88 protein-coding genes are annotated in these 92,831 nt (G+C 69.9%); 44 read left to right on the top strand and 44 right to left on the bottom strand.

The features are described from left to right. Positions 1-570: 570 nt before the first annotated feature. Together QZ772_RS09400 and QZ772_RS09405 are read right to left on the bottom strand one after the other, a co-directional pair. Positions 571-2,088, bottom strand: coding sequence for a tripartite tricarboxylate transporter permease (locus QZ772_RS09400; protein WP_234193288.1), 1,518 nt, complete (start codon positions 2,086-2,088; stop codon positions 571-573). A gap of 18 nt (positions 2,089-2,106) precedes the next feature. Further along, entirely contained in the window at positions 2,107-2,595 is a 489-nt protein-coding gene (locus tag QZ772_RS09405; RefSeq protein ID WP_295525133.1) for a tripartite tricarboxylate transporter TctB family protein, read from the bottom strand. Positions 2,596-2,830: 235 nt separating this feature from the next. Between QZ772_RS09405 and QZ772_RS09410 the strand changes: the two genes are divergently transcribed. Continuing rightward, positions 2,831-3,817: a tripartite tricarboxylate transporter substrate binding protein gene (locus QZ772_RS09410; protein WP_295525136.1), complete on the top strand. Its 987-nt coding sequence runs from the start codon at positions 2,831-2,833 to the stop codon at positions 3,815-3,817. A 121-nt stretch (positions 3,818-3,938) separates the two neighbouring features. Here QZ772_RS09410 and QZ772_RS09415 read toward each other — a convergent pair whose 3' ends face one another. Both QZ772_RS09415 and bamA read right to left on the bottom strand, forming a co-directional pair. Further along, entirely contained in the window at positions 3,939-4,409 is a 471-nt protein-coding gene (locus tag QZ772_RS09415; RefSeq protein ID WP_295525138.1) for a hypothetical protein, read from the bottom strand. A 13-nt stretch (positions 4,410-4,422) separates the two neighbouring features. Further along, positions 4,423-6,837, bottom strand: coding sequence for an outer membrane protein assembly factor BamA (gene bamA, locus QZ772_RS09420; RefSeq protein ID WP_295525141.1), 2,415 nt, complete (start codon positions 6,835-6,837; stop codon positions 4,423-4,425). A gap of 275 nt (positions 6,838-7,112) precedes the next feature. Here bamA and QZ772_RS09425 point away from each other — a divergent pair, with 275 nt between their 5' ends. Genes QZ772_RS09425 through QZ772_RS09435 form a run of 3 tightly spaced genes read left to right on the top strand, consistent with a single transcriptional unit; the run spans position 7,113 to position 9,814 of the window. Further along, positions 7,113-9,182 (top strand): NAD(+) synthase, encoded by a 2,070-nt coding sequence (locus tag QZ772_RS09425; RefSeq protein ID WP_295525143.1) that lies wholly within the window; start codon positions 7,113-7,115, stop codon positions 9,180-9,182. A 52-nt stretch (positions 9,183-9,234) separates the two neighbouring features. After that, a complete protein-coding gene (locus QZ772_RS09430) occupies positions 9,235-9,525 on the top strand; it encodes a type II toxin-antitoxin system RelE/ParE family toxin (RefSeq protein WP_295525146.1) in 291 nt (96 codons plus the stop codon). A 1-nt stretch (position 9,526) separates the two neighbouring features. Further along, on the top strand, positions 9,527-9,814 hold the full coding sequence (locus tag QZ772_RS09435) for an addiction module antidote protein (RefSeq protein ID WP_017759720.1): 288 nt from the start codon (positions 9,527-9,529) through the stop codon (positions 9,812-9,814). Between the two features lie 11 nt (positions 9,815-9,825). Here QZ772_RS09435 and QZ772_RS09440 read toward each other — a convergent pair whose 3' ends face one another. From QZ772_RS09440 to QZ772_RS09450, 3 genes are all read right to left on the bottom strand, one after another. Further along, complete coding sequence (locus QZ772_RS09440; protein WP_295525148.1) at positions 9,826-10,062, bottom strand: DUF3820 family protein; 237 nt, start codon at positions 10,060-10,062, stop codon at positions 9,826-9,828. Beyond that, a complete protein-coding gene (locus tag QZ772_RS09445) occupies positions 10,059-10,475 on the bottom strand; it encodes a hypothetical protein (protein ID WP_295525150.1) in 417 nt (138 codons plus the stop codon). Before QZ772_RS09445 ends, QZ772_RS09440 begins: the two co-directional genes overlap by 4 nt. Before the next feature lie 200 nt (positions 10,476-10,675). Beyond that, complete coding sequence (locus tag QZ772_RS09450; RefSeq protein ID WP_295525153.1) at positions 10,676-11,833, bottom strand: acyl-CoA dehydrogenase family protein; 1,158 nt, start codon at positions 11,831-11,833, stop codon at positions 10,676-10,678. A 176-nt stretch (positions 11,834-12,009) separates the two neighbouring features. Here QZ772_RS09450 and purT point away from each other — a divergent pair, with 176 nt between their 5' ends. After that, positions 12,010-13,230 carry a formate-dependent phosphoribosylglycinamide formyltransferase gene (gene purT / locus QZ772_RS09455; protein ID WP_295525155.1) on the top strand — a complete coding sequence of 407 codons (1,221 nt, stop codon included), beginning with the start codon at positions 12,010-12,012 and terminating at the stop codon, positions 13,228-13,230. A gap of 43 nt (positions 13,231-13,273) precedes the next feature. Here purT and QZ772_RS09460 read toward each other — a convergent pair whose 3' ends face one another. Together QZ772_RS09460 and QZ772_RS09465 are read right to left on the bottom strand one after the other, a co-directional pair. Next, entirely contained in the window at positions 13,274-14,029 is a 756-nt protein-coding gene (locus QZ772_RS09460) for a fumarylacetoacetate hydrolase family protein (RefSeq protein WP_295525157.1), read from the bottom strand. A gap of 112 nt (positions 14,030-14,141) precedes the next feature. Beyond that, complete coding sequence (locus QZ772_RS09465) at positions 14,142-15,041, bottom strand: helix-turn-helix domain-containing protein (protein WP_295525159.1); 900 nt, start codon at positions 15,039-15,041, stop codon at positions 14,142-14,144. Between the two features lie 98 nt (positions 15,042-15,139). On the opposite strand from QZ772_RS09465, the gene QZ772_RS09470 reads away from it, so the two are divergent. From QZ772_RS09470 to QZ772_RS09480, 3 genes are all read left to right on the top strand, one after another. Further along, the gene (locus QZ772_RS09470) at positions 15,140-15,997 is read left to right on the top strand and encodes an SDR family oxidoreductase (RefSeq protein WP_295525161.1); all 858 of its coding nucleotides are present in this window, start codon (positions 15,140-15,142) and stop codon (positions 15,995-15,997) included. A gap of 184 nt (positions 15,998-16,181) precedes the next feature. Further along, on the top strand, positions 16,182-17,927 hold the full coding sequence (locus QZ772_RS09475; protein WP_295525164.1) for an FAD-dependent oxidoreductase: 1,746 nt from the start codon (positions 16,182-16,184) through the stop codon (positions 17,925-17,927). After that, complete coding sequence (locus QZ772_RS09480; RefSeq protein ID WP_366510568.1) at positions 17,924-18,367, top strand: NIPSNAP family protein; 444 nt, start codon at positions 17,924-17,926, stop codon at positions 18,365-18,367. The genes QZ772_RS09475 and QZ772_RS09480 overlap by 4 nt, the downstream gene beginning before the upstream one ends. 10 nt (positions 18,368-18,377) lie before the next feature. Here QZ772_RS09480 and QZ772_RS09485 read toward each other — a convergent pair whose 3' ends face one another. The 9 genes from QZ772_RS09485 to QZ772_RS09525 all read right to left on the bottom strand — a co-directional run bounded on the left by QZ772_RS09485 (position 18,378) and on the right by QZ772_RS09525 (position 27,392). Then, a complete protein-coding gene (locus tag QZ772_RS09485; RefSeq protein WP_234193274.1) occupies positions 18,378-18,689 on the bottom strand; it encodes a helix-turn-helix transcriptional regulator in 312 nt (103 codons plus the stop codon). Further along, positions 18,682-19,053, bottom strand: coding sequence for a type II toxin-antitoxin system RelE/ParE family toxin (locus tag QZ772_RS09490; protein WP_295525167.1), 372 nt, complete (start codon positions 19,051-19,053; stop codon positions 18,682-18,684). Before QZ772_RS09490 ends, QZ772_RS09485 begins: the two co-directional genes overlap by 8 nt. A gap of 80 nt (positions 19,054-19,133) precedes the next feature. Further along, on the bottom strand, positions 19,134-20,726 hold the full coding sequence (locus QZ772_RS09495; protein ID WP_295525171.1) for an acyl CoA:acetate/3-ketoacid CoA transferase: 1,593 nt from the start codon (positions 20,724-20,726) through the stop codon (positions 19,134-19,136). An 8-nt stretch (positions 20,727-20,734) separates the two neighbouring features. After that, entirely contained in the window at positions 20,735-21,895 is a 1,161-nt protein-coding gene (locus tag QZ772_RS09500) for an acyl-CoA dehydrogenase family protein (protein ID WP_295525174.1), read from the bottom strand. A 299-nt stretch (positions 21,896-22,194) separates the two neighbouring features. Beyond that, on the bottom strand, positions 22,195-23,001 hold the full coding sequence (locus QZ772_RS09505) for a TIM barrel protein (RefSeq protein ID WP_295525176.1): 807 nt from the start codon (positions 22,999-23,001) through the stop codon (positions 22,195-22,197). A gap of 10 nt (positions 23,002-23,011) precedes the next feature. After that, a complete protein-coding gene (locus QZ772_RS09510) occupies positions 23,012-23,641 on the bottom strand; it encodes an NIPSNAP family protein (RefSeq protein WP_295525179.1) in 630 nt (209 codons plus the stop codon). Then, positions 23,614-25,449 (bottom strand): FAD-dependent oxidoreductase, encoded by a 1,836-nt coding sequence (locus tag QZ772_RS09515; RefSeq protein WP_295525182.1) that lies wholly within the window; start codon positions 25,447-25,449, stop codon positions 23,614-23,616. Before QZ772_RS09515 ends, QZ772_RS09510 begins: the two co-directional genes overlap by 28 nt. Before the next feature lie 11 nt (positions 25,450-25,460). Further along, positions 25,461-26,282: an IclR family transcriptional regulator gene (locus tag QZ772_RS09520; protein WP_017760782.1), complete on the bottom strand. Its 822-nt coding sequence runs from the start codon at positions 26,280-26,282 to the stop codon at positions 25,461-25,463. A 69-nt stretch (positions 26,283-26,351) separates the two neighbouring features. Next, a complete protein-coding gene (locus QZ772_RS09525; protein WP_295525186.1) occupies positions 26,352-27,392 on the bottom strand; it encodes a Gfo/Idh/MocA family oxidoreductase in 1,041 nt (346 codons plus the stop codon). Positions 27,393-27,534: 142 nt separating this feature from the next. On the opposite strand from QZ772_RS09525, the gene QZ772_RS09530 reads away from it, so the two are divergent. From QZ772_RS09530 to QZ772_RS09550, 5 genes are all read left to right on the top strand, one after another. Next, positions 27,535-28,338 (top strand): shikimate dehydrogenase, encoded by an 804-nt coding sequence (locus QZ772_RS09530; protein ID WP_295525187.1) that lies wholly within the window; start codon positions 27,535-27,537, stop codon positions 28,336-28,338. Next, the gene (locus QZ772_RS09535) at positions 28,335-30,077 is read left to right on the top strand and encodes an FAD-dependent oxidoreductase (RefSeq protein WP_295525189.1); all 1,743 of its coding nucleotides are present in this window, start codon (positions 28,335-28,337) and stop codon (positions 30,075-30,077) included. Before QZ772_RS09530 ends, QZ772_RS09535 begins: the two co-directional genes overlap by 4 nt. A 216-nt stretch (positions 30,078-30,293) precedes the next feature. After that, positions 30,294-31,106, top strand: a complete 813-nt coding sequence (locus tag QZ772_RS09540) for an SDR family oxidoreductase (RefSeq protein WP_295525191.1) — start codon at positions 30,294-30,296, stop codon at positions 31,104-31,106. 46 nt (positions 31,107-31,152) lie between these two features. After that, positions 31,153-32,004, top strand: coding sequence for a branched-chain amino acid ABC transporter permease (locus tag QZ772_RS09545; protein WP_017759334.1), 852 nt, complete (start codon positions 31,153-31,155; stop codon positions 32,002-32,004). Between the two features lie 41 nt (positions 32,005-32,045). Continuing rightward, entirely contained in the window at positions 32,046-33,083 is a 1,038-nt protein-coding gene (locus tag QZ772_RS09550; protein ID WP_295525193.1) for a branched-chain amino acid ABC transporter permease, read from the top strand. A gap of 43 nt (positions 33,084-33,126) precedes the next feature. On the opposite strand, the gene QZ772_RS09555 is transcribed toward QZ772_RS09550, so the two are convergent. Then, positions 33,127-34,335, bottom strand: a complete 1,209-nt coding sequence (locus QZ772_RS09555; protein ID WP_295525195.1) for an IS110 family transposase — start codon at positions 34,333-34,335, stop codon at positions 33,127-33,129. Positions 34,336-34,589: 254 nt separating this feature from the next. Here QZ772_RS09555 and QZ772_RS09560 point away from each other — a divergent pair, with 254 nt between their 5' ends. The 7 genes from QZ772_RS09560 (at position 34,590) to QZ772_RS09590 (ending at position 41,840) form a co-directional block, all read left to right on the top strand. Then, positions 34,590-35,309, top strand: a complete 720-nt coding sequence (locus tag QZ772_RS09560) for an ABC transporter ATP-binding protein (RefSeq protein ID WP_295525197.1) — start codon at positions 34,590-34,592, stop codon at positions 35,307-35,309. Beyond that, positions 35,306-36,043 (top strand): ABC transporter ATP-binding protein, encoded by a 738-nt coding sequence (locus QZ772_RS09565; RefSeq protein WP_295525199.1) that lies wholly within the window; start codon positions 35,306-35,308, stop codon positions 36,041-36,043. The genes QZ772_RS09560 and QZ772_RS09565 overlap by 4 nt, the downstream gene beginning before the upstream one ends. 157 nt (positions 36,044-36,200) lie before the next feature. Beyond that, complete coding sequence (locus QZ772_RS09570; protein ID WP_295525201.1) at positions 36,201-37,412, top strand: ABC transporter substrate-binding protein; 1,212 nt, start codon at positions 36,201-36,203, stop codon at positions 37,410-37,412. A gap of 11 nt (positions 37,413-37,423) precedes the next feature. Next, on the top strand, positions 37,424-38,380 hold the full coding sequence (locus QZ772_RS09575; RefSeq protein ID WP_295525203.1) for an NAD(P)-dependent oxidoreductase: 957 nt from the start codon (positions 37,424-37,426) through the stop codon (positions 38,378-38,380). A gap of 199 nt (positions 38,381-38,579) precedes the next feature. Beyond that, on the top strand, positions 38,580-39,386 hold the full coding sequence (locus QZ772_RS09580) for an SDR family NAD(P)-dependent oxidoreductase (protein WP_295525206.1): 807 nt from the start codon (positions 38,580-38,582) through the stop codon (positions 39,384-39,386). 503 nt (positions 39,387-39,889) lie between these two features. Then, positions 39,890-40,633, top strand: coding sequence for a hypothetical protein (locus tag QZ772_RS09585; RefSeq protein ID WP_295525208.1), 744 nt, complete (start codon positions 39,890-39,892; stop codon positions 40,631-40,633). Then, on the top strand, positions 40,614-41,840 hold the full coding sequence (locus QZ772_RS09590; protein ID WP_295525211.1) for an XRE family transcriptional regulator: 1,227 nt from the start codon (positions 40,614-40,616) through the stop codon (positions 41,838-41,840). The genes QZ772_RS09585 and QZ772_RS09590 overlap by 20 nt, the downstream gene beginning before the upstream one ends. Before the next feature lie 88 nt (positions 41,841-41,928). On the opposite strand, the gene htpG is transcribed toward QZ772_RS09590, so the two are convergent. Continuing rightward, a complete protein-coding gene (gene htpG / locus QZ772_RS09595) occupies positions 41,929-43,923 on the bottom strand; it encodes a molecular chaperone HtpG (RefSeq protein WP_295525213.1) in 1,995 nt (664 codons plus the stop codon). Between the two features lie 308 nt (positions 43,924-44,231). On the opposite strand from htpG, the gene aqpZ reads away from it, so the two are divergent. Further along, positions 44,232-44,939, top strand: coding sequence for an aquaporin Z (aqpZ, locus tag QZ772_RS09600; RefSeq protein WP_295525215.1), 708 nt, complete (start codon positions 44,232-44,234; stop codon positions 44,937-44,939). Between the two features lie 78 nt (positions 44,940-45,017). Here aqpZ and QZ772_RS09605 read toward each other — a convergent pair whose 3' ends face one another. From QZ772_RS09605 to QZ772_RS09615, 3 genes are all read right to left on the bottom strand, one after another. Then, positions 45,018-45,380 carry a hypothetical protein gene (locus QZ772_RS09605; RefSeq protein ID WP_295525218.1) on the bottom strand — a complete coding sequence of 121 codons (363 nt, stop codon included), beginning with the start codon at positions 45,378-45,380 and terminating at the stop codon, positions 45,018-45,020. Between the two features lie 82 nt (positions 45,381-45,462). Next, positions 45,463-46,878: an ATP-binding protein gene (locus QZ772_RS09610; RefSeq protein WP_295525221.1), complete on the bottom strand. Its 1,416-nt coding sequence runs from the start codon at positions 46,876-46,878 to the stop codon at positions 45,463-45,465. Next, positions 46,865-47,602, bottom strand: coding sequence for a response regulator (locus tag QZ772_RS09615; RefSeq protein WP_295525224.1), 738 nt, complete (start codon positions 47,600-47,602; stop codon positions 46,865-46,867). The genes QZ772_RS09610 and QZ772_RS09615 overlap by 14 nt, the downstream gene beginning before the upstream one ends. 162 nt (positions 47,603-47,764) lie before the next feature. Here QZ772_RS09615 and QZ772_RS09620 point away from each other — a divergent pair, with 162 nt between their 5' ends. Next, complete coding sequence (locus tag QZ772_RS09620) at positions 47,765-48,079, top strand: helix-turn-helix transcriptional regulator (RefSeq protein ID WP_295525226.1); 315 nt, start codon at positions 47,765-47,767, stop codon at positions 48,077-48,079. Next, positions 48,072-49,334 carry a type II toxin-antitoxin system HipA family toxin gene (locus tag QZ772_RS09625; protein ID WP_295525229.1) on the top strand — a complete coding sequence of 421 codons (1,263 nt, stop codon included), beginning with the start codon at positions 48,072-48,074 and terminating at the stop codon, positions 49,332-49,334. The genes QZ772_RS09620 and QZ772_RS09625 overlap by 8 nt, the downstream gene beginning before the upstream one ends. Positions 49,335-49,407: 73 nt before the next feature. Here QZ772_RS09625 and QZ772_RS09630 read toward each other — a convergent pair whose 3' ends face one another. From QZ772_RS09630 to QZ772_RS09655, 6 genes are all read right to left on the bottom strand, one after another. After that, positions 49,408-50,187, bottom strand: coding sequence for a pseudouridine synthase (locus QZ772_RS09630; RefSeq protein ID WP_295525232.1), 780 nt, complete (start codon positions 50,185-50,187; stop codon positions 49,408-49,410). 46 nt (positions 50,188-50,233) lie between these two features. Beyond that, complete coding sequence (locus tag QZ772_RS09635) at positions 50,234-50,833, bottom strand: chromate transporter (RefSeq protein ID WP_295525234.1); 600 nt, start codon at positions 50,831-50,833, stop codon at positions 50,234-50,236. A gap of 12 nt (positions 50,834-50,845) precedes the next feature. Continuing rightward, the gene (locus QZ772_RS09640; protein ID WP_295525236.1) at positions 50,846-51,448 is read right to left on the bottom strand and encodes a chromate transporter; all 603 of its coding nucleotides are present in this window, start codon (positions 51,446-51,448) and stop codon (positions 50,846-50,848) included. A gap of 104 nt (positions 51,449-51,552) precedes the next feature. Continuing rightward, positions 51,553-52,035 (bottom strand): hypothetical protein, encoded by a 483-nt coding sequence (locus tag QZ772_RS09645; protein WP_295525238.1) that lies wholly within the window; start codon positions 52,033-52,035, stop codon positions 51,553-51,555. After that, positions 52,032-53,180, bottom strand: coding sequence for a glycosyltransferase (locus QZ772_RS09650; protein ID WP_295525239.1), 1,149 nt, complete (start codon positions 53,178-53,180; stop codon positions 52,032-52,034). The genes QZ772_RS09645 and QZ772_RS09650 overlap by 4 nt, the downstream gene beginning before the upstream one ends. Then, positions 53,177-53,956, bottom strand: coding sequence for a Crp/Fnr family transcriptional regulator (locus QZ772_RS09655; RefSeq protein ID WP_295525241.1), 780 nt, complete (start codon positions 53,954-53,956; stop codon positions 53,177-53,179). The genes QZ772_RS09650 and QZ772_RS09655 overlap by 4 nt, the downstream gene beginning before the upstream one ends. 82 nt (positions 53,957-54,038) lie before the next feature. On the opposite strand from QZ772_RS09655, the gene QZ772_RS09660 reads away from it, so the two are divergent. The 7 genes from QZ772_RS09660 to QZ772_RS09690 all read left to right on the top strand — a co-directional run bounded on the left by QZ772_RS09660 (position 54,039) and on the right by QZ772_RS09690 (position 62,494). Then, positions 54,039-56,003, top strand: a complete 1,965-nt coding sequence (locus QZ772_RS09660; protein ID WP_295525243.1) for an AMP-binding protein — start codon at positions 54,039-54,041, stop codon at positions 56,001-56,003. 46 nt (positions 56,004-56,049) lie between these two features. After that, on the top strand, positions 56,050-56,883 hold the full coding sequence (locus tag QZ772_RS09665; protein ID WP_234193236.1) for an ABC transporter ATP-binding protein: 834 nt from the start codon (positions 56,050-56,052) through the stop codon (positions 56,881-56,883). A gap of 1 nt (position 56,884) precedes the next feature. Beyond that, a complete protein-coding gene (locus tag QZ772_RS09670) occupies positions 56,885-57,814 on the top strand; it encodes a branched-chain amino acid ABC transporter permease (protein ID WP_295525248.1) in 930 nt (309 codons plus the stop codon). 9 nt (positions 57,815-57,823) lie between these two features. Further along, entirely contained in the window at positions 57,824-58,888 is a 1,065-nt protein-coding gene (locus QZ772_RS09675; protein ID WP_294367736.1) for a branched-chain amino acid ABC transporter permease, read from the top strand. A 37-nt stretch (positions 58,889-58,925) separates the two neighbouring features. Then, positions 58,926-60,248 carry an ABC transporter substrate-binding protein gene (locus QZ772_RS09680; protein WP_295525252.1) on the top strand — a complete coding sequence of 441 codons (1,323 nt, stop codon included), beginning with the start codon at positions 58,926-58,928 and terminating at the stop codon, positions 60,246-60,248. Between the two features lie 150 nt (positions 60,249-60,398). After that, entirely contained in the window at positions 60,399-61,211 is an 813-nt protein-coding gene (locus tag QZ772_RS09685; protein WP_295525255.1) for an ABC transporter ATP-binding protein, read from the top strand. 35 nt (positions 61,212-61,246) lie between these two features. Beyond that, positions 61,247-62,494, top strand: a complete 1,248-nt coding sequence (locus QZ772_RS09690) for an AMP-binding protein (RefSeq protein WP_295525257.1) — start codon at positions 61,247-61,249, stop codon at positions 62,492-62,494. A 231-nt stretch (positions 62,495-62,725) separates the two neighbouring features. Here QZ772_RS09690 and QZ772_RS09695 read toward each other — a convergent pair whose 3' ends face one another. Both QZ772_RS09695 and QZ772_RS09700 read right to left on the bottom strand, forming a co-directional pair. After that, entirely contained in the window at positions 62,726-63,280 is a 555-nt protein-coding gene (locus tag QZ772_RS09695; RefSeq protein ID WP_295525260.1) for a type 1 glutamine amidotransferase domain-containing protein, read from the bottom strand. A gap of 124 nt (positions 63,281-63,404) precedes the next feature. Further along, on the bottom strand, positions 63,405-63,836 hold the full coding sequence (locus QZ772_RS09700) for a MarR family transcriptional regulator (protein WP_295525262.1): 432 nt from the start codon (positions 63,834-63,836) through the stop codon (positions 63,405-63,407). Positions 63,837-64,074: 238 nt separating this feature from the next. Between QZ772_RS09700 and QZ772_RS09705 the strand changes: the two genes are divergently transcribed. The 3 genes from QZ772_RS09705 to QZ772_RS09715 all read left to right on the top strand — a co-directional run bounded on the left by QZ772_RS09705 (position 64,075) and on the right by QZ772_RS09715 (position 68,077). After that, positions 64,075-65,496 (top strand): FAD-binding oxidoreductase, encoded by a 1,422-nt coding sequence (locus QZ772_RS09705; protein ID WP_295525265.1) that lies wholly within the window; start codon positions 64,075-64,077, stop codon positions 65,494-65,496. 188 nt (positions 65,497-65,684) lie between these two features. Beyond that, positions 65,685-66,707 carry an ABC transporter substrate-binding protein gene (locus QZ772_RS09710; protein WP_295525267.1) on the top strand — a complete coding sequence of 341 codons (1,023 nt, stop codon included), beginning with the start codon at positions 65,685-65,687 and terminating at the stop codon, positions 66,705-66,707. 14 nt (positions 66,708-66,721) lie between these two features. Further along, positions 66,722-68,077, top strand: coding sequence for a cytosine deaminase (locus tag QZ772_RS09715; protein WP_295525270.1), 1,356 nt, complete (start codon positions 66,722-66,724; stop codon positions 68,075-68,077). On the opposite strand, the gene QZ772_RS09720 is transcribed toward QZ772_RS09715, so the two are convergent. Further along, positions 68,064-69,002: a LysR family transcriptional regulator gene (locus QZ772_RS09720; protein WP_295525273.1), complete on the bottom strand. Its 939-nt coding sequence runs from the start codon at positions 69,000-69,002 to the stop codon at positions 68,064-68,066. The genes QZ772_RS09715 and QZ772_RS09720 overlap by 14 nt on opposite strands. A gap of 123 nt (positions 69,003-69,125) precedes the next feature. On the opposite strand from QZ772_RS09720, the gene QZ772_RS09725 reads away from it, so the two are divergent. Beyond that, positions 69,126-69,782 (top strand): NAD(P)-dependent oxidoreductase, encoded by a 657-nt coding sequence (locus tag QZ772_RS09725; protein ID WP_295525276.1) that lies wholly within the window; start codon positions 69,126-69,128, stop codon positions 69,780-69,782. A 15-nt stretch (positions 69,783-69,797) separates the two neighbouring features. On the opposite strand, the gene QZ772_RS09730 is transcribed toward QZ772_RS09725, so the two are convergent. Further along, positions 69,798-70,427, bottom strand: a complete 630-nt coding sequence (locus QZ772_RS09730) for a heme-binding beta-barrel domain-containing protein (protein ID WP_295525278.1) — start codon at positions 70,425-70,427, stop codon at positions 69,798-69,800. Positions 70,428-70,506: 79 nt separating this feature from the next. After that, positions 70,507-70,944, bottom strand: a complete 438-nt coding sequence (locus tag QZ772_RS09735) for a rhodanese-like domain-containing protein (RefSeq protein WP_295525280.1) — start codon at positions 70,942-70,944, stop codon at positions 70,507-70,509. 140 nt (positions 70,945-71,084) lie between these two features. Between QZ772_RS09735 and QZ772_RS09740 the strand changes: the two genes are divergently transcribed. From QZ772_RS09740 to QZ772_RS09750, 3 genes are all read left to right on the top strand, one after another. Further along, positions 71,085-71,432, top strand: coding sequence for a hypothetical protein (locus QZ772_RS09740; protein ID WP_295525283.1), 348 nt, complete (start codon positions 71,085-71,087; stop codon positions 71,430-71,432). Positions 71,433-71,486: 54 nt separating this feature from the next. Next, a complete protein-coding gene (gene gorA / locus QZ772_RS09745) occupies positions 71,487-72,860 on the top strand; it encodes a glutathione-disulfide reductase (RefSeq protein ID WP_295525286.1) in 1,374 nt (457 codons plus the stop codon). A gap of 88 nt (positions 72,861-72,948) precedes the next feature. Beyond that, a complete protein-coding gene (locus QZ772_RS09750; protein ID WP_295525289.1) occupies positions 72,949-74,466 on the top strand; it encodes an AMP nucleosidase in 1,518 nt (505 codons plus the stop codon). A 12-nt stretch (positions 74,467-74,478) separates the two neighbouring features. Here QZ772_RS09750 and QZ772_RS09755 read toward each other — a convergent pair whose 3' ends face one another. Together QZ772_RS09755 and QZ772_RS09760 are read right to left on the bottom strand one after the other, a co-directional pair. Continuing rightward, positions 74,479-75,429 carry a pyridoxamine 5'-phosphate oxidase family protein gene (locus QZ772_RS09755; protein WP_295525292.1) on the bottom strand — a complete coding sequence of 317 codons (951 nt, stop codon included), beginning with the start codon at positions 75,427-75,429 and terminating at the stop codon, positions 74,479-74,481. Positions 75,430-75,448: 19 nt separating this feature from the next. Further along, the gene (locus QZ772_RS09760; RefSeq protein WP_295525295.1) at positions 75,449-76,111 is read right to left on the bottom strand and encodes a glutathione S-transferase family protein; all 663 of its coding nucleotides are present in this window, start codon (positions 76,109-76,111) and stop codon (positions 75,449-75,451) included. Positions 76,112-76,193: 82 nt separating this feature from the next. Here QZ772_RS09760 and QZ772_RS09765 point away from each other — a divergent pair, with 82 nt between their 5' ends. Beyond that, on the top strand, positions 76,194-77,090 hold the full coding sequence (locus QZ772_RS09765; protein WP_295525298.1) for a LysR family transcriptional regulator: 897 nt from the start codon (positions 76,194-76,196) through the stop codon (positions 77,088-77,090). A 94-nt stretch (positions 77,091-77,184) separates the two neighbouring features. Here the strand turns inward: QZ772_RS09765 and QZ772_RS09770 are convergent, their stop codons facing one another. After that, entirely contained in the window at positions 77,185-77,490 is a 306-nt protein-coding gene (locus tag QZ772_RS09770; protein ID WP_295525300.1) for a hypothetical protein, read from the bottom strand. Next, complete coding sequence (locus QZ772_RS09775) at positions 77,487-78,782, bottom strand: DEAD/DEAH box helicase (protein WP_295525303.1); 1,296 nt, start codon at positions 78,780-78,782, stop codon at positions 77,487-77,489. Before QZ772_RS09775 ends, QZ772_RS09770 begins: the two co-directional genes overlap by 4 nt. Positions 78,783-78,911: 129 nt before the next feature. Here QZ772_RS09775 and QZ772_RS09780 point away from each other — a divergent pair, with 129 nt between their 5' ends. Then, on the top strand, positions 78,912-79,886 hold the full coding sequence (locus tag QZ772_RS09780; protein WP_295525306.1) for an ATP-binding cassette domain-containing protein: 975 nt from the start codon (positions 78,912-78,914) through the stop codon (positions 79,884-79,886). Positions 79,887-79,890: 4 nt separating this feature from the next. Then, positions 79,891-80,703, top strand: a complete 813-nt coding sequence (locus QZ772_RS09785; protein ID WP_295525309.1) for an ABC transporter permease — start codon at positions 79,891-79,893, stop codon at positions 80,701-80,703. Between the two features lie 33 nt (positions 80,704-80,736). Here QZ772_RS09785 and QZ772_RS09790 read toward each other — a convergent pair whose 3' ends face one another. The 3 genes from QZ772_RS09790 to QZ772_RS09800 form a co-directional block, all read right to left on the bottom strand. Next, on the bottom strand, positions 80,737-81,342 hold the full coding sequence (locus tag QZ772_RS09790) for a hypothetical protein (RefSeq protein ID WP_295525312.1): 606 nt from the start codon (positions 81,340-81,342) through the stop codon (positions 80,737-80,739). Positions 81,343-81,567: 225 nt separating this feature from the next. Beyond that, positions 81,568-83,760, bottom strand: coding sequence for a malate synthase G (locus QZ772_RS09795; RefSeq protein ID WP_295525315.1), 2,193 nt, complete (start codon positions 83,758-83,760; stop codon positions 81,568-81,570). Between the two features lie 223 nt (positions 83,761-83,983). Continuing rightward, positions 83,984-84,568: a TetR/AcrR family transcriptional regulator gene (locus QZ772_RS09800; protein ID WP_295525318.1), complete on the bottom strand. Its 585-nt coding sequence runs from the start codon at positions 84,566-84,568 to the stop codon at positions 83,984-83,986. Positions 84,569-84,657: 89 nt separating this feature from the next. On the opposite strand from QZ772_RS09800, the gene QZ772_RS09805 reads away from it, so the two are divergent. The 3 genes from QZ772_RS09805 to QZ772_RS09815 all read left to right on the top strand — a co-directional run bounded on the left by QZ772_RS09805 (position 84,658) and on the right by QZ772_RS09815 (position 88,110). Then, positions 84,658-85,851 (top strand): MFS transporter, encoded by a 1,194-nt coding sequence (locus tag QZ772_RS09805; RefSeq protein WP_295525320.1) that lies wholly within the window; start codon positions 84,658-84,660, stop codon positions 85,849-85,851. Positions 85,852-85,952: 101 nt separating this feature from the next. Continuing rightward, positions 85,953-87,155 (top strand): CaiB/BaiF CoA-transferase family protein, encoded by a 1,203-nt coding sequence (locus QZ772_RS09810; RefSeq protein ID WP_295525322.1) that lies wholly within the window; start codon positions 85,953-85,955, stop codon positions 87,153-87,155. Positions 87,156-87,180: 25 nt separating this feature from the next. Further along, complete coding sequence (locus QZ772_RS09815) at positions 87,181-88,110, top strand: substrate binding domain-containing protein (RefSeq protein ID WP_295525324.1); 930 nt, start codon at positions 87,181-87,183, stop codon at positions 88,108-88,110. Positions 88,111-88,178: 68 nt separating this feature from the next. Here QZ772_RS09815 and QZ772_RS09820 read toward each other — a convergent pair whose 3' ends face one another. The 3 genes from QZ772_RS09820 to phnD form a co-directional block, all read right to left on the bottom strand. Beyond that, complete coding sequence (locus QZ772_RS09820) at positions 88,179-88,418, bottom strand: hypothetical protein (RefSeq protein ID WP_017758169.1); 240 nt, start codon at positions 88,416-88,418, stop codon at positions 88,179-88,181. Positions 88,419-88,604: 186 nt separating this feature from the next. Next, entirely contained in the window at positions 88,605-89,675 is a 1,071-nt protein-coding gene (locus QZ772_RS09825) for a phosphate/phosphite/phosphonate ABC transporter substrate-binding protein (protein ID WP_295525327.1), read from the bottom strand. Further along, on the bottom strand, positions 89,662-90,765 hold the full coding sequence (gene phnD / locus QZ772_RS09830; RefSeq protein ID WP_295525329.1) for a phosphate/phosphite/phosphonate ABC transporter substrate-binding protein: 1,104 nt from the start codon (positions 90,763-90,765) through the stop codon (positions 89,662-89,664). The genes QZ772_RS09825 and phnD overlap by 14 nt, the downstream gene beginning before the upstream one ends. A 99-nt stretch (positions 90,766-90,864) precedes the next feature. Here phnD and QZ772_RS09835 point away from each other — a divergent pair. Further along, positions 90,865-92,831: hybrid sensor histidine kinase/response regulator (locus QZ772_RS09835; protein WP_295525331.1), on the top strand; the 1,967-nt coding region annotated here is incomplete at its 3' end.

Consider the following 92,831-nt stretch of genomic DNA (forward strand, 5'->3'; position numbering starts at 1 on the left):
CTGCGGCTCTGGTGGTGCTGGCCCGCAAGCTCATGCGCGTGGCCTTCTCGCTGTTCAAGCAACAAGCGATGTTCGATGCCCGCCTGGCGGCCACTGTCGCTTGACGAGAACCATAGAACCTCAGGGCAGGCCAAGCTCAGTGCGAACGGTTCCACTGGCATTGCGCGAAGGGAGGACCCGCGCACAGCACGCATGCCGGCCGATCAACCGCAACGCAGGCCCTGGTGCCGGTGAGGGCGTGGCGGCGCGCCTGTGGGGTGCCGAGGAGCGCAGGGCGGACGGGCTGCGGGCCTGCCGAAGGACAGGCCCGCTTCGTGGACTGACTCGCGGCAGTTGTTTGAGCGCAGCGCGAAGCGCGTAGCGAGTTCTGCCGCGGCCCGTCTGTCCGAGCACCGGAGGGAAGTCGGCGCGCAGCGCCGACCGCCCCACTTGAAGCGCCGCCACGCCCTTACCGGCACCAGGGCCGGACCATCGCCCAACCAGCCCAAGGGCCGAAAACGAAAAGGGGCCCATCAAGGCCCCCGGAGGACAGCAGGCATGGCAAGCACGCCCGCTCGAACCAACAGCGCGTCACTCCTCCACGAAGGCCTCTTCGCGCTTGGACTTCACCGCCGGCAGCAGCACGATGGTCAGCAGCGCCAGGGCGGCGACCAGCAGGCCGGCCGAGATCGGACGCGTCACCAGCACGCTCCAGCTGCCGCGCGACAGCAGCAGCGCGCGGCGCAGGTTCTCTTCCATCATCGGCCCCAGGATGAAGCCCAGCAGCAACGGCGCCGGCTCCACCCGCAGCTTGATGAACACATAGCCCACGAAGCCGAAGATCGCCACCATCCACACGTCGAAGGTGTTGTTGTTGGTCGAGTACACGCCGATGGCGCAGAACAGCACGATGGCCGGGAACAGCAGGCGGTACGGCACCTTCAGCAGCTTGATCCACATGCCGATCAGCGGCAGGTTCAGGATGATCAGCATCAGGTTGCCCAGCCACATGGATGCGATCAGGCCCCAGAACAGCTCGGGGTTGCTGGTCATCACCTGCGGGCCGGGCTGGATGTTGTGGATGGTCATGGCACCCACCATCAGCGCCATCACCGGGTTGGGCGGAATGCCCAGCGTCAGCAGCGGGATGAAGGAAGTCTGCGCGCCGGCGTTGTTGGCCGACTCGGGACCGGCCACACCGCGGATGTTGCCGCGGCCAAAGGCCACTTCGCCGGGCGACATCTTCAGCTTCTTCTCCAGCGCATAGGAGGCGAACGAAGCCAGCAGCGCACCGCCGCCCGGCAGGATGCCCAGCGCGGAGCCCAGCGTCGTGCCGCGCAGCACGGCCGGGGCCATGCGCTTGAAGTCGTCGCCGGTGGGCCACAGGCCGGTCACCTTGCTGGTGAAGACCTCGCGCTCCTCTTCGCCCTGCGACAGGTTGCCGATGATTTCGCCGTAGCCGAACACGCCCATCGACACCACGATGAAGCCGATGCCGTCGGTCAGTTCCGGGATGTCGAAGCTGAAGCGCGCCACGCCCGAGTTCACGTCCGTGCCGACCAGGCCCAGCAGCAGACCCAGCACCACCATGGCGATCGCCTTGAGCAGCGAGCCGGAAGCCAGCACCACGGCGCCGATCAGGCCCAGCACCATCAGGCTGAAGTACTCGGCCGGGCCGAACTTGAAGGCCAGCTCGGTCAGCGGCGGCGCGAAGGCGGCCAGGATGACCGTGCCCACGCAGCCGGCGAAGAAGGAGCCCAGGCCGGCCGCGGCGAGTGCCGGACCCGCCCGCCCCTGCCGCGCCATCTGGTAGCCGTCGATACAGGTCACCACCGAGGACGATTCGCCCGGCAGGTTCACCAGAATGGCCGTCGTCGAGCCGCCATACTGGGCGCCGTAGTAGATGCCCGCCAGCATGATCAGCGCCGACACCGGCGGCAGCGCATAAGTGGCCGGCAGCAGCATGGCGATGGTCGCGACCGGGCCGATGCCCGGCAGCACGCCAATCAGCGTGCCCAGAATGCAGCCGATCAGGCAATAGAGCAGGTTGGTCCAGGTGACGGCGACGCCGAAGCCCGTGGCCAGGTTGGAGATCAGGTTGAAGTCCATGGTTGTCGTCTTTCCCGATCAGCCCGAAATGAAGGTGGGCCACACCTGGATCTGCAGCTTGAGGGCCACGATGAAGGCCAGGTAGCTGCCCACGGCCAGCACCACCGCCAGGATCAGCGAGTCGCGCAGATTGAACTGGTTGCCCGCCATGCTGGCGATGATGGTGAGCGCGAAGATGGCGATGATCAGCCCCATGGCCGGCAGCCCGATGCTGGGCAGGCCGCCCAGCAGCACGCCGAAGGCCAGGTTGGCGCCGAGCACGAAGGCCAGCGGCTTCCAGGCCCAGCGGCCGATCTTGCCGCCGTCGGCGGTTTCGACCACCATGGCCTGCAGCGAGATCACCGCACCGATGAGCGCGAGCAGCACCCCCAGCATGAGCGGAAAATAGCCCGGGCCCATGCGGGCCCCGTCTCCGACGGTGTAGTTGGTGGAGCCGACCGCGAACGTTGCGCCCACGGCCATGAACATCACACCGGAAAAAAAGTCAGCCTGGCTTTTGATGGCCATTTCGTTGCTTCTCCACGAGTCCTTGTTGAAACGGGGGCGAGGGTCGTCGCCAGAGGCTGACCATTGGCTGACTTGATATGTAGGGATAAGCGCGTAAGCAGTCTCCACATCGAGTGGAGTCGAATGAGAGATAAGGCGTTGTTGAGATTGATCTTTTCGCTATGAAAGTCGTAGCGTTTTTTCTTGCGCCGAGCCGTCAGGTCGGCGTTTTTTTCCTGACTGGAGACAGACTGAGATGACTGCCACCCGCCGCGACTTCGTCGCTTCCACCCTCGCCGCCGGCCTTGCGCTGGCCGGGCCGAGCGCCTTTGCACAGTCCGATTGGCCGGCCAAGCCAATCCGGCTGATCGTGCCCTTTCCGCCCGGCGGCGGCACCGACATCCTGTCGCGCCTCGTCGCCAACAAGCTCACCGAAGTCAGCAAGTGGACCGTGGTGCCCGACAACCGCGGTGGTGCCGGCGGCACCATCGGCATCGCCGAGGCGGCGCGGGCCCAGCCCACGGGCTATGACCTGGTGATGGGCCAGAAGGACAACATGGTCGTCGCGCCCTGGCTCTACAAGAACCTGAGCTACGACCCGGTGAAGGACCTGACCGCCGTGGCCCATGTGGCCTACACGCCCGTGGTGATCGTGGTGCGCACCGAATCGCGCTTCAAGACGCTCAAGGATGTGGTCGAGGCCGCGCGCGCCCAGCCGGATGCCGTGACCTTCGGCTCGCCGGGCAACGGCACCACCATCCACCTGGCCGGCGAGATCTTCAAGACCGCCGCCAAGATCCAGATCCGCCACGTGCCCTACAAGGGCAGCAACGCCGCCATGATGGACGTGCTGGCCGGCAACGTGGACCTGCTGGTCTCGTCGCTGCCCTCGGCCATCGCGCAGATCAAGGCCGGCAAGCTGCGTCCGCTGGCCGTGACCTCGGCCAAGCGCAGCACCTCGCTGCCCGACATCCCGACCGTGGCCGAACTGGGCTATGGCAAGGACTTCGACGTCAGCACCTGGTATGGCATCTTCGCGCCGGCCGGCACGCCCAAGCCGGTGGTCGACAAGGTCAATGCCGAGGTCAACAAGCTGCTGGCCCGACCCGACGTGCAGGCCGCGATCCACGAGCAGGGCGCCGAGTACCAGGCCATGTCCACCACGGAATTCGCCACCCTGGTCAAGGACGATGTGGCCAAGTGGAAGGGCATCGTCCAGGCCTCCGGCGCGCGCATCGAGTAAGCCCGGCGGGCCAGGCCGGACGACCGCGCTGCGGCCGCCAGTCGGTCAGGCGGAAGCAGAGGGGGTCGCACCCGTGCGGCCCCTTTTCTTTCGTCGGCGGGGTCGGCGAAGGGTTCGGTCCTCAGCGGCCAGGGCCATGCATGAAGAAGGGGTCGCGCGGGCCCGGGTGGGGGCCGTGCCAGCTGCCGCCGAGCACCAGCCCGACGCTCAGGGCGGTCAGGCCCACCCACCAGGGGTCCACCGCGTAGCCGCTGGCCACCACGACCGGTGCCGGCGCGGCGACCAGGACCGGGGCTCCGCTCACCACCACGCCCGGCTCCACCGGGACCGTGGCTGGTACAGCGCCCGCCGTGGCGGCAGGCCCTGCCATCATCGGCACGCCGGTCGGCGGTTGGGCCATCCAGGTGCTGTAGTCGCGGCCGGCCAGGCGGTAGCTCACGCTGTAGCCGCCTTCGGCCAGGGCCACGCAGGCGGTCACCTGCGCCTGCGGCGGCAGGGCCTGCGCTTGTGCCTGGGCGCTTGCCGCCACGAGTGCGGCCAGGGTGGCGCCTGCGCCCAGGCGCCGCAAAGCAAGAAGTCTTGAACGGGTCATCGGATTGCTCCTTTCAGAACGAGGTGCCGATCTGGAACTGGAAGCGCTGCGTGCGGTCGGCTGTGATGCCGAGCGCGGTGTCTTCCTTCTGGTAGAGCACGGGCACCGCATAGGCCAGGCTCAGCGGCCCCAGCGGCGAGAGCCAGCTCACCCCCAGGCCCACCGAGGCGCGCAGCTTCTGCTGCGCCTTCCATTGCGCGTCGGTCAGCGAAGAGGTGCGGTCGGCGAACACGTTGCCCGCATCGAAGAAGCCGAAGAGCCGCAGCGTGCGGTCGTTGCCGGCGCCGGGGAAGGGCGTGCTCAGCTCGGCATTGAAGACGGCCTTGCGCAGGCCGCCCAGCGCGCCCGCCGTCACGCTGTCGCGCGGGCCGAGCGAGTTGCTCTCGAAGCCCCGCACCGAGCCCAGGCCGCCGGCATAGAAATTCTTGAACACCGGATAGGTGTCGCCGCCCAGGGCGCGCGCCCAGCCCAGCTCGCCGTTGAGCGCGAAGGTGTACTGCTTGCTGATCGGGAAGTAGCGCTGGTACTGGTAGCTGGTCTTGAGGTAGCGCGCGCCCGACGCCAGACCCCACTCGGCACTGGCGTTCTGCTGCGTTCCGCGCGTGGGGACCAGCGCGCTGTCGCGGGTGTCGCGCGACCACCCGATGGTCAGCGGCACGCCGGTGATGGCGTCGCGTGCGCACACCACGCTGGGCGCGGTGCCCGAGCATTCGAAGTAGTTCAGGTAGGCCTGCGGCGTCGCCGTGTAGACGTAGCTGCCGTCGACCAGGGTGTAGTCGCCGTTGGTGCCGGGCTTGAAGGAATAGCGCTCCAGCCCCAGCCCGAAATACACCCGGTTGAGCTCGTCGAAGGGCACGCCGAACTTCAGCGACACGCCTTGCGTGGTGAGCTTGTAGTTGCCGTCCGCGGCATACGAAGGCCGCGAGGTGTTCTGGTAGACGCTGATGATGCGCGAGATGCCGTCCGCCGTGAAATAGGGATCGATGGCCGAGACCGACACCGAGGTGCTGTACGAGCCGATGCTCGCGCTCAGCCCCAGGGAGTTGCCCGAGCCGAACACGTTCTCCTGCGTGATGCCGAAGGTCAGCGTCACCTTGTCGGTGCTGGAGTAGCCCGCGCCCAGGTTCAGCGAGCCGGTAGGCTTTTCCTTGACGTCGACCATCAGGTCCACGGTGTCGGGCGAGCCGGCGACCTCCTGCGTCTGGATGTCCACCTCGCTGAAGTAGCCCAGCCGGTCCAGCCGGTCGCGCGAGAGCTTGATCTTGTCGCCCTCGTACCAGGCCGACTCGTACTGCCGCATCTCGCGGCGGATCACCTCGTCGCGGGTGCGCGCGTTGCCGCCCACCAGGATGCGGCGCACGAACACGCGCTGGCGCGGCAGGCCCTTGAACACCATCGTCACGCGGTTGTTGGTGCGGTCGGAATCCGGCAGGGCCTCCACCTTGGCGAAGGCGAAGCCGAAGCGCGCGTAGTGCTCGGTGAAGGCCCGCGTGGTGTCGGTCACGTCGTTGCCGTTGTAGTAGTCGCCGGGGCGCACCGTCACCAGCGACTTGAAGTCGTCGTCGCGGCCCAGGTAGTCGCCCTCCAGCTTCACGCCCGCCACCACGAAGCGCTCGCCTTCCGTGATGTTGACCGTCAGGGTGATCGACCGGCGGTCGGGCGACAGCGCCACCTGCGTGGAGTCGATGCGGAAGTCCATGTACCCGCGCGTGAGGTAGTACTGGCGCAGCGTTTCCAGGTCGGCGTCGAACTTGGCGCGTGAGTACTGGTTGGACTTGGTGTACCAGCTCATCCAGTTGCCGGCATCCAGGTCGAACAGGCCCAGCAGCGTCTTCTCGCTGAAGGCCTTGGCCCCCACCACCCGCACATCGGTGATGCGGGCCGCCTCGCCCTCGTCTACCGTGAAGCTGATGTTGACGCGGTTGTGCTCCAGCGGCGTGGCGGTGGTCTGCACGCTGGCACTGTAGAAGCCCTTGCCGATGTACTGGCGCTTGAGTTCCTGCTCGGCGCGGTCGGCCAGGGCCTTGTCGTAGGGCCGGCCCTCGGCCAGGCCGACCTCGCGCAGGGCCTTGGTCATGGCCTGCTTGTCGAACTCCTTGGCGCCTTCGAAGTCCACGCCGGCAATGGTGGGGCGCTCCTCCACGATCACCACCAGCACGTTGCCGGAGATGTCCAGGCGCACGTCCTTGAACAGGCCCAGGTCGTACAGCGCGCGGATGGCGGCCGAGCCGCGGTCGTCGGTGTAGGTGTCGCCCACATGCAGGGGCAGGGCATGGAAGATGGTGCCGGGCTCCACGCGCTGCAGGCCCTCCACCCGCAGGTCGCGGATGGTGAAGGGCTCGGCGGCCCAGGCGGCATGACTGCCGGCAAACAGCACGAGGGCGCCAAGGGCGGCTTGCAGCCGTCGGCCGCGGAACAGGAAGCGCATGGAGTGGTGAGGGGCGTCGGCGCACGGGGCGCAGATCGCTTAGTGGCTTGGCGCGGATCATGGGCGGCCACTTGGGAGGAATCGTGGATCGCCCCCGACAGCCAGGCTTCCGCCTTTGTCCGACAGGAGGCGCGCGGCCTGCGCAGCGTCGGCCCCGGGGTGTTGTCGTAGAGTGCTCGCCATGCCGCCCCGCGCCGACCTGCGCGTTGCACACCGCGCGGGTCCGGCGTCCTTCTCTGTCGCGCCCCCTCACCGCCTGCCCTGCTGCCCCTGCCATGAAGCACGACCTGCCCTTCCTCAACCCCTACCGCCACGGCTTCGCGCGCGTGGCCGTGGCCATGCCGCGCAACCGCGTGGCCGACCCGCTCTCCAATGCCGCCGAGACCATCCGCCTCTACCGCGAAGCCGAGGCCCAGGGCGCGGCAGTGGTGGCCTTTCCGGAGCTGGGCCTGTCGGCCTACACCTGCGACGACCTGTTCCACCAGTCCGCGCTGCTCGAGGGCTGCGAAGAGGCGCTGGCCCAGGTGGTCGAGGCCTCGCGCGACCTGAACGCGGTGGCCGTGGTCGGCGCGCCGCTGCGGGTGGAGCACCGCCTCTTCAACTGCGCGGTGGTGGTGGCACGCGGTCGCGTGCTGGCCGTGCTGCCCAAGACCTATCTGCCCAACTACGGCGAGTTCTACGAGGCGCGGCAGTTCAATGCCGCCGGCAGCGCCGTGACCGACCATGTGCAGCTCTTCGGCCACCGCGTGCCCTTCGGCACCGACATCGTGGTTCGCGCGCGCGAGCTGCCGCTGCTGGCGCTGCATGTGGAGATCTGCGAGGACCTGTGGACGCCCATCCCGCCGTCGAGCTTCGCGGCGCTGGCGGGCGCGACGGTGCTGGTCAACCTGTCGGCCTCCAACATCATCATCGGCAAGGCGGCCTTCCGGCATCAGCTGGTGGGCCAGCAGTCGGCGCGCTGCATCGCGGCCTACGTCTACACCTCGGCCGGCATCGGCGAGTCGACCACCGACCTGGCCTGGGATGGCCAGTCGCTGATCTACGAATGCGGCGATCTGGTGGCCGAAGGCGCTCGCTTCGCCAATCAGGCGCAGCTTGTGATGGCCGACGTGGACCTGGAGCGCCTGGCCCATGAGCGCATGCGCCTGACCAGCTTCGGCGAGAGCGCGCGCCGCCACAAGGCCGAGCTCGCGACCTGGCGCACGGTGGAGTTCGACCTGGCCCCGCCCGCGCAGGTGCCTGGCGGCCTGATGCGCACGGTGGAGCGCTTTCCCTACGTGCCGGCCGACGCGCGCTCCCTGGACGAGCGCTGCTACGAGGTCTTCAACATCCAGGTGCAGTCGCTGGTGCAGCGGCTCGAGGCCTCGCGCATCGGCAAGGTGGTGATCGGCATCTCGGGCGGACTCGACTCCACGCATGCGCTGCTGGTGGTGGCGCAGGCCATGGACCGGCTGGGCCGCCCGCGCAGCGACATCCTGGCCTACACCATGCCCGGCTTCGCGACCAGCACGCGCACGCTGCAGCAGGCCCATGCACTGATGCGCGTGGTGGGCTGCACCGCGCAGGAGATCGACATCCGCCCCAGCTGTCGCCAGATGCTGGCCGACCTGGGCCATCCCTTCGGCCGCGGCGAGCCGGTGTACGACGTCACCTTCGAGAACGTGCAGGCCGGCGAGCGCACCAGCCACCTGTTCCGCCTGGCCAACCACCACGGCGGCATCGTGGCCGGCACCGGCGATCTGAGCGAACTGGCGCTGGGCTGGTGCACCTACGGCGTGGGCGACCACATGTCGCACTACAACGTCAATGCCAGCGTGCCCAAGACGCTGATCAAGCACCTGGTCCACTGGGTGGCGGGCAAGGGCCTGCTGGGTGAGGAGGGCAGCCAGGTGCTGCAGGCCATTCTCTCCACCGAGATCAGCCCCGAGCTGGTGCCGGCCGATGCGGAGAGCCAGGGCGCCGAGCCCGCACAGAGCACCGAGAGCGTGGTCGGCCCCTACGAGCTGCAGGACTTCCATCTGTACCACACGGTGCGTCACGGCATGCGCCCCTCGAAGGTGGCCTACCTGGCCTGGTGCGCCTGGCACGACCGCGAGCACGGCCCCTGGCCCGACACCCTGCATGGCGAGCGCCACCAGTACACCCTGGCCGAGATCAAGAAGCACCTGGGCACCTTCCTGTTCCGCTTCTTCCAGATCAGCCAGTTCAAGCGCAGCTGCGTGCCGAATGCGCCCAAGGTCGGCTCTGGTGGATCGCTCTCGCCCCGGGGCGACTGGCGCGCGCCCAGCGACTCGGAATCGCGGGTGTGGCTGGACGAGCTGAAGACGGTGCCGGACGAGGTGTGAGGGCCGCCAGACTCTCTTGGGCTGTCCGTATTCGATTGGATACAATTCCACGATGCTGGACATCCAGCTCACCACCACCTTTCAACGCTGGCTTGCTGGCCTCACCGACCTGCGCGCCCGCATCGCCATTGCGCGCAGGCTCGAGCGGTTGGCGGCGGGCAATGCGGGCGACAGCAAGTCCGTTGGCGAGGGGGTTACCGAGATGCGCGTCGCCGTCGGGCCCGGCTATCGCGTGTACTACACGCGGCGCGGGCAGCAGATCGTGATCGTGCTCGCGGGCGGCGACAAGTCATCGCAGCAGCGCGACATCCAGCGCGCACAGACCATGGCCAAGGAGTATTGAGATGCCCGACACCCTTCACGCTTTCGACATGTCCGAGATGCTCGACAGCGACGAGGCCATTGCCGAGTACCTGTCGCAGGTGATGGCGGACGGCGATGCCGATGAGCTGGTGGCGGCGCTCGGCCACATCGCACGCGCCCGGGGCATGGCGCAGATCGCGCGCGATGCCGGCCTGGGCCGCGAGTCGCTCTACAAGGCGCTTGCGCCCGGGGCCAAGCCCCGCTTCGACACCGTGCTGCGTGTGGTCAGGGCGCTGGGCGTGCGGCTGGAGGCCCGTCCTGCCGGTTGACCTGGCGCGGGTCAACCGCCTGGCGCGCGCCGGCCGGGCGCCCGCTTGAGCGGCGCCAGCAGTGGCCGCAGGCCGTTGTGGTCGATCTCCAGCATCAGCGCCAGCAGCCGGCCGATCTCGCCCTTGGGGAAGCCTTCGCGCGCGAACCACGCCAGGTAGTTGCCGGGCAGGTCGGCGATGAGGGTGCCTTTGTGCTTGCCGAAGGGCATGGGCAGTGTGGCCAGGCGTTCGAGGTCTTCGGGCTTCATTCGGTCTTGGTCCAGTTCAGGCCATCCTTCGAGCGGTAGGTGCCGCCCGTGGCGCAGCACCCGCCTGCGCCGAAGGCCATGCGGCCCAGCTCGGCCGTCACGCCCTGCGCGTCGGCCGTCAGCGAATGACGCTCGCAGCTGGTGAGGATGTTGCCGGGGAAGTAGGGCTTCGGCGCCAGCACCTGCTCCCATTGCACCTGCGTGCCCTGCACCGACACGATGCGGTAGACCGCACAGTCGTGGATCACGAGGTGGACGCGCTGGCTGTTCAGCACGCCCGCGAATACGTCGTCGGTCCCCGCAGCCTTCAGCGCGAGCGCGGCTTCGGTGGGCTGGGGCGGCGGTTCCTTGCAGCCCATGGCCAAGCTGGCGGCCATCAGTGCTGCGAGAGCCGGGCGAATGGACAAAGGCATCCGGCCATTGTGCGATCGGACCGCCGACCGCCCGACCCACCACCGTTCGACCCACAACGGATCGACCCAGAACCGTTCGACCCAGAACCGTTCGGGCTGAGCTTGTCGAAGCCGGGCGCGGCGCTTCGACAGGCTCAGCGTGAACGGTCACTGGAGATCGGCCGCGGGGCGCCATCGTCCCGCGCAGTTCCCAACCACGTTCAGCGCGGCGGGCGCTTCGCGATCCCCAGCGTCTTCGCCAGGATGCCCAGCATCACCTCGTCCGCCCCGCCGCCGATCGACGCCAGCCGCCCGTCGCGGTAAAGGCGTGAGACGCGGTTCTCCAGCGTGAAGCCCATGCCGCCCCAGAACTGCAGGCAGGTGTCGGCCACCTCGCGCGTCAGGCGGCCCGCCTTGAGCTTGGCCATGGAGGCGAGCGTGAGCACATCCTCGCCCTGCACGTGCAGGGCGCAGGCGCGGTAGGTGAGGGCGCGCAGGGCCTCCACCTCGGTCTGCAGTTCGGCCAGCTTGAACTGCACCCACTGCTGGTCGGCCAGCGTGGCGCCGAACATGCGGCGCTCCTGCGCCCACTGCACCGTCTCGGCGATGCACTCCTCCATCGGCAGCAGCGAGCTGGCGGCGCACCACAGCCGTTCCTCCTGGAACTGCTGCATCTGGTAGATGAAGCCCTGCCCCTCCTCGCCGATGCGAAATCGTTGCGGCACCCGCACCTCGTCGAAGTAGATGAGCCCGGTGTCGCTGCTGTGCATGCCGATCTTGCGGATCTTCTTCGCGCGCTCGATGCCGGGCAGGTCCATGGGCACCATCACCAGCGACTTGTTGCGGTGCGCGGGGCCGTCGCTGGTGTTGACCAGCATGCACATCCAGTCGGCCTGCAGGCTGTTGGTGATCCACATCTTCTGGCCGGAGATGACGTAGTCGTCGCCGTCCTTGCGTGCGGTGCTACGGATGGCCGCCACGTCGCTGCCGGCGCCCGGCTCGCTCACGCCGATGCAGCCCACCTGCTCGCCCGCGATGGCCGGCGCCAGGAATTCGCGCTTGAGTTCCTCGCTGCCGAAGCGCGCCAGCGCCGGCGTGCACATGTCGGTCTGCACGCCGATGGCCATGGGAATGCCGCCGCAGCGCACATGGCCCAGCTCTTCGGCCATAGCCATGGCGTAGCTGTAGTCGAGCCCACCGCCGCCGTATTCCTCGGGCTTGCTCAGGCCCAGCAGGCCCAGGGCGCCCAGGCCCTTGAAGATCTCGTGCAGCGGGGCGATCTCGGCCTCTTCCCAGGCATCGACCTGCGGATTGATGGATTCGTCGATGTAGCGGCGCAGGGTCTTGCGAATCTCCTGGTGTTCGTGCGTGTACTGCATGGCGCGGGTGTCTCCTGTCGGCCTTCGGGCGCGCGCACGGTGGTGCGCGGCGGGCATCGCGCCACTCTAGAAGCGGGCCGCCCGGGAGGCTTGTGCCAAGTGGCTGCCCGGGCCGCGCCGACGGGGCCGTGGCTACCATTGCGGCCTTCTCCGTTTCCGCCCCCGAAAGCACGCCCATGACCCGCCTCGGCACCCCCCTGTCCCCCTCCGCCACCCGTGTGATGCTCCTGGGCTCCGGCGAGCTCGGCAAGGAAGTGCTGATCGCACTGCAGCGCCTGGGCGTGGAAACCATCGCCGTCGATCGCTACGAGAACGCCCCCGGCCAGCAGGTGGCGCACCGCGCCCGCACCATCACCATGAGCGACCCCGACCAGCTCGAAGCACTGCTGTCGGCCGAGCGGCCGCATCTGGTGGTGCCCGAGATCGAGGCCATCGCCACCGCCAAGCTCGAAGAGCTGGAAGAAGCCGGCCTGGTGCGCGTGATCCCCACCGCCCGCGCCGCGCGCCTGACCATGGACCGCGAAGGCATCCGCCGCCTTGCCGCCGAGACGCTGGGCCTGCCCACCAGCCCTTACCGTTTCTGCGACTCGCTGGCCGAGCTGCAGGCCGCCATCGACGGCAAGGACGGCGGCCAGGGCATCGGCTACCCCTGCATCGTCAAGCCCGTGATGAGCAGCTCCGGCAAGGGCCAGAGCAAGATCGACGGCCCCGCCGACGTGCAGAAGGCCTGGGACTACGCGATGGCCGGCGGCCGCGTGAGCAAGGGCCGCGTGATCGTCGAAGGCTTCATCGACTTCGACTACGAGATCACGCTGCTCACCGTGCGCGCGCTGGGCACCGACGGCCAGGTGCAGACGCATTTCTGCGCACCCATCGGCCACCTGCAGGTCAGCGGCGACTATGTGGAAAGCTGGCAGCCGCATCCCATGCACCCGGAGGCGCTGCGCAAGGCGCAGGACATCGCCGAGCGCGTGACGGCGGACCTGGGTGGCCAGGGCCTCTTCGGCGTGGAGCTGTTCGTCAAGGGCGAGCAGGTGTGGTTCAGCGAGGTGAGCCCGCGGCCGCACGACACCGGCCTGGTCACGCTGGCCACGCAGTGGCAGAGCGAATTCGAGCTGCATGCCCGCGCCATCCTTGGGCTGCCGGTGGACACGACGCTCAAGAGCCCGGGCGCCAGCGCCGTCATCTACGGCGGCGTGGATGCCAGCGGCATCGTCTTCGACGGCGTGGCCGAGGCCCTGGCTGTGCCGGGCACCGACCTGCGCCTGTTCGGCAAGCCCGAGAGCTTCGTCAAGCGCCGCATGGGCGTGGCGCTGGCTCATGCGGAGGATGTGGACACGGCCCGCACGCGGGCCAAGGACGCGGCCTCCAAGGTCAAGCCGCGGGCGGCGGACTGATCGCGCGCGGCGCGCGGCTCATGCCGGGCCGCAGCTTCGTGTGTCAGGCCGCGTAGCGCAGCCGCACCTCGCCCAGCCCTTCGATAGCGCCCACCACGTCGGTGTCCACGGGCGCCGCCAGCAGCCCCGTGCACGAACCCGTGGTGACGATCTGCCCCGGCGACAGCGGCACGCCGCGCTCCGTGCAGTGACGGGCCAGCCAGCCGACCAGGCGCCACACATCCTGCGCGGGATTGCCGCCGGTGGTGCGCGCCGCCTCGGCCTCGCCGAACATCAGCGTGGCCTTCAGCGTGCGCAGGTCCAGCGCCTCGGCGGCGAGCGGCGCCGGCGCCCCGACGACCAGGGCGCCATGGCTCTGCAGGTCGGCCAGCCGCAGCGGCACCGGCGCGTCGCGGCCGGCGGCCAGGCGGCTTTCCACGCACTCGATAAGGGGCACGACGGCGTCGAAGAAGCTGGCGAGTTCGGTGGGGGTGGGCATGTCCTGCCGAACCTCCAGCAGACTGCCCACACGCAGGGCGGCCTCCAGTTCGACCCAGCGCGCCGGGAAGCGCGCGGCGGGCAGCGCGGCGCCGGAGGCGTGCATGCCGGACGCAGGCAGCGGTGCGCAGTTGGGCTCGGCCTCGGCATTGGGCGCGCCGACCTTCCAGCCACCGATGCCGCTGCCCAGGTGGGCGAGGATGGCGTCCTGCACCGCGTAGGCCTCGGCGGCATCGGTCGGTAGCCAGCCGGTCGGCGCAATGCGGCGGGCAGCGGTGAAGGCGGTGGCCAGTTGCTGGCCGAGGTCGGTGATGGCGGTCATGGAAGCAGCGGTGCGATGAATGAACAGGGCAGCCGGCGAGTATGCCGGCCTCTGCAAGCCCAGCCACGCGGGATGGCCGCGCGGGAAAGCCACGTTGCGGCCGCGCTCGACCTCAGCCGGCTGCGTCCTCGGACCATTCGGCCAGCGCCTGGGCCCGGTACTCGCGCGGCGTCACCCCCTTGTGCTTGCGGAAGAAGCGGCCGAAGTAGGCCTCGTCGCCAAAGCCCAGGCTCACGGCGATCTGCTTGATGCTGTTGGGGGTGTAGATCAATTCGCGCTGCGCCTCGTGCAGCAGGCGCGCGTTGATCACGTCCAGGCTCGACAGTCCCAGCACCTCGCGGCACAGCCGCGTGAGCTGTCCGGCCGTGATGCCCAGCAGCTCGGCATAGGCGGGCACCGGCAGGTGCTCGCGGTAGCGCGCGTCGACCAGGCGGCGGAAGGTCTCGATCTGCTCGGCGCGGCGCGAGCGCGGCCGGGCCAGGTGCTCCTTCTTCAGCCGGTGCAGCCGCGCCACCTGCACCAGCAGGGCCGTCAGCAGCGACATGCCGGCCGCGGTGTGGCCCGTGTCGGCCAGCCGGTGCTCGGCCTCGATGGCGTGGAAGAGCGGCATCAGCCGTGCCAGTTCGTCGGCGGTCAGCGGCATCAGCTGCGGCGTGCGCAGCGTCTCGCGCAGGGCCGGCATCACCAGGTCGGCCAGCGACTCCAGAGGCCGCTGCGCCGCCGTCACCACCGGGCCGTCGGTGTCCTCGGAGAAGCGGAAGCTGTGCACGGTTTGTGCGGGAACGAGGATGAGGCAGGGCGCCTCGGCCTCCAGCCGTTCGTGGTCCACCAGCACCCGCACGCGGCCCTGTTGCAGCACCAGCAGCTGAAGGAAGGCATCGTGCGTATGCGGCTGGATGTCCCAGTTGTAGGGCTTCGAGCGTTGCGGGATCCACTCGAAGTCGAAGCTCGCGAGCCAGCCCGGGCTGGCCTGGTCGCCGTAGAGCGAGTAGTTGGGAATCGCACGCGCCATGCGCCGGAATTGTCCGGGTCTTGGCTGGAATCGTCAAAGCGATGGCCGGCGGCGACGCCCAGAATTCCCTCGGCATCACGACAACAGGAGACATCGCCATGACGGCCCTTTCCCCGGCCCATCCGTCCACCGCCTCGCCCGCTGCGGCCGGCGCATCCGCCCACTGGCTGGGACTCGCGCAGCAGGTCTGCGTGGTCAGCGGTGCGGCCAGCGGCATCGGCGCCGCCATCGCCCGTGCGCTGGCCCAGGCCGGTGCGCGCGTGGCCCTGCTGGACCGCGATGCCGACGGTTGCGCGGCCATGGCGCAGCGGCTGCAGCAGGACTTCGATGCGCAGGCGCTGGCCATCGCCTGCGACATCGCCGACGAAGCGGCCGTCGGTGACGCGGCGGCACAGGTGCGCGAGGTGCTCGGCCCCTGCAATGTGCTCGTCAACAACGCCGGCCTGCTGCGTGCCGGCGGCCTGGCCGATGTGGCCCTGGCGCAATGGAACGAGGTGCTGGGCATCAACCTGGGCGGCTATCTGCTGTGCGCACGGGCCTTCGGTGCGGACATGCGCGCAGCCGGCCGCGGCAGCATCGTGAATGTGGCGTCAATCTCGGGCCGCTTTCCGCAGAGCGGCAGCGGCGCCTACAGCGCCAGTAAGGCCGGCGTGCTGCTGATGTCGCGCCAACTGGCTGTGGAGTGGGGTCCGCAAGGCGTGCGCAGCAATGCGGTGCTGCCCGGGATGATCCGCACGGCCCTGTCCGCCAAGTTCTACGAGGAACCCGGCTTCGAGGCCCGGCGCGCCGCCATGACGGCCAGCCGCCGCATCGGCGAGCCCGAGGACATCGCCGACGTCGCGCTCTTCCTGGCCAGCCCGCGCTCGGCCTATGTCAACGGCGCGGAGATCCTCGTCGACGGCGGCATGGCCAACATGCTGATGGACATGGTCCCTCGCCCTGGTTTCAATGGCTGAGACCACCCCCAGGCTGCGCGCTGCGCGCTCCGCCAACCCCCTTCCAGGGGGCACATCCTGCGGCCCGGCGAAGCCGGTTCCGCGGATGTTCCCGCATGGCCCGCTCCGCGGCCATTCGATGTCGTGCGTATGGGGTCGCCTTGGCCGATCGCAACGCTGTGCCTGATTTCTGAGGAGACATTCCATGACCCACGATTTCGACCTGCTGGTCGTCGGCTCCGGCGCTGCCGGCCTGACCTGCGCCATCACCGCGAAGAAGCGCGGCCTCACGGTCGCTGTGCTGGAGAAGGAGCCAGTCTTCGGCGGCACGACGGCGCTGTCGGGCGGCGTGCTGTGGATTCCGCTGGGCCCGCATGGCCGGCAGCAGAATCCGGCCGACACGCGCGAGGCCGTACGCACCTACCTGATGCAGGAGAGCGGGCGCTTCTACGACGAGGCCACCGCCCAGGCCTTCATCGAGCATGGTCCGGCCATGGTCGACTTCCTGCAGCGCGAGACGCAGATGCAGTTCGTGCCCACGCTCTATCCCGACTACCACTGCGACGCCCCCGGCGGTGCGCAGGTGGGACGATCCATTCTGGCCGCGCCCTACGACATCCGCGGCCTGGGCGAGGACATGGCGCGGCTCAAGCCGCCGCTGGAGACCATCACCTTCATCGGCATGATGTTCAACTCGTCCAACGCGGACCTGAAGCACTTCTTCCGCGCCACCAAGTCGCTGACTTCCGCGCTCTACGTTGCGCGACGCCTGGCCACGCACCTCAAGGAGCTGGCCCTGTACCGCCGCGGTGTGCAGGTCACCAGCGGCAATGCGCTGGCTGCACGGCTGGCGCGCTCGGCGCTGGACCTGGGCATTCCCATCCTCACCCGCACACCGGTGCGTGGCCTGCTCGAAGAGGGCGGCCGCGTCACCGGCGTGCGCGTGGAGGGGGAGGGCGGCCCGCGCGAGATGCGGGCGCGCCACGGCGTGGTGCTGGCCTGCGGCGGCTTTCCGCATGACGCCAAACGCATCGCTCAGGCCTATCCGCATGTGCGTCGCGGGGGCGAACACCTGTCGCCCACGCCCGAGAGCAACACGGGCGACGGCGTCAACATGGCCGAGGCCGCTGGCGGCGTGGCTGACATCCGCTATGCCGACAGCGCGGCGTGGATGCCCGTCTCGCGCGTGCCGCTGGGTGGTGGCCGCTTCGGCGTCTTTCCGCACCTGCTCGACCGCTACAAGCCCGGCGTGATCGCGGTGCTGAAGAACGGCCGGCGCTTCTGCAATGAATCGGAGTCGTACCACGACGTGGGCGCGGCACTCACCCGCGCCTGCGAGGGCCAGACGGAAACGGTCATGTGGCTGGTCTGCGACAAGGCCTGCCTGGCCAAGTACGGCCTGGGCTACGTCAAGCCCGCGCCCATGCCCATCGGCCCGCACCTGCGCAGCGGCTACCTGCTGCAGGGCCGCACGCTGGCCGAACTGGCCGCCCAGGCCGGCATCGACCCGCAAGGCCTGGAGGCCACGGTGCGCGCCTACAACCCGCCGGCCGAGCGCGGCGAGGATCCGGCCTTCGGCCGCGGCAAGACGGCCTTCAACCGCTACCTGGCCGATCCCGAACACCGGCCCAACCCCTGTGTCGCGCCGGTGGCGCAGGGCCCCTTCTATGCCGTGCGCGTGGTGATGGGCGACCTCGGCACCTTCGATGGCCTGCAGACCAGCCTGGTGGGCGAGGTGCTTCGCCGCGATGGTCAGCCGATCCCGGGCCGGTACGCCACCGGCAACGACCGGGCCAGCATGATGGGCGGCGCCTACCCGGGGGCAGGCATCACGCACGGGCCCAACATGGTCTTCGCGTACCTTACCGCGCACCACATCGCCGACCGCGCCGAGGTGCCGCAGGCGGTGCCGGCCGTGCGCGTGCAGGCGCAAGAAGAGGTGGTGGCATGAGTGCCCGGCCGACCGCGTCGAAGGGCACGCGCGCTGCGCGAAAGGCGGCGGCAGTGGGCTCCGCGCCCGGCCCGCTGGCCATCGTGGCGCCCCCCGGCAAGCCGCTGGTGGACCACCGCATCTACACCATCGCGCTGCGCAAGATGCCCGAGTTCCTGCAGGTCTTCAACGAGCTGGCCATGCCGGTGCTCATGCAGACCCTCGGCCATCCTCTGGGCTTCTGGACCAGCATGGTGGGCCCGCAGAACCAGTTCGTGCATCTCTGGGCCTACGAAGACCTGGCCGACTACGAACGCCGCAGCGCCGCACGCGACGCGCATCCCGACTTCGCCCGCTACCTGGCCGCCTCGGGCCACCTGATCACGGCGCAGGAGACACGCCTGATCCGGGCGGTGGCGATGCCGGGATGGGTCGCTCCGCCGCTCGACACCGCGCGCTGACGCCGCTGCGTCACGAGGCCTCTTCGAACGGGTGCACCTGGATGTCCCCGTCGGGGAAGGACGCCACCAGCTTCAGTTCGCCTCCCAGGGCCTGGACATAGGCGCGCAAGGTGCTGACGTACATGTCCTCGCGGCGCTCCAGCTTCGACACCGCCGCCTGCTCCACATTCATGGCCTGTGCGAGCTCGACCTGGGTCACATTGCGGGACTTGCGCAGCTCCTGAAGCTGCATCTCCACGAGCAGCGCTTCGGCCCGCGCGGCAGCGCGTGCCTGGGATGCGGGGGACATCCCGGCCCGCAGTTCGCCGAATTTCCTAGCCATGGGTCTGCCCTTCCTTTCTCAAGGTCTCGAGGTGGATGTCGTACAGACGGTCGGCCAGCGGCACCTGCACCTCATACCAGCGGCCGTCGCCAGTCTTGTCCCCGCCCAGCAGCAGGATGGCGCAGCGCCGCGGGTCGAAGGCGTAGAGGATCCGGTAGGGCCGGCCCTCATGCTGGATCCGGAGTTCGCGCATGTGCGGATGCCGTGAGCCGTGAATGCCGGAACTGTGAGGAAAACCGAGATTCGGTCCTCGCGCTTCGAGCAGCCGGACCGACGCATCGATGGATTCCTGCTCCGCCTCATCCAGCGTCGCCCACCAGATGCCCAGCTCGTCGGCGTACTCGACGTCCCACTGCTTCGGCATTATTCCCTCTGAAATCTATTCCTTCAAGAGAATATTCTGCACCTCAAGTGTGTACGGTTGGGTGATGGAGTGCCGCATCTTCAATGCGCAGCAAGGGCGGCCGTGAAATACACCGCATCCATCACCCCGATCTCCGCCGCGAGCCGGGGCATGAAGTCCATCTGGTCCAGCACATCGCGCTGCAGGTCCACGCCGGGTGCGATCTCGAACAGCTCCACGCCCTCGGGCGTCAGGCGGAAGCTGGCGCGCTCGGTCAGGTACAGCACCTGCTGGCCGCGCACCCGGCCCTGCGGGCCGCTGAAGGTGATCTGGTCCACGCGCTTGACCAGCTTCTTCACGGCGCCCTGCTGCAGCACGCGCAGCCGGCCGTCGCCGGTGGCCAGCTTCACGCCCTTGGCCGCCAGCGTGCCGCAGAACACCACCTTGCGTGCGTTCTGCGCGATGTCGATGAAGCCGCCCGGCCCCACGGTCACGCCGCCCAGGCGCGACACGTTCACGCTGCCTTCCTCGTCGAACTCGCCGAAGCCCAGGAAGGCCACGTCCAGGCCACCCCCGCCGTAGAAGTCGAACTGCGTGGCCGCGTCCAGCATGGCCGTGGCATTGCGTGCATAGCCGAAGAGCACGCCGTCCATCAGCGTGCCGCCATAGGTGCCGTGCTCGATGGTCTGGTAGATGCGGTGCTGCTCGTCGCGCGCCGCGATCAGCTTGGCCACCGCATCGGGCACGCCCACGCCGTAGTTGATGACGGGCCGCGCCTTGCCGGTGTCGAACAGCTCCACGGCGGCGCGGCGCGCCACCGCCTGGCGCTCGCCGAAGGCCTCCTGCGCCGCGGCCAGCTCCCGCGCATGGTCGGCGGCCTCGCTCTCGGCGCGGGCGGCGCCGGTGAGCTCGCCGCTGAAGGCCGGGTCGAAGGGAATGTCGTAGCTGGTGCGCTGCGCCGGGTCGACCACGATGGCGTCGACCCAGGCCGAGGGAATGCGCACCTCGCGTGCCTTGAGCGCGCCGCGCGGCAGCCGCTCGGCCACCTGCACGATCACGCGGCCGCCGCTGTTGCGCGCCGCCAGCGCCAGCGAAGGCGCATCCAGATTTGCGGCTTCGTGCTCGAAGCTGATGTTGCCATCCTCGTCGGCCGCGCTGGCGCGCACCAGCGCCACGTGGATGGGGAAGGGCTTGTAGCGCAGCCACTCGCGCCCATCGAGGGTCAGCACCTCCGCCAGGTCGTCCTTGGCCGCGGCGTTCATGCGACCGCCGCCGTGGCGCGGATCGCAGACGGTGCCCAGGCCCACGTGGCTGATCAGGCCGGGCCGGCCGGCGCCGATCTCGCGCATCAACTGGCTGCTCACGCCGCCAGGAAGGATGTAGGCCTCGATGCGGTTCTCCAGGGCCAGCTGCTGCATGGCCGGCGACCACACCCAGTGGCCACCGATCACGCGCTTGACCAGCCCTTCGTGCGCGAAGCAGCTCATGCCCTTGGTCTTCTTGTCGCCGATGCCCAGCGCATGCACCACCGTCAGGTTGCGCGGCGCCCGCGTGGCCAGGAAGCGCGCCTGCACGGCCTCGAACAGGTGCGTGGCCTCCATCAGCCCGCCGCCGCCACCCATCAGGCCCACGGTGTCGCCATCGCGGATCAGGGCCACCGCCTCGGCGGCCGTCATGAATTTGCCGTCTGCCATGGCGGGCCTCAGCGGTGGATGTCGAACAGGGCCGCGCCCTTGCGCAATGCCGACTTGGCGATCACACCGCGATGGATCTCGCTGGTGCCGTCGAAGATGCGGTAGATGCGCGCATCGCGGTAGTAGCGCTCGATGGGCAGCTCCTTGCAGAAGCCCATGCCGCCGAAGACCTGCACCGCGCGGTCCACCACGCGGCCCAGCGTCTCGGCCGCATGCACCTTGACCATGGCGATCTGCTCGCGCGCATCGAAGCCCTGGTCCAGCATCCAGGCGGCCTGGTAGACCATCCAGCGCGCGGCGTTGATCTCGATGACGCTGTCGGCCAGCATCTGCTGCACCATCTGGAAGTCGCCGATGCGGGTGTCGAACTGCCGGCGCTCGCCGGCGTACTGCAGCATCAGCTCGCACACATGGCTGGCCTTGCCCACCGCGCGCGCGCCCACCTGCGCCAGACGCACCACGTTGAGGGCCCCCATCGCCAGCTTGAAGCCCTGGCCCTGCGCGCCCAGCAGGGCGGCGTCTTCCAGCGCCACGTTGTCGAAGAACAGCTCCACGTGCGGCGTGCCGCGCAGGCCCATCATTTGCTGGTCCTTGCCGACGGTGAAGCCGGGCAGGCCCTTGTCGACCATGAACATGCTGATCTCCTTCTCGCCGGTGCGGGCCGAGACGAGGAAGAAGTCGCTCCATTCGCCATCGCTGATGAAGTGCTTGCCGCCGTTGAGCACCCAGCCGCTGTCGGTCTTCTTCGCATGGGTCTTGATGCCCGCGGCGTCGGAGCCGGCACCCGGCTCGGTGATGGCGATGGCGCAGGTGCGCGTGCCTTCCACCGAGGGCTTGAGCCAGCGCTCGACCTGGTCGCCGCGGCAATGCAGCAGCGGCTCGTAGACGTTGCCGAAGGCGCGGCGGATCAGCTGGTCGCTGGTGTGGCCGAACTGCTCCTCGCAGAGCACGCGGTCCAGGTTGGAGAGCCCGCCGCCGCCCAGCTCGGCCGGCATGTTGAGGGCATACAGGCCCAGCGAGCGGGCCTTGTCGTGAATGGCCTGGGCCTGCGCGCGGGGCAGGGCGCCGTGCTCTTCGAGCGTCTGCTCCAGCGGATGCAGTTCCTCGGCGATGAATCGACGGACGGTGTCGATCATCATCTTCTGTTCGTCGTTGAGGGCGAAGTCCATGGTGTCTGGCGATGAATGAATGGGCGAAGGAAGGGCGATGGCCGCTGAAGGAGGCCATGCGCGATGTGTCGGGTTTGTGCCTCTCCCCTCTGGGGAGCGGTGGAGTGAGGGGCCTGGGCGGTGGATGGGCTGCGGGGCAGATAAAAGCCGCGGCCCTCACCCCAACCCTCTCCCAAAGGGAGAGGGAGCCAGGCCACGCTCAAGGCTAGGCACTGCTGAACCAGCGGGCGCCGAAGAAGAAGGGCAGGCGCGAAATGCGGTTGGCGGGGATCAGCATGGCGAGATGTGCAGCGCTGCGGTCAACCCACGAACGGCATCGACGCCCGCAGGCACTGCGCCGCCCACTCGGCCGGCGGCTCCTGCGCCTCGCGCGCATGGTTCGTCACCTCCACGCTCACGGGCAGGTCGGCCGGCAGGGCGGCGAACAGGCCGTGCAGGTCGATGCTGCCTTCACCGGGCAGCAGCCGGGCGCAGCGCGCGGTGTGGATCAATTCGTCGTTGCTGAAGTGCGTGCCGGCCTCGGCATCGCAGATCTGCGCGTAGTGCAGCAGTTCGCGCGGAATGGCGCGGACGTCCGCCAGCGTGCTGCTGCTGCGGCCGAAGTGCAGGGCGTCGACCAGGATGCCCGCGTTGCCCGGCGATCCGGCGTTGCGCACCACGCGCAGCGCGGCGGCCGCATCGCGCACGCCGGTCCAGGGCATGAACTCCAGGTCGGCCGTCATGCCGAAGGGCTTCATCACCTCGCACAGGCGCGCGTAGCTCTGCGTCAGCCGGGCCTCGTTGCCGTCGTCGCCTGCCACCAGGATGGCGCGGGCGCCCAGCGCGGCGCCGATGTCGTAGAGCGCGTCCCAGCGGTGCGGGTCGAAGTCGGCATCGATGCGGATGATCTCGAGGTCGAACACGCCCACGCCGGTGTCGCGCAGGGCGGCCTGCGTCTCGCGCAGTGCAGCCGGCTGGCCGATCAGCTGCTGCTGCGGCGCGCCCGGTGCATTGGGCCAGAGGCGCAGGCCGACGAAGCCGTAGCCGGTCTGCGCCGCCAGGCGCACTGCCTCGGCGGGGGTGCAGCGGTGGCTGCTCAGGTAGGCAAGGGAAAGCGGACGGGCCATGGTCGCTGTGTCACTTCATCGGCGAGACGGCCGTGGGCATCGCGATGGTCGAGACCATCTCGGTCGTCAGATGCGCCGGCCCGCCCTTGGGCGGCCAGATGCCCTGGGCCACGGCGTCGGCGCGGGCGCGGCTGCGCGCGTCCAGCGTCGGGTAGGCCCAGATGTTGGTGAAGCGCGCGGCGCCGTCCAGCGCCACCATGGCCACCACGCAGGGCGAGAGCTTCTCGCGCGGCGGCAGGTATTCCTGCCAGAGGTCGATGGTGGGCTGCGTGCCGCCGGGCTTGATGCCATAGGTGCGGATCTCGTAGACCGGCCCCTGGATGCCCGACTCGGCACTGGGCCGCGCGGGCTTCATCCAGTCGAAGCCGCGGTAGCTGTGCTGCTCCAGCCGCTGGTAGATCTCGCCGCAGCCGAAGGGGCTGGCGCTGGCCTGCGTGCGGGCGCGCTCGGCCTCCAGCGCGCCCAGGCTGTCGAAGCCGCGCAGCACCAGCATCTGGTTGAGCACGCCGATGTCGGTGAACCAGCAGCCCAGCAGTTGGCCCTGCGCCTCGGGTGCGGTGGCGAAGGCCTGGACGGCGGTGGCGGCCGTGCCGGCGGTGCCCATGGGCAGGGTCAGCGTGGCGAGTTCGTAGTAGTGCATACGAGGGGTTCCTGGTGAAGGGGTTGCGGCGCCGCGGCGGCAGGGGCATGCGCGGGCGCCGAAGGCGGCTCCAGCGGCACGCCGGCTGCGTGGTGCGCGGCGATGAAGCCGAAGGTCATGGCCGGGCCCAGCGTGATGCCGCCGCTGGGGTAGTGGCCGCCCATCAGGCTGGCCATGTCGTTGCCGGCGGCGTAGAGGCCGGGCACGGGCCGGTCGTGTTCATCGAGCACTCGGGCCTGCGTGTCCACGCGCAGGCCGGCAAAGGTGCCCAGGCTGCCGGCGACCACGCGCACGGCGTAGAACGGGCCGCGCTGCAGCGGGGCCATGCAGGCATTGGGCTGGCCGGGGCGGGCCTCGCCCTGCACGCGGTTGTAGGGCGTCTCGCCCTTGCCGAAGTCCAGGTCATGGCCGTCGGCGGCCATGGCGTTGTAGCGCGCGACGGTGGCGGCGAGGCCGGCCACGTCGATGCCGCAGGCCGCCGCCAGCTCGGCCAGCGTGCGGCCGCGGCGCAGGTAGCCGCGCTTGCGCCAGCCGCGCGTGGGCATCGGCCAGGGCTTCGCCGCGCCCAGACCGAAGCGGCGGAAGAAGTCGCGGTCGCACACCAGCCAGGCCTGCACCGGCTCGCCGGGCGGCGTGGCTGCCAGCAGGCCATGCATGAAGTCGTGGTACGAGTCGGCCTCGTTGACGAAGCGCCGGCCGTCGGCGCGCACGGCGATCAGGCCGGGCTTGGCACGTTCGATCAGGTGCGGGAAGCGGCCGGTGCTGCCGTTCTTGCGCGGCACCAGCGACACGGGCGCCAGCGCGGCTGCCTGCACCAGCCCGGTGGCCACGCGCCCGCCCGCCGCCTCGCCCAGGCGCAGCCCATCGCCGGTGTTGCCCAGGCTGGCCGCTGAATGGTGGTCACGGCCTTTGGGGCCCGCATGCGGCAGCAGACGGGCCTTGCGCCCCGCATCGTGCGGAAAGCCGCCGCAGGCCAGCACCACGCCGCGCGCGGCCTCGATCGCGAGCGGGCCGTCGGCCGACATCACTTCGGCGCCGGCAATGCGCCCATCCCGTTGCAGCAGCCGCCACGCCGGGTGGGCGGTGAGGATCTGCACGCCCGCCTCCAGCGCCGAGGCGGCCAGCGCGGCCACCAGCGCATTGCCGTTGACCAGGCGCCGACCGTGCCCATGCAGCAACCGGTCGCGTGCATGGGCCAGCACACGCCGCGCCACGTAGGCGAAGGAGGCCGGCGAGGTCGTCGCGTCCAGAAAGTGCCGCAGCTCCCGGCCCGAGGCGATGCCCATGCCCCACAGCGTGGTCTCGGGCAGCGGCGGCTTCAGGTCGCGAAGCCGCGCACCCAGGCGCCGGCCGTCGAAGGGTGCGGCGCAGACCGAGCGCCCGCCCGTGCCCGCATGCGGGCTGCGACCATGGAAGTCGGGGATCGCATTGCCGTCGACGAACTGCAGGGCCGTGCGGCGGCGCAAGAACTCCACCATGCGCGGCGCCTGCGTGAGGAAGGTGCGGGCGCGCGCCTCGTCGAACTGCGCGCCCAGCTCGTGGCGCAGATAGGCCAGCGGTTCTTCCAGGGGCTCGTCGATGCCCGCCGCGCGCGCCAGCGGGTTGCGCGGCACCCACATCCAGCCGCCGCTCCAGGCCGTGGTGCCGCCGAACTGCGGCTCCTTCTCGACCACCACCACCTTCAGCCCCAGCTGCGCCGCCGTCACCGCGGTGGCCAGGCCGCCCGCGCCCGAGCCGATGACCAGCAGGTCGCAGGTCAGGGTGCGTGGAGAGGTGGCGGCGGGGGCGTCGGTCGTGCGGGCAGGCATGAAGGGCGCCGTCAGGCGGCGTAGATGGGCACGCGTCCGGGAGGCGCTGCCGGTGCCGTCTTCTGGAAGAAGGGCGAGGTGCCGCTGGCGGCCGCCATCTGCGCGGCCGTTTCCAGCAGTTCGGGGGCGAGGGCGCGCATGCGCTCCTCGGTGAAGCGCACGGTAGGTCCGGCGACGGTGATGGCGCCGATGGGCGGCCGGCCGACGGGCTGCACCACGGCGCCGATGGTGCTCAGGCCCGGCGTGTAGGTGTCGATGGTGAGGGCATAGCCCCGCTCGCGCGTGGCGTGCACCATGGCCATCATCTCCTGCACCGTGCGCGGCGCATTGGGGCCGTACTCTTCGGGCTGGCCCAGGCCCTGCCGGGTGGCCAGGGCGATGGCCTCGTCGTCGCTCAGCGCCGCCATCCAGGCCAGGCCGGAGGACGAGCACGACAGCCGCGCATCGCTGCCCATGTCGGGGTCGTAGCGCAGACCCTGGCGGGCGCCCTGGGCGCGCGCCACCCAGGTCAGCCGCTCGCCGTCGATCACCGACAGCCGCGCCAGCTCGCCCGACAGCTGCGCCAGCCGGTCCAGCAGCGGCTGCGAGAAGTCGACGATGCCGCTGTGGCTGAGGAATGAGAGGCCCAGCGACGACAGCTTGGTGGTCAGCATGTACGAGCCCAGCTCGCGCGTCTGGCGCACGTAGCCCGTGCGCGTCAGGTCGGCCAGCAGGCGGTGGGCGGCGCTGCGCGGCATGTTCAGCGTGTCGGCGATGGCGGCCAGCTCCAGCCCCTCGCCATGGCGCGCCAGCAGTTCGAGGATGCCCAGGGTTCGATCGAGTACGCCGCTCATCGGGGATGTCCTTCTCGTGGTCTTGGAATGAGGCGGGCAGCGTACAGGATGAGGATGCGCACGGCGGGCTCAGCCCAGCGCCACGGTGGCGCCGCGCACGGCGGCGTCATGGATGGCCAGCGTGGCGGCCAGGGTGCGCAGGCCGTCGGCGGCGCTGCACAGCGGCACCGTGGCATGGCCTTCGATCAGGTCGACGAAGTGGTCGAGCTGGCGGGTGTAGGGGTCGGCGGCATGCACGGCGGTCTGGCTGCGCGTCATCTCGGCATGCCAGCTGCGCTCGCCGGCGTAATGCCACAGCGACAGATCGGGCAGCGACAGCGAGCCGTGCGTGCCGGCGATGAAGTGCGAGTTGACGGCCTGCCTCGGGTACTGCGGCTGCTCGCCGGCGCAGAAGTCCCAGCACCAGGGCGCGGTGGCGGTGTCCGACACCATCACCGTGCCCAGCGCGCCGCTGGCGAACTGCAGGCTGGCCACGGCCGTGTCCTCCACCTCGAAGCCGCGCGTCGCGCTGCTGGCGAAGGCCTGCACGGCGCGCACCTCGCCGAGCAGGAAGCACAGCATGTCGATGTCGTGGATCAGGTTGATCAGCACCGGGCCGCCGCCGGCCTGGCGCCGCCAGGCGGCCTTGAAGTACGAATCAGGCTTGAGGAAGGTGGCCATGGCCTGCGCGGCCACCACGCGGCCCAGCCGGCCCTCCTGCAGCAACTGGCGGGCGCGCTGCAGGATGGGGTTGTGTCGGCGGTGGTGGCCCACCAGTACGGGCACACCGCGGGCGGCCTGGGCCTCGGCCAGGCAACGGGCGTCGTCCACCGTGCCGGCCACGGGTTTTTCGACCAGCACCGGCACGCCCCTGTCCAGAAAGTCCAACGCCACCGGCACATGCGTGGCATTGGGCGTGGCCACGATGGCGCCCGCGGGCCGCTGGGCCGCCAGCAACTCGGCATGGCTGGGGTAGCAGGGCACGCCCGCGTCGTCGGCCAGCGCGCGTCCGGCCTCGGTGGGATCGGCAATGGCGCACAGCCGCGCCCGGCTGCTCTGCTGCAGGCGGTCGATGTGCGTGCGGCCGATGACGCCGGCGCCGATGAGCGCGATGGGGGCCTTCTGGGGCATGGGCTGGGATGTCTCCTTGGCCGTGACTGTAGGCTGAATTGAAATGAAATTCAATAGTTGAACATCGTTCCAGTATTCGATAGGATCGCCGCCAACGCTGCCGCAGAAGTTGCGGCCGCGCATGCACATCCAGGAGACAGCCATGTCCGAGCCCCAGCTCAGCGGCGCCACGCGCGTCCACTTCATCGTGGGAGATCCCATCGCGCAGGTGAAATCGCCCGCGGGCGTCACGCAGGCCTTTGCCGAGCGCGGCATGGACGCCATGGTCATGCCCGCCCATGTGTCACCGGCCGACCTGGCCACCTGGCTGACCGGCGTGTCGGCGGCAAAGAACGTGGACGGCGTCATCGTCACCGTGCCCCACAAATTCGCCTGCGCGGCGCTGTGCGCCACGCTGTCGGAGCGGGCTGCCTTCCTGGGTGCCACCAACACGATGCGCCGCAATGCGGATGGCCGCTGGCATGGCGACATGTTCGACGGCCTGGCCATGGTGGCCGCCCTGCGCGACCGCGGCGGCGAGCCCGAGGGCCGCCGCGCGCTGCTGGTGGGCGCAGGCGGCGCCGGCTCGGCCATCGCCCATGCGCTGGTGATGGCTGGTGTCGCGTCGCTGGACATCCACGATGGCGACATCGCCCGCCGCGACGCGCTGGTGGCACGCCTGGCCGGGCTGGGCCGCTGCCCCGTCGGCGTCGGCTCGGCCGATCCGGCCGGCTACCAGCTGGTGGTCAACGCCTCGCCCGCCGGTATGCGCGCGGACGATCCGCTGCCCGTGGACGTGCAGCGCCTGGCGCCCGATGCCTTTGTCGGCTGCGTGATCACCCAGCCGGCCGTCACGCCCCTGATCGCCGCCGCCCGTGCGCGCGGGCTGGGCACCGCCACCGGCTCCGACATGTTCGCCCGCGTCCGCGACCTGATGGTCGAGTTCCTGGCGGAGCCCCAGCCGTGAAGCGCCTGCAGACGCTGGCCGATCTGCCCGAAGGCGCGGCCTTCGACCTCGTGGTCGTCGGCGCGGGTGGCGCCGGCATGGCGGCTGCCCTGTTCGCGGCCCTGGAGGGCCAGCAGGTGCTGCTGGTGGAGCGCACCGCCCACGTGGGCGGCACCACCGCATGGTCGGCCGGCACCTGCTGGGTGCCCGGCACGCGCGAGGGCGCTGCGGTCAACCCGGCCGACACGCTGGCCGAGGCTGCGCGCTACCTCGACAACGCCATCGGCGACCGCACGCCCGCCGCCCTGCGCCAGGCCTTCCTGGACCATGGCGCCGAGGCCATCGCCCAGCTGGCCGCGCGCACCGAGGTCAAGCTCCGCGCCTATCCCAGGCACCCCGACTACATCTCCGACCTCGAGGGCTCGACCGTCGCCGGTCGCGCACTGGAGCCGCTGCCCTTCGACGGCCGGCTGCTGGGCGAGTGGTTCGCGCTGCTGCGCCCGCCCATCCCCGAGTTCACCGTGCTGGGCGGCATGATGGTCGACCGCACCGACATCAACCACCTGCTGGGCATGACGAAGTCGCTGGCCTCGCTGCGGCATTCGGTGCGCATCCTGGCGCGCCATGGCCGCGACCGCCTGCGCCATGCGCGCGGCACGCGGCTGGTGATGGGCAATGCGCTGGTGGGGCGGCTGCTGTATTCGCTCTCGCGCCTGCCCAACGTCACGCTCGCCATGGAGACCGAGCTGATGCGCCTGCAGCGCAACGACGCCGGCATCGACGGCGTGGTGCTGGCCCAGCGCGGCCAGCGCCGCAGCGTGGCCGCACGCGCTGGCGTGGTGCTGGCCAGCGGCGGCTTCAACCGCCACCCCGAGCGACGGCAGGCCCTGCTGCCCGGTGCCGACATCGGCTGGTGCCCCGGCGCGCCCGGCCACACCGGCGAGGCGCATGCGCTGGCGGAAGCCGTGGGCGCGCGCTACGGCAGCGGTTCGATGAGCCCGGCCTTCTGGGCGCCCGTCTCGCGCCGCACGCGCGCCGATGGCAGCACCGCCCTGTTCCCGCACTTCGTCATGGACCGCGCCAAGCCGGGCGTGCTCGCCGTCAATGCGGCGGGCGAGCGCTTCGTCAACGAAAGCACCTCGTACCACCTCTTCGGCCTGGCCATGCAGCAGCCGGGCGCCGATGGCCAGCCCTCCGTCCCCGCCTTCCTCATCTGCGATGCCGCGGCCCTGCGCAAGTACGGCCTGGGCATGGTGCGCCCGGGTGGCAAGGGCCTCGCGCCCTTCCTCGCCGACGGCTACCTCACGCAGGCTGACACGCTGGCAGGTCTGGCCCAGGCCCTGGGCATCGATGCGCAGCGTCTGCAGGCCACGGTCGAGCGCTTCAACACCCTGGCGCGCAGCGGCGCGGACAGCGACTTCCACCGCGGCGAGACGGCCTACCAGCGCAACCTGGGCGACCCGGCATGGCCCGGACCCAACCCCTGCCTCGGTCCGCTGGAGGAAGGCCCCTTCTATGCCGTGCGCCTCTATCCCGGCGACATCGGCGCGGCCCAGGGCTTCGCCACCGATACCGATGCGCGCGTGCTCGACGCGCAGGGCCAGCCCATCGCGGGCCTCTATGCGGTGGGCAACGACATGCACTCGATCATGGGTGGCGTCTACACGGCGCCGGGCATCACGCTCGGCCCCGGCATCGTCTTCGCGCACCTGGCGGCGCGGCATGCGGCCTCGCGCCTGCGCAAGGCCGTCGCCACCTAGTCGCGCAGCGCGCCGCACATGCATGACAGGCCGGGCAAACCCCAGTCCCTCATGCACGAAAAGTCCGGCGAATGGCCGGAAATGTCGAAGCAGCCCCAGGGCAGGGATCGAAGAATCCACCCCCACACGCAGCCATGACCGGCGGCCTCGAAAGTCCGGTTGGCGCGGGCCACGCCCGCAGCCTTGCCACCAGAGCAACGACGACAGGAGACAGACTTGCCGACCCTCGGCCAACCCCATTCAACAGCCGCCACGGCGCTGATCACCGGCGCCGCGGACGGCATCGGCTGGGCCACCGCGCAGTGCCTGGCACAGCGGGGCTGGCGCGTGGCCCTGCTGGACCTGCGCGCCGAGGCCGCGCAGGCCCGCGCCGTCGAGCTGGGCCCGCAACACATCGGTCTGGGCTGCGACGTGAGCGATGCCGGTTCCGTCCAGGTGGCGGTGGCCGCTGCGCAGACCGCGCTCGGCCGCATCGACGCCCTCGTCAACAACGCCGGCATCGGCGAGCAGGCCGCACCCACGCTGGCGCAGACGGCTGAGGGCTTCGACCGCGTGCTGGCCGTGCACCTGCGCGGCAGCTTCCTCATGACGCAGGCCGTGCTGGGCTTCATGCGCGAGCAGCCGCGCGATGCCCGTGGCAACCGCGGCGCCATCGTCAACATCGGCTCCATCGCCAGCTTCGGCGGCATCCCGGGCCGCAATGCCTACAGCGCCGCCAAGGCCGGCGTGCTGGGCATGACGCGCGCACTGGCTTGCGAGTGGGCCCGCCAGGGCATCCGCGTGAACGCGGTGGCCCCGGGCTATGTGCGCACTGCGCTGGTCGCGGCCCTGGCCGAACGCGGCGATGTGGATGCCCGCGCCGTGGCCGAGCGCACGCCGCTGGGCCGCATGGCCGAGCCCGAAGAGATCGCCGAAGCCATCGCCTTTCTGGTCTCGCCTGCCGCCAGCTACGTGACCGGCGCCACGCTCAGCGCCGACGGCGGCTGGAGCGTGCTGGGCGCACCGGCCCATGCCCTGGCGCCGCTTTAAGCGGCCCCGCATCCCCGACCGCACACACGACACGGAGACGACCTTCATGCTGACCATCAACCTCTTCAACGGGCTGGTCTACGGCGCCCTGCTGATCATCATGTGCTCGGGCCTGGCGCTCATCTACGGCTTGCGCCGGGTGGTGAACTTCGCGCACGGCTCGCTGTACATGCTGGGCGCGTACATCGGCTACTCGGTGGCGCTGCGCTACAACTTCTGGGCCGCGCTGGTGGCGGCGCCGGCCATCATGGCGCTGCTGGGCGTGCTGCTCGACCGCTACGGCTTTCGCCTGCTGCAGGACCGCGATCCGCTCACCGTGGTGCTGGTCACCTTCGGCCTGCTGCTGGTGATCGAGGACTTCGTGCAGACCACCTGGGGCAAGAGCAACCTGTCGGTGGAAGCGCCCGCCGTGCTGGCCACCTCCATCGACTTCTTCGGCACGCCGCTGCCGGCCTACCGCGTGGCGGTGATCGGCGTCGGCGCGCTGGTGGCGCTGGGCCTCACGGGCTGGCTGCGCTTCTCGAAGGCGGGGCTGTTCGTGCGGGCCGCCAGCACCGACCCGACCACCACCGCCATGCAGGGCGTGAACACCGATGCGCTGTCGGCCGGCGTGGTGGGCCTGGGCACCGCCCTCGCGGGCCTGGCCGGCGTGGTGGCGGCGCCCTTCCTGTCGTTGTCGCCGTCGATGAGCAGCGACGTGATCATCGATTCCTTCGTGGTGGTGGTCGTGGGCGGCCTGGGCTCGCTGGCCGGCGCCTTCGTCGCCGCCATGGTGCTGGGCATGGTGCAGTCGCTGGGCGCGGTGTACCTGCCCGACCTCTCGGCCATCCTGCCCTTCGTGATCATGGTCGCGGTGCTCATCTGGCGCCCGGCAGGGTTTGCTGGAAGCCGGACGTGAACGCCACGCAGAAGACATCAGGGAACGAGAGGAGCGCATTCATGACAAGCAATGTTCGTATCGGCCTGACCGGCGCCGCGGCGCTGGCGGTGGGGGGCGCGGTGGCGCTGGGCGTGGGCTCGGGCACGCTGCTGTCGCTGTTCACGCAGGCGGTGATCTACGGTGTCTTCGCCTCGGGCGTGGGCCTGCTGCTGCGGCAGAACGGCATGGTCAGCTTCGGCCATGCGGTGTTCTTCGGGCTCTCGGGCTACACCGTGGGCATCGTGATGGAGCTGGGCTGGATGCCGGCCGAGCTGGCCATCGTGGCCACGCTGGCGGCGCTGATGCTCTTCGCGCTGCTGGTGGGCCTGGTGATCGTGCGCGTGCCCGGGGTGGCCTTCAGCATGATGACGCTGGCCATCGGGCAGATGTTCTTCCTCACCGCCTCGCGCTCGCGCGGGCTCACCGGCGGCGCCGACGGCATGAACATCAACTGGCCCTCCACGCTCTTCGGCGTGCCGCAGTCGCAACTTCTGCAGCCGGCCGTGCTCTTCATGGTGTGCTGGACGGTGCTGGTGCTCACGCTGCTGGTCCTGGCGCTGCTGCTGCGCGGACGCTTCGGCAGCGTGACCGAGGCGGTGCGCGACAACGAGGAGCGCGCCCGCTTCATCGGCCTGCGCACGCTGCTGCCGCGTGCCGCCATCTATGCGCTGTCGGCCGGCGTGGTGGCGGTGGCGGGGCTGCTGTCGGCACTGAACACCGGCTTCGTCTCGCCCGAGGCGCTGCACTGGAGCGTCTCCGGTGTGGCGCTGATGATGGTCGTGGTCGGCGGCTACAAGGCGCTGTGGGGCCCGCCGCTGGGCGCCATCGTGTACTTCATGTTCAAGGACGTGCTGGGCGACTGGGCCACGCACTGGATGGCCATCTTCGGCGTGGCGCTGATCACCGTGATCGTGTTCTCGCCCACCGGCATCGCCGGAGCGCTGCAGAAGCTGTGGAACCCCAGGCGGCGCGATGCGGCATCGCCCGCCGCCGCGAGTGCCGGCCACACGGCCGCACCCGCCACGCCCGTGGCGCGCCCCGCCACCTCGGCCCGCTGAGCCGCATCGCAAGCAGGAGACAACAGGCATGAGACATCCGGTGTCAACCCTCTTGAGAAATTTCGATGCGACAAGCGCTGGAATGGACAGCGGGGTCGTAGGCGCAGCCATCGGTCCAGATACGCCAGAGCACACGAGTCCAGGCGCGAGCCAATATGCGCACTGCGTGCGGATGATCGCAGCCGCGCTTGCGCGCGGCGTGGTAGACGCTGGCGGCCCAAGGGCTGGCATGGCGGGAGTTATCAGCCAGGCAAGTGATGGCGCGGCGCAAGCGGTGGTTACAAGCCCATCGGAAGGTGACGGCGCGGCTCTTGCCGGACTGGTAGGTGACGGGCACGACGCCGGCCTCGGAGCACAACTGCTCGGCACTGGCGAAGCGCTGGGGCACATCGCCCAGTTCGGCCAGGATCTGCGCGGCGCAGATGCAGCCGGCGCGCGGCAGCGACATGACCGAGACGGCCTGTGGCAACTGCCCCATGGCTTGAGCGATGTGGCCGTCCAGGGACTTGATCTGAGCTGCGAGCGGCTTGAGCAGGGCCACCAGGGCCAAGGCAGCCGTGGCCTGGGCCTGGGCGAGCGCAGGTTCGCAAAAGCTGGGCGCAGCGGCTTGCAGGCGTTCGAGCAGCGCGTCGGGAGAACGCCGGCCGCTGTAGCCATGGCGTTTGCAGAAGGCGGCGATCTGGCGGGCTGTGAGTTTGCGCGCGGTGGGCCACTGCTCGATGAAGGCCAGGGCGATGGGCGAATCGAGGGCGGCGAAGATGCCTGTGGCGCCAGGCCAGTAGGCATCGAGCAGCGCGGTGAGCTGGTTGGCCAGGCGAATGCGCGTGCTCACCAGGTCGTCGCGTGTGCGCACCAGGGCGCGCAAGGCGCGGATGGCTGCAGACTGCGGCTGCACAGCGCGCCAGCGATGGCCGTCGGTACGCAGCAAGTCAGCCAGCATGAAGGCATCGCCCGCGTCGCTCTTGGCATTGCTGCTGCGGTAGCGCGGGCGGCTGGCCTTGACGGCGTTGGGATGGATCGCAAAGACCTGATGGCCGGCGTCGAGCAGGGCGTCCACGATCAGGCCCGAGGGCCGCTCGATGGCGATGGGCAAGGCTTTGCCAAAGGCAGCGAGTGCACGTTGCAGCTCACCGAGTCCTTGGCGATCGTGGTTGATGGTCAAGTGCTTGAGCACGCTGCCCTGGGCGTCGATCACGCACACCGCGTGCGAACGGTAGGCCCAATCCAGGCCGACAAAGACACTGAGAGTCATGGACAACCTCCATGGGTTTGGGTTAAGACTGTCCGTGTCGGAAGGCATGGCGGGACGCTCATAAATTGGCGCTCCAGCTGGGTAGGCGTGGCGCTACATCCGGTGGCCCGTCGTGGCCTTCCGGCACCTCGGGTGCTGCAGGTCTCATGCGGGCTGTCGAACAGCCAGCGCCACGGGCAGTCACCACGAGGGCACGGAAGTCGGTTCGCCACCTCAGCACCTGTCCGGGGCAGCGTCAAGATGGAGGTTGCCTTATGAGCGACTACGTGCTGCAGGCCCGCGACGTGGCCATCCACTACGGCGGCGTGAAGGCGGTGGACGGCGTGGAGCTGACGCTGGAACGCGGCCAGATCCGCGGCCTGATCGGCCCCAACGGCGCCGGCAAGTCCACCGTCATCGACGCCATCACCGGCCGGCGCAAGCTCACCCGCGGCCAGGTCTTCCTGCGCGGCGAGGACGTGAGTGCGCTCGGCCCCGTGCAGCGGCGCCAGCGGGGGCTGTCGCGCAGCTTCCAGCGCACCAGCGTCTTTGGTCAGATGCGCGTGCGCCGGCAGGTGGCGCTGGCCTCGCACTGCATGAACCCCAAGGACAGCGAGGCCGATGCGCAGGCCGTGCTCGAAGAGCTGAACCTGGCCCACCGTGCCGACGACGTCGCCGAAGACCTGGGCTACGGCGAGCAGCGCCGTCTCGACCTGGCCCTGGCCCTGGTCGGTCGGCCCACCGTGCTGCTGCTGGACGAGCCCATGGCCGGCCTCTCGGTGCAGGAATCGCACGACCTGGCGCGCCACCTCAAGGCGCTGACCTCGCGCTGGAACGTGTCGGTGCTGCTGGTGGAGCACGACATGGACGTGGTGTTCGGCATCAGCGACGCCGTCACCGTCTTCGAACTCGGCCGCGTGATCGCCAGCGGCGAGCCTGCCGCCGTGCGCGCCAATCCGCGCGTGCGCGAGGCCTACCTGGGGAGCGCCGCATGAGCACGACCAAACACCGCAACGCGATGAACGACGGCATCCTGCTCGAACTCGACCGCGTCGATGCCTTCTATGGCGCAGCGCACATCCTGCACGGCCTGTCGCTGCAGGTGCGCGCGGGCGAGCGCGTGGCCCTGGTGGGCCGCAACGGCGTGGGCAAGACCACGGTGGTCAACACCATCCTGGGCCTGGCCAGCCTGCGCGGCGGCCAGGTGCGCGTGGGCAGCCAGATCCTGCTGCGCCCGCGGCCTTACAACGCGGCGCAGAACGGCGTGGTGGTGGTGCCGCAGGGCCGGCGCATCGTGGCCAACCTCAGCGTCGAAGAGAACCTGCTGCTGGGCGCCGCCACCGGCCGGCCCGGCCACTGGACGGTGCCGCGCATCTACGAGCTCTTTCCCATCCTGCAGGAGCGCGCCCACACGCCGGGCACCGCGCTCTCGGGCGGACAGCAGCAGATGCTGGCGGTGGGCCGCGCCCTCATGGCCAACCCCTCGCTCATCCTGCTGGACGAGCCCACCGAAGGGCTGGCGCCCGTCATCGTCGACCAGCTCGCGGTCATCTTCAACCAGGTGGCGGCGCAGGGCACGGCGCTGCTGCTCATCGAGCAGAACATGAGCCTGGTGGTGCGCGTGGCCGAGCGCTACTACGCCATGGCCAAGGGCGCCGTCATCGCGCAGGGCGCGGTGCACGACAGCCGCGAAAGCCTGCATGACCTGGAGGCGCATGTGATGGTCTAGCGCCATCGCCGGCCTCATCGAACACCGCCTGCACGCCACGCACACGCCACTCGCGCATCCCCGACGCACGAGCCGGCCGCATCCGCAGCAACCCCGCAAACACGGCTGCCGGACCGCCTTCCGGCGCACATCTTCATCCACCCGAGGAGACACAACCATGCACAGCACCACCCCAATCATCTCGCGCCGCGCCGCCACTGCCGTGGCCGCCGCCCTCGTCGCCACCGGCGCCGCCATGCCCCTGGCCGCCTGGGCCCAGGGCAAGGAGCCGGTCAAGGTCGGCCTGGTGTCCTCCAAGTCCGGCGTGTTCGCGCAGCAGGGCGAGGAGGTGATGCGCGCCGTCAAGTTCGCCGCCGACGAGGCCAATGCCAAGGGCGGCGTGGACGGCCGCAAGGTCGAGGTGGCCGAGGCCGACGACGAGGGCACGCCCGACGCCGGCCGCCGCGTGGCCGAGAAGCTGGCGCGCGAGGGCAACAACCTGCTCATCGGCTCCATCCCCTCGTCCATCTCGCTGGCCATCGCGCAGAACCTGGACCGCTGGGACGCCGCCTACTTCGTGGTGGCCAGCAAGTCCGACAAGCTCACCGGCGACACCTGCAAGCCGCGCAGCTTCCGCACCAACCACTCGGACGCGATGGACATCGCCATGATCAACGAGTGGGCCAAGGACCTGAAGGAGAACACCTTCGCCGTGCTGGCCGCCGACTATGTGTGGGGCCGCGACTCGGGCGAATCGTTCAAGAAGGCCGTGGAGGCCAACGGCAAGAAGGTGCCGCTGTCGCTGTACGTGCCGCTGGGCACCAAGGACTTCTCGCCCTACATCGCCCAGCTCAAGAGCAGCGGTGTCGAGGCCATCTGGGTGGCCGAGACCGGCCGCGATGCCATCGCCTTCGTCAAGCAGGCCGAGGAGTTCGGGCTCATCCCCAAGACCAAGCTCATCGGCCACGCGCTGATCCAGAACTTCATGATCAACGCCACCGGCAAGGCGCTGGAAGGCACGCCCGGCAACACGGCCTACACCGCCACCATCGACAACCCGCGCAACAAGGCCTTCGTGACCGCGTGGAAGGCCAAGTTCAACCGCGTGCCCACCGACAACGAAGGCCAGGCCTACAACGGCATGCAGGTGATGTTCGACGGCGTGAAGAAGGCCGGCAGCGTCAAGCCCGCCGATGTGTCGAAGGCGCTGCGCGGCGCGCAGCTCGACACCATCTACGGCACCGTGACCATGCGCGCCGCCGACAACCAGCTGCTGCTGCCCAACTACGTGGCCCGCGCCAAGACGGTGGACGGCGCCATCGTGCCGGTGATCGAGCACGTCTTCCCGCCGTCGATCGTTCCCGCACCGTCGCCCGCCTGCAAGATGTGAGCGGGCGGCCCATGCCGCCCGTCGCTTCCCAACCGGGTGCGGGGGTGAAGGGGCCCGTCCTCGTGACCGGCGCCGCCGGCTTCCTGGGCCGGCGCATCGCCGCGCTGCTGCATGCGCGCGGCGTGGCGCCGCGCCTGTTCGACGTGCCGGCCGCGCTGCCCGCCTTGCAGCAGCTGGCCGCCACGCTGGGCCCGGCCGAGGCGCTGGCCGGGGACATCCGCGAGCGTGCCGACGTGCACCGCGCCCTGGCCGGCTGCGGCGGCGTGCTGCACCTGGCCGGCGTGCTCACGCCCACCTGCAGCGCCGATCCGGTGCTGGGTGCGCAGGTCAACCTGATCGGCCCGCTGCATGTCTTCGAGGCCGCCCGCGCGCAGGGGCTGGACCGCGTGGTGTACGCCAGCACCGCCGGCGTGTACGGCCCGCACGACGGTCGCCAGCCCGCGCCGGCCACGCACTACGGTGCCTTCAAGCTGGCGGTGGAGGGCGCGGCCCGTGCCTGCTGGCACGAGCACGGCCTGGCCAGCGTGGGCCTGCGGCCCTTCGTGGTCTATGGCCCGGGCCGCGAAAGCGGTGCCAGCGCCGGCCCCAGCCTGGCCTGCCGCGCCGCCGCCCGCGGCGAGCCTTTCACGGTGGGCTACACCGGCGCCGCCGGCCTGGTCTTCGTCGACGACGTGGCCGCGGCCTTCGTGCATGCGCTGCTGCAGCCCCGGGCCGAAGGCGCCCAGGTCTTCAACCTGGTGGGCGAGGTGCACACGGTCGATGCCGTGCTGGACGAGATCCGCCGCCAGGTGCCGGGCGCCCAACTGGCCGCCGATGGGCCGCCGCTGACCATCGCGGCCGATGCGGACGAGGCCGGGCTCGACGACTGGTTTGCCGACCGGCCGCGCACCGCGCTGCGTGATGGCATTGCGGCCACACTGGCGCATTACCGCGCGCTGCGGCCCGGCTCCGCGCCTGTCGGATCGTGACGTGGTGGGACGGGGGGCCGTGCCGTCGGCCTGGTCGTCCCCTGCATGCATTGGGCGGCAGTGCGTCATTCGGGCCGTCAGCGCCCGCCATTCCTCGTTGCCTTTCCTTGCCTTTCCATCACCCATGACCGCACCTCGCTCCGATGCTTCCGTAGTCACTTCCAACGCTGACGATGCCGCTGTCGCTGCTGCGCCCGTCATGCCCACCTTGCCCGCGCATGTGCTGGTCACCGGCGCGGCCGGCGGCATCGGCTGGGGCATCTGCCTGGCGCTGGCCCGCCAGGCGCGGCGTGCCGGCAGCGTGCTGCACATCAGCGCGGCGGCCAGCCAGCCCGGCGACAAGCTGGAGCGGCTGCTCGACGAGCTGCGCACCGAGGGCGTCACGGCCGGCGGCGTCACCGGCGACCTGACCCAGCCCGAGGCCTGCCGCGCCATCGTGGCCCAGGCCCAGGAAGCGGCCGGCGACCTGGGTGCGCTGGTGTGCAACGCCGGCGCCTCCGGCCCCGGCCGCCTGGCCGATCTCACGGTCGAGCAGTGGGACCACACCTTCCACCTCAACACCCGCAGCGCCTGGCTGCTGGCCCAGGCCGCGCGGCCTCAACTGGCGCGCACCCGCGGCAGCATCACCGCCATCGCCTCCATGTCGGGGCTGATGCCGCACCCGGGCTACGGCGCGTACTCACCGGCCAAGGCCGCGCTCGTCATGCTGTGCCGCCAGCTGGCGCAGGAATGGGCGGCCGACGGCATCCGCGTCAATGCCGTCTGCCCCGGCATGATCCGCACGCCGCTGACCGAAGCCGTCTACCAGGACGACGCCATCCACCAGGCCCGCCGCGCCCTGGTGCCCCTAGGCCGCATCGGCACCGCCGACGACGTGGGCGAGGTGGTGGCCTTCCTCACCAGCCCCGGCGCCGCCTATGTGACCGGGCAGGCGCTGACGGTGGACGGGGGCGTGGCGGAGCACATGCTGGGGATGATTCCGGGGAGGCCGGGGAAGGGGGCCTGAGGGGCTTGAGCGCCCGCGCCGTTCTGCGGATCAGCGTGAGGCAGAAGCTAGGTTCCGAATGTGATGCCAGCTATAGCTTGCAAACGAAGGCGTTGGCGAACCATTTGCAAGTTATAGCTTGCACTGAGGCGCCTTCCCTACCGCGCTTAGCTGATGACCCGAGGCCGCCGGGCCAGAACCGGCGCGCGTTCGCAGCAACATCACTGGCGTTGCCTCCACGTGGGACTGATGCCGCACCCGGGCTACGGCCCGTAATTCACCGGCCGGGGATCGCCCGCCATGCTGCTGCCAACTGCCGCAGGAATGGGCGGCCGATGGCACGCGCCTCAACGTCGTCTGCCTCGGCAATGTTCGCGCCCAGCGGACAGAAGCTGGGCGCCTAGACGACGCCATCCGCTCGGTTCTGCGTGCCCAGGTGCTCCTCGGGCTCATCGGCACCGCCGCCGCCGTACCAGTTTCGTGAGGATGCCGCCACTGCGGGTCGACAGAAAAAGTTGGTGCACATGCGTGACACGAAACTTTTTGGTGGTAGATTCGCGTCTGGCGCAACAGATGGAAGCGATCAGCGTATGGGCCTGCATCACACGAAGAGCCAGAAAGCTCTGGAAGAACTCATCGCACGACATGTACCGCGAGATGCATTCATGGCGTTTGAGGACGCTTACTTCGACGGAGACAAAAAGGCTCGCCTTCGGGCGAGTGAGTTTGATCGGGGGCACAGGCGGTCGGCCATCGGGTCAATTAAACATTTTTGCAACAACGAGACCTTCCATGAGGCGTTAGAAGCCCATGGAGCAAAACCAGCACCCCTCCGCAGCACTGGCTTGGTCGTCGGGCGCCTCGGTATTTTCAATATCATCCGGTTGAACGTTCCTGCGCATAAATGGACTAATTTGCGGCGTAGTTCTACCCGTGCGTCTTTGGCGGAGCTCAACGATCAAATTCAGCGTAAATATGTCCAAGCTGATTTTTTCATGGAGCCCTGCCATATTGGTGCGGCAACTTTGTTTGTCTTGGGCGTAATGGACGGTCAGGATGAGAACGGTTTGGCTCAACTGACGCAATGCATGGTTGCGCTGCCATCGCCGAGTTTGGATTCTTGGTTATATCTAAAACCCATGAAGGAATTTCTCAAAGTGTACGACCGTGGCTCGCCTGGCGGGCAAGCTGATAAGGCAATGCCAAAACTCAAAACAACGACGCGAAAGAGGAAAACGGGTACCGAAGATGACAACGGGAATCCGTGATCTCCAGCCTGCAAGACTGGAGCAGGCTCTCTCTGCCCGAAATTTGACTAAGGGTCAATTGGCCAGTCTGGTAGGTGTAAGCGCGTCAACAGTCACGAAGTGGTGTAAAGGTGATCAGTCGCCCGAGGCTGAGACGTTTGAACGACTCGCTAGTGTGCTCAATCTGCACCCCGAGTGGCTGACGCGCCCCATCTTAAATTCAATTACTAGCCCGCTCTATAGGAAAAATTCGGCAGCACTGAAGGCTGGTCTGGCGAAATTACGAGCGCGCACAGAATGGGGGCAGGAAATAGCAACGCTTTTGTCTGAGCACGTTGACTACCCTGAATTGAATCTGCCAGAGCGTAGCTTCACGGAGCCGGAGCAAATTCGTAGTTCAGACATCGAGGCTGCCGCGGAAGAGTGCCGTGAGCTGTGGCAACTCGGACGCGCACCGATTCAGGATCTCATGCTTGCTGCAGAAGGCGCTGGAATCATCGTCTTTCGCGAGGAAACGGAAGTTGCTGTGGTAGAAGGTTTGTCTAGCTGGAGCGCAGAGCTAGAAGGACGGCCACTTGTTCATCTCGCCGCCGATAAAGCGAATGGATTTCGCAGCCGATTTGACTTGGCGCATGAAATTGGGCATCTTATCCTGCATAAGCAGATGGAGCAGAAACCCGAAGATAAAGTGCGCTATAACCTCATGGAGAGGCAAGCGCATCAATTTGCTGGTGCGCTTCTCCTCCCTGCCGAAACGTTTGCGAGCGACGTACGCATACCAATCAATCTCGATAATCTTTTGATTTTGAAGCAGCGCTGGGGTGTTTCAGTGGGTGCAATGGTGATGCGTTTGCACTTCCTCGGACTTCTTGATGACAATGAGAAACTTGCTCTTTTCAAGCGGCGCTCCGCCCGCTGGGGCGCCAAGGCAGAGCCAGGCGATGACGGCTGGGCGCCGGAGAAGCCTCGATTGTTGAAGAGGACAGTGGAATTGCTAGTACGGGAAGGTATTTTGCCTTTAGACCGAATTTCCCCGTATTTGGGCTTATCCGCTAACGATGTAATGCAGCTGTGTGGTCTCGACGCCACTTATTTTTCCAGTCCGGCGCAAATTGTCGAGTTGGCAACTCTGAGGACCACTCGAACGACCTCATCGTCGACAGTTGAGTCCACGCCCTCAGTACGAGTGGCTGAAATTCTGACGTTCAAGCCAAGCCGGCGCGTGTAGTGGACGTTGGGAATTGATGTAGCTTCAGTCGCCCGAGACAGAAAAAAGAGCGCCCAAGGCGCTCTTTTTTTAAACAGTGCAAGATGGCCTAAACCAACAACGCATTCACCCGCCGCACATAAGCCGCCGGATCCTCCGGCAACCCCCCCTCGGCCAGTAGCGCCTGATCGAACAGGATGTTCGCCAGGTCATCGAAGTGCGCCTCGTCGCGCTCCAGCTTCTTGACCAGCGGGTGCTCAGCGTTCACTTCCAGCACGGGCTTGACCTCGGGGGCCTTCTGGCCGGCCTGCTTGAGCATGCGGGCCAGTTGGGTGCTCATGCCGTGTTCCTGAACGACCAGGCAGGCGGGCGAGTCGACCAGGCGGGTGGTCACGCGCACGTCCTCGGCCTTGTCCTTGAGCGAGGCCTTCAGCTTTTCCAGCACCGGCTTGAAGGCTTCGGCGGCTTCTTCGGCGGCCTTCTTCTCGGTCTCGTCCTGCAGCTTGCCCAGATCCACCGCGCCCTTGGCCACGCTCTGCAGCGGCGTGCCGTCGAACTCGGTCAGATACGACAGCGCCCATTCGTCCACGCGGTCGGTCATCAGCAGCACCTCGATGCCCTTCTTCTTGAAGACTTCGAGCTGCGGGCTGTTCTTGGCGGCGGCCAGGGTGTCGGCGGTGATGTAGTAGATGGCCTCCTGGCCGTCCTTCATGCGCGCCTTGTAGTCGGCCAGCGAGACGGTGGCCGCGTCGCTGGTGGTCGAGGCAAAGCGCAGCAGCTTGGCGATGCGGTCGCGGTTGGCAAAGTCCTCGCCCAGGCCTTCCTTGAGCACCGAGCCGAACTCGGCATAGAACTTGGCGTACTTGCCGGCGTCCTCGCTGGCCTTGGCGGCATCAGCGTCGGTCGGCTCGCCTTCCTTCTTGTCGACCACGTCGGTCACGCCGTCGGCGGCCGGCGATTCAGCGGGCGCCGCAGCGGCAGCGGCCTTCTTGGCCAGGTCTTCCAGCATCGACAGCACGCGCTTGGTGCTGCCGTCGCGGATCGCCTTCACGTCGCGGCTTTCCTGCAGCAGCTCGCGGCTGACGTTCAGCGGCAGGTCGGCCGAATCGATCACGCCCTTCACGAAGCGCAGGTACGAGGGCAGCAGCGCCTCGGCCTCGTCCATGATGAACACGCGCTTGACGTACAGCTTGAGGCCGCCCTTGTGGTCGCGGTTCCACAGGTCCACGGGCGCCTTGGCCGGGATGTACAGCAGCTGCGTGTACTCGGTGCTGCCTTCCACGCGGTTGTGGCTCCATGCCAGCGGCGCGTCGTAGTCGTGGCTGATGCTCTTGTAGAACTCGACGTACTGCTCTTCGCTCACGTCCTTCTTGGCGCGGGTCCACAGGGCGCTGGCCTTGTTGACGGGCTCCCACTCGCCGGTGGCGACCATCTCGCCGCCCTTGTCGTCCTCGCCTTCCTTCCACTCTTCCTTCTCCATCAGGATGGGCAAGGAGATGTGGTCCGAGTACTTGCCGATGACCTGCTTGAGCTTCCAGCCGTTGAGGAACTCGTCGGCGTCCTCGCGCAGGTGCAGGATCACGCTGGTGCCGCGCTTCTCGCGGGTGATGGTCTCGACCTCGAAGTCGCCGGTGCCGGTGCTGCTCCAGCGCACGCCCTGGTCGGCCGGCAGGCCGGCGCGGCGCGATTCGACCACGATGCGGTCGGCCACGATGAAGCCCGAGTAGAAGCCCACGCCGAACTGGCCGATCAGCTGCGCGTCGGCCTTCTGGTCGCCCGACAGGCGGCTCATGAACTCGCGCGTGCCGCTCTTGGCGATGGTGCCCAGGTGGTCGATGGCCTCCTGCTGCGACAGGCCGATGCCGTTGTCGGTGATGCTCAGGGTGCGGGCCTTCTTGTCGAAGGCGACGCGCACTTCGACGTTGGGCGCGTCTTCGTACAGGGCCGCGTTGTCCAGGGCCTCGAAGCGCAGCTTGTCGCAGGCGTCGGAGGCGTTGGAGATCAGCTCGCGAAGAAAGATCTCCTTGTTGGAGTAGAGCGAGTGGGTGACCAGGTGCAGGAGCTGGGCCACTTCGGCCTGAAAGGAATGGGTGTTCTTGCTCATGTCTTCTTCTCTGGCAGGTCGATGTTGGTGAGGAATGTCACTTGGAAATGCAAGCGCCCCGCAACTCGGGGCGGGCGCGGGATTATCAAGGGGGGCCGTCGCGGCCCCGCTCATGCGTTCGCTCACCCGCCTCGCCGGCCGTCAACCGGCGCCCATGCCCCCAACGGCCGGCTTCGACCGTGAACTGTTCCGCGAAAGCGTCCTTTCCTTTGCAACGGGGCATTCCCTGCGACGGACTGCCCCGCCAGAATCCCGCCGGCTTTTCAATTGTTAACTTAACTACTACTTTGTTGAGGAAGGGATCTCCCATGAACGACAGAAGTTTCGGCAAGGCCCTGGCGGCCGAATTCGTCGGCACCTTCTGGCTGGTGCTGGGTGGGTGCGGCAGTGCGGTGCTGGCGGCAGCGTTTCCGCAGCTGGGCATCGGCTTCGCGGGCGTGGCGCTGGCCTTCGGGCTGACGGTGCTGACCGGCGCCTATGCGCTGGGCCCGATCTCGGGCGGGCATTTCAACCCGGCCGTGTCGCTGGGGCTGACGGTGGCGGGGCGCTTCTCGGCCAATCGCCTGCCGGGCTATGTGGTGGCGCAGGTGGTGGGGGCTGCGGCTGCCGCGGCAGTGCTCTACGCGATCGCGACCGGCAAGGCGGGCGCGCAGATCGGCGGCTTTGCCACCAACGGCTATGGCGAGCATTCGCCGGGCGGCTACTCGATGAATGCCGCGCTGGTCACCGAAGTGGTGATGACGGCGGTCTTCCTGCTGGTGATCCTGGGCGTCACGGCGCGTCGTGCGGCGGCCGGCTTCGGTGGGCTGGCCATCGGGCTCTGCCTGACGCTGATCCACCTCATCTCGATCCCGGTGGACAACACCTCGGTCAATCCGGCACGCAGCACGGGCGTGGCGCTGTTCGGGCCGGCCTATGCGGCCAGCGAGCTGTGGCTGTTCTGGACCGCGCCGCTGGTGGGCGCGGTGCTGGGCGCGCTGATCTGGCGCCTGGTGCTGGCCGGCCGGGACGACTGAAGGCACGAGGACCGCGTCGGCGCCCCCGTGTGCGGAGGAGCGCCACCCCGCGCAACAACGGGGCCGGCGCTCGGGGCCTTACATCCCGGGCATCGGCAGGGCGGTGGACTGGCCGATGGCCTCGCTGTTGCCACCGCTGTGCGCCGCGGCCAGCGCATCGGCCTGGGCGTGGCTGCCATCGCCCGGCTGCAGCAGGGCGGGCATCACGGTCGATTGGCCGATGGCCTCGGTGCTCACGGGACGGGCGGCGGCCATGGCGCCGGTGTTGACCTCGTCGCGCGACAGCGTCGAACTGAGCGGGGCCATCGCCGTGGACTGGCCGAGGACCTCGCTGCCGCCGCCGTTCCAGGCGGATTGGGCCCAGGCGCCCACGGTGCCGGTGGCCAGAAGGGTGCCCAGTGCCACGCCGGCGGCCAGGCGGAAGGTTGCAGGTGCGCGCATGTCGATTTCCTTGTTCACAACATCAGGGCAGGTCACGCGCCGGCTGCGCCATGCTGGCCGGCGGACCTGCCTGACGGCCACTCTAGGTGGCGTTTCTGAGCTGGAAATGAGTCGGAGCCGAGCCCAGGTGGACCCGCGCGCGCAGGCCACTGCGCTGTTCGGCCCGACGGCGGTTGATCAGCTCGATGCGCAGGCCATGTCGGCGCGCCACGCTGGCGGCGATGGCCAGGCCCAGCCCGCTGCCGCCGGCCGCCGCGCCGGGCGCGCGGTAGAAGCGGTCGAACACCCGGGGCAGCACGTCGTCGGCAATGCCGGGGCCCTCGTCCACCACGTCGACCACGGTGCCACCGCCGGGCAGCGCATGCACCAGCAGGTCGACGCAGCCAGCGGGCAGGCTGTGGCGCACGGCGTTGTCGAGCAGGTTGTCGAACAGGCTGCGCAGTTCCACCGGGGAGCCCTGCAGCTGCAGCGCCTGCAGATCAGGCGCGGCGCAGAAGCCCAGATCCACACGGCGCTGCTCGGCCACCTCGGCGAACTGGGCCACTGCCTCGCGCAACAGCGGCAGCAGCGGCACGGGTTCGGCCTGCAGCGGCTCGCCCGCCTCCTGCCGCGACAGGCGCAGCAGCTGGGCCTGCAGCCGCTGGGCGCGCGCGACACCGGTCTCCAGCCGGGCGAAGCTCTCCTGGGCAGGGCCGTCGGCGGGCATGTGCGGGCGCAGGTTGTCCAGTTGCAGGCCGATGGCGGTGAAGGGCGTGCGCAGCTCGTGCGCCGCATCGGCCACGAAGCGCTGCTGCGCCTGCAGTGCCGCCCGCAGCCGGCCGAGCAGGGCGTTGAAGGCCTGCACCAGTGGCCGGATCTCGGCCGGCACCCGCTCGGGCGCCATGCCGCGCGGGCTGCGCTCGTCCTGCGCAGCGACCTCGCGCGCCACGGCCCGCAGTGCCCGCGAGCCGCGCCACACCACCAGCCATTGCAGCAGCAGCGTGGCGGGCAGCAGCGCCAGGATCGGCAGGCCCTCGGCCAGGGCCCGCTTGAACGAGCGCTGCTGGCGGAAGGCGCGGCTTTGCAGCACCTGCACCCGCAGCCGCTCCGCGCCATCGGCGGGCGCGGTGTAGACGCGCCAGCGCTGGCTGGGCAGCGGGCCGGTGTGCAGTTCCGCAAAGCCGGGCTGGGCCTGCAGCGGCACGGCCAGCTCGGCCGAGGCGACTTCCTGCCGCTGGCCGTCCGGCGTCCACAGCTGCACCACCAGGGCGCCGCGGCGCTCGATGGCTTCGGCGTCGACGGCGGGCAGCTCGCGCACGTGCCGGCGACCGGCATAGGACTCGGCCATGGCGCGCATCTGATCGTCGCGCAGCCCTTCGATGATGCGTCCGTAGACCGCGTAGGCGCCCCAGGTCGTCAGCAGGCCGGCCACCAGGTGCAGCAGCACCAGCCAGCCAAGCAGGCGTCGGCCCAGCGAGGACGCGGGCCGCGCACGCGGCGCGGCTTCAGTCGCGGTCATGGCCGGGAAGAAGGGGCGCAGCGTCGGCCGGGCCGACAGGGCGGGCGCCCGGCGCTGCGGTCGCCGGATTGCTCACGCGCCAGCCCAGGCCGCGCATGTTGCGGATCACGTCCGCGCCCAGGCGGCGGCGCAGGCCGTAGATGAGCACGTCCAGCGCGTTGCTGTTGACCTCGTCGTCCCAGCCGTAGAGGCGCTGCTCCAGCTGGGCCCGCGAGAGCACCGCGCCGGGGCGCTCCAGCAGGGCGTGCATCAGCGCGAATTCGCGCGCGCTCAAGGGCTCGTGCCGGCCGTCCGGCAGATGCAGCTCGCGCGTGGCCAGGTCCAGCTGCAGCTGCGGCGTGCCGATGCGGGGCTGCGCAGCGCCGCCGTGGCGTCGCACCACGGCGCGCATGCGGGCGAGCAGCTCGCGCAGCGCGAAGGGCTTGGGCAGGTAGTCGTCGGCGCCCAGGTCCAGGCCGGCCACGCGGTCGTCCAGGCCGTCGCGGGCGGTGAGCACCACCACCGGCGTGCGGTCGCCGCGCGCGCGGGCACGGCGCAGCAGGGCGGTGCCTTCCTGTCCGGGCAGTCCCAGGTCGAGCAGCACGCAGGCATAGGCGCCGTCGGCCAGGGCACGCTCGCCGCTGAGCCCGTCGGCCGCCCAGTCCAGGGACCAGCCCTCGCGCGCTAGGCCCTGGCGCAGGCTGGCTGCGATCATCTCGTCGTCTTCCACCAGCAGGGCGCGCATGGGATGTCTCCGCCGTTGTCGTCGGGCGCGGATGCTGGGTGGAGCGACTTAAGGCAGGCTGATCAGCGGGTGCCCTGCCCCGAAGCCCAGCTGATCAGGGTGCGCAGATAAATACTGCAGAATGTGGCTTAAGCCGGAAAATCCGACTTAATACCTATCTGAATGGAATTAGCGCTGAGTTCCCCCGCCGAGATCGCGAGCACTCTGTGCGCGCGGTTGCGCACCGAACGGCTCGCCCAGGGCATGACCCAGGCCGAGGTCGCGGCACGCGCCGGGGTGGCGGTCAACACCGTCTCCAACCTGGAGGCGGGGCGAAGTACAGCCTTCGAGAACGTGGTGCGGGTTGCGGTGGTGCTGGGCCGACGCGACGAGCTGGTGGCGCTCTTCCAGCCGCGGCTGGAGAGCCTGCACGACATTGCCCGCTACGAGGGCAGCGCCAAGCGCCAGCGGGCGCGCAGGAAGGCAGGCGATGCCTGAGCGGATCGACGTCTGGTACGAGGGCTGGGGCGAACGCTGGCACTGGGGCTCGCTGGTGTCGTCCACGGCCATCACGGGTCGGCCGCTGATCGCCTTCGAGTACAGCGACGAGGCCCTGCGCCGCGGGCTGGAGCTGTCGGCCCACACGCTGCCTCTCAAGGGGCCGCGGCTGCGCCACGGCTTTCCGGCGCATCAGATGGGCCTGCCCGGCCCGGTGTACGACGCTTTGCCCGATGGCTGGGGTCTGCTGCTGATGGACCGGCTGTTCAAGCGCCGCGGCCTCAACCCGGCGCGCATCGGCCCGCTGGAGCGGTTGGCGTACGTCGGCCGCAGCGCCATGGGTGCGCTTTCCTTCGAGCCGCCCGCGGCAGAGGGCGAGGCCCCGCCGGGGAAGGTCATGCTCGCCCAACTCGCGGCCGAGGTGCAGGAGGTGCAGCGTGGCCAAGGCGGCGCCTTCCTGCAGCGCCTGCTGCAGATGGGCGGCTCGCCACAGGGCGCGCGGCCCAAGGTGCTGCTCTACCGCGAGCCCGCCACAGGCATCTTCAGCACGGCCGACGGGCCAGGACTGGAGCCCTGGCTCATCAAGTTTCCCGCGCAGCACGAGCCGGCCGAGGTCTGCGCCGTCGAGGCGGCCTATGCCCAGGCCCTGCGCGACTGCGGCATCGACACGCCGGCCACCGAGCACTTCGCGCTGCCCGGCGGCCAGGCCGCCTTCGGCAGCCGGCGCTTCGACCGCGACGCCGGCAAGCGTGTGCCGATCCAGAGCCTGGCCGCCTTCATCGGTGCCGACTTCCGCACGCCCGGCGCGCTCGATGCCGCGACCTTCCTGCGCGCCACGCTGCTGTGCACCAACGATGTCCGCGAGCGCACGCGGGCCTACGAGCGCGTGGTCTTCAACGTCGCCTTCCACAACCGGGACGACCATCCGAAGAACTTCGCCTACCGCCTGTCGGCGCGCGGGCACTGGCAACTGGCGCCGGCCTTCGACGTCACCTTCTGCGAAGGCCCGGGCGGCTACCACCAGATGGACGTGATGGGTGAGGCGCTGGACGTCGACCGTGCGGCGCTGCTGCGGCTGGGTGAGCAGGAGGCGGAGCTTTCGCGCGCGCAGGCCAGCGAAACGATCGAGCGCATCGCTGCCGTGGCCAGCAGCTTCGTCCAGTCGGCGCGGCAGCGGTTCACGGGTCTGATCGCGCCGGACACCCTGGCGCTGATCCAGCGCCGCATCGACGACAACCTGCGGCAGTTGGGCTAGCCGCAGCCGCCGCACACACGCCGGTCGCGGCGTGCGTGGCGCGGCGCAATGCAGGCTGGGTTCTGCTGGCCGCTCAGAACCGCTCGTCCGCCCCCAGGTAGCGCCACTGCCCCTGCGGCAGCTGCCCCAGCACCACATTGCCGATGCGGATGCGCTTGAGGCCCACCACGCGCAGGCCCACGGCCTCGCACATGCGGCGGATCTGGCGCTTCTTGCCTTCCTTGAGCACGAAGCGCAGCTGCTCGGGGTTCTGCCAGTCCACGCGCGCCGGCTTCAGCGGCTGGCCGTCGAGCGACAGGCCTTGGCGCAGGCGCGCGATCTGCTCGCGCGGAAAAACCGACTGCACGTCGATCGTGCGCTCCTGGCCGCCCATGGGCCAGCTCACGCGCACGAGGTATTCCTTCTCGATGTCCGAGTCCTCGCCGATCAGCTGGCGGGCGACGCGGCCGTCCTGCGTCAGCACCAGCAGGCCGACGGAGTCGATGTCCAGCCGGCCGGCGGGCGCCAGACCGCGCAGCTGCTCGGGCGCGAAGCGCTGGCGGCTGCCGTCGCCGCGCCAGTGGTTGCGCGGCTGCACCAGGGTGACGGCGGGCTGGTGGCCGTCCTCGGCCTGACCGCTGACATAGCCCACGGGCTTGTGCAGCAGGATGGTCACGCGCTGCTCCTGCTGGCCCTGGGCGCGCTTGTCGACCTCGATGCGATCCGTCGGCCCCACCTTGACGCCCATGGCCGCGACCTGGCCGTTGACCTTGACCCAGCCGCGTTCGATCCACGCATCGGCCTCGCGCCGCGAGCACAGGCCCAGGTCGGCCATGCGCTTGTTGAGTCGGATCGGGTCGGGCTGGTCGGTCATCGGGCAGGCAGCGAAGGGCGGCGGTGGACGGGGCGCCATTGTCCCCTCACACCAGGCCCAGCACCCCCAGCACCGCGCCGGCCCCCAGCAGCCACAGCAGGTGGACCCGCGTGCGCCAGACGATCAGCCCGGCCACGCCGGCCAGCAGCCAGACCGGCCAGCGCGCATGGCCCGCGACCTCGTTGCTGCGCGCCAGAACCCAGCCTGTGGCCACCAGCAGCCCGACGGCCACCGGCGCCAGGCCCTGCTTGAAGGCCCGCACGCCACGGTGCGTGCGATTGCGGTGCGCCCAGCGCGTGGCCAGCAGGGTGAGCACGCTGCTGGGCAGCATGATGCCGGTCATGGTGGTGGCCACGCCCAGCAGGCCGAGCAGCCAGGCATGCGGGCCGGCCCCGATGCCGCCGCCGGCGTTCAGGCCCACGTTCCAGCCCATCAGCGCCACGAACAGGATGTTGGGCCCAGGCGCGGCCTGGGCGATGGCGACCGAGGCGTTGAACTGCATCGGGTCCAGCCAGCCCTTCTGCGCCACCAGGTAGCGCTGCATGTCGGGCAGGGTGGTGATGGCGCCGCTCACCGCCATCAGCGACAGCAGCATGTATTGGCCGAGCAGGCTCAGCCAGTCGTGCCAGTGCAGGGTGATGCTCATGGTCGCCTTGCCTCAGGGCCGCAGCCGCGTGAAGGTCCACACGCAGGCACCGCCGCCCACGATCAGCAGCACCCAGCCCAGCGGCACGCGCACCAGCGCGATCAGCACGAACACCAGCGCCGCGATGCCCACGCCGGCCGCGAAGCCAAGCGGATGCGCACGCAGCGAAGGAATCAGCTTGACGCCCGTGGCGGCGATGACGCCGCCGGCCACGCTGCTCATGCCGCGCAGCGCACCGGCCACGCGCGGGTCGTTGGCATAGTGGGCATGCAGAACGGCCAGCACGAGGATCACCGCCAGCGGCAGCACCAGCATGCCGGCCAGCCCGGCCAGTGCGCCACGCAGGCCGAAGTGCCGGTCGCCCAGCATCAGCGCCAGGTTAATGACGTTGGGACCGGGCAGCACCTGGGCCACGGCCCAGTCCTCGATGAACTGCTCCTTGGTGAGCCAGCGCTTGCGCTCCACCAGTTCGCGCTGCACCACGGCCAGCACGCCGCCGAAGCCCTGCAGCGCGAGGATGGTGAAGGAGAGGAAGAGGTCGGCGAGGGATTCGGGTCGTGCGGGCGCTTGGTGCGGGGCGGCGTCGGCATCGGCCACGGAGGGCGGCACTGGCATGGCGGCGGATTATGCGGGCGGTATTGCCGCGGGCCGGCCCTGTCGTCAGGCGCGGATCAGTCGCCGCCGTTTCTCCCTCTCCCGCAATGGTGGAGGACTCCTGCTCAGCGCCCCCTGCCGGCCAGCCTCAGGTGCAGCACACCCATGCCCATCGCCAGCGCCGCGCCCCACCAGTAGTCCACCGGCAAGCCCAGCAGCCAGTGCGGATGCCAGTGCGCATGCACCGGGTCGAGCCTTGCCCAGCCATACGCCGGGTTGACCACGAACCACAGGCAGTCCTCGCTGACCCAGAAGGTGGCCAGGCCGCCCAGGGCCAGCACGAAGTCGCTCCAGCGCCAGCGGCCGTTGAAGGCCAGCGGCATGAAGAAGACCAGCAGCATGAAGCTGAACACCCAGGCGTGGTAGCCGGTCATGGCACGTCCGCCCCAGAAGATGTCGAGCAGCCAGTGGTGCTCGATGCGCCAGGTGGGCAGCGAGGTGGCCCAGCCCGCACCGCCTTCGATCTGGATCTCGGCATTGGCGAAGAAGAAGCCCATCAGCAGCGCCCAGGCGTAGTAGCCGAGCACGCGGCGCAGGCCCGCGCTCATCGGCCGGCTCCTTCGATCACTTGCATCAGCACGGCGCGGGCGGCGCCCGGCTTGCCCAGCGCGCGGCTGCGTTCGGCCATGGCGCGCAGGCGGGGCGCATCGGCCATCAGGCGCGCGATCTTGTAGTCCAGCCCGATGGCGTCGTCGGTGAGCCAGGCGGCGCCTTCCTCCAGCAGGTGGATGGCGTTGTGCTCCTCCTGTCCCGGGATGGGCGAGGTCAGCAGCATCGGCCGGCCCAGCGCCATGCATTCGGAAATGGTGAGGCCGCCGGGCTTGGTGACCACCAGGTCAGCGGCGGTCATCAGCCGGTCCATCTCGGTGGTGAAGCCGATGGGCAGCAACCGGCCGGCGTGCTGCGCGGCCAGCGCCTGCAATTGCGCATGGGCCTCGGCATTGCGGCCGGCCACGGCGACAAGCTGGAAGTCCTGTCCCGGCAGCGCGAGCACGCGCCGCGCCATGCTGGGCAGGTCGCCCACGCCTGCGCCGCCCGAGACCATCAGCACCACGCCGCGCGCGGTGTCCAGGCCCAGGCTGCGCACGGCCGCGTCGCGCTCGGCCGTGGCCACGTCGAAGGCGGGCATCACGGGGATGCCCGTGACATGGATGCGCGCCGCCGGCAGGCCGCGAGCGCGCATGCGGAAGGCCACCTCTTCATTGGCCGCGAAGTAGCCGGCCATGCCCGGCACGATCCACATGTTGTGCAGGTCGTAGTCGGTCACCTGCAGCCACAGCGAGGCCGGAAGGCGCGCGCGCTGCTGCTCGCGCGCCAGCAGCTCCGCCGGCAGGAAGTGGGTGCAGACGATGGCATCGGGCCGCTCGCGGGCGATCTGGCGCAGCAGCTCGCGCGCGCTCAGCCGCTCGATGCCGCGGCGCAGGCGCTGCGAGGCGGCGCTGTGCGGCGTGGCGTCGGCCTTGCCGTGCAGGTACGACCACACGTCGGGCGCGCGGTTGACGAGCTTGATGTACCAGTCGGTGTAGACCTTGCGGAAGCCCGCTGCCACATGCGCCATCGCATCGATGTGCACGCATTGCCAGCCGGGCCAGTGCAGTTGCGCCGTGGCCGCGAGGGCCTGCGCGGCACGGACATGGCCGTTGCCTGCGCTGACGCTGAGGATGAGAAGCTTGCCGGGTTGCTGAGGAGTCATGGTTCGGTGTTCTGGCGGCGCGCCGTGCGCCGTCCCTGGGGGGCGCGTCCGCCCTGCCGCAGCGCAGGCAGGTCGAGCACCCGCAGCCCACCGTACTCCACCTGTATGACACCTTGTGAGGAGAGCGCCATCAGCGACTCGTTGACTCGCTGGCGCGACAGACCCACTAGATAGGCCAGCTCCTGCTGCGTGATGCGCAGCATCTCGCCCACCCGCGGGAACAGCACCGGGTTGAACAGCGCCGCCAGGTTGCGGGCCACGCGGGCATCGGTGTTGTTCAGGCGGTCGATCTCCACCGCCGCGATGAACTGGCCCAGCCGCTCGTTGAGTTGGTTCATGACGAAGCGGTTGAAGCCGATGGAGTGGTCCAGCAGCCAGTGGAAGCTGTCCAGCGGCAGCCCGGCCACCACGCTGCGCCGCAGCGCGCTCACGTTGTAGCGGTAGGGCTCGCGCTTGATGGCCGTGCCTTCGCCGAACCAGCCGCCCGGCGACAGGCCGCTGTAGGTGACCTGGCTGCCGTCTGCGCGGTCGTTGCTCATCTTGAGCAGGCCCTCGATCACGCCGAACCAGTAGGTGGGGGCGCGGCCCACGCGGCAGACTTGATCGCCGACCTCGGCCTCGCCCACCACCAGCGCGGCCTCGGCCCGGCGGCGCTCTGCGGGTGCCAGCGCGTCGAGCCAGGGAATCGCCTGCAGCTCGGCCTCGGTGGCGGGGCGCACACGGTCGCGGATCCCACGGACAGTGGCCTTGGCGTTGCGTTGGCTTCGTTCGCCCATGGGGAAAGTCCCGAGAGTGGAGTCCCTAGGATTGTCGTCACAACGACACCACGGCGTCAAAGTGGCGCCTAAATTGCGCGGCGTGGAACCTCAAGCCAACACCTTTCCCCGCCTGCTGACGGCGCATGCGCGCCAGCGTCCGGATGCGCCCGCCGTGCGCGAGAAGGATCTGGGCATCTGGCAGACCTGGAACTGGTCGCAGGCCGCGACCGAAGTGCGCGAGCTGGCCTGCGGCCTGGCCAGCCTGGGCTTCGCGGCCGGGGCCAACCTGGCCATCGTGGGCGCCAACCGGCCGCACCTGTACTTCGCGGTGGTGGCGGCGCAGAGCGTGGGCGGCGTGCCGGTGCCGCTCTACCAGGACGCGGCTGCGGCCGAGATGGTGTTCATGCTGGACGACGCCGGTATCGAGTTCGTCTTTGCCGAGGACCAGGAACAGGTGGACAAGCTGCTCGAATGCCGCGAGTTGCAGCAGGCGGCCAACCCGGGCAGTGCCGGCCTGCGCACCATCGTCTACGACGACCCGCGTGGCCTGCGTCACTACGACCAGCCCGGCCTGATGAGCTACGAGCAGCTGCGCGCGCTGGGCCGGGCCTTCGATGCCGCCACGCCCGGCTTCTTCGACCGGGCCGTGGCCGCCGGCCAGCCCGACGACGTGGCCGTGATCCTCTACACCTCGGGCACCACCGGCCGGCCCAAGGGCGTGTGCCAGACGCACGCCAGCTTCATGTCCGCGGGCCGCGGCGGCGTCGAGACCGACCGCCTGGGCCCGGGCGACGACATCATGAGCTACCTGCCCATGGCCTGGGTGGGCGACCACCTGTTCTCGGTGGCGCAGTGGCTGGTGGGTGGCTTCACGCTCAACTGCCCCGAGTCCGCCGCCACGGTGATGAACGACATGCGCGAGATCGGGCCGAGCTACTACTTCGGCCCGCCGCGCACCTTCGAAGGCCTGCTCACGGCGGTGTCGATCCGAATGGAAGATGCCGCAGCCCCCAAGCGCTGGATGTACGCGAAGTTCATGGCCCTGGCCCGCCGCGTGGGCGCCGACATCCTGGCCGGCCGGCCGGTGGGCTTTGCCGACCGGCTGATGTACGGCCTGGGCAACCTGATGGTCTACGGCCCGTTGCGCAATGTGCTGGGCATGAGCCGCATCCGCGTGGCCTACACCGCGGGCGCGGCCATCGGGCCCGACCTGTTCCGCTTCTACCGCTCCATCGGCGTCAACCTCAAGCAGTTCTATGGCCAGACCGAGACCTGCGCCTATGTGTGCCTGCAGCGCGACGGCGACGTCAAGCTCACCAGCGTGGGCACGGCCGCGCCGGGCATGGAGCTCAAGATCGCCGACAGCGGCGAGGTGCTGGTGCGCGGCGTGTCGGTGCTCAAGGAGTACTACAAGCGCCCCGACGCCACCGCCGAGGTGCTGGACGCCGACGGCTACTTCCACACCGGCGACGCCGGCGTGATCGACCACGAGGGCCACCTGCGCATCATCGACCGCGCCAAGGACGTCGGGCGCATGGCAGCCGGCGCCATGTTTGCGCCCAACTACATCGAGAACAAGCTCAAGTTCTTCCCGCAGATCAAGGAGGCCGTGTGCTTTGGCCATGCGCGCGAGGAGGTCTGCGCCTTCATCAACATCGACTACGAGGCCGTGGGCAACTGGGCCGAGCGCCGCGCGCTGCCCTACGGCGGCTATGTGGACCTAGCGGGCAAGGCCGAGGTGCTGCAACTGGTGCGCGAGTGCATCGAGCAGGTCAACGCGGACCTGGCCGCGGAAGAGGGCATGGAAGCCACGCAGATCGCCCGCTTCCTGGTGCTGCACAAGGAGCTGGATCCGGACGACGACGAGCTCACCCGCACCCGCAAGGTCCGCCGCGGCTTCATCGCCGACAAGTACGCCGTGCTGGTCGAGGCGCTCTACGCCGGCAAGACCGAGCAGTTCATCGAGACGCAGGTCAAGTTCGAGGACGGCCGCACCGGCAGCGTGAGCGCCACGCTCAAGATCGTGGAAGCGCGCTGCTTCCCGCCCGTGAAGGCTGCCGCATGAACGCCCGTGCCTCCGTCCGAAGCGGCGCTTGCACCGAAGGTCCTCTATGAACGCCACCACCGCCCAGGAGCTGGCCATGGCCGCCAGCGCACCCGTCACCGGGCGCCGCATCGGGGACGTGATCCTCGACGTGCAGAACATCACCCTGCGCTTCGGCGGCGTCAAGGCGCTCACCGACATCAGCTTCGACGTGCGCGAGCACGAGGTGCGCTCGATCATCGGGCCCAACGGTGCCGGCAAGAGCTCGATGCTCAACTGCATCAACGGCGTCTACCAGCCGCAGGAAGGGCAGATCACCTTCCGCGGCCAGACCTTCCGTCACATGAACTCGCGCCAGGTGGCCGAGATGGGCGTGGCCCGCACCTTCCAGAACCTGGCCCTGTTCAAGGGCATGAGCGTGCTGGACAACATCATGACGGGCCGCAACCTCAAGATGAAGTGCGGCCTGCTGGCGCAGGCTTTCCGCCTCGGCCCCGCCGAGCGCGAGGAGATCCGCCATCGCGAGTTCGTCGAACGCATCATCGACTTCCTGGAGATCCAGGCCTGGCGCAAGACACCGGTGGGCCGGCTGCCCTACGGCCTGCAGAAGCGCGTGGACCTGGGCCGCGCCCTGGCCATGGAGCCGCAGGTGCTGCTGCTGGACGAGCCCATGGCCGGCATGAACGTCGAGGAGAAGCAGGACATGAGCCGCTTCATCCTGGACGTGAACGACGAGTTCGGCACCACCATCGTGCTGATCGAGCACGACATGGGCGTGGTGATGGACATCAGCGACCGCGTCGTGGTGCTGGACTACGGCAAGAAGATCGGCGACGGCACGCCCGACGAGGTGCGCAACAACCCGGAAGTGATCCGGGCCTACCTGGGTGCGGAGCACTGACATGGGATTCTTCCTCGAAACCCTCTTCGGCGGCCTGATGGTGGGCATGCTGTATTCGCTGATCGCGCTGGGCTTCGTGCTCATCTACAAGGCCAGCGGCGTCTTCAACTTCGCGCAGGGCGCCATGGTGCTGTTCGCGGCGCTGGCCATGGCGCGCTTCGCGGAATGGTTCCCCAAGCTGCTGGGCTTCGAGAGCCTGCTGCTGGCCAACCTGCTGGCCTTCGTCGCCGCCATGGGCGTGATGGTGATCGTGGCCTGGCTGATCGAGCGGCTGGCACTGTCGAAGCTGGTCAACCAGGAGCACATCACGCTGCTCATGGCCACGCTGGGCATCACCTACTTCCTCGACGGCCTGGGCCAGACCCTGTTCGGCAACGACATCTACAAGATCGACGTCGGCATGCCCAAGGACCCGATGATGCTGTTCGAAGGCACCTTCGAAGGTGGCCTGCTGGTCAGCAAGGAAGACCTCATCGCCGCGGGGGTGGCGGCCGCCCTGGTGCTGGCGCTGAGCCTGTTCTTCCAGAAGACCTCCACCGGCCGCGCGCTGCGCGCCGTGGCCGACGACCACCAGGCCGCGCAGTCCATCGGCATCCCGCTCAACCGCATCTGGGTGATCGTGTGGTCGGTGGCCGGCTTCGCGGCGCTGGTGGCAGGGATCATCTGGGGTTCCAAGCTGGGCGTGCAGTTCTCGCTGTCGCTGGTGGCGCTCAAGGCCTTGCCGGTGGTGATCCTGGGTGGCCTCACCTCGGTGCCCGGCGCCATCATCGGCGGCCTGCTCATCGGCGTGGGCGAGAAGCTGTCGGAGATCTACCTCGGGCCGCTGCTGGGCGGCGGCATCGAGATCTGGTTCGCCTATGTACTGGCCCTGGTCTTCCTCCTCGTTCGCCCGCAAGGACTCTTCGGCGAAAAGATCATCGACCGCGTCTGAGGGACTGCCATGCTGTACAGAGAGAACGGACAGTTCAAGTCGAGCTACAGAGCCGACCAGCAGATCTTTCCGATCCTGCAGGACCGCGTCGCCATCCTCGCGCTGCTGGTGGTCGCCTTCGCCGCGGTGCCGGCGCTGGCTTCGGAATACTGGCTGCGCGCCATCCTCACGCCCTTCCTCATCCTCTCGCTGGCTGCGCTGGGGCTGAACATCCTGGTGGGCTACTGCGGGCAGATCTCCCTGGGCACCGGGGCGTTCATGGCAGTGGGCGCCTATGCGGCCTACAACTTCCATGTGCGCATCGAAGGCATGCCGCTGATCGCTTCGCTGCTGCTGGGCGGGCTGTGCGCCACCGGCGTGGGCGTGCTCTTCGGCATACCCAGCCTGCGCATCAAGGGCCTGTACCTGGCGGTGGCCACGCTGGCCGCGCAGTTCTTCACCGACTGGGCCTTCCTGCGCATCCAGTGGTTCACCAACAACTCGGCCTCGGGGTCGGTGAGCGTGGCGGGGCTCAACGTGTTCGGCCTGCCGGTGGAGACGCCGGCGCAGAAGTACCTGCTGTGCCTGGCCTTCGTCAGCGTGTTCGCGCTGCTGGCCAAGAACCTCACGCGCAGCAGCATCGGCCGCGAATGGATGGCCATGCGCGACATGGACGTGGCCGCCGCCGTCATCGGCATCCGCCCGGTGTACGCCAAGCTCACGGCCTTCGCGGTCAGCAGCTTCATCGTGGGCGTGGCGGGCGCGCTATGGGGCTTCGTGCATCTGGGCGCCTGGGAGCCGGCGGCCTTCAGCATCGACCGCTCCTTCCAGCTGCTGTTCATGGTGATCATCGGCGGCCTGGGCTCGATCATGGGCAGCTTCTTCGGCGCGGCCTTCATCGTGCTGCTGCCCATCTTCCTGAACCAGCTGCCGGGCTGGTTCGGCCTGTCGATGTCGACGGCGCTGGCCTCGCACCTCGAATTCATGATCTTCGGCGCGCTGATCGTGTTCTTCCTGATCGTGGAGCCGCATGGCCTGGCAAGGCTGTGGTCCACGTTCAAGGAAAAGCTGCGGCTCTGGCCTTTTCCCCACTGAGTTCCCGTCGTTCATGCCCAACCAGAAGGAGACAACCATGAAGCTGAAATCCCTCGTCCTGGCCGCCGCGGCCGTTGCCACCCTTGCGGGTACGGCCGGCCAGGCCCTGGCGCAGGCCAAGGAGCAGTTCTTCCCGCTGCTGGTCTATCGCACGGGGCCCTATGCGCCCAACGGCACGCCCTGGGCCAATGGCAAGCAGGACTACATCAAGCTGGTCAATGCCCAGGGCGGCATCAACGGCGTGAAGATCGCGTACGAGGAATGCGAGACGGGCTACGCGACCGACAAGGGCGTGGAATGCTACGAGCGCCTCAAGGGCCGTCCGGGCGTGGCGGTGTTCGATCCGCAGGCCACCGGCATCACCTTCGCGCTGACCGACAAGGTGCCGCAGGACAAGATCCCGCTCATCACGCTGGGCTACGGCCTGGGCGCGTCGCAGGACGGCAATGTCTTCAAGTGGAACTTCCCGCTCATGGGCAGCTACTGGACGGCGGCCGACGTCCTGATCCAGCACCTGGGCAAGAAGGAAGGCGGGCTCGACAAGCTCAAGGGCAAGAAGATCGCGCTGGTCTACCACGACTCGCCCTTCGGCAAGGAGCCGATCCCGCTGCTGCAGGAGCGCGCCAAGCTGCATGGCTTCGACCTGTCGCTGATCCCGGTGACGGCGCCGGGCGTGGAGCAGAAGTCGGCCTGGTTGCAGGTGCGCCAGCAGCGGCCCGACTTCGTGCTGCTGTGGGGCTGGGGCGTGATGAACTCCACCGCGCTCAAGGAGGCCGTGGCCACTGGCTATCCGCGCGAGAAGATGTACGGCGTGTGGTGGGCCGGCGCCGAACCCGATGTGCGCGACGTGGGCGCCAATGCCAAGGGCTACAACGCGCTGGCGCTCAACACCTCTGGCACCGAGCCCAAGGTGATCCAGGACATCCTCAAGACCGTGCACGACAAGGGCCAGGGCACCGGTCCGCGCGACGAGGTGGGCTCGGTGCTCTACACCCGCGGCGTGATCATCCAGATGCTGACCGTCGAGGCCGTCAAGCGCGCGCAGGAGCGCTTCGGCAAGGGCAAGGTCATGACCGGCGAGCAGGTGCGCTGGGGCCTGGAGAATCTGGCGCTCGACCAGAAGAAGCTGGACGCGCTGGGCTTCTCGGGCGTGATGCGGCCCATCAGCACCAGCTGCCAGGACCACATGGGTTCCAGCTGGGCCCGCGTGCACACCTGGGACGGCGCCAAGTGGGGCGGCATGTCCGACTGGTACCAGGCGGACGAGGCCATCCTGAAGCCGCTGGTCAAGACGACGGCGGACAAGTACGCGGCGGAGAAGAAGCTGACGCGCCGGGACACCGCTGATTGTGGCGCCTGAACGGCGCCACAAACTGCGGTGCTCGTCGCACGCGCCGGCACTGAGGCACCCTCCCCAGCCCCTCCCGCCGGGCGGGAGGGGCGCCTGCCAACACGCGAGACGGCGCGGTCGCAGTGATCGCCGCCACGTCCCGATGCCCGAAGGAAGTTCATGAGCCAAGGCAATCCTCTCCTCGACGTCAATGGCATCGAGGTCATCTACAACCACGTGATCCTGGTGCTCAAGGGCGTCTCGTTGCAGGTGCCGGAGGGCGGGATCGTGGCGCTGCTGGGCGGCAACGGCGCGGGCAAGACGACCACGCTGCGCGCCGTGTCCAACCTCTTGGCCGGCGAGCGCGGGGCGGTGACCAAGGGCAGCATCACGCTGCGCGGCGAGCGCATCGAGGCGCTGTCGCCGGCGGCGCTCGTCAAGCGCGGGCTGGTGCAGGTGATGGAGGGGCGCCACTGCTTCGCGCACCTGAGCATCGAGGACAACCTGATGACCGGCGCCTACACCCGCACCGACGGCAAGGCCGCGGTGGCCGAGACACTGGAGAAGGTCTATGCCTACTTTCCGCGGCTCAAGACACGGCGCACCAGCCAGGCGGCCTACACCTCCGGCGGCGAGCAGCAGATGTGCGCCATCGGTCGCGCGCTGATGGCCAACCCCAGCATGGTGCTGCTGGACGAACCCTCGATGGGCCTGGCGCCGCAGATCGTGGAAGAGGTCTTCGCCATCGTGAAGGACCTCAACGAGAAGGAGCGCGTGACCTTCCTGCTGGCCGAGCAGAACACGCGCATGGCGCTGCGCTTCGCCAACTACGGCTACATCATGGAAAGCGGGCGCCTCGTGATGGACGGGCCCGCCGACAGCCTGCGCGAGAACGAGGACGTGAAGGAGTTCTACCTCGGCATGGGCGGCGCCGACCGCAAGAGCTTCCGCGACGTCAAGAGCTACAAGCGCCGCAAGCGCTGGCTGGCCTGAGGAACCCCACGCCCATCGAACCCGCGCTGTTTGCCATGACTGATTTCTACGACGACCTCGAGACCCGCTCGCCGCAGGCGCGCGAAGCCGCCCTGATGGCAGCGCTGCCCGCGCAGATCCGCCACGCGCAGCAAAAAGCGCCCGCCTTCGGTCGCATCCTGCAGGGCGTGGATGCCTCGGCGGTCGACACGCGCGCGGCGCTGGCCAGGCTGCCGGTGACGCGCAAAAGCGAGTTGGTCGCGCTGCAACAGGCGGGGCGGGCGGAGGACGCCTTCGGCGGCTTTTCCGCCGTGGCGCGTGGCCCGGCCATGCCGCGCGTCTTTGCCAGTCCCGGGCCCATCTACGAGCCCCAGGGCGCGCACGGCGACCATTGGCGCGTGGGGCGGGCGCTCTTCGCGGCCGGCTTCCGTTCGGGCGAGCTGGTGCACAACAGCTTCAGCTACCACATGACGCCGGCAGGCGCCATGATGGAAAGCGGCGCCCATGCGCTGGGCTGCAGCGTCTTCCCCGGTGGCACCGGCCAGACCGAGCAGCAGCTTGAGGCGATGGCCGACCTGCGCCCGGATGGCTATGCGGGCACGCCCAGCTTTCTCAAGATCCTGCTGGAGAAGGCGGCCGAGAAGGGCCTGCGGCTGCCCTCGCTTACCAAGGCACTCGTTTCGGGCGAGGCCTTTCCGCCGAGTCTGCGCGCGCATCTCGCGGGCCTGGGGGTGCAGGGCCTGCAGTGCTACGCCACGGCAGATCTGGGCCTGATCGCCTACGAGACGCAGGCCCGCGAGGGCCTGGTGGTGGACGAGGGCGTGCTGGTCGAGATCGTCCGGCCGGGCACCGGCGACCCGGTGCCAGATGGGGAGGTGGGCGAGGTGGTGGTGACCACCTTCAATACCGACTATCCGTTGGTGCGCTTCGGCACGGGCGATCTGTCGGCGGTCATGGCCGGACGCTGTCCGACGGGGCGAACCAATCGACGCATCAAAGGCTGGATGGGCCGGGCCGACCAGACCACCAAGATCCGCGGCATGTTCGTGCACCCGGGGCAGGTGGCCGAGATCGCGCGGCGCTTTCCCGAGATCGGTCGCGCACGGCTGGTGGTGGAGGGCGCCACGGGCGATGACCGCATGACGCTCAAGGTGGAATGCAACCAGGCGTCCGAAGGGCTGCAGGAGCGACTGGCGGCAGCCATCCGAGAGGTGACCAAGCTGCGCGGCGACATATTCGTTCAGCCGCCCGGCAGCCTGCCCAACGACGGCAAGGTCATCGAGGACGCGCGCAGCTACGAATGAATGCACAAAGGCCGCCCGATGTTCGCCAGGCGGCCTTGCTGAGGCCGGAGGGCGCCCGGAAACACCATCGTGCGCCGCTTGCCCCAGGCCGTTCGGGCTGAACCTGTCGAAGCGGGGGCGCGTGCGGACCCTAGCCCTTCGACAAGCTCAGGGCGAACGGGTGAGCTACTCAGGGCGAACGGGGTGGAAATGATTCCCGTCGAACGGCAACCAGTCCTTTCCGCTTGGGCTTCAGGCGTGCGCCGTGGCGCCCGCGAACAGCTTCACCATCTCCCGGTTGAAGGCCGGAATGTCCTTGGGATTGCGGCTCGTGAGCAGTTGGCCGTCGACGACGGCCTCCTGGTCGACCCAGCGCGCGCCCGCATTGGACAGATCGTTCTTCAACGACGGCCAGGACGTCATCTGCTTGCCCTTCACGGCGCCAGCGTCGATCAGCGTCCAGGGGCCGTGGCAGATGGCGGCGATGGGCTTTCCTGCGTCGGCAAAGGCCTTGATCAGTGCGATGGCCTTCGGCTCGAGTCGCAGGGCGTCGGGGTTCACCACGCCCCCGGGCAGCAGCAGCGCGTCGAATTCATCGGCCTTGACGCCATCCAGCGCCACATCGACCGGGAACTTGTCGGCCTTGTCGTGGTGATTCCAGCCCTGCACCTGGCCCTTCATGGGCGAGACGATCTGCGTCTTCGCGCCCGCCTGGTCCAGCGCCTTGCGAGGCTCTGTCATTTCCACCTGTTCGAAACCGTCGGCAACGAGGACGGCGACCTTGAGGTCCTTGAGCGAGTCGGTCATGGGTGTTCCTTTCGTGTGTGGGTCGGAGTACGAAGGGTTCACCCTAGGTTCCTGCGCGCCGGGCCCCATCGGCCAGAGGCCGCAACCCGTGTCGGACAGGTCGACGGGTATCGGGGCCCGCGGATCAATACCCCATGTCGATCAGCCGCTCGCGCATGGCCTGGAGCGCAGCGCGCATGCGCTCCACTTCGGCCGGCGCGCAGACCGAGAGGATCTCGTCGGTGAGGGCGCTCACCGCCTTCTCGGCCCGGGCGTAGAGGCGCCGGCCCTTTGCCGAGATATTGACCATCACCGCCCGGCCGTCGTGCTCGGCACCGCCCCGGGACACCAGCCCGCGTTCTTCGAGGCCATGCAGCATGCGCGTGAGCCGGGTTCGCTCGTAGGCCGTCCACTGCGCCAGTTCCTGCATGGCGATGGGGCCGCGGCTGTGCAGGGTGCCCAATGTTCTCCATTCGGTGGTCAGCAGGTCGTAGGGGCGCAGCACGTCCTGCAGGGCGCGGTCGCGCCGGTACACCACCTGGGTGCAGAGAAAGAAGATGTGGTCTTCGAGTTCCATGGGGCCGCGCCTCCGGTCGCGGCCTCGCCAATGTAGCCGCGGTGCCCGTGTCTGCAAGCGGACTGCGTGCATATGCACGCAGTGGCACGCTCTTTGCTCGAATTGACCTGACGACGTGTCCAGCCCAGGGTCCGTGCGCCAGATCCGTGCATCCGCACGCAGATGGCCATCGGCGACTTGAACCGCCCCGCAGCGACGGCGCCACAACCTCAACCGACTGTTTGTGGAGAAGCCACGCATGCATGACACCGCCGCCTTCCTGGCCGCGCTGGGCGATGTGCCCGCCATTTCCGATCCCGACGTCGTCCGGCGCAAGAGCCGCGACATGACGGCCAACTTCAGCCCCGTGATGAAGGACGACGCGCTGCGCCATGTGGCCGACGTGCTGGTACAGCCGCGTGACCGTGCGGACGTGCTGCGCGTGGCCTCGGCTGCGGCGCGCACCCGCATGCCGCTGGTGATGCGTGGCGCCGGCACCTGCAACTTCGGCCAGGGCATTCCGCTCGCCGGTGGCGCGATGGTCGACATGACCGCGCTCGACCGCGTGCTGGGCACCGAGGGCGCCTGCGTGCGCGCCGAGCCCGGCGCCCGCATGGCGGCCATCGACGAGGCCACACGGCCCGGCGGCTGGGAGCTGCGCATCCATCCCTCCACCAAACGGGTGGCCACGCTGGGTGGCTTCGTCGGCGGCGGCCATGCCGGTGTGGGCAGCTGCGCCTGGGGCATCCTGCGCGACCGCGGCAACATCCTCGGCCTCGAAGTGGTGAGCGTGGAAGAAGAGCCGCGCACCGTGCAGCTGCGCGGCGATGCGGTCAACCGCGTGCACCATGCCTACGGCAGCAACGGCATCATCACCGCCATCGAGATGCCGCTGGCGCCGGCCTGGGCCTGGCGCGAGGCGGTGGTGGTGTTCCCCGAATTCATGACGGCGGTGGAATTCGCGCATGCGCTCTCCACCTCCGACGGCATCGTCAAGAAGCTGGTCAGTGTGCTGGGCGGCCCCATCTGGCGCATGATGCGCATGCTCAAGGACCTGGGCGGCGTGGACAACGACGGCATGGTGCTGGCCATGGTCGCCGAGCCCTTCATGGAAGCCTTCGAGGCGCTGGTGGCCGAATTCGGCGGCCAGCTCGCCAGTGTGGCGGCCGAGGGCCAGGGCCCGTACCGCGTGCCGATCTACGAGCTGGCCTGGGGCCACACCCGCCTGCATGTGAACCGCGACCATCCCGAGGTGGTCAGCAACGTGGGCCTGTACCTCGACCCGGACCTGGTGGGCGCCATCCGCCGCAGCCATCGCCGCTTCGGCCATCTGCTGGGCATGCACTTCGAGGCCAAGCGCTTCGACGGCAAGCTGAGCTTCCAGGGCTCGCCGTTCTTTCGCTACGAGGGCGACGAACACCTCGCGGAGGTCATGCGCGGCATGGCCGAGGACGGCGCCATGGTGGCCAACAACCACACCTTCCTGGTGAAGGAGGGCGGCATGAAGTCCGTCGACGCCGAGGACCGCGCCTTCAAGCAGGCCATGGATCCGCACGGCCTCATGAACCCCGGCAAGCTGCGCTTCGACGAGGCGGCGGCCCGCGAGAGCACCGGCGGCGATCTGCCCAGCGCCGGCTGGCGGTTCAGGCGGGCAGAGGCCGAGGAGCGCGCTGACGTGTAAGTCAGTCATCGACGTCTGCCTCATCGACCCCGGCTCCATCGACATGTGCACGCCCTCGATCCGTTCACGCTGAGCTTGTCGAAGCGCTGCGCAGGGCTTCGCCAAGCTCAGCCCGAACGGTCGGTGGGTTGCCCATCTATCCCGATCTCCCTGTCAGGCCCCACCATCTCCGCCCGAGGAACTTCCCAATGAACACCGCCCACCATCTCACCCGCCGCAAGACCCTGGCCGCCCTCGGCGGCGCGGCGCTCGTCTCCGGCATGCCCGCTTTCCTGCCGCGTGCCAATGCGCAGGGCCTGACCAAGGTGAGCTTCCAGACCGGCTGGTTGGCCCAGGCCGAACATGGCGGCATGTACCAGGCCGCCACCACCGGCATCTACAAGGAGCATGGCCTGGAGGTGGAGATCCGCCCCGGCGGCCCGCAGGTCAACACGGTGCAGCTGTTCATGGCCGGCAGTTCCGACTTCGCCGAGGCCGACGGCTTCCGCGCCTTCGCCTATGCCAAGGACAAGCTGCCCGCCGTGGCCGTCGCCGCCTTTTTCCAGAAGGACCCGCGGGTGCTGATGTCGCACCCCGGCACCGGCAGCGACACGCTGGCCGGCCTCAAGGGCAAGCCGCTGTTCGTGGCCACGACCGGGCGCCAGACCTACTGGCTGTGGCTCAAGGCCAAGTACGGCCTGACCGACGACCAGCTCAAGCCCTATGCCTTCAGCCTCGCGCCCTGGCTGGTGGACAAGCAGTCCACGGTGCAGGGCTACCTGACCAGCGAGCCCTTCAACGCCCGCAAGTCCGGCGTGGAACCGGTGGTGCACCTGCTGGCCGACCAGGGCTTCGACAATTACGCCAGCGTGGCGATGGCCACGCCCAAGATGGTCAAGGAGCAGCCGGAGCTGGTGCAGCGCTTCGTCGATGCCACAGCCAAGGGCTGGAAGAGCTACCTGAACGGCGACCCCGCGCCGGGCAATGCACTCATCAAGAAGCACAACCCGCAGATGGGCGACGACGTCATCGCCTATGCCATCGGCGCCATGCGCCAGTACGGCATCGTCGAGACGCCTGAGGCACAGGCCGCCGGGGGCATCGGCGCGATGAGCGCGGTGCGCTGGCAACGCTTCTACGATGCGATGGTCGCCGCGGGTGCGCTGGCGCCGGGGCTGGACGTGAAGTCCGCCTACACGATGCAGTTCGTCGGCGGAAAGCGTACGGCCTGACTTCTTTCCTGCCCATGACCCACGCCTTCTTCCTGCCGCCCGAGGGCGGCACCTATGCCTTGCGCCAGGTGCGCGCGCCGCGCTGCCTGATCGACGACCCGGCGGCCGACCGCCTCGCGCCCGCGGGCGACGGCGACCTGGTGGCGCTGGACCTGGCCATCGAGGCCGGCCGCATCGCCGCCATCGCGCCCGCCGGCAGCCTGGCGCCCGAGCGCGGGCCGCACCTGGACGACTCGCTGGCGCTGCCCTGCTTCGTCGACCTGCACACGCACCTGGACAAGGGCCACATCTGGCCGCGCAAGGCCAACCCCACCGGCGACGGCGCGGGCGCCTCGCGCGCGACGATGGAAGACCGCACGAAGAACTGGCATGCCGAGGATGTGCGCCGGCGCATGGACTTCGCGCTGCGCACGGCCTATGCCAAGGGCGTGTCGGCCATCCGCACGCACCTCGATTCGCTGGCGCCGCAGGCCGACATTTCCTTCCCGGTGTTCCGCGAGATGCGCGAGCGCTGGGCCGGGCGCATCGCGCTGCAGGTGTCGTCCATCGCGCCGGTGGACATCTTCCTGGGCGAGGAGGGCGTGCACCTGGCCAACGTCGTGGCCGAGAGCGGCGGCAACCTGGGTTGCGTGACCAAGTCGCAGCGCCACCCGGCCGAGACCACGCCGCCCGAGATCGACGAAGGCATCGCACGGCTTCTGACGCTGGCCACCGAGCGCGGCCTGGACGTGGACCTGCACGTGGACGAATCCACCGACCCGCGGGCGCGTTCGCTGATCCGCATCGCGAAGGTGGCACTGGCGCAGGGCTTCAAGGGCCGCATCCTGTGCGGGCACTGCACATCGCTGGCCCTGCAGACCGACGAGTTCATCGCCGAGACCATCGCCGCCTGCCGCGAGGCCGGCATCGCCATCGTCAGCCTGCCCACGGTCAACATGTACCTGCAGGACCGCAGCGTGGAGGCCACGCGCACGCCGCGCTGGCGGGGCGTGACGGTCATGCACGAACTCAAGGCGGCCGGCGTGCCGGTGGCCGTGGCCGGCGACAACTGTCGCGACCCGTTCTATGCCTACGGCGACCACGACATGCTGGACACCTACACCCAGGCGGTGAAGATCCTGCACCTGGACCATCCCTTCGCGGACTGGGTCCGCGCCGCCAGCGCCACGCCGGCGCAGATCATGGGCCTGGACGGCTTTGGGCAACTGCGCGTGGGCAACCCAGCCGACCTGACGGTGCTGCGCGCACGCAGCTATTCCGAGCTGCTGGCCCGCGCGCCCTTCGACCGGGCGGTGATCCGCGCCGGCCGCGCCATCGACACCACGCTGCCCGACTATCGCGAGCTGGACGACCTCGTCATGCCGCGCTGAGCGGCGCGACAGCCGCCGCACCGGCGTCGCGCACGCCCGGCAGCGCGCGCAGGTGCGTGGCGATGGCCTCGATGGCATGGCGCACCTTGGCCGGCTGGCCGTCGCGCTGCGGCGTCACGGCCCAGACGGGCAGGGCGGGCGGCTGCCATTGCGGCAGCACGGGCACCAGGCGGCCGGCCTGCAGGTCGTCCTCCACATCCGCCCGAACCGCCAGCACCAGGCCCAGGCCGCTGGCGGCCATCTGGTGCAGGCTGAGCTGGTTGTTGCTGGTCACGCGCACGGGCAGGGTGTGCTCGGCCACGGCACCGGCCGGGCCGGTGAGGGCGAGTGCCAGCGTGCGGCCGTCGCGCGGGGCGCCCACCCACTGGTGCGCGGGCAGGTCCGCCGGCGTGTGCGGCACGCCGGCCGCGGCCAGGTAGGCCGGCGCGGCGCAGATCAGGCTCTGGAAGTCGCACAGCCGCCGTGCCGCCCAGCCCGAATCGGGCAGCCGGCCGGCGCGCAGGGCCAGGTCGATGCGCGCGTCCACCAGGTCGATCATGGCGTCGTCCACCTGCAGCCGCAGCTGCAGCGCGGCATGGGCCGCCAGCAGCGGCGCCAGCGCGGGCGCCAGATGCCGGGCAAAGCCCACGGGCGCCGACACGCGCAGTTCGCCTTCCGGGGCCTCGCGCGCCAGTGCCAGCTGGGCGCGGGCCAGTTCGGCCGCCTCGACCATGCGCTGGCAGTGGGCCGCAAAGCGCGCGCCGGCATCGGTGAGCGCCAGCTTGCGCGTGGTGCGGTGGAGCAGGGTGACGCCGTGGGCCTGCTCCAGCGCGCGCAGCTGCTGGCTCACGGCCGAGGTGCTCACGCGCAGGCGGCGGGCGGCGGCGCTGAAGGAGCCGCTGCGCACCACCTCGGCGAAGAGCGCGAGCCGCTTGAGGTCGTCCATTGTGAAGCTGGGCTGAATGAAATTGTCTGGATTCTCAGACTTCTGGGCTGATCGTGAAGTCCATAACCTATGGGGCATCGTCATCACACACGGTGCGGGCTCCGCGCCAGGAAAGGAACAACCATGAACGTCGCCCTGATCGGTGGCACCGGCTTCGTCGGTGCCGCCCTGCTCGAAGAACTGCTCGCCCGCGGTCACCAGGTGCGCGCGCTGGCGCGTACGCCGTCCAAGCTGGCCGCGCGCGCCGGGCTCACGGTGGTCCAGGCCGATGTGCTGGATGCCGCCCAGGTCGCCAAGGCCGTGGCCGGCACCGACGCCATCGTCAGCGCCTTCAACCCGGGCTGGGAGCATCCCGACCTGTACAACCAGTTCCTGGCCGGCAGCAAGGCTGTCGCCCAAGGTGCCAGCCAGGCGGGCGTGAAGCGCCTGATCGCCGTCGGCGGCGCGGGCAGCCTGTTCGTGGCGCCCGGCGTGCAGCTGGTGGACACGCCGGAATTCAAGAACCACGTGCCGGCCAACGTGGTGCCGGGCGCCCAGGCGGCGCGCGACGAACTCACGCGGCTGCAGAAGGAAGAGGGCGCGCTCGACTGGACCTTCGTCTCGCCCGCGCCCATGCTGGCGCCCGGCGAGCGCACGGGCCGCTACCAGTTCGGCGGCGACGCCGTGCCGATGAAGGACGGCCAGCTGGCCGGTATCACCGCCGCCGACCTGGCGGCCGCCGTCGTGGACGTGCTGGAGCAGGGCCGCTACGTGCGCGAGCGCTTCGTCGCGTTCTCCTGAACCGGCGGCGGTGCCTCAGCGCACCAGCGGATTGGGCGTGGGCGCTTCCACCCGGCGCAGCAGGTTGCGGTCGGTGTGGTGGAAGGGCTCCGTCTGACCCAGGATCTGCAGCACCGTGTCTTCCTCGTAGCCCCAGGTGCCGTCGTCGTTGATCGTCACCTTGATGCGGAATTCGGTGGTGCGGAAGGCTTCCTGCAGGAAGGGCGCGGAGCAGATGCCCCAGGTCTCCAGCCCCTGCGTCGCGACCAGCTCGAAGCTGCGCGCATCGGCGGCCACGGTGCCGGCCGCCATCGCCACCTGGCCGCGCGGGATGGTCAGGGTGTGCATCACGCAGCCGGTGGCGGGCTCCCACAGCCAGTAGCCCACTTGCTCGTGGTAGGTCTTGACCTGATCGGGCTTGGTGATGTGCGTGTGGTAGCGCAGGCCGTAGAGCAGCTGGGGCCCGTTGGTCACCGGGTCGATGGGCTGCAGGCTGATGCGCTCGACGAAGGCCTGCTTCTTGGGGCCTTCGGCCTTGGGCTTGACGTCCAGGCCGCGGGCGCCTTCCCAAACGCCCGCCATGGGACCGAGCGGTCCCAGGTTGGCCAGGGTGTGGAGATCGACGTCGCGGGGTTCGGTGTAGATGTCGCGGGCGGGGGCGTTCATGGCGTTTGTCGTGTTTCGGACGGAAAAGCGGCCGGGACTGTCGCGTGAGCACGCCCCGTGCCCGCCGCGACGTGCGGGCCTAGTTCTGCCGCCAGGGCAGCCCACGCTTGCGCCAGCCGCCCTTTAGGCCCCGGTGGCCGTCCGTGTCCGGGTCCCCCTCGAAGCCTTCGAGGATGTTGTAGGCCTCGATGCCCAGCTCGGTGGCGCGCCGGGCCGCCGCCACGGAGCGCACGCCGCTGCGGCACAGTAGCACCACCTTGCCGCCGGGCGGCACGGCCGCGCGCAGGGCCTCGTCGAAGCCGGCGTTCATCGCCATGCCGGGCCACTGCTTCCAGGCCACGGCCACGGCACCTGGGACGAAGCCCACCCATTCGCGCTCGGCGTCGGTGCGCACGTCCACCAGCACGGCCTGGCCGGTGGTCATCCAGCGGGCGGCCAGTTCGGGCGTCACGTCGCCCGCATAGCCCTCGGCGGGGCGGGGCTGGTTGTCATCGTGGGAGGCAGGGGCTTGGGTCATGGTGGGCAGTCCGGAAAAAGGGCGGCTGCTATTGTTCCTCCAAGCCCGCGGACCGCGCCGTCGCGGTCCTTTCCCGCCAACGCCTTGCGCCTGCCGCGCGTTGAAAGCCCACCATGCCGAACCGCCCCTGCCGACCTCTCATGCCTGCGCTGCTGGCCGTCCTCATGGCCGGGGGCGCCACGCTCGCCACCGCGCAGAGCACCGACACCCGCAAGCCCGGGCCCTTCGAGCGCGCCCAGCAGCAGCGCTATGCCAACACGCCGTCGATGCGGGCGATCCAACAGGGGGCGGACTTCAACACGCAGCAGCCGCCACCGGCGGTGGTGCCGTCTCCGCCGCCGCACTGGCACCCGCACCGGCCGCCCGTGGTGATCTACGAGGACAGCCGCTACGCCCCCTGGGGCAACGCGCCCGAGGCCGCACCGCAGCGCCCCGCCAGCCGGCAGGACACGCCGCAGATCTGGTACGGCGGGCCGCTGCAGCAATAGCCAACGCCCGCCTTGGCTACAGTGGCGCCTCCTGCAACCCTGGAGACGCGCCGCATGGCCTCGTCCACCCCTTCCTTCGACTTCGACCTCTTCGTCATCGGTGGCGGCAGCGCGGGCGTGCGCGCAGCCCGCATGGCCGGCCAGCGGGGCGCCCGTGTGGCCCTGGCCGAATGCGCCGAACTGGGCGGCACCTGCGTCAACGTGGGCTGCATTCCCAAGAAGCTCTACAGCTACGCGGCCGGCTATGCCGAGGCCTTCGAGGAGGCGCCGGGCTATGGATGGCACATCGATAGCGCGCCGCGCTTCGACTGGGGCCGGCTCAAGACGGCGCGTGCCAAGGAGATCCACCGGCTCAACGGCGTCTACCAGGGCCTGCTCGACGGCGCCCGGGTCACGCTGCTGCGCGGCTGGGCGCAGCTGGTGGACGGCCACACGGTGCAGATCGAGGGCAAGCGCCACACCGCGCGCCATGTGCTGATCGCCACCGGTGGCGCGCCCTTCCTGCCCGACGTGCCTGGCAAGGAGCTGGTGAAGGTGTCCGACGCCATGTTCGACCTGCCGGCCTTTCCACGCCGGCTGATGGTGATCGGCGGCGGCTACATCGGCTGCGAGTTCGCCTCCATCTTCCGCGGCCTGGGCGCGGAGGTGACGCTGCTGCACCGTGGCGCCCACATCCTCAACGGCTTCGACCATGACGTGCGCGAGTTCCTGGCCCGCGAGATGGGCCGCGCTGGCATCGACCTGCGCATGAACCAGGAGGCCGCTTCCTTCACGAAGGGCGAGGGCGGCGAGATCGTCGCCACGCTGGCGCGCGGCCAGCGCCTGGCGGCCGATGTGGTGCTGGTGGCCACGGGCCGCCGGCCGCTCACGGCCGGCATGGGTCTGGAGGAAGCGGGCGTCAAGCTCGACGAACGCGGTGCCGTGGTGGTCGATGCCGAGTACCGCAGCAGCCTGCCCTCGGTGCTGGCCATCGGCGACGTCTCGACCCGCCTGCAGCTCACGCCGGTGGCGCTGGCTGAGGCCATGGTGGTGGTGGATCGCCTGTTCGGCGAAGGCCGCCGCACCCTGGACTACGAGTACATCCCGACCGCCGTCTTCACCCACCCCAGCGTGGGCACCTGCGGCTACACCGAGATGGAGGCGCGCACGAAGTTCGGCGAGGTGCGCATCTTCAACAGCGAATTCAAGCCGCTGCGCCACACGCTCTCGGGCCGCGGCGAGCGCTGCTTCATGAAGCTGGTGGTCGACGCGAAGAGCGACCGTGTGGTGGGCCTGCACATGGTGGGCGCCGATGCCGGCGAGATCGTGCAGGGCTTCGCCGTGGCCATGCGCGCCGGCGCCACCAAGGCCGACTTCGACCGCACCATCGGCATCCATCCGACGGCGGCGGAGGAGTTCGTGACGATGCGGGAGCCGACGGTCGGCTGAGGGTGCGCCGGGCCGCGCGCCGGACGTCGGCGACCGCAGGCCACGGAAGCGTCATGGAGCGCAGGCATGCACATTGCAAAATGCCCGCATGCCCTACATGCCGCCTTTCATCGCCCCCACCCGCTTCACCGACCCCGACGCGGCGCTGGCCCAGGTGCAGCGCATCTACCAGGAGGGCCTGGCGCACCTGCGCGAGTCGATGCAGCGCTTCGTGGCCGGCGAGACGCTGCCCGGCCGGGTGCGGGCCTGCTACCCCTTCGTGCGGGTGCACACCCACACCAACACCCGCTACGCCACGCCCGCCACCTCGGGCCTGAGCTACGGCTTCGTGGCCGGCCCGGGGCGCTACGAAACCACGCTGAGCCGGCCCGATCTGTTCGCCCGCTACTACCGCGAGCAGTTCCGGCTGATCCTCGCCAACCACCAGATCGAGCTGGAGATCGGCACCGGCAGCGAGCCGATCCCGATCCACTTCTCCTTCGCCGAGAACGAGCACATCGAGGGCAGCATGAGCGCCGAGCGCCGCGCCCTGATGCGCGATGTGTTCGACCTGCCCGACCTGGGCGCGATGGACGACGGCATCGCCAACGGCACGCACATCACGCGGCCGGGCGAGGCCGAGCCGCTGTCGCTGTTCACCGCCGCGCGGGTGGACTATTCGCTGCAGCGCCTGCGCCACTACACGGGCACGGCGCCGGAGTGGTTCCAGAACTTCGTGCTGTTCACCAACTACCAGTTCTACATCGACGAGTTCGTGCGCCTGGGCCACGAGGCGATGGACGACGAGGCGGGCGAGTACATCGCCTTCGTCGAGCCCGGCAACGTGGTCACGCGCCGTCGCGGCCTCACGCCCGAGCAGTCGGGCGACCTGGCCGAGCGCATCGGCGCCTTGCAGGGCACGCCGCCCGGGCGGCTGCCGCAGATGCCGGCCTACCACCTGGTGCGCGCTGATCGCAGCGGCATCACCATGGTCAACATCGGCGTGGGTCCGGCCAATGCCAAGAACATCACCGACCACATCGCGGTGCTGCGCCCGCACGCCTGGATGATGCTGGGCCACTGCGCCGGCCTGCGCAACACGCAGCAACTCGGCGACTACGTGCTGGCCCATGCCTATGTGCGCGAGGACCATGTGCTGGACGAGGAGTTGCCGCTGTGGGTGCCCATTCCCGCGCTGTCCGAGATCCAGCTGGCGCTGGAGCAGGCCGTGGCCGAGGTCACCGGCTGCAGCGGCGCCGAGCTCAAGGCCATCATGCGCACCGGCACCGTGGCCACCACCGACAACCGCAACTGGGAGCTGCTTCCGGGCAACGAGCCGCAGCGCCGCTTCAGCCAGAGCCGCGCCGTGGCGCTGGACATGGAAAGCGCCACCATCGCGGCCAACGGCTTCCGCTTCCGCGTGCCCTACGGCACCCTGCTGTGCGTGAGCGACAAGCCGCTGCACGGCGAGATCAAACTGCCCGGCATGGCCAACCACTTCTACCGCGAGCGGGTGGAGCAGCACCTGCGCATCGGCATGAAGGCCATCGACATCCTGCGCGCCGAAGGCACCACGCGGCTGCACAGCCGCAAGCTGCGCAGCTTTGCGGAGGTGGCGTTCCAGTAGCAGCCAGCCGGTTCAGGCTGCGGGTGCGAGCCAGTGGCCCGTGCCTTCCAGGTACGGCGAAGGCTGGGCGGCGCTCCAGCGCAGTGGCAGCGCCCCGCGTCGGCGCCAGCCGCTGACGATCTGCAGGCGCAGCACGCGGTCGACACCCTCGAAGCCCAGCGCCTCGGGCGTACCCGTCAGCACCTGCGCGCGCGCCGACAGCTGCAGCAGGTCGCCCCGTTCGAAGTCCACGAAGAGCAGCCCGGCCCACGGGTGCAGCAGAAGGTTGCCCAGGGTGTTGAAGAAGCGGTTGCCGTCGAAGTCCGGCACCGCGAGGGTGCCGTCCGCCGCCACCTGCACGAAGCCCGGCCGGCCGCCGCGGTGGGACACATCCACGCCCTCCGCGGGCCGGGTGGGGTCGGTGGCATGCGGATGCGCGCTGGCGATGAACAGGGTGTCGGCCAGGGCGATCAGCGCGCGGGCGGCCTCGTCGAGGCCGGTCAGCGCCTCGGCCGCGGGCGGCGTGTGCGCAACGGTGTGCGGCGACGCTTCACGGGCCTGGATGTAGCGCGGGCAATTGCCGAAGCTCTGGCCCACGGCCAGCTCGAAGCCCGCGGCATCGACGGCAGTCACTCGGCCGTTGAGCCGGTTGCGCCGCCGCGTGTGCGGCTCGATGCCGAGCAGGCCCAGCGGCGCGTCCGGCCGCAGTGCCGCCGCCAGCGGGTCGGCGGCATCGGGCAGGGCGTCGATGCGCAGGCGGCGCGGATCGGGCGAATGCATGAAGCCCGGCGAGCCTGTCAGCACGCTGGCCCACGGGCGTCGGTGCTCGTCCAGGCTGCCCACCACCACGAAGGGCAACTGCGCGAAGAAGTCGCGGTGCTGCTGCGGCATGTGATCGCGGATCACACGCGGGCCCAGGGCGCCGAGCTGGGCATCGACGCCCTCCTGGCGTTGCAGGGCGATCTCGCCGTCGTGGAAGGTCATGGTGTGCTACTCCAGCTGTTCAAGCCAGCAGGCCGATGCGCGAGCGCGGCATGGGCAGGAAGCCCGGCAGGCCCTCGATGCGGGCCAGCCAGCCCCGCACCTGCGGGTAGTCGTCCAGCGCCACATGCCCTTCGGGCGCGAGGGCCACATAGGCATAGTGGGCGACGTCTGCCAACGTGGGACGGGCGGCGGCCAGGAAGTCCTGCGTGGCCAGATGGGCGTCCATCACCTGCAGCAGGGCATGGGCCCGGGCCACCGCGGCGTCGTCCTTGGGACGGCCCATCAGCAGGGCGATACGCGCGGCGGCCGGGCCGAATGCCAGGGGCCCCGCCGCCAGCGACAGCCAGCGCTGCACCTGGGCTGCGCCCACCGGATCGGCCGGCAGCCATAGCGTCGGATCGGGCGCATACCGGGCGTTGAGGTACACGAGGATTGCGTTGGAGTCCGCCAGCACCACGTCGCCGTCCTGCAGCACGGGCACCTGGCCGAAGCGGTTCATCGCCAGGAAGGCCGGACGCTTGTGCTCGCCGGCCTTCAGGTCCACGACCTGGCTGTGCCAGGGCAGGCCCAGCAGCGACAGGAACAGGCGCACGCGATGCGCATGGCCCGACAGCGGGGCATCGTGGAGCACGAGGGCAGGGACGGCCGAGGCCGGCTCGGAGGCGGGGGTGTGTTCAGGCATGCGCCCATTGTTTTTCGATACGGCGGACGGATCAATGCGAATCCACGGAGGACATTGCTCCGATTTCCGGTGTAATCGCCGCATGGATCGACTCAAGGCCATGCAGGTGTTCGTGCGCATCGCGGAGCAGGGGAGCCTGACGCGGGCCGCGGATGTGCTCGGCAGCTCCCTGCCGGCGGTGGTGCGTACGCTGGCCGCGCTGGAGGCGCACCTGGGCGTGCGGCTCTTCCAGCGCAGCACGCGGCGTGTCGCGCTGACCGAGGACGGCCGCCGCTACCTCGACAGCGCGCGCGAGGTACTGGCCGCCGCCGATGCCGCCGACCGCGCACTGACGCAGGAGGCGGGCGAAGCAGCCGGCCAGCTCACGGTCACGGCGCCGGTGCTGTTCGGCCACATGTACGTCGCGCCCGCCATCGTCGGCTTCATGCGCGCGCATCCGCAGGTGCGCTGCCGCGTGTTGTTGCACGACCGGCCGGTGAACCTGGTGGAAGAGGGCATCGACGTCGGCATCCGCATCAGCCGGCTCGAGGATTCGTCACTGGTGGCGCAGCAGCTCGGCAGCATCCGGCGCGTGGTCGCTGCCAGCCCGGCGCTGCTGCGCGAGCGCGGCGTCCCCCGGCATCCGCGCGATCTGGCGAACGCGCCGGCGGTGCTCGGCCAGCTCGACGGTGCGCCCCACTGGTCCTTCGACGTGCCGGACCGGCGCGTGCCGATGCAGGTCCCGCTCGACGTGCGGCTGGCCTTCAACCACATCGCACCGGCCGTGGAGGCCTGTGCCGCGGGCATGGGCTTCGGCCGCTTCTTCTCCTACCAGGTGCTGGGCCATGTGCGGGATGGGCGCCTGCAGCTCGTGCTGGAAGACTTCGAGCCTGCGCCGCGGCCCGTGAGCGTGATCTACCCGCATGCGCGTCATCTGCCGGCCCGCACCCGGGCGTTCGTCGAATGGATGAAGAAAGCCTTCGACGGGCTTCGGCTGTGAGCGCCGCGCAGGCGCCATAGCCGCCCGGCGGATGAAGGCTCAGGCTCTCGGAAGGTGCGAATGAATCCGACGTGGCGGGCTCGCTCACCCCTTCTCAGTTCACGGCGCCACCGAACTCGGCTATGAAGGCTTCTGCAAAGGCGGCGCTGCCCGTGATCGACAGGCGGAAGCTGCGCAGCGCCGGGCCCTCCTGCCGCTCCTCCAGGTCGGCGTCCCAGTCGCCGCCCTCCTCCACCGGGCTGCGACGGCCACGGAAGCGGCGCGCGGCCCAGTCCATCACCGTCTCGATCTCGGCACGCACGGCGGCCTCGCGCTCGGGGCCGACAGTGGCCAGCGCCTCGAACAGGCTGGTGTCGTCGTCGCCTTCGCTGTGGTCGAAGAGCAGGTAGTCCAGCGTCATGGCTGCGGGTCCTGCGAGCCGTCGGACGCTGCGGCCGAGCCGCTCGCCTTGGCCGCGGCGGCGCGCAGCTTGTCCTTCTTGTTCGGCCGCTTGCCCTTGATGCCGCCACCGGCCGCCGGCGCGTCGGCCGGCGCCGTCTCCTGCGGCTCGAAGCCCGCGATCTGCTCACGCGGCACGCGCAGGCCCTGGCGCTTCTCGATCAGGCGGAAGTGCGCCTCGGCCGCGGCGGGCACGAAGCTCACGGCCACGCCGCTGGCGCCGGCGCGGCCGGTGCGACCGATGCGGTGCACATGGTCGGTGGGCGAGCGGGCCAGGTCGTGGTTGACCACCGCCGGCAGCTGCGCGATGTCGATGCCGCGCGCCGCCAGGTCGGTGGCCACCAGCACCTGCAGCCGGCCGGCCTTGAAGTCGGCCAGCACCTGTGTGCGCTTGCCCTGGCCCAGCATGCCGTGCAGCGGCTCGGCCGTGAGGCCGCCCTTGCGCAGCTTGTCGGCCACGGTTTCGCAGGCATGCTTGGTGGCCACGAACACCAGCACCTGCGGCCAGGCTTCGGTGGCGATCAGGTGGCGCAGCAGCGCGGTGCGTCGGCCCTCGTCGACCGCGATGGCGCGCTGGGCGATCTGCGGCAGCTCGGCCACCGGCGCGGGCGCCGTCACGGCCACGGGGTCGTGCAGCAGCGCATCGGCCAACTGCACCGTGCGCGGCGCGAAAGTGGCCGAGAACAGCAGGTTCTGCCGCTGCGCCGGCAGCGCGTCGAGGATGGCCTGCAGCTCTTCGGCGAAGCCCAGCTCCAGCAGGCGGTCGGCCTCGTCCAGCACCAGCACGGCGCAGTCCGAAAGGCGCAGCGCGTTGTGGCGCGCCAGGTCGAGCACGCGGCCGGGCGTGCCGATCACCAGGTCCGCGCCGCCGCGCAGGGCCATCAGCTGCGGGTTGATCGAGACGCCGCCGATGGCGCGCACCACCTTCGGCCGCTCGGGCAACGTCGCCGCCAGTGCGGCCACGGTGTCGGCCACCTGCGCCGCCAGTTCGCGCGTGGGCACCAGCACCAGCGTGTGCAGCGCGCGGCGGGAGCGGTGGCGCGGCGCCTCGTGCCAGCGCTGCAGCAGCGGCAGCACGAAGGCGGCGGTCTTGCCCGAGCCGGTGTGGGCCATGGCGCGCAGGTCGCGGCCCTGCAGCACCACGGGAATGGCCAGGGCCTGGATGGGCGTGGGGGCGGCATAGCCCTGCTCGGCCACGGCCTGCAGGAGGTCGGGGCGCAGGCCCAGGTCGGCGTAGGTGGGGGAGGAAGACACGATGGGAGGAAGGGCCGGAAGAGCGCCGAGGAAGGGCTGCGGATTGTCCGCCTTCGCGCCCCGCCTACGGGCGTGTCGGCCAAGGCGCCGTGTGGGCGATGACGGCATGGGCCTTTGCCACAATGACGCGTGCCTGCCGATCCGACCCCCTCCACCGCCGCCTCGACCGCGCCGTTGCTGCAGGCCCGCCACCTGCGCAAGCGCTATGGCGAGGCCACCGTCGTCGACGACCTGAGCTTCGAGATCGCACCCGGCGAATGCCTGGGCGTGATCGGGCCCAACGGCGCCGGCAAGACCACCACCATCCGGATGTGCCTGGGCCTCACCGCGCCCGACGCCGGCGAGATCGCGGCGCTGGGCGGCCTGCACATGCCGCGCGATGCGCGCGCCATCAAGGCGCAACTGGGCGTGGTGGCGCAATATGACTCGCTGGACCCGGACTTCAGCTGCGCCGAGAACCTGGTGGTCTATGCGCGCTATTTCGGCTTCTCGCGCCGCGACTTCGCCGCCAAGGTGCCATCGCTGCTGGACTTCGCGGCCCTGTCGCACAAGGCCGATGCCAAGCCGGGCGAGCTGTCGGGCGGCATGCGCCGGCGGCTGTCGCTGGCGCGGGCGCTGGTCAACGACCCGAAGCTGCTGATCCTGGACGAACCCACCACCGGCCTCGACCCGCAGGCCCGTCACCTGATGTGGGAGCGGCTGCAGACCCTGCTGCAGCAAGGCAAGTCCATCCTGCTGACCACCCACTTCATGGACGAGGCCGAGCGCCTGTGCCATCGCCTGCTGGTGGTGGACCATGGCCGCAAGATCGCCGAGGGCCGCCCGCGCGAACTGATCGCCGAGCACCTGGAGCCGCATGTGGTCGAGGTCTACGGCCAGGGCAGCGCCGGCTCGGCCCAGGCGCTGGCCGAATCGCCCGCCTTGCGTGCACTGGCGCAGCGCACCGAGCTGAGCGGCGAGACCGTCTTCTTCTACACGCGCGAGGCGCGCCCGCTGCTAGACGCGCTGGGCGCGCACGGGGGGCTGCGTACCTTCCACCGGCCAGCCAATCTGGAGGACCTGTTCCTCAAGCTCACGGGCCGGCAGATTCGCGAGGGAGGTTGAGGCCATGAACGACAACACGAACCTGCCTTCCGTCTGGTCGCCGCCGGCCGTCACGCGCCGCTGGTGGCCGGTCTTCCTGCGCAACCTGCTGGTGTGGCGCAAGCTGGCCGTGCCCAGCCTGATCGGCAACATCGCCGAGCCGCTGATCTGGCTGGTGGCCTTCGGCTACGGCATGGGGGCGCTGGTCGGCCAGGTCAAGGTGGGGGGCGAGTCGGTGCCCTACATCCTGTTCCTGGCCAGCGGCTCGATCTGCATGAGCGCGATGAATGCGGCCAGCTTCGAGGCGCTGTATTCGTCCTTCTCGCGCATGCATGTGCAGAAGACCTGGGACGGCATCATGAATGCGCCGGTGGGCCTGGACGACGTGGTCTTCGCCGAGATGCTGTGGGCGGGCTTCAAGTCGCTGTTCACCGTGACGGCCATCCTGCTGGTGATGCTGGGCCTGGGCATCAGCCACAGCCCCAAGCTGCTGGTGGCCTGGGTGATCCTGGCGGGCGCGGGCATCGTGTTCTCGTCCATCGCGCTGATCTTCAATGCGCTGGCCAAGGGCTACGACTTCTTCACCTACTACTTCACGCTGTTCATGACGCCCATGATGTTCCTCTCGGGCGTGTTCTTTCCGTTGGAGCAGTTGCCCGAGGTGGTGCGGGCGGTGGCGGCCTGGTTGCCGCTGGCCAATGTGGTGGCACTGGTGCGGCCGCTCTTCATGGACCAGTGGCCGGCGCAGCCGCTGCTGCACCTGGGCGTGCTGGCCGCCTATGGCATCGCGGCCTTCTGGCTGGCGCTGGGCTTGACGCGGCGGCGATTCCGCCAGTGAGGTGCGGGGGCAGCAACGCCCCCGCGTGTTCGATCAGCGGCTGCTGCCGCCGGACGAACCACTGCTGCCCGACGAGCCGCTGCCGCCCGAGCCGGAACCCATGCTGCCCGAGCCCGAGCCCGCGCCCGAGCCCGAGCCCGAGCCCGAGCCCGAGCCCGAGCCCGAGCCCGAGCCCATGCTGCCCGAACCGGACGTGCCGGAGCCGCCCATCGAACCGCTGCCGCTCGTTCCTGCCCCAGAGCCCGTGCTGCCCGACCCCGATCCGGCACCCCGACCGCCAGGGCCGCCCGTGCCGGTGCCGGTCGGCCCCTTGCCACCCCGCTGACCCAGCTCTCCACTGCTGTTGCCCGCGCCACCGGTGGTCCCCGAATGGGCGCCGGACGCGCCACTGCCGCTCGCGCCCTGCCGGCGCTCGTCGTCCCGCTTGTCCGAACGCTTGTTCGTGCTGCTGCTGCCCGAGCCGCTGCCGGATTGCTGCATCGAGCTGCCGCCCGACGCGCCGCTGCCGCTGCCGCTGCCGCTGCTGCCACCCATGGTGCCCGACGAGGAGCTCTGCGCGAACGCGAGGCTGGCGCCGCACAGCGCGGCGGCGATCAGCATGGGGCGAAGGGGATGGAACGGGGTGCGTGTGTCTTGCATGAAGGGTCTCCTTGGATGTGGCGCACCGGATGGCCGATGCCCGTTCCCAAGCCGCCCGGCGACATGCTGGTCTTGGCTTCGGAACAGTCTTCACGCTAGGCGCGCCACTCCCTTGCCGGGTGGGTACGGGCCCACCCCCGTGTAGGAGCAGGGCCCCCATCGACGCACGAAAAAAAACAGCGCCCCGTGGGCGCTGTCAGCACAAGGCGTGATGCCGGGTGAGGCTCAGCCCGCCGCCTTCACCTTCAGTCGCCACGCATGCAGCAGCGGCTCGGTGTAGCCGCTCGGCTGCTCGACGCCCTTGAACACCAAGTCCTGCGCCGCCTTGTAGGCGAAGGAGGTGTCGAAGTGGCCGGCCATCGGCTTGTAGAGCGGGTCGCCGGCGTTCTGCTGGTCCACCACGGCGGCCATGCGCTCGAAGGTGGCGTTGACCTGCTCCTTCGTCACCACGCCGTGCAGCAGCCAGTTGGCGATGTGCTGGCTGCTGATGCGCAGCGTGGCGCGGTCTTCCATCAGGCCCACGTCGTGGATGTCGGGCACCTTGGAGCAGCCCACGCCCTGGTCGATCCAGCGCACCACGTAGCCCAGGATGCCCTGCACGTTGTTGTCCAGTTCCTGCTGCTTCTCGGCGTCGCTCCAGTTGGGCGTGGCGGTGATCGGCACCTGCAGCAGGTCGTTCAGGATCGCGTCGCGCTCGGCCTCGGCGTCGATCTTCTCCAGCTCCTTCTGCACGTCGGCCACGCTGACCTGGTGGTAGTGCAGCGCATGCAGCGTGGCGGCGGTGGGCGAGGGCACCCAGGCGGTGTTGGCGCCGGCCTTCGGGTGGCCGATCTTCTGCTTGAGCATGTCCGCCATCAGGTCGGGCATGGCCCACATGCCCTTGCCGATCTGCGCCTTGCCGCGCAGGCCGCAGTTCAGGCCGGTGAGCACGTTGTTGCGCTCGTAGGCGGCGATCCACTTCGTGCCCTTGATGTCGCCCTTGCGCAGCATGGGGCCGCCCTGCATGGCGGTGTGCATCTCGTCGCCGGTGCGGTCCAGGAAGCCGGTGTTGATGAAGGCCACGCGCGCCGGTGCGGCGGCGATGCAGGCCTGCAGGTTGACGCTGGTGCGGCGCTCCTCGTCCATGATGCCCAGCTTGACGGTGTTGGCCGCCAGGCCCAGCAGCTGCTCGACGCGGCCGAAGAGCTCGTTGGCGAAGGCCACCTCGGCCGGGCCGTGCATCTTGGGCTTGACGATGTAGATGCTGCCGGTGCGCGAGTTGCGGATGCCGTTCTGGCCCTTGCCCTGCAGGTCGACCATGGCGATGGCGGTGGTGACGACCGCGTCCATGATGCCCTCGGGAATCTCCTTGCCTTCACCCCACAGGATGGCCGGGTTGGTCATCAGGTGGCCCACGTTGCGCACGAACATGAGCGAGCGGCCATGCAGCGTGACCTGGCCCTTGCCGTCGGGCGCGGTGTAGACGCGGTCGGGGTTCAGGCGGCGCACGAAGGTCTTGCCACCCTTGGCCACTTCCTCGGTCAGCGTGCCCTGCTGGATGCCGAGCCAGTTGCCGTACGCCAGCACCTTGTCCTCGGCATCGACCACGGCCACGGAGTCTTCCAGGTCGAGGATGGTGGACAGGGCCGATTCCAGCACCACGTCGGCCACGCCGGCCGCGTCGGTCTTGCCGATGGGCGTGCTGCGGTCGATCTGGATGTCGAGGTGGATGCCGTTGTGCCTGAGCAGCACCGACGAGGGGTTCGCCGCGTCGCCCTGGTAGCCGACGAAGGCCGACGGGTCCTTCAGGTGCGTGCTGCTGCTGTGCAGGGCGATGACCAATTGGCCGTCCTTCACGCTGTAGCCGGTGGCGTCCTTGTGCGAGCCGTTGACCAGCGGTGCGGCTTGGTCGAGCAGCTCGCGCGAGAAGGCGATGACCCTGGCACCGCGCACCGGGTTGTAGCCATTGCCGACTTCGCCTCCGCCGTCCTTGGGAATGGCGTCGGTGCCGTACAGCGCGTCGTACAGCGAGCCCCAGCGCGCGTTGGCGGCGTTGAGCGCGTAGCGCGCGTTCAGGATGGGCACCACCAGTTGCGGGCCGGCCTGCAGGGCCAGTTCGGCGTCTACGTTGGCGGTGGTGGCCTTCGTGCCCTTGGGCTGCGGCAGCAGGTAGCCGATCTTTTCCAGATGGGCGCGATAGGCCGGCATGTCGGCGATGGGGCCGGGATGGGCCTTGTGCCAGGCGTCCATCTCGGACTGCAGGCGGTCGCGCTCGGCGAGCAGCGCGGCGTTCTTGGGCGCGAGGTCGTGGACGATGGCGTCGAAGCCCTTCCAGAAGGCCTCGCTCGACAGGCCGGCGGCGGGCAGCACCCGGTCTTCGATGAAGCGGTACAGCTCGGTGGCCACCTGAAGGCGCTGGGTCGTGGTGCGTTCGGTCATGCGTGTTCTCGGCGTGCGGCGGGGCCGCAAAGGGGTTGCACGGGGATGTCGGCTCAACGCGATGCATGGGGCCGACGCTCGACCTCCACTGTATTAGAGACGGGGCCGAAGATTAATCAGCGAATGAGGCGTTGATTCGTGACAGAAATGATGGCAATCCCGGGCCGGCGGCCTGGCGTGACGTTTGTCGCCCGGAGGCAGCCGCACGCCGTCCCGCCACAGTTCAGGGCGCGGCCGCCGCCAGGCTCGCGTTCACCCAGCCAGCGATTTGAACGCCGGTGGCCGGTGCCGCCGTGAAGAGCAGGTGAAAGAGCAGCGGCGCCACCAGCGTGTCCATCACGCGCTCCACCGCAGGCGCGGCTTCGCCTCGTGCCTGCGCACGGCCGAGGAGCACGCCGATCTGCAGGGCGATGAAATCCGCGCAGCGGCACGAGGGACGGGCATCCGGCGACTGCACGCCGAGCACGTCCCGCAGCATCGCGCGGCCGACCTGTGACGACATCTCCTCGTTGTACTGCTCGGCCCAGGCCAGCAGGTCGCCTCGCAGCGCGCCGGTGTCGGCCGGTTCGCCGTCGGGCCGCATGCGCTCGACCGAGACATCGGCCAGCAGTTCGGCCAGATCGCCCCAGCGGCGGTAGATGGTCGACGGCGTCACCCCGGCGCGTGCGGCCACCATCGGGACGGTGAGGGCCTCGCGCGCATGTTCGGCGGCCAGTTCCCGGACGGCACGGTGAACCGCCTCCTGCACGCGCGCGCTGCGGCCGCCGGGGCGCGGCCCGGTGCGGGGGAGCGTGGGAGAGGAAGCCATCCATCGATGCTAACGCAAAGAATTTGCGTTAGGGAGGCAACAAGCGCACAATCCACAAACGCAAAATCTTTGCGTTAAAGGAGACATCGATGTCCGTACCCGCTTGCAGGGCGCCCGCCGCCCCGGCCCGCCTGCCGCCGCGTGCCGCCTTCGCGCTGGTCGTGACGCTGGTGATCACCTTCCTGGCCGCGTCGAGTGCGCCCTCGCCGCTGTACGCCGTGTATCGGGACGCCTGGGGCTTCTCGGCGCTGGTGCTCACCGTCGTCTTCTCCAGCTATGCCTTCGCGCTGCTGGTGGCGCTGCTGGTCTTCGGTGCGTTGTCCGACCACCTGGGCCGACGGGCCGTGATCCTGGGCGCGCTGGTGCTGGAGCTTGGCGCCATCGGCCTGTTCTGGCAGGCGGATTCGGTGGGCTGGCTGATCGCGGCCCGGGTGCTGCAGGGCATCGCCACCGGGACGGCCACGAGTGTGCTGAGCGCGACGCTGCTCGATCTGGACCCGGCGCGCGGCGCGCTGTTCAACGGCCTGTCGCCCATGATCGGCATGGCGCTGGGCGCGCTGGGCGCCAGTGTACTGGTGCAGTTCGCGCCCCGGCCGCTGCATCTGGTCTACGAGCTTCTGCTGGTCGCGCTGGTGATCCAGGCTGTGCTGGCGCTGCGCCTGCCGGCGACGGTGGCACCCCGGCCCGGCGCCTGGGCTTCCCTGGTTCCGCGCGCGCATGTCCCGCCGGCGGCCCGCGCGCTGGTGCTGCGGCTCATGCCGCTCAACACCGCCGGGTGGGCGCTCGGGGGCTTCTACCTGTCCCTCGGGCCGACGCTGGCCCGCCTCGTGACCGGCCGCGCGACGCCACTGGCGGGGGGCGCGCTCATCGCCACCCTGGTGCTGACGGGCGCCGCGGCGATCTATGGGGTGCGCCAGCGTCCTGCCCGGCGCGTGCTGCGCGCAAGCGCCGTGCTGCTCGGTGCCGGCATTGCGATCACCCTGCTGGGCGTCTACGCGCGAGAGGCCGCGCTGTTCTTCGGCGGGACCGTGGTCGCGGGCGCCGGCTTCGGCGCCAGCTTCAACGCGGCCGTGCGCAGCCTGGTGCCGGTGGCCTCGCCCCACGAGCGGGCCGGCCTCATGTCCAGCTTCTTCGTGCTGAGCTACCTGGCCTTCAGCGTGCCGGCCATCCTGGCCGGTCTGGCCGTCGGCGTTTTCGGTCTGCAGGCGACCAGCCTGGGCTACGGCTTCGTGCTGGTGGCGCTGGCTTTCCTTTCCTGGGTGGGCGCGCGCGAGCGGGCCTGACGCGGGCGCGGCCCTGCCGCGCGACCCGCGCGGGCCGGCCCGTCCGGGTCCCCGCCCGCAGACGCGCCGATAAGATCACGGACTTTTTGGAGAGGGCGCGCATGACCGACACCGCCAGCCCGCCGCTGCCCTATGCGGGCATCCGCGTCGTCGAGTTCACCCACATGGTCATGGGCCCCACCTGCGGCCTGCTGCTGGGCGACCTGGGCGCCGAGGTCATCAAGGTCGAGCCGCTGGCCGGCGACGACACCCGCCGCCTGCTCGGCGCCGGCGCCGGCTTCTACCCGGCCTTCAACCGCAACAAGAAGAGCGTGGCGCTGGACCTGAAGACGCCCGAGGGCCTGGAGGCCGCACGGCGGCTGGTGGCCACGGCCGACATCGTGAGCGAGAACTTCCGCCCCGGCACCATGAAGAAGCTGGGCCTGGACTACGACACGCTGCGCCGCGACAACCCGCGCCTCATCTACGTGAGCCACAAGGGCTTCCTGCCCGGTCCCTACGAGAACCGCACGGCCCTTGACGAGACGGTGCAGATGATGGGCGGCCTGGCCTACATGACCGGCCGGCCCGGCGATCCGCTGCGCGCAGGCAGCAGCGTCAACGACATCATGGGCGGCCTGTTCGGCGCCATCGGCGCGATGGCCGCACTGCGCCGGCGCGAGCAGACGGGCGAGGGCGGCGAGGTGCAGTCGGCCCTGTTCGAGAACAACATCTTCCTGGTCGCGCAGCACATGCTGCAGTACGCCGCCACGGGCGTCGCGGCCGATCCGATGCCGGCGCGCATCTCCTCCTGGGGCATCTACGACGTCTTCACCGTGAAGGACGGCCAGCAGATCTTCCTGGCCGTGGTGAGCGACAAGCAGTGGCCCGTCTTCTGCCGCGCCTGCGGCCTGGAGGACCTGCTGGCCGACTCCCGCCTGGCCACCAACAACGACCGCGTCCGCGCCCGGTCCTGGATGATGCCGATTCTTCGAGAGCGGCTGGCGGCCCGCAGTGCGGCCGAACTGACCGCGCTGTTCGAACAGCATGCGCTGCCCTTCGCGCCCATCACGCGTCCGCACGAACTCTTCGAGGATCCGCATCTGGTGGCCAGCGGCGGGCTCGCGCCCGTGCGCATGAACGACGGACACATGGCCCAGGTGCCGCTGCTGCCGTTCACGCTGGACGGCGTGCGCCCGCCCCTGCGCCTGCAGCCGCCGGTCATCGGCGAGCACACGCGCGAGCTGCTGCAGGCCGCCGGCTATGCCGAAGCGCAGATCGAGGCCATGGTGGCAGCCGGCGCGGCCGCCGCCACGGCCGGCTGATCGACCGGTTGGCAAGGGGCGCGACATGGACCGCCTCACGCAGATGGAGACCTTCGTGGCCGTGGCCGCGCGCGGCAGCCTGGCGGCCGCGGCCAAGGCCGAGGGCGTGGCCGCGGCCATCATCGGCCGGCGGCTGGACGCGCTGGAGGAACGCCTGGGCGTCAAGCTGCTGCTGCGCACCACACGCCGGCTCACGCTCACGCACGAGGGCAGCGCCTTCCTGGAAGACTGCCAGCGCCTGCTGGCCGAAGTGGCCAATGCCGAGGCCAGCGTGAGCGCCGGGGGCGTCAAGGCCAGCGGCCATCTGCGGGTGACGGCGCCGGCCGGCTTCGGCCGCCGCCATGTGGCGCCGCTGGTGCCGCGATTCCGTGAACTGCATCCCGAGGTGACGGTGTCGCTCAACCTGAGCGACCGCGTCATCGACCTCGCGGGCGAGCATTACGACTGCGCGGTGCGCGTGGGCGATCTGCCCGACTCCTCGCTGGTGAGCATGCGCCTGGGCGACAACCGCCGCCGATGCGTGGCAACGCCCGAGTACCTGCGGCGCCATGGCGTACCGCGCCATCCGTCGGATCTGGCGCGCTTCGACTGCCTCACGCTGAGCAGCGACGCCTCGCAGACCCGCGGCTGGGCCTTCCAGGTGCCGCGACAGGATGGCGACGGCGTGGAGGTGGTGCACCTCAAGCCTTCGGGCCCGCTGGACTGCACCGACGGGCAGGTGCTGCACGACTGGTGCCTGGCGGGCCTGGGCATCGCCTGGCGCAGCACCTGGGAGGTGGAGGCCGAGATCGATGCGGGCCTGCTGGCCCCGGTGCTGGACGACTTCGCCGCACCGCCCAACGGCATCTATGCCGTGTTTCCCGAGCGTCGTCACCTGCCGCTGCGTGTGCGGCTGTGGCTGGATTTCCTCAAGGCGCAATACGGCCGGGCCGATTACTGGGGGCGTGCGGCCTGAGGGACGGTGGTAGCTCGCTCCTTCCTGCCGGAGAGGGGAGCAAGCCCTGGGCGAGCTTCGAAGCCTCGCTATTTCTGCTTCTGATACGTGTCGTGCGCCACTTGCCCGCGGTCGGTGTCCTTGCGGCCGCTTTCCAGGTCGTTCAAGGCGCGCTTGCCGCGCTCGGTGGGCTGACCGTCGCGGGCTTCCTGGCTGTCGGCCGACTGGTCGCGCTCGTGCGGCATCCGCGGCGCGTGGCCATGGCTCTGCTTGGTGCGGGTCTGGCCTTCGCCAGCCGGATCGGGCTTCTCGGTGGGAGCGTTGCTCATGGGGGCTGCCTCTTTGCTTGCGCGGACGCGATCGCGCCGCTCGAGGTCCATCGTGCCGCTGGTGCTCCGCGCCGCGGTAGGACGCCCTGGCCGGCCCCTGTAGGCGCGGGCAGGCTTTGCTCCGCATCCGCATCCGCATCCGCATCCGCATCCGCAGCCTGACCGCGCTGCAGCGGGAGGGGCCGCTCAGTCGCGCGTGGTGCTGCCCAGTCGCCGTACCTGCGCCTGGTACTCGCGCTCCACCTTGGCGATGCGGTTGGCCCGCGCATCCTCGCTCACCCACTGGGCCAGACGCGCGTGCCGCAGGGCCAGGTCGCGCTGCATGCGGGCGGCCTCCAGCAGGGCGCCGTCGTCGGCGGATTCGTAGCCCAGGTCGGCCTGCAGACCCCTCAGGACGGCGCGCTCGGCCTCGGCGCCGGGCGCTTGGCCATAGTCGAGCAGCACGCGGCGCAGAGCGGCCTGCTGGTCCGCCGGCAGCCCCCGCCGCACCACGATCTGCGCGGGCGGCGTGGGCAGCGAGGTCCACAGCACCCGCAGCCGGCCCGCCTCGGCGGGGAACAGGGTCTGGAAGCGTTCGAAGTCGGTGCTGTTGCTGGTGGCGACGTCGGCATCGCCGTTGGCAACGGCCAGGGCGTTGTCCTGGTGGTTGCCCACGGTCTCGGCCTTGAAGCTGGTCTCGATGTCGATGCCGTGCGGCAGCAGCAGCTCCGACTGGGGCACGATGAAGCCGGACACCGAGCGTCGGTCGCCGCGGGCGATGCGCCAGCGCCCGGGGTCCTGCAGAACGGCGTCCAGCGTGGCGGGCCCGTCCTTGATGCGCCCGAGCAGCAGGGCGCGGTGCTCCACCTGCCGCGGGTCGCGGCGGCGCCGCACCTGGGCCACGACCTGCATCGGGCCGTCGATCACGGCGTCCAGCGCCATCCTGCCGGACAGCAGCGTGAAGTCGATGCGGCCGGCCTGTACGGCGTGGGCCAGGGTGTCGTACTGGAAGGCGCTGAACACGGTCACCGGCCGCCGCAGCGCCGAGGACAGCGCCACCAGCAGGGGCTCCCAGCGGCGGCGGTTTTCCACCGCGTCGCCCACCAGGGGCAGGCCGAACACCAGCGGCAGGGCGGCGCCCTGGCCGTCTTGGCCCGTCCGCGTGGCGGGCGCCGCCGCCGGTGCCGGTGGCGCGCCGGCCGCTGCGCCGGCCAGGGGCGCGCCGACGACCATCGCCAGAGCGCGAACCAGCCAGCGTCGGCGTTCAGCGTCCGTCATCGCGCAGGGCGGCCATCTGTTCGGCGAAGGCTGCGTCCAGCCGCTGCAGCCGCGCCTGCCGGGCCTCCTCGTTCACCCATTGCGCGGTCATGGCGTTCTGGCGCGCCAGCTGGTAGGCCAGGCGCGCCGCCGGCACCAGCGAGCTGTTGTCCGCGGGCAGGAAACCCGCCAGGTCGTGCAGCGACTTGAGCACCGCCCGCTGCGCTTCGCCGCGCGCGCCGGGCGCCTTGCCGTAGGCCACGAGGAAGGCCTGCACCTGGCCCCGCAGTGCGGGCGGATAGCTGTTGCGCATGACGATCTGCGCATGCGGGATCAGGTCGGATTCCCAGATCACCCGCAGCCGCCGCGCCTCGGCCGGGAACTGCAGGCGGAAGCGTTCGAAATCCGCGGTGTTGTTGGTGGCCACGTCGGCATCGCCATTGGCCACGGCCAGGGCGGTGGCCTGGTGGGTGCCCACGGTCTCGCTGCGGAAGCGCTCCATGGCGATGCGGTTGGGCAGGAAGAGCTGCAGCTGCGGCACGATGTAGCCCGACACCGAGCGCGGCTCGCCCCGCGCCAGGCGCCAGCGCTCCGGCTCGGCCAGCAGTGCCTCCAGCGAGGGCAGCGGGCCGCCGTCACGCACCAGCAGCAGCGAGCGATAGCCCGGCAGGCCGTCGTGGCGCGTCACCTGGGCCAGCACCCGCATCTGGCGCAGCGTCACCGCATCCAGCGCCATGCGGCCCGAGAGGAAGGCGATGTCCACTTCGCCGCGCTGGATCGCCTGATCCAGCGCCTCGTACGAGGTGACCGACAGCACCGTCACCGGCCGGCCGATGGCCCGGCCCATGTCCGCCAGCAGCGGCTCCCAGTCGTTGCGCGACTCGAAGGCGCCGCCCAGCGGGAGGATGCCGAAGCGCACCGGCGCGGCGGTCGCTGGCGGTGCAGCCGGCGGCAGCACCTGCTGCGCAGCCGAGAGGCCGGCGGCCAGGCCGATCCACAGCGCGGCCAGCGTCTGCCCGGCCCGCCTCAGGGCGGCGCCGAGGGCAAGGCGCCCCGGCGAGCGCCTCGGGGGCGGGCAGTCGGGACGGGCGGCGGCGGTGGGCGCGGACATGGCTGACTGAACGGGTTAGAGCGAATGCGCAGTCGTGGTGAAGCTGCGGAGAATTCACAATTAGAAAACATTCAATGTTTTTTCTGTGACGTTTCTCACATGAGCGCCCTGCCGGGCCGTTCCCAGCCGATGCGCGCCGCCGCCGAGGCGGCCGCGGGCGCGCCACGTTCCGCGTCCGCGCGGGCCGTGCCGGCGGCGCGTCCGGGCTCCGCCGTCGGCGCCGCCCCGCCGCCGCGGCAGGGGCGGGGCGGGCGTTTTTCGCTCGCACGGCTGTCGCTGGGGCAGCAGATGGTGCTGCTGGCCGTGCTGCCCGCCACCCTGGCCATGATGGGCGCCATGGGGGTGCTGATGCGTCAGTACCTGGACGGCATGACCGAGCTGGTGCGGGCCAATGCCCAGACGGTGGGCCTGCAACTGGCCACCGCCGCGCAGGCGCCGCTGGCCCAGCTGGACCGGCGCGCCCTGCTGCGGCTGGCCCATTCCGGCATCGCCCAGCCGCATGTGCAGCAGGTGCAGGTCTGGTCGGACGATGGCGAGATCCTGGCCAATGCCGAGACGCAGGACCGGGCGCGCGGCGCCGGCCTGCGCGCGGTGGTGCCGGTGCCCGCGCCGGACGGGCGCAGCCCCGTCGGTCAGGTGATGGTCGAGATGAGCCTGGATGCGGTCGCCAGCGCCCGCCGCGCGGTGTGGCTGAACGTGCTGCTGGCCCTGGCCGCCAGCCTGGCGGGCGTGGCCCTGGCCGCCGGGTGGGCCGCGCGGCGCATCAGCGCGCCCATCCGCCGCCTGGCGCGTGCCGTCGACCGACTGGGGGCCGGCGAGGAGGCGCATGTGGTCATCGAGGGCGCGGCCGAGGTGCGGCGTCTGCAGCACGGCTTCAATGCCACCGCCCATGCGCTGGCCGAGGGTCGCCGGCTGCTGCAAAGCCGCATCGAGACGGCCACCGCGGAGCTGGCACGCAAGAACGCCCAGCTCGAAGTGGCCAGCCAGGCCAAGACCCGGCTGCTGGCCGCTGCCAGCCACGACCTGCGCCAGCCGCTGCATGCGCTCACGCTCTTCGCCGACGGCCTGGCCAACGGCGAGACCGACGCCGGCAAACTCCAGCGCATCGCGCACATCCGGGAGTGCGTGGAATCGCTGGACCGGCTCTTCCTGGAGCTGCTGAACCTGTCCCAGCTCGACGCCGGCGTGGTGCAGCCGCAGTGGGCGGATCTTCCGCTGGATGCGGTGTTCGACGAGATCAGCCGCAACTTCCGTCCCGTGGCCGAGCAGCAGGAGCTGCGGCTGGTGGTGCGCAAGACCGACCTGTGGGTGCGCTGCGACCAGGTGATGCTCACGCGCGTGCTGTCGAACCTGGTCTCCAACTCGCTGCGCCACACGCCGGCCGGCGGTGTGCTGGTGGCCGCGCGCAGGCGCGGCCGCTCGGTGCGGGTCGAGGTCTGGGACACCGGCATCGGCATCGCGCCCGAGCACCAGTCGCGGGTCTTCGAGGAGTTCTACCAGGTCGATCCGCAACAGTCGCGCGGCACCCGCGGCATGGGTCTGGGCCTGGCCACGGTGCAGCGCCTGGCGCGGCTGCTCAACACGCGGGCCGAGCTGCATTCGGTGCCCGGCCGCGGCACGCGGGTGCGGCTGCTGCTGCGGGCCGCCCATCCGCCGGCCCATGCCGCGGTGCGCCCGCCCGCGATGCTGGCGCAGCCACTCACCTTGTCGGCCCCGTCGGACGACGTGCGGCTGGACGGCCTGCGCATCCTGGTCATCGACGACGAAGCGGGCATCCTCGAAGGGCTGCAGGTGGTCCTGGGTGCCAGCGGCGCCACGGTGCAGGCCGCGCAGGGCCGCGAAGAGGCGCTGGCCCTGGCCGACGCCTGGGCGTCCCCGCCCGACGTGGTGGTCAGCGACCTGCTGCTGCGCGCCGGCGACAACGGCCTGGCGGTGCTGGAGGCCTTGCGCCAGCACCCCCATGGCATCGGCGAGGACACCGCCTGCCTGCTGGTGACGGGCGAGACCAAGCCCGAGCGCCTGCGCGAAGTCGCCTCGGCCGGCGTCGCGGTGCTCTACAAGCCGGT

Source organism: uncultured Pseudacidovorax sp. (assembly GCF_913773995.1).
GTDB lineage: Bacteria > Pseudomonadota > Gammaproteobacteria > Burkholderiales > Burkholderiaceae_C > Xenophilus.

What these genes read in the sequence shown, in the direction of transcription:
- QZ772_RS09740 (WP_295525283.1), top strand. Translation starts at nt 71,085, where the DNA reads ATGCCTGCGCTGCTGGCCGTCCTCATGGCCGGGGGCGCCACGCTCGCC.
- QZ772_RS09410 (WP_295525136.1), top strand. Translation starts at nt 2,831, where the DNA reads ATGACTGCCACCCGCCGCGACTTCGTCGCTTCCACCCTCGCCGCCGGC.
- QZ772_RS09825 (WP_295525327.1), bottom strand. Translation starts at nt 89,675, where the DNA reads ATGACGGACGCTGAACGCCGACGCTGGCTGGTTCGCGCTCTGGCGATG.
- QZ772_RS09640 (WP_295525236.1), bottom strand. Translation starts at nt 51,448, where the DNA reads ATGCCAGTGCCGCCCTCCGTGGCCGATGCCGACGCCGCCCCGCACCAA.
- QZ772_RS09550 (WP_295525193.1), top strand. Translation starts at nt 32,046, where the DNA reads ATGACAAGCAATGTTCGTATCGGCCTGACCGGCGCCGCGGCGCTGGCG.
- QZ772_RS09460 (WP_295525157.1), bottom strand. Translation starts at nt 14,029, where the DNA reads ATGACCGCCATCACCGACCTCGGCCAGCAACTGGCCACCGCCTTCACC.
- QZ772_RS09800 (WP_295525318.1), bottom strand. Translation starts at nt 84,568, where the DNA reads ATGGCTTCCTCTCCCACGCTCCCCCGCACCGGGCCGCGCCCCGGCGGC.
- QZ772_RS09555 (WP_295525195.1), bottom strand. Translation starts at nt 34,335, where the DNA reads ATGACTCTCAGTGTCTTTGTCGGCCTGGATTGGGCCTACCGTTCGCAC.
- QZ772_RS09750 (WP_295525289.1), top strand. Translation starts at nt 72,949, where the DNA reads ATGCCCTACATGCCGCCTTTCATCGCCCCCACCCGCTTCACCGACCCC.
- QZ772_RS09630 (WP_295525232.1), bottom strand. Translation starts at nt 50,187, where the DNA reads ATGACCGACCAGCCCGACCCGATCCGACTCAACAAGCGCATGGCCGAC.
- QZ772_RS09590 (WP_295525211.1), top strand. Translation starts at nt 40,614, where the DNA reads ATGACAACGGGAATCCGTGATCTCCAGCCTGCAAGACTGGAGCAGGCT.
- phnD (WP_295525329.1), bottom strand. Translation starts at nt 90,765, where the DNA reads ATGTCCGCGCCCACCGCCGCCGCCCGTCCCGACTGCCCGCCCCCGAGG.
- QZ772_RS09770 (WP_295525300.1), bottom strand. Translation starts at nt 77,490, where the DNA reads ATGACGCTGGACTACCTGCTCTTCGACCACAGCGAAGGCGACGACGAC.
- htpG (WP_295525213.1), bottom strand. Translation starts at nt 43,923, where the DNA reads ATGAGCAAGAACACCCATTCCTTTCAGGCCGAAGTGGCCCAGCTCCTG.
- QZ772_RS09400 (WP_234193288.1), bottom strand. Translation starts at nt 2,088, where the DNA reads ATGGACTTCAACCTGATCTCCAACCTGGCCACGGGCTTCGGCGTCGCC.
- QZ772_RS09465 (WP_295525159.1), bottom strand. Translation starts at nt 15,041, where the DNA reads ATGGCGCGTGCGATTCCCAACTACTCGCTCTACGGCGACCAGGCCAGC.
- QZ772_RS09820 (WP_017758169.1), bottom strand. Translation starts at nt 88,418, where the DNA reads ATGAGCAACGCTCCCACCGAGAAGCCCGATCCGGCTGGCGAAGGCCAG.
- QZ772_RS09785 (WP_295525309.1), top strand. Translation starts at nt 79,891, where the DNA reads ATGAACGACAACACGAACCTGCCTTCCGTCTGGTCGCCGCCGGCCGTC.
- QZ772_RS09510 (WP_295525179.1), bottom strand. Translation starts at nt 23,641, where the DNA reads ATGCACTACTACGAACTCGCCACGCTGACCCTGCCCATGGGCACCGCC.
- QZ772_RS09760 (WP_295525295.1), bottom strand. Translation starts at nt 76,111, where the DNA reads ATGCCTGAACACACCCCCGCCTCCGAGCCGGCCTCGGCCGTCCCTGCC.
- aqpZ (WP_295525215.1), top strand. Translation starts at nt 44,232, where the DNA reads ATGAACGACAGAAGTTTCGGCAAGGCCCTGGCGGCCGAATTCGTCGGC.
- QZ772_RS09450 (WP_295525153.1), bottom strand. Translation starts at nt 11,833, where the DNA reads ATGCAGTACACGCACGAACACCAGGAGATTCGCAAGACCCTGCGCCGC.
- QZ772_RS09670 (WP_295525248.1), top strand. Translation starts at nt 56,885, where the DNA reads ATGGGATTCTTCCTCGAAACCCTCTTCGGCGGCCTGATGGTGGGCATG.
- QZ772_RS09685 (WP_295525255.1), top strand. Translation starts at nt 60,399, where the DNA reads ATGAGCCAAGGCAATCCTCTCCTCGACGTCAATGGCATCGAGGTCATC.
- QZ772_RS09790 (WP_295525312.1), bottom strand. Translation starts at nt 81,342, where the DNA reads ATGCAAGACACACGCACCCCGTTCCATCCCCTTCGCCCCATGCTGATC.
- purT (WP_295525155.1), top strand. Translation starts at nt 12,010, where the DNA reads ATGACCCGCCTCGGCACCCCCCTGTCCCCCTCCGCCACCCGTGTGATG.
- QZ772_RS09490 (WP_295525167.1), bottom strand. Translation starts at nt 19,053, where the DNA reads ATGCCGAAGCAGTGGGACGTCGAGTACGCCGACGAGCTGGGCATCTGG.
- QZ772_RS09505 (WP_295525176.1), bottom strand. Translation starts at nt 23,001, where the DNA reads ATGGCCCGTCCGCTTTCCCTTGCCTACCTGAGCAGCCACCGCTGCACC.
- QZ772_RS09565 (WP_295525199.1), top strand. Translation starts at nt 35,306, where the DNA reads ATGAGCACGACCAAACACCGCAACGCGATGAACGACGGCATCCTGCTC.
- QZ772_RS09725 (WP_295525276.1), top strand. Translation starts at nt 69,126, where the DNA reads ATGAACGTCGCCCTGATCGGTGGCACCGGCTTCGTCGGTGCCGCCCTG.
- QZ772_RS09655 (WP_295525241.1), bottom strand. Translation starts at nt 53,956, where the DNA reads ATGGGCGAACGAAGCCAACGCAACGCCAAGGCCACTGTCCGTGGGATC.
- QZ772_RS09405 (WP_295525133.1), bottom strand. Translation starts at nt 2,595, where the DNA reads ATGGCCATCAAAAGCCAGGCTGACTTTTTTTCCGGTGTGATGTTCATG.
- QZ772_RS09440 (WP_295525148.1), bottom strand. Translation starts at nt 10,062, where the DNA reads ATGAAGCCCGAAGACCTCGAACGCCTGGCCACACTGCCCATGCCCTTC.
- QZ772_RS09720 (WP_295525273.1), bottom strand. Translation starts at nt 69,002, where the DNA reads ATGGACGACCTCAAGCGGCTCGCGCTCTTCGCCGAGGTGGTGCGCAGC.
- QZ772_RS09480 (WP_366510568.1), top strand. Translation starts at nt 17,924, where the DNA reads ATGAGTGCCCGGCCGACCGCGTCGAAGGGCACGCGCGCTGCGCGAAAG.
- QZ772_RS09605 (WP_295525218.1), bottom strand. Translation starts at nt 45,380, where the DNA reads ATGCGCGCACCTGCAACCTTCCGCCTGGCCGCCGGCGTGGCACTGGGC.
- QZ772_RS09705 (WP_295525265.1), top strand. Translation starts at nt 64,075, where the DNA reads ATGCATGACACCGCCGCCTTCCTGGCCGCGCTGGGCGATGTGCCCGCC.
- QZ772_RS09805 (WP_295525320.1), top strand. Translation starts at nt 84,658, where the DNA reads ATGTCCGTACCCGCTTGCAGGGCGCCCGCCGCCCCGGCCCGCCTGCCG.
- QZ772_RS09435 (WP_017759720.1), top strand. Translation starts at nt 9,527, where the DNA reads ATGCCCGACACCCTTCACGCTTTCGACATGTCCGAGATGCTCGACAGC.
- QZ772_RS09445 (WP_295525150.1), bottom strand. Translation starts at nt 10,475, where the DNA reads ATGCCTTTGTCCATTCGCCCGGCTCTCGCAGCACTGATGGCCGCCAGC.
- QZ772_RS09815 (WP_295525324.1), top strand. Translation starts at nt 87,181, where the DNA reads ATGGACCGCCTCACGCAGATGGAGACCTTCGTGGCCGTGGCCGCGCGC.
- QZ772_RS09700 (WP_295525262.1), bottom strand. Translation starts at nt 63,836, where the DNA reads ATGGAACTCGAAGACCACATCTTCTTTCTCTGCACCCAGGTGGTGTAC.
- gorA (WP_295525286.1), top strand. Translation starts at nt 71,487, where the DNA reads ATGGCCTCGTCCACCCCTTCCTTCGACTTCGACCTCTTCGTCATCGGT.
- QZ772_RS09500 (WP_295525174.1), bottom strand. Translation starts at nt 21,895, where the DNA reads ATGGACTTCGCCCTCAACGACGAACAGAAGATGATGATCGACACCGTC.
- QZ772_RS09665 (WP_234193236.1), top strand. Translation starts at nt 56,050, where the DNA reads ATGAACGCCACCACCGCCCAGGAGCTGGCCATGGCCGCCAGCGCACCC.
- QZ772_RS09635 (WP_295525234.1), bottom strand. Translation starts at nt 50,833, where the DNA reads ATGAGCATCACCCTGCACTGGCACGACTGGCTGAGCCTGCTCGGCCAA.
- QZ772_RS09690 (WP_295525257.1), top strand. Translation starts at nt 61,247, where the DNA reads ATGACTGATTTCTACGACGACCTCGAGACCCGCTCGCCGCAGGCGCGC.
- QZ772_RS09515 (WP_295525182.1), bottom strand. Translation starts at nt 25,449, where the DNA reads ATGCCTGCCCGCACGACCGACGCCCCCGCCGCCACCTCTCCACGCACC.
- QZ772_RS09580 (WP_295525206.1), top strand. Translation starts at nt 38,580, where the DNA reads ATGCCCACCTTGCCCGCGCATGTGCTGGTCACCGGCGCGGCCGGCGGC.
- QZ772_RS09470 (WP_295525161.1), top strand. Translation starts at nt 15,140, where the DNA reads ATGACGGCCCTTTCCCCGGCCCATCCGTCCACCGCCTCGCCCGCTGCG.
- QZ772_RS09430 (WP_295525146.1), top strand. Translation starts at nt 9,235, where the DNA reads ATGCTGGACATCCAGCTCACCACCACCTTTCAACGCTGGCTTGCTGGC.
- QZ772_RS09620 (WP_295525226.1), top strand. Translation starts at nt 47,765, where the DNA reads ATGGAATTAGCGCTGAGTTCCCCCGCCGAGATCGCGAGCACTCTGTGC.
- QZ772_RS09765 (WP_295525298.1), top strand. Translation starts at nt 76,194, where the DNA reads ATGGATCGACTCAAGGCCATGCAGGTGTTCGTGCGCATCGCGGAGCAG.
- QZ772_RS09575 (WP_295525203.1), top strand. Translation starts at nt 37,424, where the DNA reads ATGCCGCCCGTCGCTTCCCAACCGGGTGCGGGGGTGAAGGGGCCCGTC.
- QZ772_RS09695 (WP_295525260.1), bottom strand. Translation starts at nt 63,280, where the DNA reads ATGACCGACTCGCTCAAGGACCTCAAGGTCGCCGTCCTCGTTGCCGAC.
- bamA (WP_295525141.1), bottom strand. Translation starts at nt 6,837, where the DNA reads ATGCGCTTCCTGTTCCGCGGCCGACGGCTGCAAGCCGCCCTTGGCGCC.
- QZ772_RS09625 (WP_295525229.1), top strand. Translation starts at nt 48,072, where the DNA reads ATGCCTGAGCGGATCGACGTCTGGTACGAGGGCTGGGGCGAACGCTGG.
- QZ772_RS09710 (WP_295525267.1), top strand. Translation starts at nt 65,685, where the DNA reads ATGAACACCGCCCACCATCTCACCCGCCGCAAGACCCTGGCCGCCCTC.
- QZ772_RS09475 (WP_295525164.1), top strand. Translation starts at nt 16,182, where the DNA reads ATGACCCACGATTTCGACCTGCTGGTCGTCGGCTCCGGCGCTGCCGGC.
- QZ772_RS09415 (WP_295525138.1), bottom strand. Translation starts at nt 4,409, where the DNA reads ATGACCCGTTCAAGACTTCTTGCTTTGCGGCGCCTGGGCGCAGGCGCC.
- QZ772_RS09485 (WP_234193274.1), bottom strand. Translation starts at nt 18,689, where the DNA reads ATGGCTAGGAAATTCGGCGAACTGCGGGCCGGGATGTCCCCCGCATCC.
- QZ772_RS09615 (WP_295525224.1), bottom strand. Translation starts at nt 47,602, where the DNA reads ATGCGCGCCCTGCTGGTGGAAGACGACGAGATGATCGCAGCCAGCCTG.
- QZ772_RS09425 (WP_295525143.1), top strand. Translation starts at nt 7,113, where the DNA reads ATGAAGCACGACCTGCCCTTCCTCAACCCCTACCGCCACGGCTTCGCG.
- QZ772_RS09610 (WP_295525221.1), bottom strand. Translation starts at nt 46,878, where the DNA reads ATGACCGCGACTGAAGCCGCGCCGCGTGCGCGGCCCGCGTCCTCGCTG.
- QZ772_RS09525 (WP_295525186.1), bottom strand. Translation starts at nt 27,392, where the DNA reads ATGCCCCAGAAGGCCCCCATCGCGCTCATCGGCGCCGGCGTCATCGGC.
- QZ772_RS09570 (WP_295525201.1), top strand. Translation starts at nt 36,201, where the DNA reads ATGCACAGCACCACCCCAATCATCTCGCGCCGCGCCGCCACTGCCGTG.
- QZ772_RS09675 (WP_294367736.1), top strand. Translation starts at nt 57,824, where the DNA reads ATGCTGTACAGAGAGAACGGACAGTTCAAGTCGAGCTACAGAGCCGAC.
- QZ772_RS09650 (WP_295525239.1), bottom strand. Translation starts at nt 53,180, where the DNA reads ATGACTCCTCAGCAACCCGGCAAGCTTCTCATCCTCAGCGTCAGCGCA.
- QZ772_RS09730 (WP_295525278.1), bottom strand. Translation starts at nt 70,427, where the DNA reads ATGAACGCCCCCGCCCGCGACATCTACACCGAACCCCGCGACGTCGAT.
- QZ772_RS09680 (WP_295525252.1), top strand. Translation starts at nt 58,926, where the DNA reads ATGAAGCTGAAATCCCTCGTCCTGGCCGCCGCGGCCGTTGCCACCCTT.
- QZ772_RS09810 (WP_295525322.1), top strand. Translation starts at nt 85,953, where the DNA reads ATGACCGACACCGCCAGCCCGCCGCTGCCCTATGCGGGCATCCGCGTC.
- QZ772_RS09645 (WP_295525238.1), bottom strand. Translation starts at nt 52,035, where the DNA reads ATGAGCGCGGGCCTGCGCCGCGTGCTCGGCTACTACGCCTGGGCGCTG.
- QZ772_RS09520 (WP_017760782.1), bottom strand. Translation starts at nt 26,282, where the DNA reads ATGAGCGGCGTACTCGATCGAACCCTGGGCATCCTCGAACTGCTGGCG.
- QZ772_RS09715 (WP_295525270.1), top strand. Translation starts at nt 66,722, where the DNA reads ATGACCCACGCCTTCTTCCTGCCGCCCGAGGGCGGCACCTATGCCTTG.
- QZ772_RS09755 (WP_295525292.1), bottom strand. Translation starts at nt 75,429, where the DNA reads ATGACCTTCCACGACGGCGAGATCGCCCTGCAACGCCAGGAGGGCGTC.
- QZ772_RS09495 (WP_295525171.1), bottom strand. Translation starts at nt 20,726, where the DNA reads ATGGCAGACGGCAAATTCATGACGGCCGCCGAGGCGGTGGCCCTGATC.
- QZ772_RS09545 (WP_017759334.1), top strand. Translation starts at nt 31,153, where the DNA reads ATGCTGACCATCAACCTCTTCAACGGGCTGGTCTACGGCGCCCTGCTG.
- QZ772_RS09530 (WP_295525187.1), top strand. Translation starts at nt 27,535, where the DNA reads ATGTCCGAGCCCCAGCTCAGCGGCGCCACGCGCGTCCACTTCATCGTG.
- QZ772_RS09560 (WP_295525197.1), top strand. Translation starts at nt 34,590, where the DNA reads ATGAGCGACTACGTGCTGCAGGCCCGCGACGTGGCCATCCACTACGGC.
- QZ772_RS09735 (WP_295525280.1), bottom strand. Translation starts at nt 70,944, where the DNA reads ATGACCCAAGCCCCTGCCTCCCACGATGACAACCAGCCCCGCCCCGCC.
- QZ772_RS09585 (WP_295525208.1), top strand. Translation starts at nt 39,890, where the DNA reads ATGCGTGACACGAAACTTTTTGGTGGTAGATTCGCGTCTGGCGCAACA.
- QZ772_RS09795 (WP_295525315.1), bottom strand. Translation starts at nt 83,760, where the DNA reads ATGACCGAACGCACCACGACCCAGCGCCTTCAGGTGGCCACCGAGCTG.